This is a genomic window from Microbacterium sp. CH12i (genome assembly GCF_000685355.1).
Lineage (GTDB): Bacteria > Actinomycetota > Actinomycetes > Actinomycetales > Microbacteriaceae > Microbacterium.
Genome location: NZ_JHET01000004.1, coordinates 1 through 115,343, shown reverse-complemented (window position 1 = coordinate 115,343; position 115,343 = coordinate 1). Strand labels below are relative to the sequence as shown.

General features: G+C 63.5%; 96 protein-coding genes, 2 tRNA genes and 24 pseudogenes (1 of these 122 running past the window's edge). 81 read left to right on the top strand and 41 right to left on the bottom strand.

Annotated features, from left to right (window positions below; genetic code table 11):
- On the top strand, positions 1-651 hold the 3' portion of the coding sequence (clpX, locus tag DC31_RS05590) for an ATP-dependent Clp protease ATP-binding subunit ClpX (RefSeq protein WP_036278303.1). Its footprint begins 618 nt before the window's first position; 651 of the gene's 1,269 nt are visible here — the last part of the coding sequence; its start codon lies off the left edge, out of view; the stop codon is at positions 649-651.
- A 44-nt stretch (positions 652-695) separates the two neighbouring features.
- Positions 696-1,199, top strand: coding sequence for an NUDIX hydrolase (locus DC31_RS05585; RefSeq protein WP_160173206.1), 504 nt, complete (start codon positions 696-698; stop codon positions 1,197-1,199).
- A gap of 138 nt (positions 1,200-1,337) precedes the next feature.
- On the opposite strand, the gene DC31_RS05580 is transcribed toward DC31_RS05585, so the two are convergent.
- The 5 genes from DC31_RS05580 to valS are packed head-to-tail and all read right to left on the bottom strand — an operon-like array spanning position 1,338 to position 6,948.
- A complete protein-coding gene (locus DC31_RS05580) occupies positions 1,338-1,763 on the bottom strand; it encodes a type II toxin-antitoxin system VapC family toxin (RefSeq protein ID WP_036277956.1) in 426 nt (141 codons plus the stop codon).
- Positions 1,760-1,993, bottom strand: a complete 234-nt coding sequence (locus tag DC31_RS05575; protein WP_036277953.1) for a FitA-like ribbon-helix-helix domain-containing protein — start codon at positions 1,991-1,993, stop codon at positions 1,760-1,762. Before DC31_RS05575 ends, DC31_RS05580 begins: the two co-directional genes overlap by 4 nt.
- A 58-nt stretch (positions 1,994-2,051) precedes the next feature.
- The gene (locus tag DC31_RS05570; RefSeq protein WP_036277950.1) at positions 2,052-4,103 is read right to left on the bottom strand and encodes a M3 family metallopeptidase; all 2,052 of its coding nucleotides are present in this window, start codon (positions 4,101-4,103) and stop codon (positions 2,052-2,054) included.
- Positions 4,104-4,126: 23 nt separating this feature from the next.
- On the bottom strand, positions 4,127-4,342 hold the full coding sequence (locus DC31_RS05565; protein WP_036277947.1) for a hypothetical protein: 216 nt from the start codon (positions 4,340-4,342) through the stop codon (positions 4,127-4,129).
- Positions 4,342-6,948 (bottom strand): valine--tRNA ligase, encoded by a 2,607-nt coding sequence (gene valS / locus DC31_RS05560; protein WP_036277944.1) that lies wholly within the window; start codon positions 6,946-6,948, stop codon positions 4,342-4,344. Before valS ends, DC31_RS05565 begins: the two co-directional genes overlap by 1 nt.
- 168 nt (positions 6,949-7,116) lie before the next feature.
- On the opposite strand from valS, the gene DC31_RS05555 reads away from it, so the two are divergent.
- The 4 genes from DC31_RS05555 to DC31_RS05540 are packed head-to-tail and all read left to right on the top strand — an operon-like array spanning position 7,117 to position 11,984.
- A complete protein-coding gene (locus DC31_RS05555) occupies positions 7,117-8,733 on the top strand; it encodes an ABC transporter substrate-binding protein (RefSeq protein ID WP_036277940.1) in 1,617 nt (538 codons plus the stop codon).
- Between the two features lie 19 nt (positions 8,734-8,752).
- The gene (locus DC31_RS05550) at positions 8,753-9,694 is read left to right on the top strand and encodes an ABC transporter permease (protein ID WP_036277937.1); all 942 of its coding nucleotides are present in this window, start codon (positions 8,753-8,755) and stop codon (positions 9,692-9,694) included.
- Positions 9,691-10,503, top strand: a complete 813-nt coding sequence (locus DC31_RS05545) for an ABC transporter permease (protein WP_036277934.1) — start codon at positions 9,691-9,693, stop codon at positions 10,501-10,503. Before DC31_RS05550 ends, DC31_RS05545 begins: the two co-directional genes overlap by 4 nt.
- Positions 10,500-11,984: a dipeptide ABC transporter ATP-binding protein gene (locus DC31_RS05540; protein ID WP_036277932.1), complete on the top strand. Its 1,485-nt coding sequence runs from the start codon at positions 10,500-10,502 to the stop codon at positions 11,982-11,984. Before DC31_RS05545 ends, DC31_RS05540 begins: the two co-directional genes overlap by 4 nt.
- Here DC31_RS05540 and DC31_RS05535 read toward each other — a convergent pair whose 3' ends face one another.
- A complete protein-coding gene (locus DC31_RS05535) occupies positions 11,985-12,635 on the bottom strand; it encodes a pentapeptide repeat-containing protein (protein WP_036277929.1) in 651 nt (216 codons plus the stop codon).
- A 39-nt stretch (positions 12,636-12,674) separates the two neighbouring features.
- Between DC31_RS05535 and DC31_RS17490 the strand changes: the two genes are divergently transcribed.
- The 7 genes and pseudogenes from DC31_RS17490 (at position 12,675) to ndk (ending at position 20,042) form a co-directional block, all read left to right on the top strand.
- Positions 12,675-12,839 (top strand): CopG family transcriptional regulator, encoded by a 165-nt coding sequence (locus DC31_RS17490; RefSeq protein WP_036277926.1) that lies wholly within the window; start codon positions 12,675-12,677, stop codon positions 12,837-12,839.
- Positions 12,836-13,210 carry a hypothetical protein gene (locus DC31_RS05525; protein WP_036277923.1) on the top strand — a complete coding sequence of 125 codons (375 nt, stop codon included), beginning with the start codon at positions 12,836-12,838 and terminating at the stop codon, positions 13,208-13,210. The genes DC31_RS17490 and DC31_RS05525 overlap by 4 nt, the downstream gene beginning before the upstream one ends.
- Positions 13,211-13,600: 390 nt before the next feature.
- Entirely contained in the window at positions 13,601-14,134 is a 534-nt protein-coding gene (locus tag DC31_RS05520; RefSeq protein WP_051606462.1) for an endonuclease domain-containing protein, read from the top strand.
- Between the two features lie 352 nt (positions 14,135-14,486).
- Complete coding sequence (gene ileS / locus DC31_RS05515) at positions 14,487-17,876, top strand: isoleucine--tRNA ligase (protein WP_036277920.1); 3,390 nt, start codon at positions 14,487-14,489, stop codon at positions 17,874-17,876.
- Positions 17,873-19,223, top strand: a pseudogene (locus DC31_RS05510) (bifunctional folylpolyglutamate synthase/dihydrofolate synthase). The gene ileS and the pseudogene DC31_RS05510 overlap by 4 nt, the downstream one beginning before the upstream one ends.
- Positions 19,220-19,624, top strand: coding sequence for a DUF4233 domain-containing protein (locus tag DC31_RS05505; protein WP_036278296.1), 405 nt, complete (start codon positions 19,220-19,222; stop codon positions 19,622-19,624). The pseudogene DC31_RS05510 and the gene DC31_RS05505 overlap by 4 nt, the downstream one beginning before the upstream one ends.
- 1 nt (position 19,625) lies before the next feature.
- Positions 19,626-20,042: a nucleoside-diphosphate kinase gene (gene ndk / locus DC31_RS05500; RefSeq protein WP_036277917.1), complete on the top strand. Its 417-nt coding sequence runs from the start codon at positions 19,626-19,628 to the stop codon at positions 20,040-20,042.
- 73 nt (positions 20,043-20,115) lie between these two features.
- Here the strand turns inward: ndk and DC31_RS05495 are convergent, their stop codons facing one another.
- The gene (locus DC31_RS05495) at positions 20,116-20,733 is read right to left on the bottom strand and encodes a vitamin K epoxide reductase family protein (protein ID WP_036277915.1); all 618 of its coding nucleotides are present in this window, start codon (positions 20,731-20,733) and stop codon (positions 20,116-20,118) included.
- 277 nt (positions 20,734-21,010) lie between these two features.
- On the opposite strand from DC31_RS05495, the gene DC31_RS05490 reads away from it, so the two are divergent.
- A complete protein-coding gene (locus DC31_RS05490; RefSeq protein WP_036277913.1) occupies positions 21,011-23,380 on the top strand; it encodes an Rne/Rng family ribonuclease in 2,370 nt (789 codons plus the stop codon).
- Here the strand turns inward: DC31_RS05490 and DC31_RS05485 are convergent.
- On the bottom strand, positions 23,342-23,611 hold the full coding sequence (locus DC31_RS05485) for a DUF4031 domain-containing protein (RefSeq protein ID WP_081813745.1): 270 nt from the start codon (positions 23,609-23,611) through the stop codon (positions 23,342-23,344). The two genes, DC31_RS05490 and DC31_RS05485, sit on opposite strands and share 39 nt — an antisense overlap.
- Positions 23,612-23,826: 215 nt before the next feature.
- Here DC31_RS05485 and rplU point away from each other — a divergent pair.
- The 10 genes and pseudogenes from rplU (at position 23,827) to DC31_RS05435 (ending at position 31,364) form a co-directional block, all read left to right on the top strand.
- Positions 23,827-24,134 (top strand): annotated as a pseudogene (gene rplU, locus DC31_RS05480) (50S ribosomal protein L21).
- A gap of 20 nt (positions 24,135-24,154) precedes the next feature.
- Positions 24,155-24,418, top strand: coding sequence for a 50S ribosomal protein L27 (rpmA, locus tag DC31_RS05475; RefSeq protein WP_036277906.1), 264 nt, complete (start codon positions 24,155-24,157; stop codon positions 24,416-24,418).
- Between the two features lie 97 nt (positions 24,419-24,515).
- Positions 24,516-26,036 (top strand): GTPase ObgE, encoded by a 1,521-nt coding sequence (gene obgE, locus DC31_RS05470; RefSeq protein WP_036277903.1) that lies wholly within the window; start codon positions 24,516-24,518, stop codon positions 26,034-26,036.
- The gene (proB, locus tag DC31_RS05465; RefSeq protein ID WP_036277899.1) at positions 26,033-26,836 is read left to right on the top strand and encodes a glutamate 5-kinase; all 804 of its coding nucleotides are present in this window, start codon (positions 26,033-26,035) and stop codon (positions 26,834-26,836) included. Before obgE ends, proB begins: the two co-directional genes overlap by 4 nt.
- Positions 26,837-26,884: 48 nt before the next feature.
- Positions 26,885-28,180 carry a glutamate-5-semialdehyde dehydrogenase gene (locus DC31_RS05460; RefSeq protein WP_051606460.1) on the top strand — a complete coding sequence of 432 codons (1,296 nt, stop codon included), beginning with the start codon at positions 26,885-26,887 and terminating at the stop codon, positions 28,178-28,180.
- Positions 28,181-28,232: 52 nt separating this feature from the next.
- On the top strand, positions 28,233-28,457 hold the full coding sequence (locus DC31_RS05455; protein ID WP_036277896.1) for a hypothetical protein: 225 nt from the start codon (positions 28,233-28,235) through the stop codon (positions 28,455-28,457).
- 5 nt (positions 28,458-28,462) lie between these two features.
- Positions 28,463-29,064: pseudogene (nadD, locus tag DC31_RS05450) on the top strand (nicotinate-nucleotide adenylyltransferase).
- Positions 29,061-30,293 carry a hypothetical protein gene (locus DC31_RS05445; RefSeq protein WP_036277894.1) on the top strand — a complete coding sequence of 411 codons (1,233 nt, stop codon included), beginning with the start codon at positions 29,061-29,063 and terminating at the stop codon, positions 30,291-30,293. Before nadD ends, DC31_RS05445 begins: the two are co-directional and overlap by 4 nt.
- Positions 30,293-30,676, top strand: coding sequence for a ribosome silencing factor (rsfS, locus tag DC31_RS05440; protein ID WP_036277891.1), 384 nt, complete (start codon positions 30,293-30,295; stop codon positions 30,674-30,676). The genes DC31_RS05445 and rsfS overlap by 1 nt, the downstream gene beginning before the upstream one ends.
- Position 30,677: 1 nt before the next feature.
- Positions 30,678-31,364, top strand: coding sequence for an SDR family oxidoreductase (locus DC31_RS05435; protein ID WP_036277888.1), 687 nt, complete (start codon positions 30,678-30,680; stop codon positions 31,362-31,364).
- 6 nt (positions 31,365-31,370) lie between these two features.
- On the opposite strand, the gene DC31_RS19185 is transcribed toward DC31_RS05435, so the two are convergent.
- Positions 31,371-31,490, bottom strand: coding sequence for a hypothetical protein (locus DC31_RS19185; protein WP_081813735.1), 120 nt, complete (start codon positions 31,488-31,490; stop codon positions 31,371-31,373).
- Between DC31_RS19185 and DC31_RS05430 the strand changes: the two are divergent.
- A pseudogene (locus tag DC31_RS05430) lies at positions 31,489-33,061 on the top strand (tripartite tricarboxylate transporter permease). The gene DC31_RS19185 and the pseudogene DC31_RS05430 overlap by 2 nt on opposite strands.
- Positions 33,062-33,113: 52 nt before the next feature.
- On the opposite strand, the gene DC31_RS19180 reads toward DC31_RS05430, so the two are convergent.
- A complete protein-coding gene (locus tag DC31_RS19180) occupies positions 33,114-33,248 on the bottom strand; it encodes a putative transporter small subunit (RefSeq protein ID WP_327036818.1) in 135 nt (44 codons plus the stop codon).
- Positions 33,245-34,861 carry a sodium:solute symporter family protein gene (locus DC31_RS05420; protein ID WP_152545356.1) on the bottom strand — a complete coding sequence of 539 codons (1,617 nt, stop codon included), beginning with the start codon at positions 34,859-34,861 and terminating at the stop codon, positions 33,245-33,247. Before DC31_RS05420 ends, DC31_RS19180 begins: the two co-directional genes overlap by 4 nt.
- Before the next feature lie 472 nt (positions 34,862-35,333).
- Between DC31_RS05420 and DC31_RS20480 the strand changes: the two are divergent.
- Positions 35,334-35,723 (top strand): annotated as a pseudogene (locus DC31_RS20480) (low temperature requirement protein A); the annotation flags it as partial.
- Positions 35,724-35,745: 22 nt separating this feature from the next.
- Positions 35,746-35,976: pseudogene (locus DC31_RS20475) on the top strand (low temperature requirement protein A); the annotation flags it as partial.
- Between the two features lie 152 nt (positions 35,977-36,128).
- Here DC31_RS20475 and DC31_RS05410 read toward each other — a convergent pair.
- Positions 36,129-36,204 (bottom strand) — tRNA-Ala (locus tag DC31_RS05410).
- Positions 36,205-36,321: 117 nt separating this feature from the next.
- Between DC31_RS05410 and DC31_RS05405 the strand changes: the two genes are divergently transcribed.
- Positions 36,322-37,392, top strand: coding sequence for an NAD(P)-binding domain-containing protein (locus DC31_RS05405; protein ID WP_036277878.1), 1,071 nt, complete (start codon positions 36,322-36,324; stop codon positions 37,390-37,392).
- Here DC31_RS05405 and DC31_RS05400 read toward each other — a convergent pair.
- Entirely contained in the window at positions 37,379-38,389 is a 1,011-nt protein-coding gene (locus tag DC31_RS05400) for a DUF2804 domain-containing protein (RefSeq protein ID WP_036277876.1), read from the bottom strand. The genes DC31_RS05405 and DC31_RS05400 overlap by 14 nt on opposite strands.
- 96 nt (positions 38,390-38,485) lie before the next feature.
- Between DC31_RS05400 and DC31_RS05395 the strand changes: the two are divergent.
- Positions 38,486-39,141, top strand: a pseudogene (locus DC31_RS05395) (SDR family oxidoreductase).
- Positions 39,142-39,154: 13 nt separating this feature from the next.
- Here the strand turns inward: DC31_RS05395 and DC31_RS05390 are convergent.
- Together DC31_RS05390 and DC31_RS20470 are read right to left on the bottom strand one after the other, a co-directional pair.
- Positions 39,155-39,598: a DUF805 domain-containing protein gene (locus tag DC31_RS05390; protein ID WP_235201372.1), complete on the bottom strand. Its 444-nt coding sequence runs from the start codon at positions 39,596-39,598 to the stop codon at positions 39,155-39,157.
- Between the two features lie 24 nt (positions 39,599-39,622).
- Positions 39,623-39,763: pseudogene (locus tag DC31_RS20470) on the bottom strand (DUF2510 domain-containing protein); the annotation flags it as partial.
- A gap of 38 nt (positions 39,764-39,801) precedes the next feature.
- Here DC31_RS20470 and DC31_RS05385 point away from each other — a divergent pair.
- The gene (locus DC31_RS05385) at positions 39,802-40,980 is read left to right on the top strand and encodes a glycoside hydrolase family 3 N-terminal domain-containing protein (protein WP_036277874.1); all 1,179 of its coding nucleotides are present in this window, start codon (positions 39,802-39,804) and stop codon (positions 40,978-40,980) included.
- Here DC31_RS05385 and DC31_RS05380 read toward each other — a convergent pair.
- Genes DC31_RS05380 through DC31_RS05370 form a run of 3 tightly spaced genes read right to left on the bottom strand, consistent with a single transcriptional unit; the run spans position 40,884 to position 43,556 of the window.
- On the bottom strand, positions 40,884-41,849 hold the full coding sequence (locus tag DC31_RS05380) for a 3-methyladenine DNA glycosylase (protein ID WP_235201357.1): 966 nt from the start codon (positions 41,847-41,849) through the stop codon (positions 40,884-40,886). The genes DC31_RS05385 and DC31_RS05380 overlap by 97 nt on opposite strands.
- 4 nt (positions 41,850-41,853) lie before the next feature.
- Positions 41,854-42,873 (bottom strand): App1 family protein, encoded by a 1,020-nt coding sequence (locus tag DC31_RS05375; RefSeq protein ID WP_036277871.1) that lies wholly within the window; start codon positions 42,871-42,873, stop codon positions 41,854-41,856.
- A 32-nt stretch (positions 42,874-42,905) separates the two neighbouring features.
- Entirely contained in the window at positions 42,906-43,556 is a 651-nt protein-coding gene (locus DC31_RS05370; protein WP_442921859.1) for a DedA family protein, read from the bottom strand.
- A gap of 42 nt (positions 43,557-43,598) precedes the next feature.
- On the opposite strand from DC31_RS05370, the gene DC31_RS05365 reads away from it, so the two are divergent.
- The 9 genes and pseudogenes from DC31_RS05365 to DC31_RS05330 all read left to right on the top strand — a co-directional run bounded on the left by DC31_RS05365 (position 43,599) and on the right by DC31_RS05330 (position 53,287).
- Positions 43,599-44,918 (top strand): anthranilate synthase component I family protein, encoded by a 1,320-nt coding sequence (locus tag DC31_RS05365; RefSeq protein ID WP_051606455.1) that lies wholly within the window; start codon positions 43,599-43,601, stop codon positions 44,916-44,918.
- A gap of 73 nt (positions 44,919-44,991) precedes the next feature.
- Positions 44,992-47,561: pseudogene (gene leuS, locus DC31_RS05360) on the top strand (leucine--tRNA ligase).
- Between the two features lie 97 nt (positions 47,562-47,658).
- Positions 47,659-48,261, top strand: coding sequence for a helix-hairpin-helix domain-containing protein (locus DC31_RS05355; RefSeq protein WP_235201356.1), 603 nt, complete (start codon positions 47,659-47,661; stop codon positions 48,259-48,261).
- Positions 48,258-48,962: a hypothetical protein gene (locus tag DC31_RS19175; RefSeq protein WP_235201355.1), complete on the top strand. Its 705-nt coding sequence runs from the start codon at positions 48,258-48,260 to the stop codon at positions 48,960-48,962. Before DC31_RS05355 ends, DC31_RS19175 begins: the two co-directional genes overlap by 4 nt.
- Before the next feature lie 14 nt (positions 48,963-48,976).
- On the top strand, positions 48,977-50,563 hold the full coding sequence (locus tag DC31_RS05350) for a ComEC/Rec2 family competence protein (RefSeq protein ID WP_235201354.1): 1,587 nt from the start codon (positions 48,977-48,979) through the stop codon (positions 50,561-50,563).
- Positions 50,564-50,634: 71 nt separating this feature from the next.
- The gene (locus tag DC31_RS05345) at positions 50,635-51,060 is read left to right on the top strand and encodes a type II toxin-antitoxin system prevent-host-death family antitoxin (RefSeq protein WP_036277865.1); all 426 of its coding nucleotides are present in this window, start codon (positions 50,635-50,637) and stop codon (positions 51,058-51,060) included.
- 8 nt (positions 51,061-51,068) lie between these two features.
- Positions 51,069-51,533 (top strand): cytotoxic translational repressor of toxin-antitoxin stability system, encoded by a 465-nt coding sequence (locus DC31_RS05340; protein WP_200872866.1) that lies wholly within the window; start codon positions 51,069-51,071, stop codon positions 51,531-51,533.
- Between the two features lie 9 nt (positions 51,534-51,542).
- Positions 51,543-52,580 carry a DNA polymerase III subunit delta gene (gene holA, locus DC31_RS05335; protein ID WP_036277862.1) on the top strand — a complete coding sequence of 346 codons (1,038 nt, stop codon included), beginning with the start codon at positions 51,543-51,545 and terminating at the stop codon, positions 52,578-52,580.
- Between the two features lie 32 nt (positions 52,581-52,612).
- Entirely contained in the window at positions 52,613-53,287 is a 675-nt protein-coding gene (locus DC31_RS05330) for a histidine phosphatase family protein (RefSeq protein WP_036278278.1), read from the top strand.
- Between the two features lie 65 nt (positions 53,288-53,352).
- Here the strand turns inward: DC31_RS05330 and rpsT are convergent, their stop codons facing one another.
- Entirely contained in the window at positions 53,353-53,616 is a 264-nt protein-coding gene (gene rpsT / locus DC31_RS05325; RefSeq protein ID WP_036277859.1) for a 30S ribosomal protein S20, read from the bottom strand.
- A gap of 165 nt (positions 53,617-53,781) precedes the next feature.
- On the opposite strand from rpsT, the gene DC31_RS05320 reads away from it, so the two are divergent.
- The 3 genes from DC31_RS05320 to DC31_RS19165 are packed head-to-tail and all read left to right on the top strand — an operon-like array spanning position 53,782 to position 56,425.
- Positions 53,782-55,167 (top strand): GH1 family beta-glucosidase, encoded by a 1,386-nt coding sequence (locus DC31_RS05320; protein WP_235201353.1) that lies wholly within the window; start codon positions 53,782-53,784, stop codon positions 55,165-55,167.
- Positions 55,164-55,727, top strand: coding sequence for an MFS transporter (locus tag DC31_RS19170; protein ID WP_235201352.1), 564 nt, complete (start codon positions 55,164-55,166; stop codon positions 55,725-55,727). Before DC31_RS05320 ends, DC31_RS19170 begins: the two co-directional genes overlap by 4 nt.
- Complete coding sequence (locus DC31_RS19165) at positions 55,667-56,425, top strand: MFS transporter (protein ID WP_235201351.1); 759 nt, start codon at positions 55,667-55,669, stop codon at positions 56,423-56,425. The genes DC31_RS19170 and DC31_RS19165 overlap by 61 nt, the downstream gene beginning before the upstream one ends.
- On the opposite strand, the gene DC31_RS05310 is transcribed toward DC31_RS19165, so the two are convergent.
- From DC31_RS05310 to DC31_RS05290, 5 genes and pseudogenes are all read right to left on the bottom strand, one after another.
- Positions 56,364-57,098, bottom strand: coding sequence for an alpha/beta fold hydrolase (locus DC31_RS05310; protein WP_036277857.1), 735 nt, complete (start codon positions 57,096-57,098; stop codon positions 56,364-56,366). The genes DC31_RS19165 and DC31_RS05310 overlap by 62 nt on opposite strands.
- 68 nt (positions 57,099-57,166) lie before the next feature.
- On the bottom strand, positions 57,167-58,867 hold the full coding sequence (locus DC31_RS05305) for an ABC transporter family substrate-binding protein (RefSeq protein ID WP_036277853.1): 1,701 nt from the start codon (positions 58,865-58,867) through the stop codon (positions 57,167-57,169).
- A gap of 149 nt (positions 58,868-59,016) precedes the next feature.
- Positions 59,017-60,944 (bottom strand): annotated as a pseudogene (locus tag DC31_RS05300) (ABC transporter ATP-binding protein).
- Positions 60,941-61,843, bottom strand: coding sequence for an ABC transporter permease (locus tag DC31_RS05295; protein WP_051606453.1), 903 nt, complete (start codon positions 61,841-61,843; stop codon positions 60,941-60,943). Before DC31_RS05295 ends, DC31_RS05300 begins: the two are co-directional and overlap by 4 nt.
- 2 nt (positions 61,844-61,845) lie before the next feature.
- A complete protein-coding gene (locus tag DC31_RS05290) occupies positions 61,846-62,829 on the bottom strand; it encodes an ABC transporter permease (protein WP_036278270.1) in 984 nt (327 codons plus the stop codon).
- Positions 62,830-63,037: 208 nt separating this feature from the next.
- Here DC31_RS05290 and lepA point away from each other — a divergent pair.
- The 13 genes and pseudogenes from lepA (at position 63,038) to leuA (ending at position 76,784) form a co-directional block, all read left to right on the top strand.
- A pseudogene (lepA, locus tag DC31_RS05285) lies at positions 63,038-64,885 on the top strand (translation elongation factor 4).
- Positions 64,886-64,946: 61 nt separating this feature from the next.
- Positions 64,947-65,600: a DUF1990 family protein gene (locus tag DC31_RS05280; protein ID WP_036277850.1), complete on the top strand. Its 654-nt coding sequence runs from the start codon at positions 64,947-64,949 to the stop codon at positions 65,598-65,600.
- Positions 65,600-66,816, top strand: a pseudogene (gene hemW / locus DC31_RS05275) (radical SAM family heme chaperone HemW). The gene DC31_RS05280 and the pseudogene hemW overlap by 1 nt, the downstream one beginning before the upstream one ends.
- 66 nt (positions 66,817-66,882) lie before the next feature.
- A pseudogene (gene hrcA, locus DC31_RS05270) lies at positions 66,883-67,916 on the top strand (heat-inducible transcriptional repressor HrcA).
- A gap of 40 nt (positions 67,917-67,956) precedes the next feature.
- Positions 67,957-69,072 (top strand): molecular chaperone DnaJ, encoded by a 1,116-nt coding sequence (dnaJ, locus tag DC31_RS05265; RefSeq protein WP_036278268.1) that lies wholly within the window; start codon positions 67,957-67,959, stop codon positions 69,070-69,072.
- 16 nt (positions 69,073-69,088) lie between these two features.
- A pseudogene (locus tag DC31_RS05260) lies at positions 69,089-69,816 on the top strand (16S rRNA (uracil(1498)-N(3))-methyltransferase).
- A 64-nt stretch (positions 69,817-69,880) separates the two neighbouring features.
- Positions 69,881-70,227 (top strand): annotated as a pseudogene (locus tag DC31_RS05255) (HIT domain-containing protein).
- Positions 70,220-71,323 (top strand): PhoH family protein, encoded by a 1,104-nt coding sequence (locus tag DC31_RS05250; protein ID WP_051606449.1) that lies wholly within the window; start codon positions 70,220-70,222, stop codon positions 71,321-71,323. The pseudogene DC31_RS05255 and the gene DC31_RS05250 overlap by 8 nt, the downstream one beginning before the upstream one ends.
- On the top strand, positions 71,317-71,775 hold the full coding sequence (gene ybeY, locus DC31_RS05245) for an rRNA maturation RNase YbeY (RefSeq protein ID WP_036277849.1): 459 nt from the start codon (positions 71,317-71,319) through the stop codon (positions 71,773-71,775). The genes DC31_RS05250 and ybeY overlap by 7 nt, the downstream gene beginning before the upstream one ends.
- Positions 71,775-73,049 (top strand): hemolysin family protein, encoded by a 1,275-nt coding sequence (locus DC31_RS05240; protein ID WP_036277846.1) that lies wholly within the window; start codon positions 71,775-71,777, stop codon positions 73,047-73,049. Before ybeY ends, DC31_RS05240 begins: the two co-directional genes overlap by 1 nt.
- A pseudogene (gene era / locus DC31_RS05235) lies at positions 73,042-73,937 on the top strand (GTPase Era). The gene DC31_RS05240 and the pseudogene era overlap by 8 nt, the downstream one beginning before the upstream one ends.
- 1 nt (position 73,938) lies before the next feature.
- The gene (locus DC31_RS05230; RefSeq protein WP_036277843.1) at positions 73,939-74,874 is read left to right on the top strand and encodes an NADP-dependent oxidoreductase; all 936 of its coding nucleotides are present in this window, start codon (positions 73,939-73,941) and stop codon (positions 74,872-74,874) included.
- 155 nt (positions 74,875-75,029) lie between these two features.
- Entirely contained in the window at positions 75,030-76,784 is a 1,755-nt protein-coding gene (gene leuA / locus DC31_RS05225) for a 2-isopropylmalate synthase (RefSeq protein WP_036277840.1), read from the top strand.
- Positions 76,785-76,791: 7 nt separating this feature from the next.
- On the opposite strand, the gene DC31_RS05220 is transcribed toward leuA, so the two are convergent.
- A complete protein-coding gene (locus DC31_RS05220) occupies positions 76,792-77,478 on the bottom strand; it encodes a trimeric intracellular cation channel family protein (protein ID WP_036277838.1) in 687 nt (228 codons plus the stop codon).
- 36 nt (positions 77,479-77,514) lie between these two features.
- On the opposite strand from DC31_RS05220, the pseudogene recO reads away from it, so the two are divergent.
- Together recO and DC31_RS05210 are read left to right on the top strand one after the other, a co-directional pair.
- A pseudogene (gene recO / locus DC31_RS05215) lies at positions 77,515-78,302 on the top strand (DNA repair protein RecO).
- Positions 78,299-79,098 (top strand): annotated as a pseudogene (locus tag DC31_RS05210) (isoprenyl transferase). The pseudogenes recO and DC31_RS05210 overlap by 4 nt, the downstream one beginning before the upstream one ends.
- 114 nt (positions 79,099-79,212) lie before the next feature.
- Here the strand turns inward: DC31_RS05210 and DC31_RS05205 are convergent.
- A complete protein-coding gene (locus DC31_RS05205) occupies positions 79,213-79,779 on the bottom strand; it encodes an ATPase AAA (RefSeq protein WP_036277835.1) in 567 nt (188 codons plus the stop codon).
- A gap of 52 nt (positions 79,780-79,831) precedes the next feature.
- On the opposite strand from DC31_RS05205, the gene DC31_RS05200 reads away from it, so the two are divergent.
- On the top strand, positions 79,832-80,512 hold the full coding sequence (locus DC31_RS05200; protein WP_036277832.1) for a DsbA family oxidoreductase: 681 nt from the start codon (positions 79,832-79,834) through the stop codon (positions 80,510-80,512).
- Positions 80,513-80,661: 149 nt separating this feature from the next.
- Here DC31_RS05200 and DC31_RS05195 read toward each other — a convergent pair whose 3' ends face one another.
- The gene (locus tag DC31_RS05195; RefSeq protein ID WP_036277829.1) at positions 80,662-81,156 is read right to left on the bottom strand and encodes a glutathione peroxidase; all 495 of its coding nucleotides are present in this window, start codon (positions 81,154-81,156) and stop codon (positions 80,662-80,664) included.
- A gap of 62 nt (positions 81,157-81,218) precedes the next feature.
- On the opposite strand from DC31_RS05195, the gene dusB reads away from it, so the two are divergent.
- The 5 genes from dusB to DC31_RS05170 all read left to right on the top strand — a co-directional run bounded on the left by dusB (position 81,219) and on the right by DC31_RS05170 (position 86,561).
- Positions 81,219-82,373: a tRNA dihydrouridine synthase DusB gene (dusB, locus tag DC31_RS05190; RefSeq protein WP_036277827.1), complete on the top strand. Its 1,155-nt coding sequence runs from the start codon at positions 81,219-81,221 to the stop codon at positions 82,371-82,373.
- Positions 82,366-83,724: a deoxyguanosinetriphosphate triphosphohydrolase gene (locus DC31_RS05185; protein WP_235201350.1), complete on the top strand. Its 1,359-nt coding sequence runs from the start codon at positions 82,366-82,368 to the stop codon at positions 83,722-83,724. Before dusB ends, DC31_RS05185 begins: the two co-directional genes overlap by 8 nt.
- Positions 83,724-85,580, top strand: a complete 1,857-nt coding sequence (gene dnaG, locus DC31_RS05180) for a DNA primase (protein WP_036277822.1) — start codon at positions 83,724-83,726, stop codon at positions 85,578-85,580. The genes DC31_RS05185 and dnaG overlap by 1 nt, the downstream gene beginning before the upstream one ends.
- A 37-nt stretch (positions 85,581-85,617) precedes the next feature.
- A complete protein-coding gene (locus DC31_RS05175; protein ID WP_036277819.1) occupies positions 85,618-86,394 on the top strand; it encodes an ATP-binding cassette domain-containing protein in 777 nt (258 codons plus the stop codon).
- Positions 86,395-86,488: 94 nt separating this feature from the next.
- Positions 86,489-86,561 (top strand) — tRNA-Asn (locus DC31_RS05170).
- A 56-nt stretch (positions 86,562-86,617) separates the two neighbouring features.
- Here the strand turns inward: DC31_RS05170 and DC31_RS05165 are convergent.
- Together DC31_RS05165 and def are read right to left on the bottom strand one after the other, a co-directional pair.
- Positions 86,618-87,124 carry a septum formation family protein gene (locus tag DC31_RS05165; RefSeq protein ID WP_051606446.1) on the bottom strand — a complete coding sequence of 169 codons (507 nt, stop codon included), beginning with the start codon at positions 87,122-87,124 and terminating at the stop codon, positions 86,618-86,620.
- Positions 87,091-87,657, bottom strand: coding sequence for a peptide deformylase (gene def / locus DC31_RS05160; RefSeq protein WP_036277816.1), 567 nt, complete (start codon positions 87,655-87,657; stop codon positions 87,091-87,093). The genes DC31_RS05165 and def overlap by 34 nt, the downstream gene beginning before the upstream one ends.
- Positions 87,658-87,700: 43 nt before the next feature.
- Between def and DC31_RS05155 the strand changes: the two genes are divergently transcribed.
- Positions 87,701-88,696 carry a DMT family transporter gene (locus tag DC31_RS05155; RefSeq protein WP_235201349.1) on the top strand — a complete coding sequence of 332 codons (996 nt, stop codon included), beginning with the start codon at positions 87,701-87,703 and terminating at the stop codon, positions 88,694-88,696.
- On the opposite strand, the pseudogene pgl reads toward DC31_RS05155, so the two are convergent.
- From pgl to tkt, 6 genes and pseudogenes are all read right to left on the bottom strand, one after another.
- Positions 88,690-89,468 (bottom strand): annotated as a pseudogene (gene pgl, locus DC31_RS05150) (6-phosphogluconolactonase). The gene DC31_RS05155 and the pseudogene pgl sit on opposite strands and share 7 nt — an antisense overlap.
- A gap of 5 nt (positions 89,469-89,473) precedes the next feature.
- Complete coding sequence (locus tag DC31_RS05145) at positions 89,474-90,409, bottom strand: glucose-6-phosphate dehydrogenase assembly protein OpcA (protein ID WP_036277813.1); 936 nt, start codon at positions 90,407-90,409, stop codon at positions 89,474-89,476.
- Positions 90,406-91,955, bottom strand: a pseudogene (gene zwf / locus DC31_RS05140) (glucose-6-phosphate dehydrogenase). The gene DC31_RS05145 and the pseudogene zwf overlap by 4 nt, the downstream one beginning before the upstream one ends.
- Positions 91,956-91,988: 33 nt before the next feature.
- Positions 91,989-93,596: a hypothetical protein gene (locus DC31_RS05135; RefSeq protein ID WP_036277811.1), complete on the bottom strand. Its 1,608-nt coding sequence runs from the start codon at positions 93,594-93,596 to the stop codon at positions 91,989-91,991.
- Positions 93,593-94,704, bottom strand: a pseudogene (tal, locus tag DC31_RS05130) (transaldolase). The gene DC31_RS05135 and the pseudogene tal overlap by 4 nt, the downstream one beginning before the upstream one ends.
- Positions 94,701-96,835, bottom strand: a pseudogene (gene tkt / locus DC31_RS05125) (transketolase). The pseudogenes tal and tkt overlap by 4 nt, the downstream one beginning before the upstream one ends.
- 206 nt (positions 96,836-97,041) lie before the next feature.
- Here tkt and DC31_RS05120 point away from each other — a divergent pair.
- On the top strand, positions 97,042-97,947 hold the full coding sequence (locus DC31_RS05120) for a heme o synthase (RefSeq protein WP_036278256.1): 906 nt from the start codon (positions 97,042-97,044) through the stop codon (positions 97,945-97,947).
- On the opposite strand, the gene DC31_RS16870 is transcribed toward DC31_RS05120, so the two are convergent.
- Complete coding sequence (locus DC31_RS16870; protein WP_051606443.1) at positions 97,893-98,357, bottom strand: hypothetical protein; 465 nt, start codon at positions 98,355-98,357, stop codon at positions 97,893-97,895. The two genes, DC31_RS05120 and DC31_RS16870, sit on opposite strands and share 55 nt — an antisense overlap.
- 73 nt (positions 98,358-98,430) lie before the next feature.
- Positions 98,431-99,537 carry a COX15/CtaA family protein gene (locus tag DC31_RS05110; protein WP_081813731.1) on the bottom strand — a complete coding sequence of 369 codons (1,107 nt, stop codon included), beginning with the start codon at positions 99,535-99,537 and terminating at the stop codon, positions 98,431-98,433.
- Between the two features lie 228 nt (positions 99,538-99,765).
- Here DC31_RS05110 and sufB point away from each other — a divergent pair.
- From sufB to DC31_RS05080, 6 genes and pseudogenes are all read left to right on the top strand, one after another.
- Positions 99,766-101,182, top strand: a pseudogene (gene sufB, locus DC31_RS05105) (Fe-S cluster assembly protein SufB).
- A gap of 34 nt (positions 101,183-101,216) precedes the next feature.
- A complete protein-coding gene (gene sufD / locus DC31_RS05100) occupies positions 101,217-102,422 on the top strand; it encodes a Fe-S cluster assembly protein SufD (RefSeq protein ID WP_036277808.1) in 1,206 nt (401 codons plus the stop codon).
- Positions 102,419-102,745 (top strand): non-heme iron oxygenase ferredoxin subunit, encoded by a 327-nt coding sequence (locus tag DC31_RS05095; RefSeq protein ID WP_036277806.1) that lies wholly within the window; start codon positions 102,419-102,421, stop codon positions 102,743-102,745. The genes sufD and DC31_RS05095 overlap by 4 nt, the downstream gene beginning before the upstream one ends.
- Positions 102,746-103,516, top strand: coding sequence for a Fe-S cluster assembly ATPase SufC (gene sufC, locus DC31_RS05090; RefSeq protein WP_036277803.1), 771 nt, complete (start codon positions 102,746-102,748; stop codon positions 103,514-103,516).
- A 9-nt stretch (positions 103,517-103,525) separates the two neighbouring features.
- On the top strand, positions 103,526-103,855 hold the full coding sequence (locus tag DC31_RS05085; RefSeq protein ID WP_036277800.1) for a metal-sulfur cluster assembly factor: 330 nt from the start codon (positions 103,526-103,528) through the stop codon (positions 103,853-103,855).
- A 7-nt stretch (positions 103,856-103,862) separates the two neighbouring features.
- A complete protein-coding gene (locus tag DC31_RS05080; protein ID WP_327036815.1) occupies positions 103,863-104,957 on the top strand; it encodes a MalY/PatB family protein in 1,095 nt (364 codons plus the stop codon).
- A 92-nt stretch (positions 104,958-105,049) separates the two neighbouring features.
- Here DC31_RS05080 and DC31_RS05075 read toward each other — a convergent pair whose 3' ends face one another.
- Complete coding sequence (locus DC31_RS05075) at positions 105,050-105,274, bottom strand: hypothetical protein (protein ID WP_036277797.1); 225 nt, start codon at positions 105,272-105,274, stop codon at positions 105,050-105,052.
- Positions 105,275-105,452: 178 nt separating this feature from the next.
- On the opposite strand from DC31_RS05075, the gene DC31_RS05070 reads away from it, so the two are divergent.
- Both DC31_RS05070 and DC31_RS16865 read left to right on the top strand, forming a co-directional pair.
- Complete coding sequence (locus DC31_RS05070) at positions 105,453-107,051, top strand: ABC-F family ATP-binding cassette domain-containing protein (protein ID WP_036278248.1); 1,599 nt, start codon at positions 105,453-105,455, stop codon at positions 107,049-107,051.
- Between the two features lie 26 nt (positions 107,052-107,077).
- Positions 107,078-107,818, top strand: coding sequence for a class I SAM-dependent methyltransferase (locus DC31_RS16865; protein ID WP_051606441.1), 741 nt, complete (start codon positions 107,078-107,080; stop codon positions 107,816-107,818).
- On the opposite strand, the pseudogene DC31_RS20465 reads toward DC31_RS16865, so the two are convergent.
- Together DC31_RS20465 and map are read right to left on the bottom strand one after the other, a co-directional pair.
- A pseudogene (locus tag DC31_RS20465) lies at positions 107,815-108,404 on the bottom strand (histidine phosphatase family protein). The gene DC31_RS16865 and the pseudogene DC31_RS20465 overlap by 4 nt on opposite strands.
- 42 nt (positions 108,405-108,446) lie before the next feature.
- Entirely contained in the window at positions 108,447-109,229 is a 783-nt protein-coding gene (map, locus tag DC31_RS05055; RefSeq protein ID WP_036277795.1) for a type I methionyl aminopeptidase, read from the bottom strand.
- Between the two features lie 98 nt (positions 109,230-109,327).
- Here map and DC31_RS05050 point away from each other — a divergent pair, with 98 nt between their 5' ends.
- The 8 genes from DC31_RS05050 to DC31_RS05015 all read left to right on the top strand — a co-directional run bounded on the left by DC31_RS05050 (position 109,328) and on the right by DC31_RS05015 (position 114,634).
- Positions 109,328-109,822: a hypothetical protein gene (locus DC31_RS05050; protein ID WP_036277792.1), complete on the top strand. Its 495-nt coding sequence runs from the start codon at positions 109,328-109,330 to the stop codon at positions 109,820-109,822.
- 167 nt (positions 109,823-109,989) lie between these two features.
- Positions 109,990-110,337: a 50S ribosomal protein L19 gene (rplS, locus tag DC31_RS05045; protein WP_036277789.1), complete on the top strand. Its 348-nt coding sequence runs from the start codon at positions 109,990-109,992 to the stop codon at positions 110,335-110,337.
- Positions 110,338-110,456: 119 nt separating this feature from the next.
- Positions 110,457-111,188, top strand: a complete 732-nt coding sequence (gene lepB, locus DC31_RS05040; protein ID WP_036277786.1) for a signal peptidase I — start codon at positions 110,457-110,459, stop codon at positions 111,186-111,188.
- Positions 111,185-111,844 (top strand): ribonuclease HII, encoded by a 660-nt coding sequence (locus DC31_RS05035; RefSeq protein WP_036277784.1) that lies wholly within the window; start codon positions 111,185-111,187, stop codon positions 111,842-111,844. Before lepB ends, DC31_RS05035 begins: the two co-directional genes overlap by 4 nt.
- Before the next feature lie 20 nt (positions 111,845-111,864).
- On the top strand, positions 111,865-112,191 hold the full coding sequence (locus tag DC31_RS05030; RefSeq protein WP_036277781.1) for a DUF2469 family protein: 327 nt from the start codon (positions 111,865-111,867) through the stop codon (positions 112,189-112,191).
- Positions 112,192-112,284: 93 nt separating this feature from the next.
- Complete coding sequence (locus DC31_RS05025) at positions 112,285-112,647, top strand: YraN family protein (RefSeq protein WP_036278242.1); 363 nt, start codon at positions 112,285-112,287, stop codon at positions 112,645-112,647.
- Positions 112,644-114,173, top strand: a complete 1,530-nt coding sequence (locus DC31_RS05020) for a YifB family Mg chelatase-like AAA ATPase (protein ID WP_036277779.1) — start codon at positions 112,644-112,646, stop codon at positions 114,171-114,173. The genes DC31_RS05025 and DC31_RS05020 overlap by 4 nt, the downstream gene beginning before the upstream one ends.
- Positions 114,170-114,634, top strand: coding sequence for a hypothetical protein (locus DC31_RS05015; protein WP_152545346.1), 465 nt, complete (start codon positions 114,170-114,172; stop codon positions 114,632-114,634). The genes DC31_RS05020 and DC31_RS05015 overlap by 4 nt, the downstream gene beginning before the upstream one ends.
- 147 nt (positions 114,635-114,781) lie before the next feature.
- On the opposite strand, the gene DC31_RS05010 is transcribed toward DC31_RS05015, so the two are convergent.
- On the bottom strand, positions 114,782-115,171 hold the full coding sequence (locus tag DC31_RS05010; RefSeq protein WP_036275658.1) for a heavy metal-responsive transcriptional regulator: 390 nt from the start codon (positions 115,169-115,171) through the stop codon (positions 114,782-114,784).
- Positions 115,172-115,343 lie beyond the last annotated feature (172 nt).

Below are 115,343 nucleotides of genomic sequence, written 5' to 3'. Positions count from 1 at the left end.
GATGTCTCCGGCGAAGGTGTACAGCAAGCGCTGCTGAAGATCATCGAAGGAACGGTTGCCGCCGTACCGCCGCAGGGCGGACGCAAGCATCCTCACCAGGAGTTCTTGCAGATCGACACGACGAACGTTCTGTTTATCGTCGCGGGTGCTTTCGCCGGGCTGGAAGACATTGTCTCTTCCCGCGTGGGCAAGCACGGTGTCGGTTTCGGAGCGCCGCTGCAGGACAAGAGCAAGGATCTTGACCTGTTCAGCGAGGTGCTTCCAGAAGACCTGCACCGCTTCGGTCTGATCCCTGAATTCATCGGGCGTCTGCCGATTGTTGCTTCGGTTTCACCGCTCGATCAGGATGCGCTGATGGAGATCCTCACGGGCCCCCGCAACGCCCTCGTCAAGCAGTACCAGCGGATGTTCGAGCTCGACGGCGTAGAGCTCGAGTTCGAAGAGCCAGCACTGCGCTCGATCGCCAACCTTGCAGTAGACCGCAAGACCGGTGCTCGAGGGCTTCGCGCGATCCTTGAGGACGTGCTCGGCCCAATCATGTTCGAGATTCCTTCGGCCGACGATGTCGCAAAGGTGATCATCACCCGCGCCGCCGTTGAAGATGGCGCAGCACCCACGGTCGTGATGGAGCGTAAGCGCAAGAGTGCGTGACAAACTCGATCTCTGAGGGGCACATTCAACCCTCGCCCTGGCGCGTGGCTGCGACTCATATCGTGGTCGCGGATCGCTGGATTCATCTGCGTGCCGACACCTGCGTGGATGCTGCCGGGCGAACGATCGCACCGTATTACGTGCTCGAGCCTGCCGAATGGATCTCGGTCCTCGCTCTGAACACCGACGGTGAGGCGATCGTCGTACAGGAGTACCGACATGGTGCTGGCGTCGTAGCGTTGGGGACGATCGGCGGTGCTGTCGAAACAAATGAGACGCCGCGGGATGCCGCGCTCCGAGAGCTACGGGAAGAAACGGGCTACCAAGCGGGGGAGATCATCGACCTCGGTGCCACCTGGGCGAACTTCGGCAATCACACCAACCGCGTGCACCACTTTCTCGCACGTGACTGCTCACTTGTCACAGATCAGTCGCTGGATGATGGGGAGCTGATCTCGGTGTGCATTCATCCGCTTGAGGGGCTGGGCGAACAGCTGCAGCAGAGCTACCACCAGCTGACCTGGTACAAGGCGCTCTCGCACCTCTAAAGCATCAGCAGCAATTTCGCAGGAACGGAGCAATCTCGCAGAGGTTCCTGGAACTTCTGCGAAGTTAGCGCGGTTCTGCGAAGACCGTGCTGCTCTCTGAGCGGCGTACCCGCGAAATCCTCGGCCTCAAACGGCGCCTCACACCTCAGCGAACCACGGGTTAATAACCATGAGGCCGGCCGCCATAAAGGGTGTTGTATCTCTTGTCGCCATGGTGAGTCGTGTGCTGGTGGCGACGGCGGCTATGAGCGCGTCAAAGTCCGAGAGCGAGACGCCTTGTCGTCGCGCTGTCGAGCGAAGCGATGCGTACGCGCTGCTCGCGGCTTCATTGAATCCGACGATCCTCCCGGCGAAGTGGGGGAGCAACTCATCCTCGAACCTCTCACGAAGCTGCGTTCGCCTGCTTCCTTCCGGAAGCAGCGAGAGTCCATACCTGATTTCAGCGAGGGAGATTGTGGTGAGGTACAGAGTGTCTGCGCTCTGCCGGTCTAGCCATGCAACAACAGCCGGGTCTGGATGCGGACGCATCGGCTCTGAGATCACATTTGTGTCGAGCAAGATCATGAGAAGTTCACTGGGGTGCGAGTCTCGGCGTTGCGGTCGAAGTCGAGCTCAACGCCACCGACGCTTTGGCCGATTGCTGTGAGCAACGAGCCGATCTTGACTCGTGGCGCGACAGCCGCGTCGAGGATCGCCCTGACCTCGGCTTCGGTGCTTCGATGGTTGCTCTCTGCGCGTGCCTTCAGCGCACGATGTGTCTCGTCAGAAAGATTTCGAACAGTGAGTGCGGACATCCCATCACCTCCTGATATCAATATAGAAGCATGATATCAAAATGGGGGGAGTCATGGCTCAACTGCCCAACCCGCGCCGTTTCAGCAGTGGAGCGATCTCGGCGTTGCGGCCACGGAAGTCGCGGTACGCCTCCAGCGGGTCCTTAGATCCGCCGACTCCGAGCAGGCGCGCGCGGAAGCGGTCGCCGTTCTCACGGGTGAGGCCACCGCTCGCGCGGAACCAGTCGACGGTGTCGGCGTCGAGCACTTCGCTCCAGATGTACGAGTAGTACCCGGCGCTGTAGCCGCCAGAGAAGACATGCGCGAAGTACGTCGAGGAGTAGCGAGTCGGAACGACCGGGTTGTCCAGGCCGATCTCTGCCAGTGCCGCAGCCTCGAACGACGCGACATCCTCGACCGTCGAACCGGCCCCGACCCGGTGCCAGGCCTGATCGAGCCACGCGGCCGCCAAATACTCGCTCGTGTCGTCGCCCTGGTTGAAGGTCTCCGTCGAGCGCAGTCGTTCGACGATCGCAGCATCCAGCGGCTCACCCGTCTCGAAGTGGCGGGCGTAATTGTCGAGCACCTCAGGCCACAGAATCCACATCTCGTTCACTTGGCTCGGGAACTCCACGAAGTCTCGGAACACGTTGGTGCCAGCGAAATGTGGATAATTGACCGTTGCGAATAGTCCATGCAGAGCGTGACCGAACTCGTGGAACAGCGTCGTGACTTCGTCGATCGTGAGCAGCGTCGGCTGGCCGTCGCCGGGCTTCGAGACGTTGAGGTTGTTGACGACGACTGGCGCGGTGCCGCGCAATGCGGACTGACTGACGATCGCATTCATCCATGCTCCGCCGCGCTTAGAATCGCGCGTGTAGAGGTCGAGGATGTAGAGCCCGAGCGGGCTCCCACCGGGGTTGCTCACCTCGAAGACGCGCGCACCGGCGTGGTACGCGACGAGGTCGTCGCGTTCGGTGAAGGTCACGCCGTACAGCTGAGTTGCGGCGAAGAACACGCCGTCCTGTAGCACTCGTTCGGCTTCGAACCAGGGTCGAAGCGCCGCTGTGTCGATGTCGTACTTCGCGGTGCGCACCTTCTCGGTGTAGAACGCCCAGTCGTGCGCTTCCAGCGTGATTGGCTCAGACTCGGTCTCGTCGATGATGGCCTGCAGCGCTGCTTGCTCTTCACGAGCATTGGATGCCGCGGCCGGCGCCAACCGGTGCAATAGGTCCGAGACTGCTTCAGGTGTGCCGGCGGTCTCGTCGGCCGTGACATAGGCGGCGTGTGAGGGATAGCCGAGGAGCGCCGCGCGCTCGGCGCGCAATGCGACGATCTCTGTGAGCACTGCGCGGTTGTCGTGGGCGTTACCGCGCGCGGCGCGGGACTGTGAAGCCGCCATGATGCGGCGGCGGCTCTCGCGGTTCGTCAGCGATGCGAGGTACGGATGCCCTGTGAACAGCGGGAGCGAGATCAGAAAACCGCCCTCATCGCCGTGCTCACTCGCCGATCGTGCCGCAGCCGAGAGCTCTCCGTCAGTGAGTCCATCAAGCTCTTCGGCGCTCTCGAAGAGGACAGCGAGTTCGTTCGTATCCGCGAGCAGGTTTCGCTCGAATGTCGTCGTCAACGTCGACAGCTGCAGGTTTAGGGCAGTGAGCTGTGCCTTCGCCTCGTCATCCAGCGCGGCGCCGGCGTGCGTCATCTCGCGGAAGTGCCGCTCCACCAGGTAGCGGCTTTCACCATCCAGCCCGAGCTGATCGAGCTGTTCATGCAGAGTCTTGATCCGCCAGTACAGCTGCGAGTCGAGTCGGATGGCATCATCGTGCGCGGCCATGAGGGGAGCGAGCTCCTCATCGATCGCCTGGATCTCCGGCGTAGCATCCGCTGAGCTCACCGTGTAGAAGGCGTGGGCGACGCGTTCGAGCATGGCGCCGGCGATCTCCAGCGGCACCATGGTGTTCTCGAAAGTAGGCATCGAGCGCACCAGCGTGAGGCGGCGGATCTCCGCGAGATGCTCCTCGAACGCCGCCTGAAACGCCGGCAGGTAATGCTCGGGACGGATCGCGGCGTAGTCCGGAAGCGCATAGGGGAGAGCGGATGGCGTCAGGAGCGGATTCGCGGCATCGGTCATGAAACGAGCCTACGGCGCGCAACTCAGTCCTGGAACTCGCGCGCAACCACATCGCCGGCGGCGGTCACGAAGACTTCCCACCCGGCATCCAGCTCGGCGATCGGCCGCCCCTCCAGCCAGGTGAGAGTCCAGAATCCCTCAAGCCCCCGAGCCTCAACTTCCGCAATCGCGGGACGCAGGACGGCGGGAACGGATGCCGGAGCATCCGCCCCCGCCGCCCAACGCGTACCCAGCTGCATCAGTTCTCCTCGGCGGGAGTCAGTTCGATCTCGATGACGGCGAGCTCGGGGCCCTCCACGAACTCCAGCTCAGCGATGCGGCCAACGGCCCGCAAGTCGCCGGCCGCTGCACGAATAGCCTCAAGCGTCTCGGCAGGAGCCGCGATCACCGCACGCGTCACCGGCGTCTTCTGCGAGGCCTTCGCCTCGGTCTTCGCGCGACGGATGCCGATCAGCGCAGCGCTGGCAGCGGTGAGCACTGCGGGATTCCCTTCGACCAGCTCAGGGGACAAAGGAGCCAGCGGCTCAGGCCACGCGGCGGTGTGAATCGATCCTTCTTCAAACCACGACCAAGCTTCCTCAGTCGCAAAGGACACGACCGGAGCGAGCAGGCGCAGCAGCGTCGAAAGCGCAATCCGCAGAGCGAGCGCCGCAGAGGGCTGGCCGACGTCGGTCTGGTCGTACGCGCGCTCCTTGACGAGTTCGAGGTAGTCGTCGCAGAACGTCCAGAAGAACGACTCGGTGATCTCGAGTGCCCGGGCGTGGTCGAAGGCGTCATAGGCCTTCGAGGTCTCACGAACGACCTCGTCGAGAGTGGCGAGCATCGAGGCATCCACCGCGTGTGTCACCTGCGCACCCTCAGGTACAGGGAACGACAGCACGAACTTCGCGGCGTTCAGCACCTTGATCGCGAGGCGACGGCCGATCTTCATCTGCGTCGGATTCTGCGGGTCAAACGCCGCGTCAACGCCGAGGCGGCTGGAGGCCGCCCAGTAGCGCACAGCATCCGAACCGTGCTTCTCGAGAATGTCGGCCGGGGTGACCACATTGCCCTTCGACTTGGACATCTTCTTGCGGTCTGGGTCGACGATGAAGCCGGAGATCGACGCGTGCTTCCACGGCGAGCGGCCGTCTTCGAGCGTCGAGCGCAGCATGGTCGAGAAGAGCCAGGTGCGAATGATGTCCTGAGCCTGTGGGCGCACGTCGAACGGGGCGACGAGGTTCCAGAGCTCTTCATCCCGCTGCCAGCCACCGGCGAGCTGCGGGGTGAGCGAGGAGGTCGCCCAGGTGTCGAGGATGTCTGTTTCGGCCTCGAAGCCGCCTGCGACACCGCGCTGAGCTTCGGTATAGCCGGCGGGAACGTCGCTCGTCGGGTCGATCGGCAGAAGATCGACGGATGGCATCAGCACGCGGTCGTAGTCGCGTTCGCCGTTCTCGTCGAGTCCGTACCAGACTGGCAGCGGCACACCGAAGAAGCGCTGACGCGAGACGAGCCAGTCGCCGGTCAGGCCACCGACCCAGTTCTCGTAGCGCACGCGCATGAAGTCAGGGTGCCACTGCAGTTCGCGGCCGTGTTCGATGAGCTGCGCGCGCAAGTTCTCGTCGCGTGCGCCATTGCGGATGTACCACTGACGCGTCGAGACGATCTCGAGCGGGCGGTCGCCCTTCTCGAAGAACTTCACTGCGTGGTTGAAGGGCTTGGAGACTTCGAGCAGCTCGCCGGATTCTTCCAGCAGCTCCACGAGGCGCTTGCGGGCGCTGAAGACGGTCTTGCCTGCGATCTCTGCGTAGGCAGCGGTTCCGGCATCCGAAGTGATCGCCTCAGGAGCGTCAGCGACCACCCGGCCATCGAGGCCCAGAATTGCACGGATCGGCAGATCGAGTTCGCGCCACCAGATCATGTCGGTGACGTCACCGAAGGTGCAGACCATCGCGATGCCGGAGCCCTTGTCCTGCTGGGCGAGGTGGTGCGCGAGCACGGGCACTTCAACATCAAACAGCGGTGTGCGCACGGTGGAGCCGAAGTACGGCTGGTAGCGCTCATCGTCGGGGTGAGCGACCAGCGCGACACAGGCGGCGAGCAGTTCGGGACGCGTCGTCTCGATGTGGATGTCGCCGGAGCCGTCTGTCTTGTGGAACGCGATGCGGTGGTAGGAGGCCTGCTGGTCGCGGTCTTCAAGCTCTGCCTGGGCGATCGCCGAGCGGAAGTCGACATCCCACAGGGTCGGCGCAAGCGCCTGGTATGCCTCGCCGCGCTCGTGGTTGCGGATGAACCCGAGCTGGCTCTGACGGATCGAGTCGTTCGAGATCGTGCGGTACGTCTGTGTCCAGTCCACGCTGAGTCCCAGCTGGCGGAAGACATCTTCGAACTGCTTCTCGTCTTCAAGCGTGAGGCGCTCGCACAGCTCGATGAAGTTACGACGGCTCACCGGCTGCTGGTCGGCGGCCTTCAGGCTCTTCGCATCGCCCTGGAACGGAGGCGTGAAATCGGAATCGTAGGGGAGTGTCGGATCGCACCGCACGCCGTAATAGTTCTGCACCCGGCGCTCAGTCGGCAGGCCGTTGTCATCCCACCCGATCGGGTAGAAGACATTCTTGCCGCGCATGCGCTCGTAGCGAGCCTTCACGTCGGTGTGCGTGTATGAGAACACGTGGCCGATGTGCAGCGAGCCGGATGCCGTGGGCGGAGGGGTGTCGATCGAGTAGACGCCTTCGCGGCCGATTTCCGCTGCGCGGACGCGATCGAACAGATACGTGCCCTGCTCTGCCCACGTGCCGTCCCACTTCGCTTCGAGACCTTCGAGTACGGGCTTGTCAGGAATCTGATTCAGTTCGGACGCGGCCATAAAGGTCTCCTTGCGCGATGTATGCGGCACTGTGTGAGCGTGCCTGAGTGTGGGGTGTGCTGACCAGTCTAGCGAAGCGCGAACACAAGAGAGCCGGGCGTAGATCGACCCAGTCTAAAAACCCCGGCTAGACTTGATCGACCCCCGTTCACTTTTCTGAGGACTCGCATGCCCACTCCGCTCGTGCGTCGTATTCTGCCCATTGCCGCGCTCGCAGCGGTCGCCGCTCTGACACTCAGCGCCTGCGCCGGACCCACCGACGAGAATGCAGCAGGCGGAGGTGAGGTCGTCTGGGCGATCGAAGGTGCAAACCTCTCTGCCGGTCACATGGACCCGCAGACGAGCCAGCTTGACGTGTCGAGCATGGTGCAACGCGTCGTGCTCGACTCGCTCGTCTTCCAAGAGGCAGATGGGTCGTTCTCGCCGTGGTTGGCCACCGAGTGGACGATCTCAGAGGATGCCACGAGCTACACGTTCACGCTGCGCGATGACGTGACCTTCACCGATGGTGAGCCATTCAATGCTGAAGCGGTGAAGGTGAACTTCGATCGCATCGCTGATCCAGAGACGGCATCTGCGCAGGCTGCCAGCATGCTCGGTGGCGATTTCTACGCTGGCACCGAAGTTCTCGATGACTACACCGTCAAGGTCGATTTCTCACAGCCGTACGCGCCGTTCTTGCAGGCCGCGAGCACCGCGCTACTTGGCTTCTACTCGCCGGCCGTTCTCGAAAGCTCCGCCGACCAGCTGAAGGCAGGCGGTCCCGGCATCAACGTCGGCACCGGCCCCTTCGAGCTCACCGAATACACCCCCGATCAGGAGATCGTCTACACCCGCAACCCGGACTACAAGTGGGGGCCGGATGGTGCGGAGGCAGCGAAGTTCGAGACGCTGCGGGTAGAAATCCTTCCCGAAGCATCAGTGCGCGCCGGTGTCGTGGAGAGCAGCGAAGCTGACCTTGCCAGCAACATTCCGCCGAACCTCGCCTCGACGCTGCCCGACACTCTCAAGGTCGACTCAAACGAGTACCCGGGTCTGCCGTACTCGCTATACCTGAACGAGAAGTACGGCGTCTTCGCGGACGAGAAGGTGCGCCAGGCATTCGCACGCGGCATTGACATCGACGCCGCGGTGGAAGAGATCTTCTTCGGCCAGTTCCCGCGGGCATGGAGCATCCTCGGATCGACCACACCCGGCTACGACGCTTCGCTGGAGGGCTCATGGCCCTTCGACCAGGATGCCGCGAACCAGCTGCTCGATGAAGCAGGCTGGACCGAGCGCGACACCGACGGCATCCGCATGAAGGATGGCAAGCGTCTGTCCGTGCGGTGGATCGCCTGGACGCCGGTTCCCGATGACAATGCAGCGCTGGGCAACGCGATTCAGTCTGACCTCGCCGACATCGGTTTCGAGGTCAAGCGTGAGGTGCTGGAGCCCGGCGCCTACAACGAACAGTACGGCCCGAAGACCTTCGACCTCACCGACTGGGGCTTCTCCGGCGTTGACGGCGACCTGCTGCGTAGCCACCTGCACACCGATGGATTCCAGAATGCTTCGCAGGTCAGTAACCCCGAGGTCGACGCGCTGCTGGAAGAGGGCATCGCAACGACCGATCAGGCCGCCCGCGACGACGTTTACAAGAAGCTGCAGCAGTGGAACGCGGAGTACACCGCAATCGTGCCGCTCTACAGCCCCTCGTTGATCACCGCCGTGAACGACAACATCGACGGCCTGACCTACGATCTGTACGGACGGCCGCTGTTCTACACGGTCACGGTCGACTGATCTCTGCGAAGGGGGAGCGGTGAGAGCCACCCTCACGCGGATAGCGGGGCTCGCGGCATCCGTCGTCATCGTCCTGTGGGGCGCGGCGACGCTGGCGTTCCTCGCGTTTCGTGTCATCCCGGGCGACCCTGTCTCGGTCATGCTCGGCCCGCAGGCACAGGTCAGTGAGGCGGTCAAAGAAGGCATCCGCGCGGAGCTCGGACTTGACCGTCCGCCGCTGGAGCAGTATCTGACGTATCTCGGACAGCTTGTGCAGGGAAACCTGGGGGAGTCGTACCAGTTGCGGATGCCGGTGACCGAGGTGATCGGGCGTCAGCTGGGGTCGACGCTGCAGCTGACGGCGCTCGCTCTCGTGATCGCCGTTGTGCTGGCTCTCGCAGTGGCGCTGTTCGTGCGCGGGAAGGTGTCGCGAGGGATCGTCGCCGGCATCGAGTTGATCGTGCTGTCATCGCCCGTGTTCTGGATCGGCCTCCTGCTGCTCAGCGTCTTCGCGTTCGGTCTGGGGTGGTTCCCGGTGTCGGGTACACGAAACCCGGCGACCATCGTGTTGCCTGCGGTGACGCTGGCGCTGCCGGTCGCAGCCCTCCTCGGACAAGTGCTGCGCGATGGGATCGAAGCGGCCGAGCGCCAGCCGTTCGCGACGACAGTGCGGGCTCGCGGTGCGGGACAGGTGCGGCTGACGGCGCATCACACTCTGCGCCATGGGGCGGCAAACGCTCTGACCCTCACGGCGTATCTCATCGGCTCGTTGCTCGGCGGAGCGGTGCTCGTCGAAACCGTGTTTGCCCGGCCAGGGCTGGGACGCGTGACGTTGGCAGCCATCTCTGATCGCGACTTGCCGGTGATCACCGGCATCATCCTGCTCAGCGCTCTTGTCTTCGTTGTGGTGAACCTCCTCGTCGAACTGCTGTACCCCCTGCTTGATCCTCGGCAGCGTCGGCGACGAGAGGTGCGCGCATGAAGACCTCTCAGCGGGTGTTGCTCGGGGCCGCGCTTGTCGTGCTGGCGGTGGTGGCGGTAATGGCGCTGCTGCCGCAGGTGATTGCGACGCACGATCCGCTGCGCACCGATGTGCGTGCGGCGCTGGAAGCACCGAGCGCTGCACACCTGTTCGGCACGGATCAGAGTGGTCGAGACGTGTTCTCCCGGGTGGTCTACGGCGCAGGGCGTTCGGTCGGCATCGGGCTGCTCGCTACCGGGCTCGCTCTGGCGATCGGGCTCGTCGTTGGTTCGCTCTCTGCGGTGGCGCCTCGGGCAGTGGATGCCACGGCGATGCGCATCACCGACGTGCTGATGGCATTCCCGGAGTTTCTCGTCGCCCTGGTGGTTGTCGCGATGCTCGGCCCCGGCCCTGCGAATGTCGCCATCGCCGTGACGATTGCTGCGGTGCCGGTGTACATCCGCCTCGCCCGTGTGCAGACGCGCACGCTTGCGCTTGCCGAACACGTGGAAGCCGCCCGCATCCTGGGTGTGCGTCCTCTCCCTGCGTTCTCGCGGCACGTGGTCCCCGGGGTACTCGGGTCGTTGAGTGTGCTGGCGACGATCGGGATTGGCTCGAGCATCCTGGCAGCCGCAGGCCTCAGTTTTCTCGGACTCGGACCGATCGAGCCTGTGCCCGAGTGGGGTCTGATGCTCTCCGGCGGGCGCAACGTGCTCGCGCAGGCGTGGTGGATTGCCGTCTTCCCCGGTATCGCGATCACGCTGACAGTGGTGTCGGCGACGATCGTCGGCCGGATGCTGCGCGCCAGGGCTGAGGGGAGGGCCGCATGAGCGTGGTGCAGGTGTCGGCTCTGTCTGTCTCGATCGATGGGCATCTGCTGGTCGACGGCGTCTCCTTCGAGGTTGCTCCCGGCGAGTGCCTGGCGATCGTCGGTGAGTCTGGTGCGGGTAAGTCGCTTACGGCTGCAGCGCTTCTGGGGCTCGCCCCCGGCGTGGTCTCGGCCGAGGTGCTGGTTGTAGACGGCGTCGATGCCCGGGGATTCTCTGACGCTCAGTGGCGCGGACTGCGCGGTAACCGGATCGGGCTCGTCTCGCAGGATGCACTGGTGTCTCTCGACCCGCTTCGCCGGATCGGGGCTGAGGTCGCCGAGCCGCTGGCGATTCACACGGACTTGAGTCGGGTCGAGCGTCGTGAGCGGGCCGTTGAGCTGCTGTCGGATGTGGCGATGCCGTTGCCGGAGGTGCGGGTTCGGCAGTATCCGCATGAACTCAGCGGCGGACTTCGTCAGCGGGCGCTGATTGCCTCTGCGCTCGCCGGAGACCCTGCGGTGCTGGTTGCCGATGAGCCGACGACAGCTCTGGATGCGACGGTGCAGGCGCGTGTGCTGGCACTGTTACGTGATGTCGCGGATGCCGGCACCGCAGTGGTCTTCATCAGCCATGACTTCGCCGCCGTGCGCCGGGTTGCCGATCGCGTGCTGGTTATGCGGGCGGGACGCGTGATCGAACAGGGGACCGTCGCTGAGATGTTGGATGCTCCTCAGCACGCGTACACCCGGCAGCTCGTGGCCGCCACTCGGCATGAACCGCGCGCGGAATGGGATGGGCTCAGGGAGCCTGTGCTCACCGGTCTCTCGGTGTCGAAGTCGTTCTCTGCGGTGCCAGCGGTGGTCGATGCGTCTTTCACGCTGCTGAAGGGACAGACCCTCGGGATTGTGGGGGAGTCGGGGTCAGGGAAGACCACTCTCGCGCGCATGATCGTGGGCGTCGAAGCGCTGGATGCCGGGAGCCTCCGTTGGCACGGTGCACACCGTGTGCAGCTCGTACATCAGAACCCACTCGGCGCGTTCGACCCACGATGGACGATCAGCAGGTCGTTGCGCGAGGCGTTGGCGGCCGGAGGCGTGCCGCGCTCCGCACGGTCTGGGCGTGTGACACAGCTGATGGAAGAAGTGGATCTCGCACCGGAGCTTGCACGTAGAAGGCCTGCGCAACTGTCAGGCGGGCAGCGCCAGCGGGCGGCTATTGCCCGCGCGCTCGCCGCGGAGCCTCAAGTGCTGGTGCTGGATGAGCCCGTTTCGGCGCTGGACCCGTCGGTGCGCGAGAAGGTGCTGCAGCTACTGCTTCACCTGCAGAAAGAGCGGGATCTCTCCATCATCTTCGTCTCGCACGACCTCGATGTGGTCGCGGCGGTTGCCGATGAGGTGCTGGTCATGCAGGACGGGGTTGTCGTCGAGCAGGGGCCGGTAGCAGACGTGTTCGCTGCGCCGCAGCATCCGTTCACCATGGAATTGCTCGCAGCCGGGCGCTGATCAGTCCTTGATCTGAATACCCAGCCCGGCGGCGATCGTCGGTGCGAGCTGTTGGATCTGAAAGGTGGTCAGCGTCGTCCCGCGCAGGCTGTTCGTGTCCATGAACGCGTCTGCCTCGAGGCCGCGGAAGTCGACGTTGGCGGCACGCATGCCTTGAGTGTCAACCTCGTCGCTGCGGCAATTCACGAAGCCGACACGGGTGAGTTGGGCTTGTGGCATGTCTAGAGCCTTAATCGTGGATTCCACGATCAGGATGTCTGTGCCTTTCGCGCCGGCCAGGCTCAGATAATCGATCCGTACGTCGCGCAGCTCCAGCTCAGAGATGCGGGTGCCGCTGAGGTCAAGTGTGCCGATGCGGCCGCCGGTGATGCGCATGCGACGGATGCTGGCATCCCGCATGCTCACCGACGCGGCACGGATTTCGGTGACATCGACATCGAGGATCGTGGCACCGGTGAGGTCGATGCGGTCAGCAGCGGCAGAGATCACGCACTGCTCGAGTGAGGCGTAGGCGAGATCGACGGTGCCTACGAGCTCGAGTCGTGCGGCCAGCAGGTCGGCGCTGCGGCTCGGTTCTGCTGCGGTGAGATGAGGCGGAATATCGGGGATGGAGACGCGAGGAGCGACGGGGGAATCAGAATTGCGAGCCACCACTTCAGAGTATCTGACCACGTATGCTATGTTGCTAGCATGCAAGCAAATGATGCGGACGTCTCGGAGAAGAAGGTGCAGTTCAACGTCTACCTGCCGCCGGATCTCGTTCGTGCGGTCAAGCACCGATCGATCGATGACGGTGTGAGCCTGTCGGCGCTTGTCGAGGGTGCGCTTCGCGGATATGTGGGGGAAGAGTCATGACTGTCGTTCAGCAGATTGTCTACACCGAGCGGCCCGAACGCTGGTGGGTGCTCGCCGAGGTCCTGGGATTTGTGGCGCCCTACCCGCCGTCGCCAGAGTGGGGCGAGTTTCACGCTGATGGTGTGTTGGCCGTGCACGGGGCGAGGGGATCGGTGGGGCTGCACAGCGGCGACGCGCGCATCGGGCTGTCGTTTGAAGCTCGCGGTGACCTCGACGCGCTGGCTTCGGGGTTGCGGGATGCCGGATTCGAAGCATCCGTCGTCGATGAGGCATTCGCCCGCACGATCCGCGTCCCCGACCCTGATGGTGGCGACGAGATCTGGGTCAACGGCACTCAGGACGATTTGCACGGTTACCACCGCGTCGGCTGAACATCGCCGCCGCACCAATTTTGCAGAACCACAGGAATCTCGCAGAAATTCGCCCAGTTCGTGCGAGATTCCTGCGGTCCTGCGAGATGTGCGACGACGGATGCTAAGGCATGAGTCCCTCTGCACAAATTGCCGCGCCACGGAGCTATACACAGCTCGTGTGTTTGAGTGCCGAGTGCGCACGGTTGCGGTGGCACTCTCTTGCTCATGCATCCACAATTCCAACGGCCGATTGAGCTCGAGTTAGCCGCGCACGGTGGGGTAGTGCAGTCAGCGACGCTGGCGAATCACCCAGGCTCGTCGTCTCGAGCTGTGGGTGCACGAGCAGAAGCCTGGCATTCATGTTGCGGCCACACCGGGCGCGCCGGCGGTAAACCAGAGAGTATTCGCGTGCACTGGTCGAAGCCACTGGTACCGCGTGAAGCCGGGGTCCTGGAAGATCCGATAGAGAACGTGCTCGCTATCGTCGCTGACTGCGAGCCCTTCGAACAGGCACTCGCGACCTGGGAGTCCGCGTTCAACAGGCAACTCATCCCCCTTGACGCAATGGCGAGGCTGCCTCTGCGCCCCGCGGCCCGGCGAATCCTTGCCGAGGCCCAGCCGTTCGCGAATGCTGGACTCGAGACCTATCTTCGCGTACGTCTGCGGTGGCTCAAGCTCTCGATCTACATCCAGACCTGGATCGCTGGCCATCGTGTCGACGCGCTCATCGGGGATCGACTGGTACTCCAGATTGATGGTGCGACTCACGTCGGAGCACAACGAAGCGAAGATATTCGACATGATGCGGAACTCAAGCTGATGGGTTACCACGTCATCCGGATCAGCTATCAGCAGATGATGGAGGACTGGCCCATGATCCAGGACCTCATCATGCGCGCAGTCGCGCAGGGCCTGCACCTTGCGCCGCGTCGGCAGGCCTAACTCCAGCATCCGCCCGCGCGAATCTCGCAGAACTGCAGCAATTCCGCAGGAACTCGCCTAGAACGTGCGAAATCAGTGCAGTTCTGCGAAGTTCCTGCACGGCGCACACCAGGCAGCAACCCGCGTACACTGGGAACACACGCTTTGATCCGGCTATCACCGGGGAGCTCTCGGAAGAACGCTTCGACCCTTCGACAGGCTCAAGGGGGCGGAGCAACTAGAACCGAGCGGGGCAGGCCCGTTATCGCCGCAGTGAGAGTGGCAGCGCCGAGAGGCGCAGCACGCGAGGTGGTACCGCGGTCCGCGAGGGTCGTCCTTGCAGAAGCATCCGCCACGAGCACTGCGAGACGACATGACCTATCCGCGCCCCTCCGCCTTCGGCCCCGCTGCTGACGCCCCTCGACAGGGTCCCGTCGCCAGCCCGCGCTTCCCGGAGATCGAGCAAGAGGTCCTCGACTTCTGGAAGAGTGATGACACCTTCCGCGCCTCCATCGCTCAGCGAGAGGGCGCTGAGGAGTGGGTCTTCTACGATGGGCCTCCGTTTGCCAATGGCCTGCCGCACTATGGCCACCTGCTCACCGGTTACGCCAAGGACCTTTTCCCGCGGTTCCAGACGATGCTCGGCAAGAAGGTCGACCGCGTCTTCGGCTGGGACACCCACGGTCTGCCGGCAGAGCTTGAAGCGATGAAGCAGCTCGGGATCACCGAGAAGGCCGAGATCGAAGCCATGGGCGTCGACACATTCAACGCCAAGGCGCGTCAATCGGTCCTCGCGTACACCGACGAGTGGCAGGAGTACGTGACCCGCCAAGCACGCTGGGTTGACTTCGAGCGCGGCTACAAGACGCTCGACCTCGGCTACATGGAGAGCGTGCTCTGGGCATTCAAGACGCTGTACGACAAGGAGCTCGCGTACGAGGGCTACCGCGTGCTGCCGTACTGTTGGCGCGACGAGACCCCGCTCAGCGCCCATGAGCTGCGCATGGACGATGACGTCTACCAGATGCGTCAGGATCCCTCGGTGACCGTCACTTTCCCGCTCACCGGCGCGAAGGCCGAATCCCTCGGCCTCACCGCGGTCCGTGCGCTGGCGTGGACGACAACACCCTGGACTCTCCCGACGAACCTCGCGCTCGCCGTGGGACCCGAGATCGAGTACGTCGTTCTTCCCGCAGGGCCCGCGGGCGCAGCCGACGTGCACCAGATCGCTGGCAGCGAGGATGCTGCGGTCGAGGCATCCGCTCATCGCTACCTGCTCGCGCGTGAACTCGTCGGCGGCTACGCGAAGGACCTCGGTTATGAGAGCGCAGAGGATGCCCTCTCCGCCGTCGAGGCGACGCACCTGGGCTCCGCACTCCAGGACGTCACCTACGACCGCATCTTCGACTACTACGCCGACGAAGAGACCTACGGCACCGAGAACGCCTGGCGCATCCTCGTCGACGACTACGTCACCATCACCGACGGCACCGGCATCGTCCACCAGGCTCCCGCCTACGGTGAGGACGACCAGCGGGTCGCAGGTGCCGCCGGCATCCCCACGATCCTGTCGCTGGATGACGGCGGACGCTTCCTCCCGAACGTGACGGATGTCGCGGGCGAGCTGTGGATGGACGCTAACACGCCCCTGGTCCGACTGATCCGCGAGAGCGGCCGGCTCGTGCGCCTGCAGAGCTACGAGCACTCCTACCCGCACTGCTGGCGCTGCCGCAACCCACTGATCTACAAGGCGGTTTCGAGCTGGTTCATCCGCGTGACGGACATCAAGGACGACATGCTCGCGAACAACGAGCAGATCACCTGGGTGCCGGAGAACGTCAAGCACGGCCAGTTCGGCAAGTGGCTGGAAGGCGCACGCGATTGGTCGATCAGCCGCAACCGCTACTGGGGTTCACCGATCCCGATCTGGAAGAGCGATGACCCCGAGTACCCGCGCATCGACGCCTACGGTTCGCTGGCGGAGATGGAACGTGACTTCGGCACGCTGCCGCGGAACCCCGAGGGTGAAATTGACCTGCACCGTCCGTACATCGACGACCTGACGCGCCCGAACCCGGATGACCCCACCGGCAAGAGCACCATGCGCCGCATCGAGGACGTCTTCGACGTCTGGTTCGACTCTGGCTCGATGCCCTACGCGCAGGTGCACTATCCGTTCGAGAACCAGGAGTGGTTCGACTCGCACTCGCCAGCCGACTTCATCGTCGAGTACATCGGTCAGACGCGCGGCTGGTTCTACGTCATGCACGTACTGTCGACCGCGCTGTTTGACCGCCCGGCCTTCACCGGCGTGAGCTGCCACGGCATCGTGCTCGGTAACGACGGATACAAGATGTCGAAGTCGCTGCAGAACTATCCCGCGGTCAGCGAAGTGTTTGACCGTGACGGATCAGACGCCATGCGCTGGTTCCTCATGTCGAGCTCTGTGCTGCGCGGCGGAAACCTCTCTGTCACTGAGGAGGGCATCCGCGCCGGCGTGCGCGAATTCCTGTTGCCGCTGTGGAGCTCGTGGTACTTCTTCGCGACGTATGCAAACGCGTCAGGTGAGGCAGGCGACGGCGGCTATGAGGCAACCTGGCGCACCGACTCCACCGATGTCCTTGACCGCTACATCCTTGCTCGCACCGGCGAACTTGTCCGCGAGGTGCAGGCCGATCTTGAAGGTCTTGATTCGACGACAGCTGCCTCGCGCTTGCGCGACTTCGCTGAGGTGCTGACGAACTGGTACATCCGTCGCTCACGCGACCGCTTCTGGGTCGGCGCCGAGGGCGGAACTGAGGCGTTCGACACGCTGTACACGGTGCTCGAGACGCTCTGCCGTGTTGCTGCTCCGCTGGTGCCGCTCGTCAGCGAGCGTGTCTGGCAGGGCCTCACCGGTGGACGCAGCGTGCATCTGACCGATTGGCCGGATGCTTCGGCGTTCCCGGTTGCCGACGACATCCGCGACGCGATGGATGCCGTACGAGAACTCTCCAGCGTCGGCAATGCGCTGCGCAAGAAAGAGAAGCTGCGCGTGCGTCTGCCACTGGCGCGTCTTACGGTGGTCTCCCCATTGGCCGCATCGCTCGGACAGTTCGAGGACATCCTGCGTGACGAGCTCAACGTGAAGTCGGTTGAACTGGTCGCGCTCACCGAGACCACAGCGGGCGAGTACGGCATCAGCCACCGTCTCAGCGTCAACGCCCGAGCCGCTGGTCCGCGCCTGGGTAAGAACGTCCAGACCGTGATCAAGGCGGCAAAATCCGGCGACTGGTTAGAAACCGACGGTGTTGTGACTGCCGGAGGCATTGCCCTGGAACCATCCGAATACGACCTCGCGCTGGAGACCACCGGGCGTCCGGAGGGCGAGGCACTGGCCATCGTTCCCACCGGTGGGTTCGTGCTGCTCGACACCGAGACAACTCCTGAGCTCGAGGCCGAAGGCATCGCACGCGATGCGATCCGCGTCGTGCAGGAGGCGCGCAAGAACGCCGCTCTCGAGGTCAGCGACCGCATTATTCTCGCGCTCAATGCTGGCCCGGATCAGGCTGCCGCGCTGAAGGCGCACGGCGAATTGATCGCCTCGGAAACGCTCGCGATCGCCTTCGCCGTGCAGGAGACCGAAGAGATGGAGCGGATCGTCGATGAGGTGAAGAGCCCCGGCAATGGGGTGCACATCAGTGGTGCACGCGCACTGGGTTCCGGCAAGGCCCCGATCATCGTCACGATTGACGCGAACATCACTGAGGAGATCAACGCATGAGCGATCGCAGTCGCGCCGATGCCGTCTACGAGACGTTGCTTTCCAGGGCAGGGGAGCGTTGGGTGCAGCCGCGCAAGGAGCGCACCGCGCGCATCCTCGCGTACCTCGATGACCCGCAGCGCACCTACCGGGTCGTGCACATCACCGGCACCAACGGCAAGACCTCGACTGCACGCATGATCGAGAGCCTGCTGCGCGCACACGATCTGCGCACCGGGCTGTTCACCAGCCCGCACCTCGAGCGCTTCACCGAGCGGATCATGATCGACGGCGAGCCGATCGGCGATGCTGAGGTCGCTGATGCCTGGGACGAGATCGAGCCGTTCGTCGACATTGTCGACGCAGAACTTACCGCCGCCGGTGACGAGCCGCTCACGTTCTTCGAGTTGCTCACCGTGCTCGCTTTCGTGGCGGCAGCGGATGCTCCGGTCGATGTCCTCGTGCTCGAAGTCGGCATGGGCGGCGAGTGGGATTCGACCAACACCGCCGATGGCGACGTCGCCGTGTTCGCACCTATCGACATCGACCACGCCGATCGCCTCGGCGGCACGCTTACGGAGATCGCGACCGTCAAGGCCGGGATCATCAAGGAAGGCGCGGCCGTGGTCTCTGCCCAGCAGCAGCCAGAGGTGGCAGAGGTACTTCGTCGAATGGCCGCCGAAAAGCACGCCAGCATCGTTTTTGAGGGCGATGAATTCGGCCTCACCGAGCAGAAACTCGCGGTGGGCGGTCAGCTGCTGACGATCCGAGGCGTCGCTGGCGGGTACGTCGAGGAGTACCTGCCCATGTACGGTGCCCACCAGGGCCACAACGCGGCCCTGGCCATCGCGGCCGTCGAATCGCTCATCGGTGCCGGCACGCAACGCATTGCCGACGACATCGTCGCCGATGGGCTGCAGGGGGCGACATCGCCGGGCCGGCTACAGCTGCTCGGCATCGCACCTACTGTGGTCGTTGACGCTGCGCACAACCCGCACGGCGCGAAAGCGCTCGCGCAGTCACTGAGCGACAGCTCGATTTCGACGAGTGGGGTCTCGTGCTCGGCATCCTTGGCGATAAGGACGCCGCGGGCATCATCGCGGCGCTCGCGCCGAGCACTGCCCACGTGTTCGCTACCGCCCCGGCATCCGATCGGGCGAACGATGCTGATGTGATCGCCGACCTCGTCGAAAGTTCCGGGCATCGCGCCACAGTGCACCCCTCACTCGCCGATGCGGCGGATGCCGCGCGGGAGTGGGCCGCATCCTCCGATCGACGCGCGTCGTGATCGCGGGGTCGGTGGTGCTCGCCGGAGAGGCGATCGCCCTCGCTGAGGAAGAAGACTGGAAGTCCGGGTGGCAGGCATGAGCGCCCGCGCGCCCCGGACCCTGGTACAGAAGCTTGCTCCGATCGTGCTCGGCTTCGAGGCGATCGTCGTTCTCCTCGTCGGACTCACGATCTTCGGCCTGAAGTCGCTGCCTGCGGGTGTCGAACAGTGGTGGGCGATCGTCGGAGGTGGCGTCGTTGCGCTTGCGATGGTGGCGGTTGCGGGCATGATCACCAAGCCCTGGGCGATCAGCGCCGGCTGGGTGCTGCAGATCATCGTCGCGCTGTCGGCATTCTTCGTTCCTGCCATCCTGCTTGTCGTGCTGGTTTTTGGTGGGATGTGGGCATATGCGACGATCATGGGGGCACGGTTGGACGCACGACGTCCCGCTGATATGACCCCCACTCATTCCGAAACTGAAACCCATACAGAGAGCGATTGACATGGCCACCGAAGAAACCCTCGTCCTCGTCAAGCCGGACGGCGTCGCCCGCGGGCTCACCGGAGCGATCCTCGCCCGCATCGAAGCGAAGGGCTACGCACTTGTAGACATCCGCCTCGTCGAGCCTGACCGCGACGTGCTGGCAGAGCACTACGCCGAACACGAGGGCAAGCCGTTCTACGAGCCGCTGCTCGAATTCATGATGTCGGGCCCCGCCGTCGCGATCCGCCTCACCGGTAACCGTGTGATCGAGGGCTTCCGCTCGCTTGCAGGAACCACCGACCCGACCACCGCTGCACCAGGCACTATCCGTGGTGACTTCGGCCGCGACTGGGGCCTGGCCGTGCAACAGAACCTCGTGCACGGCTCTGACAGCCCTGAGTCGGCTGCGCGCGAACTCGGCATCTGGTTCGCCTGAATTTGAACGACCAAGCCCGTCTGCATCAGCTGGTGCAGACGGGCTTGGTCGTACCTAGGCCGAGAAGAGCGGTCTAGGCCGAGAACAGCAGACGAGCCATCTCGCCGAGGAAGTTGAGACCCTGCAGCTGTGCCATCACGATGATGAGGGCGTAAGCGAGGATCGTCGCGAGCGGTACCCACACCATCAAGCGTCCCGCCCGCTGCCGGACCTTCTGAGAGCGACTGAGCGTGCCATTGCGGAACAACTGCACGACCGTCGCAAAGAACGTCGGAATCGTCACGGCCCAAGTCACCATGCACCATGGGCACAGTACGAACAGCTCGAAGAGGCTCTGGCCGATCAGCCAGCAGACAAGTCCGAAGGCGAAGGTGATGCCTACGGCGAACGTCGCCCAGAACCAGCGGGGGAATCGTGCTCCAGCGAGGAGCGCTACGCCGACAACGAGGGCAGCCATCCAGCCGGCGAGGCCGATGATCGGGTTCGGGAAGCCGAAGACTGATCCCTGCCAGGACTGCAGATTGGTGCTGCACTGGATGAACAGGCTGAGGTCACACGACAATGCTTGCTGAGGATTTTCTAACAGCGCGAACTTCTCCACTGTGAGCTCGAATGCGGCCCACCAGCCGATCACGCTGGCAATGATCAGCCAGACGGCATAGCCGACGGGGCGGGTGCGCTGCTCGCTCATATCTCGATTATCTCAGTGGTCACTATGGAAGTGTCGTGAGGCGCCGATGAAGGCGCGCGAGAGTGCGGATGCTACGAACTCGCCCACATGGTGCGATAATGGCCCTTGATGTGTCGAGCGGCGCCGCCGCAACATGCATCGACGCAGACTTCGGGGTCCAATACCCCTCGTGACCAGAGCTACGAGCCGGTCATACACCGAATGAGTTCGCGGCACCCGCGGGTGCCGCATGAGATTTCGCGGAGCACCCAGTGCCTGCGCAAGGAGTACGCCAGAGATGGCCGATCAGAACAATGACAACAACACCCCCACCCTCGACGCGAACACGGAGGCTCCGGTAACACCGGAGGAAACCCTTCCACCCGCGGAGACGCCGGACGCTGGGCCCGTTGCTCCCGAGGAGCCGACGGCAGCCCCGGTTGACGAGCCGCTCGCTGAGGAGCCAGCCGCTGAGCCGCCGGTCGTTGAAGCGCCGGTCGTTGACGCGCCGACCGTTGAGGAGCCGGCAGCAGCCCCGGCGAAGCCCGAACCGCTGACCGCTGTCAGCCTCGGGCTCATTCCTGAGGTGTTCGTTTCGACGGTCTCCACGCAGCTGCGCTTCTACGCACCTGAGATCACGCCGCTCCCGGCGCGTCCCAGTCGTGGTCGCGACCGCTACACGTCTGACGATGCTGCCGATGACGAGCAGGATGACAACCAGCCCGCCAGGCGCGGCCGTCGTCGCCGGCCTACCGGCAACGACCAGGGTGAAGAGCAGCACGAAGAGCCGCGTCAGCGTCCGCGTGTCGTCGAGTACATCACCGAGCCGAAGGCCATCAAGGGCTCCACTCGCCTCGAAGCGAAGAAGCAGCGTCGACGTGACGGGCGTGATGCCGGTCGTCGTCGTCCGGTTGTGACAGAGGCCGAGTTCCTCGCGCGTCGTGAGTCTGTCGATCGCAAGATGGTCGTACGTTCCAAGAACGGCCGCACACAGATCGCCGTCCTCGAAGACGGCGTGCTGGTCGAGCACTATGTGGCACGCAGTCAGGACGCTTCGCTGATTGGCAACGTCTACCTCGGTCGTGTGCAGAACGTGCTGCCCAGCATGGAAGCCGCGTTCGTTGATATCGGTCGTGGCCGCAACGCGGTTCTCTACTCCGGCGAGGTCGACTGGGACGGCGTTGAGACCGGTAACCAGCCCCGCCGCATCGAACTCGCTCTGAAGCCCGGCGACCGCGTTCTCGTGCAGGTCACGAAGGACCCGATCGGCCACAAGGGTGCCCGCCTGACCAGCCAGATCTCTCTGCCCGGCCGTTACCTCGTGTATGTGCCCGGCGGTTCAATGAACGGCATCAGCCGGAAGCTCCCCGACAACGAGCGTGCACGTCTGAAGCGCATCCTCAAAGAAGTTCTTCCTGAGTCGAGCGGCGTCATCGTGCGCACCGCCGCCGAGGGCGCCACTGAAGACCAGCTCACGCTCGACGTGCAGCGCCTCACCTCGCAGTGGGAGCACATCCGCAAGCAGGTTGAGACCCAGCAGGCCACGGCGCTTCTGCATGCTGAGCCCGACCTTCTCGTCAAGATCGTGCGTGACGTCTTCAACGAAGACTTCACGAAGATGCTCATTCAGGGCGAAGAATCTCAGCACACGATCCGTGGGTACCTTGAGAGCGTCGCGCCCGACCTGCTTGAGCGTGTCGAGTCTTATGACGACGACCTCGACCCGTTCGAAGCGTTCCGCGTGACCGAACAGATCGAAAAGGCGCTCGATCGCAAGGTGTGGCTGCCATCTGGCGGCTCGCTGGTCATCGACCGTACCGAGGCGATGACAGTCGTCGATGTGAACACCGGCAAGTTCGTCGGCTCGGGTGGCAACCTCGAAGAGACCGTTACCAAGAACAACCTCGAGGCCGCCGAAGAGATCGTCCGACAGTTGCGTTTGCGCGACATCGGCGGAATCATCGTGGTCGACTTCATCGACATGGTGCTCGAGTCGAACCGTGACCTGGTCCTGCGCCGCCTCATCGAATGCCTGAGCCGTGACCGTACCAAGCACCAGGTGGCAGAGGTCACGTCGCTGGGGCTTGTTCAGATGACTCGCAAGAAGCTCGGACTCGGGTTGCTTGAGACATTCAGCGAGGCCTGCGAGGTCTGCGCCGGCCGTGGCGTAGTTGTGCATCACGACCCTGTGGTCAAGCACCGTACGAGCTCGACTTCGAGCAACGGGAACGGCAACAGCCAGTCCAACAACAATCGGCGTCAGCGCGGCGGTGGCTCGCAGAATCAGAGCACTCAGCCGCCGAGCACCTCGACTCACAGCATCCCTGAAGGTGCCAAGTCTGCGCTCGCGCAGATCGCCGCATCGACACTTGCGAGTGTGGAGGCCGCGGTCGAGACTGTGATTGTCGAGCTGGAACAGCCGGCGCCAGCCGAGCGACCGAAGAAAGCGCGCAAGAAGCGCTCTTCGGAGCGTGGCAAGACGGCAGCCAAGACTGAGGCCGAGCAGATGCTGGACTCTGTGCTGGATGCTCTTCCCGAGCCGAAGGCACCTGGACAGGGGCGCAACCGTCGTCGTGTGACCACGGCGGCTCTGACCGGCACTCCGATTTCTGTGAACTCGTCAGCGGGGTCAGTGGCGCCGGTCGCGAGCGCGGACTCGGAGTCCTGAGGCAATCAGTCTCCGAGTGAGCTCTTTGCCGCCGACGTGATGAGCGCCGGCGGCGATGAGCCGGGGGAGCGCGTCTTCAGGGACGTCGTAGTGGTCAAGGTCAAAGGCCCTGATGGGAATAGCATTACGACTCGCGAAGTCGTGCAGTTCGTCGAGGTTGTTGTCGCTGACGAGGTGAGCCCATAGACGCCCGTGTGCGGGCCAGATGGGGTCATCGATCAGAATGGTCACCACGTGATACTACGGCTGCGCGACACGGCAATGGCTCGCTTTGCGGCTCAGGCTTCTATCCGGTAAAGTTGTCCCTTGGTGCGTGAACTGAACCGTCCCCACGGGGTGGCGCAGTAGAGCCTTTTGCTCGCACCCGTCAGACTTGCGACGCACGCAAGCAAAGTCTTTCCGCGAGATTTACGGAGCCGTGAGCTCCCCAACGAAACAGGTATGAAGTGGTTTACGCAGTTGTGCGCGCCGGTGGACGGCAGGAGAAGGTCGAGGTCGGCACGATCGTTCAGCTCGATCGTGTTCGGGCTGGTCAGGGCGAGAAGATCGAGCTTGCCGCTGTGCTTCTCGTCGACGGCGCAACGGTGACCACCGACGCGACAAGCTGGCGAAGGTGAAGGTGACTGCTGAGGTCATCGCTAACCTCCGCGGCCCGAAGATCGTCATCCAGAAGTTCAAGAACAAGACCGGTTACAAGAAGCGCCAGGGCCACCGTCAGGACCTGACCCGCGTCAAGATCACCGGCATCAAGTAAGCACAGAAGAGGCTCAGGACATGGCACACAAAAAGGGCGCAAGCTCCACCCGTAACGGTCGTGACTCTAACGCCCAGCGCCTCGGCGTGAAGCGCTTCGGCGGCCAGAAGGTCAGCGCAGGCGAGATCATCGTCCGCCAGCGCGGCACCCACTTCCACCCCGGCGTCAACGTCGGCCGTGGAGGCGACGACACGCTGTTCGCTCTCGAAGCGGGCGCGGTCGAGTTCGGCGCGAAGGGTGGCCGCAAGGTCATCAACATCGTCGCCGCTGCTGCTGCACAGTAGTCGCTGCACAACACACATCCGGTTCGGGGCGGGCTTCGGCTCGCCCCGTCCGCGTATCTAAGGTCCCTCCGAAAGGCTCAGGGATCGAGAGGAACACATGGTTACGTTCGTCGACACGGTGACGCTGCATCTGCGCGCCGGTAAGGGCGGCAACGGCTGTGTTTCCGTTCACCGTGAGAAGTTCAAGCCGCTTGGTGGCCCCGACGGCGGCAATGGCGGCGACGGTGGCGACATCGTGCTCGTCGCCGACACTCAGACCGGCACTCTGCTCTCGTACCACCACTCGCCGTTCCGCAAGTCCGCCAACGGTGGCTTCGGGATGGGCGATCACCGTTCCGGATTCTCCGGTGAGACCCTTGAACTCTTGGTTCCGGTCGGCACTGTGGTGAAGCGGCCCGACGGCGAGGTTCTCGTCGACATGGTGACTCCTGGTGAGCGCGTCGTTATCGCCCAGGGGGGCCGTGGCGGGCTCGGAAACGCTGCTCTTGCGACGACAAAGCGTAAGGCTCCGGGGTTCGCTCTGCTCGGCACGCCGGGCTTCGAGGGCGACATGGTCCTTGAGCTCAAGACCGTCGCTGATGTCGCCCTGGTGGGGTATCCCTCCGCTGGAAAGTCGAGCCTGATCGCTGCTATCTCGGCAGCGCGGCCGAAGATTGCCGACTACCCATTTACGACGCTGCACCCCAATCTCGGTGTGGTGCAGGCCGGCGATTCGCGATACACGGTCGCCGATGTGCCCGGACTCATCGAGGGCGCGAGCGAAGGACGAGGCCTCGGCCTTGAATTCCTGCGCCATGTTGAGCGGTGCTATGCACTACTGCACGTGCTTGACTGCGCGACGCTTGAGCCCGACCGTGACCCGATCTCGGATCTCGATGTCATCCTCGCCGAGCTCGCCGCATACGAGGTTCCTGAGGGGCAGACTCCCCTGTTGGAGCGTCCTCAGCTCATCGCCTTGAACAAGGTCGACGTTCCCGAAGCGCGTGATCTCGCCGAACTCGTTCGTCCAGAGCTTGAGGCGCGGGGGTTCCGTGTCTTTGAGATCTCTGCGGTGGCGCATGAGGGTCTTCGACAGCTCACCTTCGCTCTCGGTGAGATCGTCGAGAAGCATCGTGCAGAAGCGGCTGTAGAGACTCCTGTCGAGCGTGTCGTCATCCGCCCACGCGGTTCGGAGAAGCCCTTCACGATTCGCGTTGAGGGTGGCTCGTACGGCACGTATTACCGCATTCTCGGTGAGAAGCCGGTGCGTTGGGTGCAGCAGACCGACTTCCAGAACGAAGAGGCCGTCGGCTACCTCGCCGACCGTCTCGAGCGTCTCGGCGTTGAAACTGAACTGTTCCGCCTGGGCGCAACGCCCGGCGCCACCGTCGTCATCGGCGAGGGCGAAGGCCTGGTGTTCGACTGGGAGCCGGCAATGAGTTCCGCTGCCGAGCTCATGACGGCCCCTCGAGGCACCGACCCGCGTCTTGCGCCCAACGAGCGCCGCACGACAAGCGAGCGTCGCGAGAAGTACTACGAGCGGATGGATGCCAAGGCTGCTATTCGCGCCGAGCAAGACCACAAGCAGCGCGTCACGCCTGAGGAGGTCCGCGACGGGGAAGACGGCACCGGCGCATGACCGCACGGACGCGCGCAGAGCTGGCTACAGCCGAGCGCATCGTTGTGAAGGTCGGTTCGTCGTCCATCAGCGGTGAGTCGTCCTGGCGGATTCCGATGATCGTGCACGCTCTGGCTGCTGCGCACGCGCGCGGATGTGAGATCGTCTTGGTTTCGTCCGGTGCGATCGCCACCGGCATCCCTTTCCTGGATCTGGATGCTCGGCCCACAGATCTCGCCACGCAGCAGGCTGCCGCGGCTGTAGGACAAAACATCCTCGTGTATCGCTACCAGGAGGCGTTGCGACCGTTCCAGGTTGTTGCCGGCCAAGTGTTGCTCACTACCGGTGACCTTGAGAACCCAATGTCGCGAAGCAACGCTCGCCGCGCCATGGAGCGTCTGCTGAGTCTGCGCATTCTCCCGATTGTGAACGAAAACGACACGGTGGCGACGCAAGAGATCCGCTTCGGCGATAACGACCGCCTGGCAGCCCTTGTGGCCCAGCTCATCGACGCGGACGCACTCGTGCTGCTCAGCGATGTTGAGGCGCTTTACACGAAACCGCCGACCGATCCTGCCGCCGAGCCGATCGACGTGATCGCATCCGACGCCGACCTGATCGGTCTGGAGTTCGGTGCCACCGTGGTCAACAGCGTCGGCACCGGGGGAGCAGCTACGAAGGTGTCTGCTGCACGGCTCGCCGCGGCATCCGGCATCGGAGTTCTTGTCACTAGCGCAGACCTCGTCGACGGTGCGCTGAAGGGCGCCGAAATCGGCACGTGGTTCACTCCCGCTGACGTGGTCGATCCCGCGACAGTCTGAGGCGTCACGAAGGCCCCTGAGGGCCTCTGGTCTCGGTAAACTGACCGCATGACCGCCGTTGCCGAATCAACCGACACGACTGAGACCAACGCGACGACCGAGACCTCTCAGGATCGCCTCAGTCGCGCCAAAGAGGCCTCGCGTGCGACAGCCCGCCTCACCAGCGATGAGAAGGCGCGTGCGCTCGAATCCATCGCGCAGGCGCTAGAAGCGAACACAACAACCATCATCGAGGCGAATACCCGTGACATCGAGCGCGGGCGTGAGAATGGCATCGCCGAGTCCCTGGTCGACCGTCTCCGCCTCGACGAGAAGCGTGTCGCTGCTCTCGCATCGGCTGTTCGCGAGGTCGCAGCCCTCGCCGACCCGGTTGGACAGGTCATCGGCGGGCATCGCATGCCCAATGGCGTCGCGCTAGAGCAGGTGCGAGTGCCTTTCGGCGTCGTTGGTGCGATCTACGAGGCACGACCGAACGTCACCGTCGACATCGCAGCCCTCGCGTTGCGCTCCGGAAACGCGAGCGTCCTGCGCGGCGGCAGCGCCGCTCGAGAGTCGAACACCGTACTCGTAGGGATCATGCGCGGGGCGCTCGAGAGCGTCGGCATCACGCCAGAGGCAATTCAGACTGTCGATGATTTTGGAAGGGACGGCGCGAAGGCGCTCATGCACGGCCGTGGCTTCGTTGACGTGCTCGTACCGCGTGGCAGCGCCGCGTTGATCGAGACGGTGGTGACCGAGTCAACGGTGCCGGTCATAGAGACCGGTGCCGGCGTCGTTCACATCGTGCTTGATGAGAGTGCGCCGGATGACTGGGCCCGCGACATCGTGGTCAACGCGAAGGTGCAGCGTCCCAGTGTCTGCAACGCCGTCGAGACGGTGTTGGTGCTTCGTCAGGCGGCGCCCCGGCTCATTCCTGTGGTCGCCAGTGCACTGCAGAGCGAAGGCGTGACCGTACACGGCGACGACATGGTTGCCGGTCTCGTCAGCAACGTCATCCCTGCTACCGAAGAAGACTGGGCGACGGAGTATCTCAGCCTCGACATCGCGATCAAGGTCGTCGACACTCTTGACGACGCACTCGCGCACATTCGCAAGTACAGCACCGGACATACCGAGTCGATCATCACGAATGACGCTCGCAACATTGAGCGGTTCCTCGCCGAGGTCGATTCGGCGGTAGTGATGGCCAACGCATCGACCAGATTCACCGACGGTGCCGAGTTCGGTTTCGGCGCAGAGGTGGGCATTTCCACCCAGAAGTTGCACGCGCGCGGTCCGATGGGTCTTTCTGAGCTCACCAGCACAAAGTGGCTGGCGCGTGGGTCGGGTCAGACTCGAGGCTGAGCGATAGGATGAAGGAGCGTCTTATCGCACCCGGTCACGAAACGGAGTCAGGATGAACCTCGTCGCACAGCTTGCGATGGCAGCCGCCGAAACGGAGCACCACGGAAACGTGGCGCTGGAGACCGTCATTTTCGGCCTCATCGCCGCGGGGCTGTTCGCGCTACTCGGACTCGTTACTTTTTCGTACCGCAACGTCGCAAACCGGCACTCAGCCAAGGCAGAAGCCTGGGCTGAGCGGCACGGCAAAGACGGACACGGGGCAGGACACGGCCACTAGGGCATATGGAGATCACGACCACGCGCGCTCCGCGAATCGGAGTGATGGGCGGGACATTCGACCCGATCCATCACGGGCACTTGGTCGCGGCGAGCGAGGTCGCGCACTCCTTCGACCTTGATGAGGTTGTGTTTGTTCCGACTGGCCATCCCTGGCAGAAGTCGAACGTCACCCAGAGCGAGCATCGTTATCTGATGACGGTGATCGCCACGGCATCCAACCCGCAGTTCACCGTGAGCCGTGTCGACATCAATCGCCAAGGCCCGACTTACACGATCGACACTCTTCGTGATCTGAAGGCGGAGCGACCGGATGCGGAACTGTTCTTCATCACCGGAGCTGATGCCGTAGCGCAAATTCTCAGTTGGAGGGACCATGATGAGTTGTGGGAGTTGGCCCACTTCGTCGCGGTCTCTCGCCCAGGACACGTTCTGAGTACAGCTGGCCTCCCGACTGAAAACGTCAGCCAACTAGAGGTGCCTGCGCTTTCTATTTCCTCGACGCATGCCGAGCGCGTGTGAGCGATGATCAGCCGGTCTGGTATCTCGTGCCCGACGGAGTCGTTCAGTACATCGCGAAATATCATCTGTATCGGAGCAAGGAATGAGTACACCGGATCAGCAGGGGAACCAGCCGCTGACCCGCAAACAGCTGCGGGAGATTCGTCTCACCGGCGCGACGCCGGTGATCAGCGAAGAACAAGCGGCGGCCGCCGCAGCGGCTGAAGCTCCTGAATCCTCGACGGAGAACCCCGTCGAGTCGGTCGTAGTCGAGCCTGTTGTCGATAAGTCCGCTGCCGATGAGTCCGCTTCAGCGGACTCCGCTCCGACGCCCGACTCCGATGCGAGCCTGGATGGATCGCGGCTTACTCGACGCCAAGCGCGCGAGCACGAGCGCATCCGCACAGCATCGTTGCCCGTGATCGTCCCTGAGGAATCACGCGACGAGCACGAGTCGGGTGACACTGTTCACGAATCCGATAGCGAACAGCAACAGGACCACGCGCAGAAGCCGGATGACGGTATGGTGTCCGGGCTGCCGACGTTCGGAGCAGGTTCGGCCCAGAGCTCCGGTGCTGGCACCGATCTCGACGCTGACCTCGACGATGACACCGACGACGAAGTCGTGATCGATGTTGCGCCCGTAAGCGCAGTGACCGCCGCAGACTCGACCGGTGAGGCCGCCGTGATTGAGGACGCGGAGGACGCTGACGACGCTGAGGACTCCGACGCCGACATCAGTGAACTGGGCATCGTGGCGGACGATGACGATGAGGACGACGCTGAAGACGGGAACACGGACCTTCCGGTCGCCGACCCGATCGACACCGGAGAGCGCCCCGTCGTCAATCCGACCTTCGGCAGGGGGCTCCTGAGCGATCAGGCGGCAGCTCCGGCATTTACGCCGTCCTTCGACGAGCTGATCACATCGGATTCCGGCGGATCTCAACACCTCGCACCGAACACTCTCATCTTCAATCCTTCGCCGAACGGTGGATCGCTCTCTGGGCCGGTCGCCTCCACCGGCGAGGTTCTGATCACTGGTAGCTACGATCTTCCGCGCGGAATTGGCTCGCAGGGCCATGCGCACGGCACCACGGACGGCAAAGAAGCAGATGCTGTCCTCATCGACGGCGAACTGGCGCTGTCGTCCTCTCCCACACCGATCGCGGCAAGCTCTGCGGTCAGCACCATCAAACCTGCCGGTGAGGTCATCCGACCCCCGGCGCCTGAAAAGGGCAACAAGCTCATGCTGACGCTGGCGATCACGGCGGGCGGCCTTGCGCTCGCTCTCGCTGTGGCGTTGATCGTGGCATTTACTACGAATGTGTTCTAATGCAATCACCTGAAAACGCCGAAGAAATGCTGCAGATCGCTGCTGCCGCTGCTGTATCCAAGGGCGGTGAAGATCTTGTCGCGCTGAACGTTTCAGAGCCGCTTCCGCTCGTCGACATCTTCTTGATCGTCACCGGTAACAGCGAGCGTAACGTCGCCGCGATCGCCGATGAGATCGAGGACCAGCTTCTCGAGTCCGGTCACAAGCGCGTGCGGCGCGAGGGTCGTCAGGAGTCCCGCTGGGTGCTGCTGGACTTCGGTGACCTCATCGTGCACGTCTTCCACGGTGAAGAGCGCGTGTACTACGGCCTTGAGCGGCTCTGGAAGGACTGCCCAGTCGTTCCTATCGATGTCGCGGAGCCTGCCACCACCGATCGTCCCTAACATGGCCGTGCACCTGATCACCGGTGCCGGGTCTGGCATTGGCAAGGCTCTCGCTCGTCGGTTGCTGGACCGGGGTGAGGAGCTCGTTCTTTTCGCCAGGGATGCAGGTCGTGCCCGCGAGATCGCCGCAGAGTTTCCCGGTGCATTGACGTTGGTCGGCGACCTTGCCCAGCCAGGGCGCCTGTCGTGGGCACTCTCGAAGCAGCACCTGCCGAAGCGGATTGACTCGCTGGTGCATGTCGCTGGCATCGTCGACCTCGGACCGGTTGCTGATCTCTCGCCGACCCTCTGGGAGAAGCAGCTGGCGGTGAACCTCGTCTCTCCAGCCGAGTTGACGCGACTGCTCCTGCCCGTCTTGCGGGTATCGCACGGTCAGGTGGTGTTCGTGAACTCCGGCGCAGGTCTCCGCGCTCACGCCGATTGGTCGGCGTATGCGGCGTCGAAACATGGTCTCAAGGCTCTTGCTGACTCCTTGCGTGAAGAAGAAGCCGACAACGGCGTGCGGGTGACATCGATCTTCCCCGGACGAACCGCGACGGCGATGCAAGCACGCGTGCATCAACAGGAGGGGCGTGAGTACGACCCCGAGCTCTTCATCGATCCAGACTCGGTCGCGACGACCATCCTCGCTGCGCTCGATCTGCCGCGCGACGCGCAGATCACTGACCTCTCCGTTCGGCCTGGGTAGTAGAACTCACCCGCGCAGCTGATACCGCAGCTCGGGTCGGCCGACTCCGCCGTAGGTGGGCGAGCTCAGGGCCAGCCCTGACTCGACGAGTCGTTCCAGGTAGCGGCGGGCACTGACCCTCGACATGCCAAGTTCTTCAGCGACCTCGCTGGCAGAGAGTGGTTGCGCGCTGCAGCCGCAATACTTACTGTTCGCTTTCGTGGGAGTGCTGCTGGGTACGGCCGTGGGCGTGCTGCCAGGCATCGGACCTGCGATGACCGTGGCGTTGCTGTTGCCTTTGACGTACACCCTGGATGTCACCAGCGCGATCATCATGTTCGCCGGCATATATTACGGCGGAATGTATGGCGGATCGACGACGTCGATCCTGTTGAACACACCGGGGGAGTCGGCCTCGATCGTCACGGCACTCGAGGGCAACAAGATGGCGCGGATGGGGCGTGCCACCTCCGCACTGGCCACAGCCGCAATCGGCTCGTTCATCGCCGGCACTATCGCCACGGTGTTGCTCACGCTGTTCGCGCCGATCATCGCTGACTTTGCGGTGACGCTGGGACCCGCCGACTACTTCGCTCTGATGATCGTCGCGTTCCTGACCGTGGGGGCCCTGCTGGGTGGGAGTCCGGTTCGTGGCATCTTCTCACTATCGATCGGGCTGTTCCTCGGTCTGGTTGGTACAGACACGCTCACGGGGCAGGCGCGCTTCACCTTCAGCATCCCCAACCTCGGTGACGGTATCGACGTTGTGATCGTCGCTGTCGGCCTCTTCGCCGTCGGCGAGGCACTTTACGTGGGCTCCCGGTTGCGCAATGGACCGTTGCCGATCATCCCCATCTCAGGCAACTGGCGAACCTGGATGAGTAAGAGCGACTGGAAGAGGTCGTGGAAGCCGTGGCTGCGAGGCACGGCGATCGGTTTCCCGATCGGATCGATACCGGCTGGCGGTGCGGATGTCGCAACCTTCCTGTCGTACGCAGCAGAGAAGCGTCTTGCGAAAGACCCCTATCGGCAGCAGTTCGGCAAGGGCGCTATTGAGGGTGTCGCAGGGCCCGAGGCTGCCAACAACGCAGCTGCGGCGGGTGTGCTGGTGCCGCTGTTGACACTCGGGCTTCCAACGACCGCGACCGCGGCGATCATCATCTCGGCGTTCCAGACGTACGGGATTCGTCCCGGTCCGCTGCTGTTCGAAACGCAGCCGGCATTGGTGTGGGCGCTGATCGCGAGCCTCTACATCGGCAACGTGGTGCTGATCATCCTCAACCTGCCGTTGGTGGGCGAAGGTGCTGCAGATTCCGCGGCCGTATCTTTACTCCGGCATTCTTGTGTTCGCCGGTCTCGGTGCGTATGCGGCGAACTTCACGGTGTTCGATATCGGCGTGCTGCTGTTGCTCGGCGTGATCGGTTTCTTCATGCGCAGGCATGGTTACCCGGTGTCGCCGATGGTGGTCGGAGCGATTCTCGGCCCGATGGCCGAAGAGCAGCTCCGCAAGGCCATGGCGATCAGTCAGGGTGACGCGCTGTATCTCGTAAAGAGTCCGGTCTCAATCGGGATCTATTCGGCGATGATGGTGATCATCGTGCTGGGCATCTGGCTGCAGCGCCGTCAGGCGCGGTTCGAAGCCGATCTGGCATATGTCGACACCGCGACAATCCGTACGGTAGATGACGAAATCGCAGATCAGCTGCGCGAGCGCTAAAAAACGGGTGGCGACGGCGAGATCCGTCGCCACCCGTTCTATTAGGGGGTCGTCAGATTATCTGGCGGCCTTCTCGCTTTGCCTCACGGGCATCCTTCACGAATGCTCGGATGATCACAGTGAGTACGCCGATGACCACGATCGGCCACACCAGTACGTATGCGGTCATAAGGAAGATCTCCATCATGCGTCCTTTCCTGCGAGTGCGACGCTGTCGGAGGCATTCGCAACGATCTCGGTTTCGGCAGTGTCGAAGTCGCCGGTGCGCTTCTTGATGAGCGCGAAGTCGAACCGTTTTGTCTTGTTCATCATCGTCAGAGCAACGCACACGATCGTGCTGACCGAGTAGGCGACGAGCGAGCCCGACAGCACAGGGTAGGTGTGCAGGAATCCGATGGCGAACGGAGCGGATGCCACCGTCGCGATCGTGCCGACAATCACGGCGACTCTCAGGCCGAAGAAGCCGAAGGACATCAGCGCCAGTACGACGCCGATCCCGAGAACCGAGAAGATGTCGCTGACGATGCCGAGTCCACCGGACAGGTCGACCCACCCGAAGCGCACCGGGAGGAAGGCCGCGAGACCCGCGACAACAGCAGCGCTGAACGCCAGATTCGTGACGCGGTTCCAGTAGAAGCTCGCGATCACGGGGAACACGAGAGCTCCCCACATCGCTCCCACGAACACCAGCAGGTCGAGGATATTGAACTGCATCGATGCGAAGCAGAGCCCCGCAGCGGTGGCACCGACCATAGTGAGTCGGCCGACCAGCAGCATCGTCTTCGGGTTGGCGTTCTTCTTGCCGGCGATGTTCTGACCGTAGATGTCGGCCATCATGATCGAGGAGAGTGCTGTCATGTCGGCATCGGCAGTCGAAGACAGCGACCCGATGATCATGACGAAGAACACGCAGATCAGAACAGGCGGCAGATAAGTCGCCGCCATTTGCGGAATCAGGTTGTTGACGTCGCCGTCCATCGGCTGGATGCCGGCATACAGCGCGAGTACGCCGAGCATGCCGATGCCGATGATGGAGGCGCCATAGCCGAATGTCGCGGTGATGAAGGTCTTCTTGATCAGGTCCTCGCGCACCGCGAACAGGCGCTGCGCGATCGTCTGGTTGCCGATGGCGTAGGCCAGCACCGCCGCGATGTACGGTGCGCCCTGATTGAAGAACGCGTCAGAGGAGAAGAAATCGCCCTGCTGGGGAGTCAAATTCTTGGCACCGGTGACGAACAGATCGGGACCGCCGGCAGCGAAGAAGATCACCGGGACGATGATCGCCACCGCACCCAGGATGGCTATGACCTGTGCGAAGTCGGTGAGCACTGATGCGCGAAAGCCCGACCACAGTGTGTACGCCAGCACGCCGATCGCGATCGCGGTGATGCCCTGAGTGAAAGTGAACGGCGACAGCATCGAGATGAGCGCACCACCGGCAATCAGGTTCGAGGTGAGGCTGATGATGCTGCCAAGAATGTTGGAGCCGGCGAGCATGAGCTGGCTGGAGCGACCATGGCGGGCGAACATCACCTCGGCAATGGTGTGGGCCTTGGGCGCAACCTTGCGGATGCGGCGTCCGAAGGGGTAGATGAGCAGAATCATCAACGCGCCCCAGAGTCCGTAGTGGATAGGGCCGGAGATTCCGTAGGTGTAGCCGGACGTGGCTGAGGCATACATCGACGATGCCCAGATCCACGTCGCAGTCATAGACGCGGCGGAGATGCCGAATCCGATCTTTCCGCCGCCGGTCATATAGCCGTCGGCGTTCTCCTTTTTCTTGGAGATTCGAATCGACATATAGAGGCTGCCGCCGAAGAACAGCAGCACAAGCAGGATCACAATTGGTCCTGAAAGTGTTTGGAAGTCGCCCACCGGTTGGTTCTCGCTTTCTCGTCTGGATGCGGCAGAGGCCGCCGTTGTGATGAGAAAGTCTTCGCTAAGTGGGGGAGTAGGTGATCTTGTGGAGTTTTAATGCAGTCAGCATGGCGAACGAACCTGGACCACTGAGGCGCATGGCAGCGCACAGACGAGAGGCCCGGGGTGCGACTCCTTTCAGGTCTTCCGCTTTCAGAGCGCACCAAACTACGGTGCATCCTCAGCAGGATTCGAACGGTTGCGGTGGACGCGCAGTCAGGCGCGTCCCGCGGAAGAGCGCAACAGCGCTGCTTGCTCATGCATGCACGAGCATCCTTTCCACCATAGCAAGGATCGGTCGCAAAGCCTGTCGAGGGTCTCGACCACGGAGCACGGCATCGTAGGATGACCGCTCATGGGGGATAAAACGGCTCGCACACTCGGCAGCCTGGGGCTCGCGCGGATGTCGGGGCGTGATCCGAGTGAAGATCATCGGACAGCGAGTCCGCTGGAGCTCTTCTTCGATCTCGTCTTCGTGATCGCCGTCTCACAGGCTTCGCAGAACCTGCACGATGGGATCGTCGACGGGCGCGCCGGAGAGACTGTGCTCAGCTACGCCATGATCTTCTTCGCGATCTGGTGGGCGTGGATGAACTTCACGTGGTTCGCTTCTGCTTTCGACGTGGATGACTGGCTCTACCGCGTGACCACGATCATTCAGATGGGTGGCGTGCTCGTTCTGGCGACGGGCGTACACGCTGCGATGGCCGAGGGTCAATGGGCAGTCGTCACCTGGGGTTATGTGATCATGCGTCTACCCACACCACGTGGCCGAACGCTACGGCTGCTTCACTCTTATCGTCCTGGGCGAGAGCTTGCTCGCCTCGAGCAATGCCGTGATCCCAGCGCTGGGGATGGCGCAAAACCGCGAGGTGCTCATCGGTTTAGCGGTCGCCGGCATCGTGATCGCTGCCGGCATGTGGTGGATCTACTTCAGCCGCGACCAGGGCGATCAGCTGAAGTCCCGGCGGCGTTCATTCATATTCGGGTATGCGCATTACTTCGTTGCTCGCGACCGCGGCGGTGCTGGTGTGCGGGATTCTTTCGATCTTCACAGTTCCGGGCGCAGCAGTGTGCGTTGTCCTTGCGGTTGTCGCGTTGGAATGGGATCGAATCCGAAGTCGAACGACGAGTTCTTCGGACTGATAGATGGTGGACCTGGGGGGACTCGAACCCCCGACCCCCTGCATGCCATGCAGGTGCGCTACCAGCTGCGCCACAGGCCCATCTTTGCGCCTCGCGTGAACGAGGCAACTTGAAAAGAATACAACATTCGAAGCGGCGTCCGCGAATCGAGGCGTGACATCGGGAACACTTGCGAGAATGCATGCGTTGTGATGGATATGGAGATACTGGAGAGCATCGTCTTAGGCGCAGGGCAGGCCGGTCTTTCTACCTCCTATCATCTGAAGCGACTGGGTATCGAACACCTCGTCCTTGATGCGAATGATGCACCCGGTGGGGCCTGGCAACACCGGTGGGATGCATTGACCATGACGGATGTGCATGGTGTCGCGGAGCTTCCCGATGCCGAGGCTCCCGTACGCGACGCGCAGCGCGCGAACTTCGCGGTGCCCGCATCCTTCTCTGACTACGAACGCGAGCACGCCCTTCCGATCATCCGACCGGTGCGCGTTGATCTGGTCACCGATGAAGACGGCATTCTCGTCGTACATGCCGGGGAGCGCGAATGGCGCACTCAGACGCTCGTGAACGCGACCGGCACTTGGACGCAGCCGTTTCTGCCGCATTACCCTGGCATGGAGACGTTCATCGGCGAGCAGCTGCACACCGTCGATTACCCCGGGCCGGAATACTTCGTCAACAAGCGCGTGCTCGTCGTCGGTGGTGGAGCATCGGCAGTGCAGTTCCTTGGTGCTCTCGCCCCGATCACGGACACGCTCTGGGCGACGCGCCGTGAACCCATCTGGCGTGACGACGACTTCACGCCAGAGGCCGGGGCTGCCGCGGTCGCGCTGGTCGAAAAGCGCGTTGCGCAGGGCCTGCCGCCGCAGAGCGTCGTCGGCGTCACCGGCCTCATGCTCAGGCCGCAGGAACGCGAGGCCGACCGGCTCGGTGCCTACGCCGACCGCAGACCGATGTTTCAACGCATCGAACCGGATGGTGTGCGCTGGGCCGATGGTTCGTTCGAGCAGGTCGACGTCATTCTCTGGGCGACCGGATTTCGCCCCGCGATCGGCCACCTCGCACCCTTGCACCTGCGGAGCGCCGCGGGTGGCATTCAACTTGACCGCAACGGGCGGGGGACGACCTCCGTCGCAGACCCGCGGATCCAACTGGTCGGTTACGGCCCTTCAGCCAGCACGATCGGCGCAAACCGGGCTGGCCGCTCAGCGGCGAAGGGCGTGCAGCGCGCGCTCACGAATGTTGAGAGTGCCGTCACCAGCGGTTGAGCACGTCCTCAGCCCATCCCTCGATGCCGTCAACGCTCACGCGGACGCCTGCATCGTCGAGAACCCACCCGCTCCAGGTACCGAACAGCTGATCGGTGCGGGTTGAGATCACCAGCACGTTCGTCTGGGAATGCTTGTTATAGAACGGCGTGAACGTCAGCGCAGCGCTTTCGCCGTGGACGTGCCACGGTGTCATCCAGTTTGATGAGTCATAGTCCCAGACCAGTTCTTCGCTGATCTTGGACAGACGCCCGTCAACGACGACCGCATTTTCGGTGGCACCTGATCCGTCGGTCCACTTCGATCCGAGCTGCAGCCCGATCACACGTCTGTCGACGATGCCGCTGCCGACAGCCCAGTTCCACCACACCTGGTACGGCCAGCGACCACGACCGTGGTCAAGAACGGCCCAGCTGCCTGCCGGCACTTCGAAGCCGTTCCCGTCGATGGTGAGTGTGCCGTGTGCGGGCCGCGCGACGTCTTTCACGGTGTACTGGAAGCGTCGGATGCCGCGTGCACGCTGCCACGGAACGACAACGCCGAGCGACTCATGACCAGCCGGACGCGCTGCGGTTATATCGAAACAAACGCGTGCGGTCCTTGCGCGCAGCCTCGTCCCATCTTCCATCTCGTCGATGTCGAGTGTGACTTTTCGGGTGCGCGCCCTGGCAGGTCCCTCGCCGAGTGACTTCGGGAGGGTGGCACTGCGTCCGCCGGGGGAGAGCACCGTCTCGTCAATCGCCTCTCCGGTCGCGCGGTCAAACACCCACACCGAATGCAGAGACAGATAATCGATGCACGAGACCGTGAGGGCGACGATGTGCGTCGGAGTCATCACACCCCAGTACTCCCACCGCTTGTTGCGTCCCCAGTGACCACGACCGGGAATCCCCGAGGTATCGTGCAGCGGAAGTCGTGACCATCCGAGAGCGGCTGGGTTCAGCGCGCCGTCAGCACCGGTGAGGGCAACGCGTTCGGTGATCTCACGCTCGATCATGGTGCTCCCATTCAATTCCAACTCGTGACGGTTAGCCTGGCAGATGTACGCGAGCGTTACGACTCAGCCACCGTAGTAGTCAGACAGGAGATCAATATGTCACGCATCATCGTCTTCGGAGGCCACGGCCGGGTCGCCCTCCTCCTTGCACCGCTGCTCGTCAAGGGTGGCGACGAAGTCACCGCTGTCATCCGCAACCCCGATCATGTTGCCGATGTTGAGAAGACGGGTGCCACCGCGCTCGTTGCGGATATCGAAACGATGGACACCGCATCCCTCGCTGGCATCATTCGCGGACATGACGCGGTCGTCTGGTCTGCGGGAGCGGGCGGCGGTTCCGCTGAGCGCACCTACGCCGTTGATCGCGACGCCGCGATTCGCACGATGGATGCCGCGGCCGAGGCCGCCGTCTCCCGCTATGTCATGGTGTCGTGGCTGGGTTCCACCGCCGATCACGGAGTACCGGAGGACGATTCGTTCTTCGCCTACGCCGACGCGAAATGGGCAGCAGACGAGTACCTTCGTGGCACCGCGCTGGAGGGCACGATCCTCGGCCCAGGAACACTCACGCTTGACGCGCCGACCGGCCGCATCGATCTGGATGCCCCGGATCGCGGCGCTGTGTCACGCGCGATGTGGCCGCGGTCATTGCTGCGACGCTGCATGAGCCGCAGACAATCGGCCGCACAGTCCGGTTCGGCAACGGCACGGACGAGTCGGCTGAGCCGATCGCTGAAGCTCTCGCCCGCTGAAGCCGTTCGCGCGCTACGGGTGCTTTGACGGTTGCGCGCAGAAGATCAGCAGCGCGATGCCGCCGAAGGGCGCGAGGGCGATGAAGATCCAGGCCCAGTGGAAGCCGGCATCCCGAAGCCGCCGTACCGTCACCGCAAGCGACGGTACGATTGCGGCCATCGCGAGAAGCCACAGCGCGAGCATGACGATCCAACCGAGAATCGGAATCCAGACCACGAATATCGCGGCGACGACCGCGAGGATCATCGCGAGTTCGGCATACCAGAACTCGGCAAGGCCGGCCCGGCCGTCGAACTGCGCGTACTTCTGAATGCAGACGCGGATGGCGTCAGCCATGTTCCGCACGAGAGGGCGGGAATCAACCGGCCCGCGCCACACGCCGATCGGAGCCGGAGCAGCCGCGTGCGCGGCAGCCTGCGGGTAGAGCACCATCGGCGCGGCAGGCTGGGCATTCATCGTGGCCACGGCAGTCGCCGGGGCGGTCGGGGGTGTGGGCCGGGTGTGTGCGGTCCATGCGCGGCCATCCCAATAGCGCAGGAACTGACCTCGGATGGGTCGGGGTACCAGTTCGCGGGCTGGGCGTGCGGTGTCGTCATTGTGCTGCCTCCGCCGTTCATTCAAGCATGTCCGCTGCCAGGTGTGCGCTTTAGGCTGGAGGCATGGCCCGCCAACTTCCGCTCGTGCTCGCGGTCGTGATCGCGACCACTGCGGTGCTCGCGCCAGCGACGGTCGCCACGGCCGACGGTAAGACGACAGTCGTCCAGGAAGCTAAAGCTGACGCCGCTGCTGCCCATGCGGCGCAGCTTGTCTCCGAGATGACCACGGCCGAGCAAGCGGCGAGCATCGTGATGGGCCATATATCCACCCATGACCCCGCAGCGCTGTCGACGTACATGGCGGGCAACGGGCTCGGCGGCTTCATTCTCATGGGCGGTAACGTGCCCGGCACTGAAGCAGATCTGCAGACAGCGACCGCCGCTCTCTCGAGCGATCCGGCGCTCCCGCCGCTCATCGCGATTGACCAAGAGGGCGGTGATGTGTCGAGGTTGCCATGGGACACTTTCGCGGCCTCATCGACTCTGAAGGATCGTCCAGCCGCTGAGACGGCAGCCGCCTTCGCGGCACGTGCGTCACTGGTCGCTCGGAGCGGCGCGAACGTGAACTTCGGCATCGTCGCCGACACAACCCCCGACCCGTCGTCGTTCATTTACTCCCGATCACTCGGCGCAGATCCGCAGGGCGCCGCAGAGCGCGTCGCCGCTGCAGTCAGCGCAGAAGAGCCGTTTGTGGCCTCTACGCTCAAACACTTCCCTGGACACGGTGCGGCACCCGGCGACTCACACCAGCTGATCCCGAGCACCGGCCTCACGCTCGATCAATGGCACCAGGCTGATGCACTCCCGTTTATTGCAGGCATCGACGCGGGAGCATCGCTGCTGATGTTCGGGCATCTGGACTACACAGCCGTCGACGATGCTCCCGCATCGCTCTCGGCCCGCTGGCATCAGATTGCTCGTGATGACCTTGGTTTCGAGGGGGTCATAGTCACCGACGACCTAGGCATGCTGCAGTCCACCGGGCTGCCGGCTTACGCGGATCCAGTCGCCAACGCCGTCTCCGCGGTCGTGGCAGGCAACGACCTCGTGCTGACGATCGCGCACTCCACGCCAGAGACAGCGGGCCAACTCGCTGAGGGGATTGCCGCCGCCGTTGGCTCAGGCGCACTCCCGGCCGAGCGCCTTCAGGATGCGGCGGAACGCGTCATGAAGCTGCGACTGGAGCTCGCGGCATCCAGTGCCGTCTGGGCGCCCTGCGCCGACTGCGCACCGGCGTCTTGACACTGCCCGTCCTGTCCCAGCCACGCGCTCAGCAGCCGCTGCCTCAGCACGTTGCCGCGCTCGGCGAAGCCGCGCTGACGACGCACATACTCGGCCTTTCCTTCCGCTGTCTCGATCGCCACCGGAACGACGCCCCATTCCGCGAGGTCATAGGGTGCGGCCTCCATATCGAGCAGACGAATGTCGCGCGCCAGCTCGAAAGTGTCGAGCAGTAAGTCACCGGGGATCAGCGGTCCGAGTTTCATAGCCCACTTGTACACATCCATGCCCGCATGCAGGCAGCCGGGCTGTTCGAGATCTGGCTGACTGGCGCGGTCGAGCGGCCGGTTGCGCCCGACGGCATCCGGCGTGAAGAAACGGAACGCATCGAAGTGCGTGCAGCGCAGATCGTGCGCCTCGACGACGGCATCGGTGCCGGTCTGCCCCAATCGCAGCGACGCTGTGTGCCGGTGCTCACCGTCGCGGTAGACCATTGCCCACTCGTGCAGGCCGAAGCAACCGAACTGTCCAGGGCGTGCGGCGGTGCGGCGTAGCATCCGCTCGATGAGCCCGGCCAACGCGGTCTTTTCGCTCGCGAACGTCGCGGCATCGGGCACGGCCGATTCGGGCGTAGTGCCGGGGGAGTACCAGCGCCACTCGCGCCGCTCAGCAGCGTCTTCGAGTTGAACGCCTGCTCCCGGATGCCAGCGCCGCAGCTGCGCGGGCGGATAGGAGTAGTACGTGAAAAGAAAGTCCCACACCGGATGCTTCTCGCCCCGCGATGCGCGCCCTCGGTGTGCGGCGGTCAGCGCATCGGCACGTTCGTGATGGGCTGCCTCGCGCTGCTGCCAGGTGGAGCGGTCGAGAGTCGAGGTGATCAGGACAGACATGTCGTCAATGCAGGATGCCGGCTTCGGTCAGCCGCTCGTGCAGCCCCGCACCATCGGATGCCTCGACCCAGGGTGCTGCGTCGGAGTGATCATCCGGGGACTCGCCACGGCCACCGGCCAGGATCGCCTCTGTCGGGGAAAGCTGACGGATCGCCACACCCGCGACGCTCTCGGGGTGCGCCTGCAGGAACTCGGTGTAGATGGATTCATCGTGCTGGCCGTTGTCGCCGATCAGCAGCCACCGCACGTGCGGGAACTCAGCGGCAAGTCGACGCAGGTTCGAGAGCTTGTGCTCGCGGCCGCTGCGGAACCACCGGTCGTGCGTAGGGCCCCAGTCGGTGAGGAGCATCGAGCCAGAGGGGAACAGATGCCTGCTGAGGAAACGACTGAGCGTCGGCGCCACGTTCCATGCCCCGGTTGACAGATAGACCATCGGCGCGCCGGGATGCTGGCGCACCAGCTGCTCGAGCAATACAGCCATACCGGGTACGGGAAGCCGGGCGTGCTCGTCGACCACGAACGAGTTCCACGCGGCGATGAACGGGCGCGGCAGGGCGGTGACCATGACGGTGTCGTCCACGTCGGAGAGCACGCCGAAGTCGACCTCGTCGCCCACGATGAAGACCATCGCCTCGATGGGTTCTTGTCCTTCGACCGTCATGGTGAGCGTCTGCCATCCCGAAGGGAGGTCAGCGTCGATCACAGTGTCGATGACACCGCCTCGATCGGCGATGACCTCGTGGGTGCGTCCGAGAATGGTGACGGCGACGTTTGCGAAACTCACCGGAATACCCACGAAGCTGCGCCATCCACGCACACTCGCGTACTCGCCAGACTCTGTGCGGCGACCCGGGGGAACGATCAGCACGCGCCCGACGACGCGCACCCAGCCGGTTCCGCCGTAGCCAGGGAAGGGCAACACCGTTGCGGTGCGCCCCTTGCGGCGTGCTCGACTCTCGCGCCAGATATGCAGGCGGTGCTCGAGGCGGGCAAACCAGTGGATTCTGGCCTTGTCTTGAGACATCGACTCAGTCTTTCACGTCTGAGGTGGCATCCTCACCGTCGTCTGCCATCCGCATGTGTCGGCTCTCCCCGTGGCTGAGCACTTTTTTTACCGACAAAGACCAGCAAGAGGAAGACGACGATGACGCCGACGAACACGTAGCCTGCGAAATGAACGCGATTGACGAGGTCCTGGAAACTGCCGGCAGCGAGCGACGTGACACTGACGTAGGCGGTCGCCCAGATCACGCATGCCGGTGCGGTCCACGCAAGGAAACGACGGTAGGAGTAGCTGCTCATTCCGACGGTCAGCGGAACCAGCGAGTGCAACACCGGCAAGAAACGCGAGAGGAAGATCGCGACGCCGCCGCGGCGCTGCAAGTATCTCTCCGCGCGCGCCCAGTGCTTCTCGCCAATTTTTCGGCCCACCCAGGAACGGCGGATGCGCGGCCCCAACCAGCGCCCGAGCCAGAATCCGATGCTCTCGCCAATCAGCGAGCCGATAACTACGGCTAGCACCATTGCAACGGCTTCTGCGATACCTTGGACGCCCATCGATGCGACGATCACGATCGTGTCGCCGGGAACGATGAGTCCGATCAGGATGCTGGTCTCCAGCATGACCGCGAGACCGGCGATAATCGTGCGGGCGACAGGATCAACGGCCTGTACGGCGTCGATAATCGACAGGAGAAAGTCGTCCACGAACACGACAATACGTGCTCCGCGGCACCCTACGCTGAGAGGGTGCCGTCTCTCTCACCGCTTGCTCTGCGCCGCACAGACGCGCAGGTCGATATCGTGGCGACGTTCCGCGCTCTCGCGGCGCGACATGAGCACGTGTTTTGGCTGGATGCTGGAGACGCTGCGACCGAGGGATGGAGTGTGCTCGGCTTCGGAGATCCGGATACACAGGGTCCTGATGCTGCGGATCCCGGTCGTGTGCGACTCGATGTTGCTGCGCCCGCGGACTGTGACGATGAGCCGCCGTTCCGAGGCGGCTGGGTGGGCTGGTTGGATTACGAGTCCGGCGCGGTCAGGGTCGGAGCTCCTTCTGCGGCATCGGAGGGAGGACCTGCCTGGTTGCGGGTGCAGCAGGCGCTCGCTGTTGATCACGGGACCGGCGCGGTGTGGGTACTAGGCGCTGAAGACGCTCTTGATCGGATGCTGGGGTCGGCGCCGCTGCCGTCGTCCACGGCGTCCGCGACTGCGCCTGTCGCACGACAGGCCAGCGCACGCCACGAGCCGGGGGAGTACGCCGCGCTGATCGAGCAATGCCGCGACGTCATTCGCGCGGGCACCGCCTACCAACTGTGTCTCACAACGCGCTTCGAGGTGGTTGGCGCGAACGATCCGATCGAGACGTACCTGCGATTGCGTGCAGCGACGCCCGCTCATCACGGTGGCTTTGTGCGGATCGGCGCCAGAGCGCTGCTGAGCGCGAGTCCGGAGACTTTCTTGCGCACTGCGGGCGGTCGCGTGCGCACGCGACCGATCAAGGGCACGCGTCCGCGCGGTATCGACGCCGCCTCGGATGCCGCGCTGGCAGCAGAACTGCGAGCCAGCGCCAAGGAGCGTGCCGAGAACGTCATGATCGTCGATTTGATGCGCAACGACCTCTCGCGAGTGTGCGTTCCTGGGACGATTCGCGTAGACGGTCTCTGGGAGGTCGAGTCCTACCCGGCGGTTCATCAGCTGGTCAGCACAGTCAGCGGCACCGTCGTCGGCGGTCTCACCGTTCAAGGGCTGTGGGACGCGGCATTCCCGGCGGGCAGCATGACGGGGGCGCCGAAACTGTCGGCGATGACGGTGTTGCACCGCCTCGAGGGTGGATCGCCGCGCGGCGTGTACAGCGGATGCTTCGGCTACGTCGGTGTGGATGGTTCGATGGACCTGGCGATGGTTATTCGTAGCATCCTCATCGACGGCGAACGCGCGGTGGTCGGCGCTGGCGGCGGGATCACCTGGGGGTCCGAGCCGGATGCTGAGGTGGCTGAAGTCGCGACGAAGGCACGGGCGCCGCTGGCAGCGCTCGGTGCAGAGCTTCCGGAAGCCTGGCGCCGGTAGGGATCGGATATCCTGGAAGTTCCTGACTTCCGCAGTTTGCTTCGATGTGATTGGCCTTTCGTTGTCTGAAAATATGTCTTCCTCCGCCGAGGCCGCCGACGAGGCTCCGTCGGTGCACGCTGTCCAAGCCAAGTGGCAGAAGTACTGGGCCGACAACGACACCTTCCTCGCCGGTGGTGCCGAAGACACTCGCCCGCGCAAGTTCGTGCTGGCGATGTTCCCGTACCCCTCGGGTGATCTGCACATGGGGCACGCGGAGAACTACCTCTACTCCGACATCGTGGCGCGCTTCTGGCGTCACCGCGGTCACAACGTGCTGAACCCGATCGGCTGGGACTCTTTTGGTCTGCCAGCCGAGAACGCCGCCATCCGACGCGGCGCTGACCCGCGGGAGTGGACGTACCAGAACATCGCGCAGCAGAAGGAGGGCTTCAAGGCCTACGGCGTCTCCTTCGACTGGTCGCGCGAGCTGCATACCTCTGACCCCGAGTACTACCACTGGAACCAGTGGCTGTTCCTGCAGCTGCACGAGCGCGGCCTGGCATATCGCAAGAAGAGCCCGGTGAACTGGTGCCCGAACGACCAGACCGTGCTCGCGAACGAACAGGTCGTCGACGGCCGGTGCGAGCGCTGCGGCGCCGAGGTCATCAAGAAGAAGCTCACGCAGTGGTACTTCAAGATCACCGACTACGCCGACCGCCTGCTCGACGATCTGAACCAGCTCGAGGGGCGTTGGCCGCACAAGGTGCTGCAGATGCAGCGCAACTGGATCGGTCGCTCGATCGGTGCTGACGTTGACTTCCGTATTGAAGGCCGCGAAGAGCCGGTCACGGTGTTCTCGACTCGTCCTGACACCCTGCACGGCGCGACGTTCTTCGTCGTTGCTCCGGATGCTGACCTGGCCGCTGAACTCGTGGCGGATGCTCCGGCCGAGGTGCAGGAGCGTTTCAGCACGTACCTTTCCGAAGTGCAGAAGACCACTGACATAGACCGGCAGGCGACTGATCGGCCCAAGACCGGCGTGTTCCTCGAGCGCTATGCGATCAACCCTGTCAACGGCGAGCGGATGCCGATCTGGGCCGCAGATTACGTGCTGGCCGACTACGGTCACGGTGCCGTCATGGCGGTGCCAGCGCATGACCAGCGCGACCTCGACTTCGCCCGCGCCTTCGACCTGCCGGTCAAGGTCGTCGTTGACACCACCGCACCGATCACTGGTGCAATGCCGGTCATCGAGGTCGATGCAGATGGCGTGCCGATCGACACCGGAGCTGCGAGCCTGGACGAACAGCATCCGTCGGTCACGGGCGTGGCCCTCACCGGCGACGGCCGGCTGATCAACTCTGGTGAGCTGAACGGTCTCTCCAAGCGCAATGCGATTGCGCGCACGATCGAGCAGCTGCAGTCGAACGGTAACGGTCGCGCCGCGAAGAACTATCGCCTGCGCGACTGGCTGATTTCGCGTCAGCGCTACTGGGGTACACCGATTCCGATGCTGCACCACGAAGACGGCCACGTCAGCCCGGTTCCGGCAGATCAGCTGCCGGTGAAGCTGCCGAGCGTGGAGGGTCTTGACCTGTCTCCGCGTGGGACGTCTCCATTGGGTGCCGCCGAGTCATGGGTGCGCACCGTCGACCCTGTGAGCGGCGAGCCGGTGCTGCGAGACCCCGACACCATGGACACGTTCGTGGACAGCTCGTGGTACTTCCTGCGCTTCCTCTCACCGAACAGCGATCAGGTCGCGTTCGACCCGGCTGAGGCTGACCGCTGGGCGCCCGTCGACTCGTACGTTGGCGGTGTCGAGCACGCGATTCTGCACTTGCTCTACGCGCGTTCATCACCAAGGTCCTCTTCGACATGGGCCTGATCGACTTCACCGAGCCGTTCAGCAGTCTGATCAATCAGGGCATGGTTATTCTCGACGGCGCGAAGATGTCGAAGAGCAAGGGCAACCTGGTGCTCTTCCAGGAGGAGCTCAACAAGTACGGTGCCGATGCGCTGCGTGTTGGCCTCGCCTTTGCCGGACCCGTAGAGGATGACAAGGACTGGGCCGACGTCTCAACGACCGGTGCCCAGAAGTTCCTGGCCCGCGCGATGCGCCTCAGTCACGAGGTCGCGAGCCCCGTCGATGTGTTGTTCAAGGACGGTAATGCGGTGCTGCGTCGCGGCACGCATCATCTGCTGGCAGAGGCGCCGGGGCTCATCGAGCAGACGAAGTTCAACGTGCTCGTCGCGCGTCTGATGGAACTGGTGAACCTCACGCGCAAGACGATCGATTCGGGTGCCGGTGCTGCTGACCCCGCGGTTCGCGAAGCGGTCGAGACTGTCGCCGTGATGCTTGACCTCATCGCCCCGCACACTGCAGAAGAGATGTGGGAGGCGCTCGGGCACGAGCCGTCCGTTGGACTGGTGACGTGGCGGCAGGCCGACCCCGCCCTGCTCGTCGAAGACTCGGTCACCGCGGTGGTTCAGGTCGGTGGCAAGGTGCGTGCGCAGCTTGAGGTATCGGCGAAGATCAGCGAGGCAGAGCTCGAAGCGCTTGCGCGCGGCGATGAGCGCGTCATTCGTGCGATCGGTGACAAAGAGATCGTGAAGGTGATCGTCCGCGCGCCGAAGATCGTCAGCTTCGCCGTCAAGGGCTGATTCGTCGTTTCCTGCACATCCCTCCACAGCGCGAAGTTGTGAACGGATGCCGTGATCGCGGCATCCGTTCGCCTGCCCGCGCGCCTAGCGTGGCAAGGTGCCAGCGACTGAACCGGTGCCCGTCACCACGGCGCGATCCCGACTGCGGCTGAGCATCGGCGCAGCTGTCGTGCTCGGCCTCGTCGTCCTGTCGGCAGCCGTCGGGCTCGGCATTATGCGCGGACAGGCGCAGCCGGTGCAGACCGTGTCGATCGATTCGCCTGCAGAAGAGGCCGCGGTCAGCGGCGAGCTCTACGTGCACGTTCTGGGTCAGGTCGCTGTGCCGGGGCTGTATGTGCTCGACAGTGACGCGAGGGTGGTGGATGCTCTGGCCGCGGCAGGCGGCACTCTCGACGACGCTGATCTGCAGGCGGTGAACTTGGCGCGAACGCTGAGTGATGGCGAGCAGCTGATCGTTCCGGCCATTGGTCAGGCGGGCGAGGATGGCGCAGCCGCACCCATCGGCGACGGTCTGATCGACCTCAACAACGCTGATCAGACGGCGCTCGAGACGCTGCCGCGAATCGGACCGGCACTGGCGCAGCGGATCATCGACTGGCGCGAAGACAATGGCGGGTTCCGCTCGGTGGATGATCTGCTCGCGGTGCCCGGCATCGGTGACAAGCTGCTTTCGGGGTTGAGAGATCTGGTGCGGGTGTGAGTGGCACGCGAGTGCGAGACCTGCGCTTGGTGCCACTTGCGCTGACGGTGTGGGGCGTGGCGCTCTTGTGCGTCTTTCTGCCGGTGGTGTCGTGGTGGTGCGTGGGGGCCGGCGTCGCCGGCGCAGCGGTGGCGCTCGCTCTTCTTCTGCATCGGAGAGGTGAAGCGCCGGGGCGAGGCGGTCTATTCGTGGTGGTGGCGCTGGCAGTGGCCGCAACCGCCATGACGGCCGGGTTCGCCACGCCGCAGCGTGAGGCCGCCGCAGAGCTTGATGGCCGCGCTGTCGAGGTTACGGCAGAGGTTTCATCATCGTCGTCGACCGGCAGCGATGGTCGGGTGTGGTTTGACGCGCAGACGCGCGTGGTAGGAACGCCGGGTTCCCCACAGGCGCTCGTAGTGCCCGTGCGCATCGGCGTGGAAAGGATTCCCGGGCTGGAACTCGGCGCAATCATCCTTGTCACTGGACAGGCGAAGGTTACGGATGCTGGCGAGCGAGCGGCACTGGTGCTGTTCGGAGTCAACGCGGAGATCGTCACATCGGCTCAGGGCGTGTTCGGTGTTGCGGCCCAGGTGCGTGAGGAGTTTGTCGCGCGCGCCGTCACGCTGCCAGAACCAGGGGCAGGCCTGCTCCCCGGGCTCGCGGTCGGTGACACCAGAGCGGTCTCCGAAGAGCTCAACGATGCCATGCTGACATCAGGCTGAGTCATCTGACGGCGGTGAGCGGAGCGAACTGCGCGATTGTCGTCGGCGCGGTGTTCTGGTTAGTGGCGTTGTGCGGCGGCGGGCGGAAGCTGCGCATCACGCTGGCGTTGACGGTACTGGCTGCGTTCGTTGTGCTGGTGACTCCGGAGCCCAGCGTGATCCGGGCGGCGACGATGGCGGGGCTCGCGATGCTGACGCTTCTGTGCGGTCGAGCGAGCGCCGGGGTGGGCGTGCTCTGCCTGGCAGTGGTCGGCATTCTCGTCGCTGACCCGTGGCTCGCAGCCGCGCCAGGGTTTGCGCTGTCTGCAGCCGCAACTGGGGCGTTGATTGTGCTCGCCCCGCCACTCGCGCGTGGGCTTGTACGGTGGATGCCGCAGCCCTTGGCGCTCGCTCTGGCGATACCGCTCGCGGCGCAGCTGGCCTGCGGTCCGATCATCGCGCTGTTCGCCGAGCAGCAGTCGATGATCGGAGTTGCGGCGAATATCCTGGCTGCTCCTGCTGCACCGATCGCGACAGTGGTGGGGCTGCTCGCCTGTCTGGCAGCACCTATCCCGGCGTTGGCAGACTTGCTTGCGGCATCCGCCTGGCTCCCTGCGGCGTGGATCTCGACTACGGCGACGGTCACCGCCGCGCTGCCTGGCGCTCAGATTCTGGTCGTGCCGGGAATCGCGATGGCGCTGCTCGTCGCGGTGCTGAGCATCGCGCTGGGCGTGATCCTGTGCGCGGACGGCATGGCGACGATCCGGTGGCTGCGCACTGGATCGACAGTCGTGCTCATCATTGGTATTGCGTTGACCGGCGCGCGGGCGTTGCTCACAGGGCCGCTGGTGGTGATGAGCGTTCCGGACGGTTGGTCGATCGCAGCCTGCGATGTCGGACAGGGTGATGCGCTCGTGGTGCGCTCAGAGCGTCAGATTGCTCTGATCGACACGGGGATGGAGCCGGATCTGCTTTTGGCCTGTCTGAGCGCACTCGCGATCGATCGGATTGACCTGCTTGTTCTGACCCATTTCGACGCCGACCATGTGGGTGCGGCATCCGCCGTCGTGGGCCGCGTCGGCATGGTGCTTCATGGACCTGTGGACACGGCGCAGGACGCGCGACTGCTCGGAGCGTTGGCCGACAGCGGTGCCGAGATCGTCGACGCATCCACCGGTGTGCACGGCACGCTGGGCGCTTCGGCCTGGAAGGTACTCTGGCCGCGTAAAGATTCGATGGCATTCCCGGCCGGCAACGACGCGAGCGTCGTATTGGAGCTCGACGGGGGAGGAGTACCTCGCTCGCTCTTTCTCGGCGATCTTTCTGCCACACCACAGCGGATGCTGAGTACCCAGTTGCACGGAACGTACGCGGTCGTGAAGGTGGCGCATCACGGCAGCGCCGATCAGGATGCCGGACTCTACGCTCAAGTGCAACCAGCTGTGGCGATCTTCAGCGTCGGGGCGGACAACGACTACGGCCACCCGAGAGCAGAGACCCTGGCAGTCCTCGAGGCAGCTGGAGCACTCCCTCTGCGCACCGACCAGCAGGGCCGAATCCTGATCGGTGCCGCCGACGGCGAACTGACGGTGTGGACAGAGCGCGCGGACGGTGCGGAATGAGCGCGTACACTCATAAGTACGGGACGTACTCGCTGTACGTCCCGTACATAAAGTTATTCAGGAGAGCAGCCATGAGTCAGGCAGCAGTCGTCGACTACCCGTCGTATTCGAGTGCGCGGGCGCACTTTAAGGACGTGCTCGACGCTACCGAGCGCGGTCGTTCCATTACTGTCTCACGGGATGGCCGCGTTTCCGTCGTTGTTCAGGTGGAGCGCCTCCGAGGGTTCTTATTTCGAGCGGTGGCACCACGCGTTGAACTCACACAAGAGGACGGACGCACCATCGCGCTGATGTCAGGGCGAGCATTTGTCTCAGAGGGAGCCACGGTCGACGACGCCCTTGCTGATCTTCGCGATTCACTTCGCGAATACGCCGAGGACTGGGAGATCCGCCTTCAACAGGCCCCAAACCACCGTGATAACTGGGCGCTTGTGCAGCTCGTCAAGCTCTCCTCGGACGAAGAGCTCCTGGAATGGTTCGAGCATGGCGGCGAATGAGATGCACGATGAATGAGAAACACCCCGCCCCGACTCGCGAGGATCACGACGACTTCTGTGCGAACGAACGATGGACGCTAGTCAGGGGCGCGGCAGGTAAGCCAGTGACCCACCACAAGACCTACGAGCTGACGCTGTGGGATAGCAGGATTCTCCGCACGCGCATTTCTCGACCCATCGATCGAACCGACTATTCGGCGCGCATGTGGTTGCACATTCTCCACAACCAGCTTGAGGTTACTCATGACGTTTTCTGGCTCTGCGCAAGAGACGGAATCGTTCCCGATCGCGGCGCACCAAAGGTTCTTCGACCCCGCAAGTCCGTTCCGCTCTATCTCGTGCGTGAGCTCGCACGCCTAGGGATGACGGAGCCGGACATTCTCGCTGTTGATGCTGCCGGCGCCGCACAGGCGCACGCAGAACTGCTTGCCGAGCAGCCGAGCGCTTCGCACGATGTCGATGACCCCGGGTAGGCTCGAGCTATGGCCGCACCTCGTTCCTCAGCCCGTGGCGGCGCGAAGGCGACGAAGGTCGCGCAGGTCTCGTGGCGAGACCCTCGGCCCGCCCCGATCGTGCTCGTTTCCGGCCCCGAAGAGGTATGCGCAGAGCGTGCGATCGCCGGCATCCGCGACTATCTGCGCGCCGAAGATCCGGCACTCGAGATCAGCGACGTCCGTGCTGACGATTACGCGCCGGGCACGCTGCTGTCGATGACATCGCCCTCGCTGTTCGGTGAGCCGCGATTGGTTCGCGTGTCTGGTGTCGAGAAGTGCACGGATGCCTTCATCCAAGAGGCTGTCTCGTACCTTGACCATCCGCAAGAGGGTGCGACGGTGCTGCTGCGTCACACCGGCGCGAGCGTGCGTGGCAAGAAGCTCCTCGATGCATTGCGCTCAGGCACTGGTGGCGGCATTGAAATTGCCTGCCCGACGATCAAGCGTGATTCTGACCGGGTCGATTTCGCCACTGGCGAGTTCGTCGCGGCAAAGAAGCGCATCGCACCTCAGGCGCTGCGCGCACTCGTCTCGGCGTTCGTCGATGATCTGACCGAACTCGCCGCCGCCTGCCAGCAGTTGATCCGCGATGTCGAGGGTGACATCACCGAAGACATCGTCACCAAGTACTACGGCGGGCGGGTCGAGGTCTCAGCGTTCGTCGTTGCCGATACGGCGATCGCTGGTCGCTACGGTGAGGCGCTGGTCGCACTTCGCCACGCGCTCGACTCTGGTGCTGATCCGGTGCCGATGGTTGCTGCGTTCGCGATGAAGCTACGGACGATGGCACGTGTTGCAGGCCAACGCGAGCCCAGTCGCAGCCTTGCCCAGCGACTCGGCATGAAAGACTGGCAGGTCGATCGCGCACGCCGCGACCTGAGCGGCTGGAATGAACGATCTCTCGGTCTCGCGATCCAGGCCACGGCCAGGGCAGATGCCGAGGTCAAGGGTGCCGCCCGCGACCCGATCTTCGCGTTGGAGCGCATGGTGACAGTGATCGCTACGCGCACGCCGTTCGGAGAGTAGCCGGTCAGATTCGTGGCATATGGTGGATGGTGATGCGTTTACTTCTGATTCGACACGGCCAGACCCCGAACAACGTCGCCGGTGCACTCGACACCGCCTACCCGGGCGCCGGTCTGACGCCCCTCGGCAACGTCCAGGCCGCCGCGATACCTCGCGTGCTCGCTGACGAGAGCATCGGCGGTATCTACGCGTCGGTGCTGACGCGCACGCAACTGACGGCCGCTCCGCTGGCTCGTGCCACCGACGTCGGCATCCAGATCATCGACGGCGTGCACGAGATCCCTGCCGGAGACTTCGAGATGCGCAACGACCACGAAGCCGTGGGCGCGTACGTCGGTGCTCTGCGACGCTGGTCCGAGGGCGATATGGCATTCGCACTGTCAGGCGGCGAGAGCGGTCACGACTTCTTTGCGCGTTACGACGCCGCGATCGATCGCGTCGCATCTGAGAATGCCGACGGCACAGCCGTCGTCGTGAGTCATGGCGCGGCAATTCGAGTGTGGGCTGCCGGGCGGGCTATCAACGTAGAGCCGCAGCAGGCGGTCCAGCGCGGCCTGCACAACACCGGACTCTTCGCGCTCGAGGGTGACCCTGAGCGCGGATGGACCCTCGTCAACTGGCACGAAGAGCCGCTGGGCGGCCTCGACCTCGAGGACCCCGCAGCGCACGACGTGACCGGCGAGACCGCAGCCGAGTCGACCGCCTAGACAGCAGAAAGCCCGCCCCGCGAACGGGACGGGCTTTCGAAGTAGTTATTTCAGCTCAGACTGATTCAGCTCAGAGCTGCGACCTGCTTGGCGAGTGAGGACTTGCGGTTTGCAGCCTGGTTCTCGTGCACGACGCCCTTGCTGACGGCCTTGTCGAGCTTCTTCGACGCAACCTTCAGCGTTGCCACTGCAGCGGTCTTGTCACCCTTGGCGATAGCCTCGCGGGTGCTGCGGACGACGGTCTTCAGTTCGCTCTTGACGGCCTTGTTGCGCGCCTGAGCCTTCTCGTTGGTCTTGTTGCGCTTGATCTGCGACTTAATATTTGCCACGCGTAGAAACTTTCGTTCAGGGATCGATGGGATTTGTCGTAAGCAGAAGAGGGCTGCTGTTCGACGGTCGTGAGGGATAAACCCACACGCAAGCCAAGAACCAACTCTACCAGGTTTGTGGCGTCCCGATCGCGCGTCGCTAGCGCACCCTGGTCGGAATGCGGCATGCTGGGCGCACCCGACGCAGAGGAGCGTGCGATGACGGATGCCGCGGTTGAGGTCCTTTCGGAGCCACCAGGTCTGCGGTGGTCGGCCGCCACAGCGGCGTTCCAGGTCGAGGGTGCGCGGGACGAGGACGGGCGAGGCCGCTCGATCTGGGATGACTTCGTCGATACTCCAGGTCTTGTCAGAGACGGCTCAGCTGCCGAGCCCGGCCCAGACAGCTATCACCGCAGCACCGCAGACATCGCGCTGTTGCAACGACTCGGTGTTGATCGCTATCGCTTCTCGATCTCGTGGGTACGCGTGCAGCCGGACGGCAGGGGAGCTGCGAACCAGGCGGGACTCGCCTACTACGACCGACTTGTCGACGGACTTCTTGAGGCCGGTGTCGTGCCGTTCCCCACGCTGTATCACTGGGACCTTCCGGTAACGCTCGAAGCAGACGGCGGGTGGCTCGTTCGGGAAACGGCTGAGCGTTTCGCCGAGTACACGGAGATCATCGCGTCAAGGCTGGGCGATCGCGTACGGAATTGGTACACGATCAATGAGCCGGTCTCGACTGCGCTGCAGGGCTATGCGGTGGGCGAGCTCGCACCGGGGCGGCAACTGCTGTTCGATTCTTTGCCCACCGTGCACCATCAGTTACTCGCACACGGGCGCGCGGTGGCGGTGCTGCGCGAACAAGGGGCCGAGTCCATCGGCATCGCGAACAATCACACCTGGGTCACACCAGCAAGTGACAGCGACGCAGACCACCGTGCGGCACACCTCTATGACCTCATCCACAACCGACTCTTCGCCGAGCCTGTTCTTACGGGCGCGTATCCCGATCTTGCACCGCTCGGTGTCGAGCTGCCGGTGCAGGATGGCGACCTGGAGGTCATCGGCGCAGCATCCGATTTCTACGGGGTGAACTTCTACAACCCGACGACGATCGCGGCAGCGCCCGAAGGGGTGCCTGTTCCCTTCGTTCAGGTTCCGACGCCAGATGTCGAGCACACCGGATTCGGCGAGATGTGGGCGATCCAACCGTCAGCGCTCACCGCGTTCCTGCTCGACGCGAAAGAAAGATACGGCGACCGGCTCCCGCCGATCATCATCGGTGAGAACGGCGCATCGTTTCCCGAACCGGATCAAGTGACAGCGCCCATCGACGATCAGCAGCGCATCGCGTACCTCGCCGGCCACATCAATGCGGTATCGGATGCCGTGAGCCGAGGCGTCCGCGTCGATGAGTACACGGTATGGAGTCTGCTCGACAACTTCGAGTGGGCTGACGGCTTCACCCAGCGGTTCGGGCTCGTACACGTCGATCAGGAGTCGTCGGTGCGCACACCGAAGGCCTCATTCGAGTGGTACCGCGCGCTGATCGCGAAGGGTCGATCATGACCGCGCCTCGCCCGCACGCCGGCAGAGTCGGTGGCGGATGGATGACGCTGTTCGCGGTGGCCTGGCTGGCGATCTGGACGGTGCAACTCACTCCGGTCCAGCTGCTGCTTCCCCTGCAGCTCGACACACCGGGCGGAGAGAATGACTGGATCATCGGAGTCGTCTGGTCGGGGCTCATCCTCTCGATCGGCGGCATCGCCGGGGTGATCGCCGGGCCGCTCGCAGGAATGCTGTCGGATCGAACCTCGTCACGGTGGGGACGGCGACGCCCTTGGGCAATCGGGGGCTCGCTGCTCACCGCTCTCTCTCTTGTGCTCACCGGTAGCGCCACCGAACCCCTGAGCGTTGGTGCGGCATGGATCGGCGTCTCTGTGGGCATTGCGGTCGTCTCCGCAGCCCTCACCGCGATGATTGCCGATCAGGTGTTCGAACAGCGTGGAACCGCATCGGCGCTCGTGAGCTCGGCGCAGGCGGTCGGAATCGTGGTCGGCGTGGGAGCGTGGTGCTTCTCGGCCTGGGCATCGGTGCCAGCTACCTGGCACTGGCGGGATTCATCCTGATCGTGGGGGTCGGCACCGCGGTGCTGCTGCCAGACGAGCAGGTGGCGTGGAAGCGGCCCGTGACAAAGCCGCCGTGGCGCGAGCGCCTGGGCGCGCTACAGGATCGGAACTTCCTCTGGGTATTGATCAGCAGGCTCACCGTAAACATCGGGAACGCGCTCGGCACCGCGCTGCTGCTGTTCTTCCTGCTCTACGGGGTCGGCTCGCCCGCCGACAGTGCCGAGGATGACCTTCTTGTGCTCATCGTGATCTATACGATCTTCGTTGTCGCGGCGTCCCTCATCGCGGGATCCATCTCGGACCGCACCGGCAAACGAACGTCGATTGTCATCATCGCAGCGCTCGTGCAGGCGCTGTCTGCTGTGATGATTCTCATCTCACCGACGTTTCTCGGCACAGCCATCGCTGCCGGCGTGATGGGCATCGGCTACGGCGCCTACATGGCGGTGAGTCTGGCGCTCGCGACCGACCTGCTGCCGCGCGTCGAGCACCATGCCAGAGATCTGGGCATCGTGAATGTCTCGGCGAGCCTCGGCCAGCTGCTCGGGCCACTTATCGGCGCAGGTCTGGTTGCGCTGGTCGGTGGATTCTGGCTGCTGTTCCTCGCCGCCGGCATCCTGTCGGTCATTGGCGCTGTTATGACGGCTGCGGTGCGTCCGACTCGAGTGTCGCCACCGCCACATCCAGTAGGGCGTTGAATACCCGCGGACGCATCGCCGTGATGAGGTGCGATGTGCGTGGCACCACGAGCAGCTCGGATTGCGGCGTGAGGCGATGGAAGAGTCGTTCCTGTGCACGCAGCTGATCGAACTGTCCATTGATCCACCACAGGGGCATCGTGATCCGGCGTACGGCGGCCAAGAGATCGAGTTCAGCAAGGCTCGCAAGCGCGACATCCTGCGCATTGAAGGCGTAGCCACCCGCTGCGAAGTCCGACCGAGTGTCTTCGGGCAGGGTCGCTGCGAGAACCTGCGCGGTGAGCCACTGGCCCTGATCCGGCAGCGAGTTGAACGCGCGGGCCGCGAATCGGTACCCCGCAAGCGCGGCGCCGCGGGGGAGTGCCGTGCAGGATGCTCCGATGAATCCAGCCACCGGCGGTGCAGTCTCAGCGCCCGTGTAGGCAACTGAGAGCAGCCCACCCATGGAGTGGCCGACCAGAAGCACCGGGCCGCGGCTCGCGGAATCCTGGACGGCCTCGTCGATGGTCGACATCGCCGCATCGAGAGTGAATATCTCCTGAATGCGCGTGCCGTGCCCCGGGAGCTCAACGGCGGTGACCGGAATCTCTCGCTCGGTGAGATGCGCGATCTGCGAACGCCACATCGTGCGAGAGGTGCGGATGCCGTGGACGAGGACGACCTGAATAGTCATTGTTCCAGCATAAGAAAGGCGGGGCCGGTGGATGAACCACCGACCCCGCCCTGGGTGAAACGAAGTGCTTACTTCTCCCAGCCCACGTTCTCAACTGGCTGAACGCCGAACCCGTCCAGGCCCACGTAGGGCTCCGGGGTGAGGTTGGCAAGGCCGGTCTTGACGGCCGAGATCGACGGACCGTTGTAGAGCGGGATCAGGCCCCAGTCCTTGAAGATCTCTGCTTCGAGCTTCATGGCCGCAGCCGTCTGCTCGTCAGCGGTCGGCAGCGACTCGACCTCGTCGTGGATGCGCTGATCCATCTCAGGCGTCTGCACACCAGAGAGGTTCAGGCCCATGTCCATGCAGTACAGCTGGCAGAACCAAGCGGCACCGAACGGGTCAGACGAGGTGAAGCGGAGCGACGAGACGTCCCAGTTCATCGTGTTGTAGTCGTTCGAGAAGTCCGTCGACGGACGGATATCAACCTGAAGGTCGATTCCGACATCCTTCATCTGCGCCTGCAGTGACTTGGCGATGGCCTGGGCCGTCGCGTCATCGCTCCACACGGGGTACACGACGGACAGCTTCTCGCCGTCCTTCTCGCGGATGCCGTCTTCGCCCTCGACCCAGCCTGCTTCGTCGAGAAGAGACTTGGACTCGTCCGGGTTGAATTCCCAGCCGGCCTCGTCAAGAGCATTCACATAGCCAGGCTGGAAGGGGAACAGCGTCAGCGAACCGGCAGGCGCCTCTTCGTAGTCAAGACCGTTCCACGCGACCTGCTTCTGCTGATCGATGTTGATGGCCTTGAAGAACGCCTCACGGACCTTGACGTCCTCGAACTGCGGCTTCGTGGAGTCCACCTGGATCAGCGTGCTCGCGGTCTGCGTGGCACGGTAGATCGTGATGTCCTTCATGTCCTTGACCTGCGACAGGCGGTCCTTGGTGTTGACGCCGACCATGTCGATTTCGTCAGCCTTGAACGCGTTGATGGATGCCGCGGCGTCCATGCCCTGGAAGGAGACCTTCTCGAGCAGCGGCTCGTTGCCCCACCATTCGGTGTTCGGGACGAAAGAGATGTAGTCGGAGTTCGCGTCGAACTCGTCGATCATGTACGGCCCTGCGCCCCACTCGGGGTGCGGGTTGTCGATCATCGCTTCGTTGAACGTGGTCGGGTCTGCGAGCGCGGGGTGGATGATGCCCGTGAGGAACGGCATCTCCGGCCATGCGAACTCGCCATCGAACTTGACGATCGCGGTCTTCGGGGTGTCGCCCTGCTCGACGGACACGATGGCCTTGTAGCCGTCGGTCGCGTTCGGGTTGAACAACTCGTTGGTGCCGTTGTTGGCCTTCCACGTGGCGTCGATGGCAGTCCAGTCCATGTCGGTGCCGTCGTTCCAGTGCGCTTCCTTCGTGAAAGTGAAGGTGATCTGGGTGTTGCCATCGACAGTGTCGATCTTCCAGTCGTCGAGGTACGCGTCGTTCTTGTACGGCGTACCGTCCGCTTCCTGCAACATGATCTGCGGCGTGTACCACGCGGCGACGCGCGCGGTGTCGGCAGAGGCGTCACCGTTGAACGCGTTCAACTGCTCCGGAATCTCGTTGATCGGGAAGCGGGCTTCGCCGCCCACCTGCAGTGCGTCGCGGTCCTGGGGGTTGTAGTCCGAGGCCTTGGTTTCGACTGGCGTGTTGCCGTCACCGTTGTCTCCGGTGTTGGCTGCACATCCTCCGAGGGCAAGTGCGAGGACGCCGCTGAATGCCAGCGCCCCCATCAGCTTGTGGTGCTTCATGGTGCTCCTTTCGCCTTTCGGCGTGTTCGCCTGTCGGCGTGTCATAAAGGGAAGAATAGTTCGCACGGTGTCCGAATGCCCGGCGTAACAGTGAATGGCGCCTAACTGTTATCGGACGGTGACCGTTCGTTACCCGCCGGTAACAAACCTCAGGCCGAGGAAACCTCAGGCTGAGCCGACGTCGGTTCGAACACGATCCGTTCCCTCGTGCGCTCGATATCCGGATCAGGAATCGGGATCGCCGAGAGCAACGCTCTTGTGTACGGATGCTGCGGATTTTCGAAGATGTCGTCGACATCGCCGTGCTCCACAAACTCACCGAGATACATCACCGCAACGCGGTCGGCGATGTGGCGGACCACCGACAAATCGTGCGCGACGAACAGGTACGACACGCCGAGCTTGGCCTTCAGATCATCCAGCAGGTTGATTACACCCGCCTGGATCGACACGTCGAGCGCGGAGACCGGCTCGTCGAGAACGATGACCTTGGGGTTGGTCGACAGTGCGCGCGCGATCCCGATGCGCTGGCGCTGGCCACCGGAGAACGCTCCGGGGAATCGGTCGATGTGGGCAGGGTTGAGCCCGACCAGGTCCATGAGCTCTTTCACGCGGCGATGGGCCTCGTCGCGCTTCGTGCCGATCGCCTTCAACGGTTCGGCGATGATGTCTGCCACCGTCATACGGGGGTCAAGAGCGCCCATCGGGTCTTGGAAGACGATCTGGATATCACGACGCACCTGGCGTTCGACACTGTGGCTGCGAATGTCGTTGACGCTCGTACCGTTGATGATGATGTCGCCATCCTGCTGCTTGACCAGATCCATGATCTGGAGCAGGGTCGTCGTCTTGCCGGAACCAGACTCACCGACGATCGCCATCGTCTCGCCCTCACGCACGTCGAAGGTGACGTTCTTGACGGCGTGAACGTCACGACCTTGCGCTTGAAGAACGCACCCTTCGACAGCGGGAAGGTCTTGTTCAAGTTCTGCACTTCGAGGGTGATACTGCGCTGCTCGCGCGGCACGAGGTTCAGCACACTCTCTACAACCTCGCGCACCGGGTAGACGGGGTGGCCATCGATGAGACCGTTTTCGTCGATCTCGTGCGAGCGGATGCAGGCTGCCTTGTGCTGCACGCCAGATGCCGATGGCACCTCAGCGAGCGGTGGTTCGCCGTCGCGGCAGGCGCTGATCACGATCGGGCAGCGGTCCGCGAACGGGCACGCGTCCGGGAGGTTGATCAGCAGCGGAGGGTTGCCCTTGATCGGGGTGAGAGGTTGTTTCTCTTTCTTGTCCACGCGGGGGATCGCACCGAGCAGACCGATCGAATACGGCATCCGCGTCGCATGGAACAGTTCGTGAACCGGAGCCTGCTCCACCGGCTTTCCGGCATACATCACCAGCACATCGTCGGCCATTCTGGCAACGACTCCCATGTCGTGCGTGATCATGAGCGTCGCCGCACCGGTCTCGCTTTGAGCCTTCTCGATGAGGTCGAGGATCTGCGCCTGGATTGTGACATCCAGTGCCGTCGTCGGCTCGTCAGCGATGATGAGCTTGGGGTTGTTGGCCATCGCAATCGCGATGACGACGCGCTGACGCATACCGCCGGAGAACTCGTGCGGGAAGCCCTTCATGCGCTTTTCGGGCTCAGTGATGCCGACGAGCGTGAGCAACTCGATCGCGCGGTCCCAGGCCTGCTTCTTCGACATGCCACGGTGAATCGTGAGCGCCTCGATGAGCTGGTCGCCGATAGTGAAGACCGGGGTGAGTGAGGTGAGCGGATCCTGGAAGATCATCGCGAGGCCGTTGCCGCGGATCACTGACATCTGCTTGTCGGACTTGCCGAGCAGTTCTTGGCCGTCGTAGATGATCGAGCCGGTCACCTTGGCGTTCTCGTCAAGGAGACCCATGATCGCCAGAGACGTGACGGACTTACCGGAACCTGACTCGCCGACGATTCCGAGGGTCTTGCTCTGCTCGATGTCGAAAGAGACACCGCGAACGGCATCGACGCGTCCCGCTTCGGAGGCGAAGGTGACCTTGAGGTCGCGGACGGAGAGAATATTGCTCATGCGCGGCCTCCCGCTGCTGAAGTGGGATCAAGGGCGTCACGCAGTCCATCGGCGACGAGCGCCATAGAAACGGTGAGCAGAGTAAGGGCGCCGGCGGGAAAGTAGAACAGCCACGGGGCACTCGTGATGGTGTTTGCGCCGGAGCCGATGAGCGATCCCAGTGAGACATCCGGAATCTTCACACCGAACCCGATGAACGACAGGCCGGTCTCAGCCATGACCGCGCCGACGATGCCGAGCGTGAAGTTGATCACCAGCAGTGAGCCGATGTTCGGCAGCAGGTGACGCATCACGATCGTCATTCCGCGCACGCCCATGTAGCGAGCGGCGTGAATGTACTCGCGCTCGCGCAGCGACAATGCCGTCGTCCAGATCACGCGGGCCGGGAAGTACCAACCAACGACGAAGATCATGATCAACGCGATTATGCGCCAGTCACCACCTGAGCGGTTAGACAGCAGCGAGAGGATCAGGAAGCTCGGGATCACCATCATGAAGTGGATCACAAGGAGCGTGATCTTCTCAGTCCAGCCACCGAAGTAGGCGGCCGCAGTGCCGATGAGAGCGGAAAGGATCGTTGTTCCGACCGAAACAGTGACGGCGATCATGAGCGAGCGCTGCAGACCGATCGCAGTTTGAGCGAACGTGTCGTTGCCGGAGGCTGTTGTTCCGAACCAGTGCTCGGCGGACGGCGGCGTGCCCAGGTTCAGGAAGTCGAGTTCTACGTGGTCGTACTTCGCGATGAGCGGTGCGATGATCGCAAAGAGCACCAAGGCGACGAAGATGATGACGCCACCGACCGCTGGCTTGTTGCGCATGAACCGGCGGGTGTACAGGCTCCACTTCGAAAGCGGCTTGTGGTCTTCGAGCGTGGCGGTTTCGGGCTTTTCGATAGTCATGCTCAGTTCACCCTCACTCGTGGGTCGAGGACAACGACCACGACGTCGGACAGGATCGCTCCGAGTGCGGTCAGGAGACCGGCGAAGGCGGCGGTGGCCACCACACCGTGAATGTCACTCTTGACGATCGTCTCAATGAAGTACTTGCCCATGCCGTTCCAGGCGAAGATCGTCTCGGTGAGGATCGCGCCGGTGAACACCGCGGGGATGCTGAAAGCGACCTGCGTTGCGACGGGAATGAGCGAGGTGCGAAGGGCGTGCTTGCGAATCGCCTGCGGCTTGGTGAGCCCCTTCGCGCGAGCGGTGCGGACGTAGTCAGCGTTGATGTTGTCCAGGAGCAGGGATCGCTGCAGGAAGTGGGTGCCGGCGTAACCGACGATCACAAGCCCGATGGTGGGGAGCGTCAGGTGTTGGAGTGTGTCGAGCAGGACGGGGAAGAACCCCTCCACACCCTGGCTGGAGGATCCGGTGACATAGAACACTCGAACGCCGACGAGGTCGTTGAACGCAATGGCGAGCAGCACGATGCCGAGCGCAGCCACGATGATGTTGACGTTCATCGTGATGATCGATGTGGCCTGACCGATCCGGTCAGCGAGCTTGTACTGCCGTGATGCCGTGTAGACGCCGAGCGCGATGCCGAGAATCGTCATGATGATCGTCGCGCCAAGAACGAGCTCTGCGCTGACCCACATCCGGTAGGCGACCTGCTCGTTCACCGAACCGCCGGTGGGGCTCACACCCCAGTCCCAACGCAGGACGATGCCGGTAATCCAGTTCCACCAACGCTCCCAGATCGGCACGGTGTCGCTGAGGTTACGCGGTTCGAGGAGGTTAACGATCTGCTCGTCACTGAGCGGGGGACGCCGACCCACGTAGTTGTTTCTGGGATTGAGGAAGCCCCAAGCCAGGAAATACGTGATGTTGGTGGCGACCGCGATCATCAACAACCAGCCGAGCGTACGGCGGATGAGGTACTTGATCAAGGTTTCGTCTTTCTGCTTTTCAGACGCGCTCGGGATCTTCCGACGCAACGCTGGGTCGGGATGACAGTCAAGCATCATCCGTCTGTTTGTGCGACGTCCGCCCACTCCGATCGTGTGTCATCGTTGTGCGCGGAGGCAACCTCGGGAGACTATCATCGGTCGTCCGGAATCGGGGATTAGGCCCGCCTGACCGTAGACTCGTCTCGACATGTCACCACGCGCTCTCACTCCGCTGTCGCCTGCTGCGACCCCGGCTTCGCAGATCCGAAATTTCTGCATCATTGCCCACATCGATCACGGCAAGTCGACCCTTGCGACCGCATGCTCCAGATCACCGGAGCCGTCTCAGATCGCGATATGCGCGCTCAGTACCTCGACCGCATGGACATCGAGCGCGAGCGTGGAATCACGATCAAGAGCCAGGCCGTGCGCATGCCCTGGGCGCTCGACGGCGAGACGTTTGCGCTGAACATGATCGATACTCCCGCCACGTCGACTTCACCTATGAGGTGTCGCGGTCGCTGGCAGCCTGCGAAGGCGCGATCCTGCTCGTCGACGCGGCCCAGGGAATCGAAGCGCAGACGCTGGCGAACCTTTATCTCGCGTTGGACAACGACCTCCACATCATCCCGGTGCTGAACAAGATCGATCTGCCAGCGGCTGACCCTGACAAATTCGCCAAAGAGCTCGCCGACCTTATCGGCGGGCGCCCCGAGGACGTACTGCGCGTATCCGGCAAGACCGGCGTGGGTGTAGAAGAACTGCTCGAGCGCGTCGTCCGTGAGATTCCGGCGCCGACCGGAAATGCGGATGCCCCGGCACGCGCGATGATCTTCGACTCGGTGTATGACGCCTACCGCGGTGTCGTTACCTACGTGCGCATGATCGACGGCAGTCTGTCGCCGCGCGAGCGCATCCAGATGATGTCGACGCAGGCGACTCACGAGCTTCTTGAAATCGGCGTCTCAAGCCCGAACCGATTCCCTCGAAGGGGCTCGGCGTGGGCGAGGTCGGCTACCTCATCACTGGTGTGAAAGATGTGCGCCAGTCCAAGGTCGGCGATACCGTAACGACTCTCCGCAAGCCGGCCACGCAGGCGTTGCCGGGCTATACCGATCCGAAGCCGATGGTCTACTCGGGGCTGTACCCGATTGACGGCAGCGACTATGGCGATCTTCGTGAAGCTCTCGACAAACTCAAGCTCTCTGACGCCTCTCTCGTGTACGAGCCGGAGACCTCCGTGGCGCTGGGCTTTGGCTTCCGCTGTGGTTTCCTGGGGCTGCTGCACCTCGAGATCATCACCGAGCGCCTGGCGCGCGAATTCGATCTCGACCTCATCACGACCGCACCGAGTGTGGTCTACGAGGTCACAACCGACATCGGCGAAACGGTGACGGTGACCAACCCGAGCGAGTATCCGGACGGACGCGTCGCCTCGGTCGCAGAACCGATGGTGAAGGCCGCGATCCTGCTGCCCAAGGACTACGTCGGTACCGTGATGGAGCTGTGCCAGACCCGCCGCGGCACACTGCTGGGGATGGAGTACTTCTCAGAGGAGCGCGTTGAGCTTCGCTACAACATGCCTCTCGGTGAGATCGTGTTCGACTTCTTCGATCAGCTGAAGTCGAAGACGCAGGGCTATGCGAGCCTCGACTACGAACCTTCCGGCCAGCAGGATGCCGATCTCGTCAAGGTCGATGTGCTGCTACAGGGTGAAAAGGTCGATGCGTTCAGCGCTATCGTGCACCGCGAAAAGGCCTATGCCTACGGCACGCTGATGGTCGAGCGGCTGCGCAAACTGATTCCTCGGCAGAACTTTGAGGTGCCGATCCAGGCGGCGATCGGTGCACGCATCATTGCCCGTGAGACGATCCGTGCCCTTCGCAAGGATGTGCTCGCGAAGTGTTACGGCGGTGACATCAGCCGTAAGCGCAAACTCCTCGAGAAGCAGAAGGAGGGCAAGAAGCGCATGAAGATGGTCGGCCGAGTCGAAGTTCCTCAGGAGGCGTTCATTGCTGCGCTCTCCGGCGACGTCGATAGCAAAGAGAAGAAATAGCGAAGTGACCTCCCGCAATGCGGGGGCGTTCGTTCAGGTAACCCGAAGTAGTCTGGATCTCATGCGGCGCGGTACTTTCCGAGACGAAACGGTGGATTATGCCGCCGTTGGGGCTACCCACGCCCCTGACCTGATGCAGTATCCGCCGGAACGCAGTATTCCGGCCGAGGAGTCATGGCGCCTCGGCAGCGGTGAAGAACGCTTCCGCACTGCAGGCGATGCGCTCCTGTCCTGGACGGCGCAGCGTGCTGCCGACCTCAGAGTCGAAGATGTGCGTCCGGCGGCGGGACCGGCCTATTCCGGCGTCAGTTTCGATGCCGAGGGCACACCTATTGCCCCGAGCACGCGTGAGGTCGAACAGCGCTTCGACGCCGAAGGAACACCATTCGTTGGTCCGGGCATGACGCTGCACCTACGCGGACGTGTCGCCGGAATGCATGCCGATGCGGAGTTGCGTGTGATCTCCGTTACTGAGGAACCTCGTCGCGTCGGCTTCGTGCTGGGCACAGTCGGCGGATCAGTTGTCAGTGGCGAAGAGCTGTTCGAGATCGAATGGCGCGAGGAGAGCGACGAGGTCTGGTTCACTGTGCGTGCGTTTGATGCACCAGTGAGTACCCTCTACAAAATCATTCCCGGCCTGGTGAAGCGACGCCGCAAAGAGCTCTTCGCCCGCTATCTTCGCGCGATCTCGCCGCTCTACGCGACGCCCCTCTGATGGCAGGACCCCTCCCGCTCGGCGATCCCGCGCCGTCGGACGGTCGGCTGCCCGCCGATCTTCCCATTGACGCGAGCGTTCCCTTCTCGGCGTATCTGCATATCCCTTTCTGTCGGGTGCGCTGTGGATATTGCGACTTCAACACCTACACATCCGGCGAGCTGCGCGGCGCACGCCAAGAGGACTACGCCGACACGCTCGCTGCTGAGATCACGCTCGCAAAGCGAGTGCTGTCTGACGCCGGCGCCCTCAGGCCGATGGACACCGTATTCTTCGGCGGCGGAACGCCCACACTGCTACCTGCTGGTGATCTCGCGCGGATGATGGCAGTTGCCGTGGACGCGTTCGGGCTCACCGACGGGGCCGAGGTCACGGTCGAAGCAAATCCCGACACCGTGACGCCGCAGGTTGCGCTGACCCTGGCGGATGCCGGAGTGACGCGACTTTCGATCGGAATGCAGTCGGCCGTGCCGCATGTGCTCGCAGCGCTGGATCGCACACACCGACCCGAGAACGTACGCACAGCGGTGGATGCTGCAAAGGATGCCGGACTCGCGGTGAGCGTGGATGTCATCTACGGTGCACCGGGGGAGTCGCTCGCCGATTGGGAGGCGTCGCTGGATGCCGCGCTCGCACTGGATTCTGACCACATCTCGCATACGCCCTCATCATCGAGGACGGCACGAAGCTTGCCCGTCAGATCCGCCGCGGTGAGGTGCCGAGGCCGGATGATGACCTACAGGCCGACATGTACGAGCTTGCCGATGCGCGGCTGGCAGCAGCGGGCTTCGAATGGTACGAGCTGAGCAACTGGGCACGCAGCGACGACCAGCGCTCGCGGCACAACCTGGCGTACTGGCGAGGGAATGACTGGTGGGGTTTCGGCCCCGGCGCCCACAGCCACGTCGCAGGCCTTCGCTGGTGGAATGTGAAGCATCCGGCGGCGTATGCGCAGCGGCTCGCGGCATCCGAATCACCGGCGGCAGGTACCGAGAGGCCCGACGCCAAAGCCCACCTCCTCGAGCGAGTGCTGCTGGAGAGCCGGCTCAGCGAAGGCCTCGCAATTGCGGACCTTCCTGCCCAAAGCCGCACGCGAGTGGCGGGGCTCATCGCTGACGGCATGGTTGATGCTCGGGCGGCGTTGCGTGGCCGAATCACGCTGACGTTGCGAGGACGGCTGCTTGCCGACGCGGTTGTCCGTCAACTGACGGAGTGACTATGTCCAAAGGATCGGTAGAATTAGCACTCGAAGTATTCGAGTGCCAGGCAAAGGGGGTGCGAAGTGGTCAGCGAACGCGGCTTGGAAGTTCTTCGCGCCATCGTGCAGGACTACGTAGCCACGCACGAGCCCGTCGGCAGTAGGTCTATAGTCGAGCGGCACTCCTTTGGGGTTTCAGCGGCTACGATCCGCAATGACATGGCCCAGCTCGAAGATGAAGAGCTCATCACGGCGCCACACACCTCGTCTGGTCGGGTGCCGACCGACAAGGGTTACCGCGTCTTCGTCAACCACCTCGCGCAGCTTCGCCCGCTGTCGACAGCGCAACGCGGCGCCATTGAGTCATTCCTCGCCGATCCCGCCGACCTCGATGACCTCATGGCGCGCACGGTGCGAGTACTGACGCAGGTTACCGGCCAGGTCGCCCTCGCTCAGTACCCGTCTTTTGCGCGGGCGCACCTGACGCACATCGAACTCGTTTCTCTCGCACCGAACCGCTTGCTCGTAGTACTCGTCACGGATGCCGGTGGCGTTTCGCAACGCATCGCAGGTCTGCCCCTCGACCTCGATGACGCAGATGTTGAGGTGCTGCGCGCTCGATTGTCCGCGTTGCTCACCGGTCAGTCGGTGCGCGAGGCGGCAGAGCGCGTGCAGGCTCTGGGTATCGCGCCGGAGACTCAGCGCACGGATGTCGCTCTGCGTATTTTGGGCGGCATCATCGGTGAAGAACTCGCGGAGTTCCGTCATGAGCGACTCGTCATGGCGGGGGCTGCGACACTTGCCCGTCGGGAACAGGATTTCCGTGGCAGCATCCATCCCTTGCTCGAGGCCATTGAAGAGCAGGTGACGCTGCTGCGACTAATGAGCGAGATGGTTACAGACGAACACGGTCTGGCGGCCAGCATCGGCGCTGAGAATGAGCCGTTCGGTCTTCCGGAGGCTCCATTGTCGCGAGTAACTACCTGACGCCAGGCGGCACGGCACGTGTGGGCGTCATGGGACCCACCCGGATGGATTATCCGAGCAACCTTGCCGCAGCGCGGGCCGTCGCCCGCTATCTGTCGCGAATGCTCGATGAAGATGAGGCGAGCCGCTAAGGCGGATCGCGCAACAGCACACACACGCAGAAAGGTGATTGTGGCGGACCACTATGAGGTTCTCGGAGTGTCGCGTGACGCGACAACGGACGAGATCAAGAAGGCATATCGAAAGCTTGCACGTCAGTTGCACCCGGACGTGAATCCGGGTGATGACGCTTCTGAGAAGTTCAAGCTCGTCACGCACGCCTACGACGTGCTCAGCGACGACGACTCTCGTCGCCGCTACGACATGGGCGGCGGAGATAACGCCTCAGGTGGTGACTTCGGGGGTTTCGGTGGCTTCGGCGACATCTTCGAGACGTTCTTCGGCGCTGCGCAGGGAGGCGGCCGAGGTGGTCGTCCGCGTTCGCGTCGTGAGCGCGGTCAAGACGCACTCGTGCGGGTCACTCTCGACCTCGGAGATGTGGTCTTCGGCGCACACCGCGACATCGAAGTGGACACGGCCGTGCTCTGCGAGACCTGTCAGGGATCGTGCACTCAGGCTGGCACGTCTCCGGTCACCTGCGACATCTGCCACGGCAGCGGGCATGTGCAGCGCCAGGTGCGCAGTCTGCTTGGAAACGTAGTCACGTCGCAGCCCTGCGGCAGCTGCGAGGGCTACGGCACGACGATCCCGCACCCGTGCGGCACGTGTGGCGGGCAGGGACGCGTTCGCTCGCGTCGCACCGTTTCGCTCGACATCCCCGCGGGCGTCGAGACCGGACTGCGTCTTCAGCTTCCTGGCTCTGGTGAAGTCGGCAAGGCCGGCGGACCGAATGGCGACCTGTACGTCGAGGTCACCGTCTCGCCGCACGCAATGTATAGCCGTGACGGCGATGATCTGCTCGCGACGCTCGAGGTGGCAATGTCAGATGCCATCCTTGGCACCGAGACATCGATTGACGGACTGGACGGCAAGGTCGATCTTGAGATCCGTCCCGGCGTGCAGTCTGGCGACATTCTGACGATCAAGGGTCGCGGCATCACGCCGTTGCGCGGCACCCAGCGGGGCGACTTGAAAGTCGGCGTACAGGTTGTCACTCCGTCGAGGTTGGACTCGGCTCAGCGCGCGCTGATCGAAGACTTCGCGAAGAAGACCAAAGCGCCGGCTCCGCAGCTCGCACAGTTCCAGCAGGGGCTGTTCTCGAAGCTGCGCGACCGTTTCCGCCACTGATCCGGAGGGGTCCACTGTGCTGCACTTTCTCGTTCCAAGCGCGTCATCAGCCTCCGTCGGCGATATTGTTTCGCTGACTGGAGCGGAAGCGAAGCATGCCGCGGTCGTTCGCCGTCTTCGCATCGGCGAAGCGGTCAGCGTCGGCGACGGTTCTGGCGTCTGGCTCGAGGGCGCAGTTGCTGATGTCTCGGCGTCGCGGGTTGATGTCGAGATCACGGGCCGTTCTGAGGCTGACGAGCCCTCCACCCGTCTGGTGCTGGTGCAGGCGCTCGCGAAGGGCGACCGAGATGAGCTCGCGGTGCAGGCCGCGTGTGAGCTTGGCGTCGATGAGATCGTGCCGTGGCAGGCATCGCGCAGTGTTTCGCGCTGGGAGGGTCCGAAGGCTGTCAAGGGACGCGAGCGCTGGGCGACGATCGTTCGCGAAGCCGCCAAGCAGGCGCATCGTGCGTGGGTTCCGGAGGTCGCTGAGCCGTTGACGACTGCGCAACTCGTCGCCTATGCCGAAGGCCGTCGGATGCTGGTGCTCGATCCGACCGCGACCACGCGGCTGTCGTCGATCACAGGCGATGAGCGCGACATTGTCCTGGTCGTCGGCCCAGAAGGCGGGATCTCGCCCGAGGAACTTGAGAAGTTCGAGGCGGCAGGGGCTGAGCGCGTCGTTTTTTAGGCAACACGGTCTTGCGTACTTCGACTGCAGGTCCTGCAGCGATAGCCGTGCTGTCGGCGGCGCTCGGGCGCTGGTGAGCCTCGTCGCGCGGCGGAGCCAGCAGCCGCAGACCGCCAGGAACGCCGCGGCTAGACTGGAACCATGACCGAACCTTCGATCTTCACCCGCATCCTCAACGGTGACATCCCCGGCGAGATCGTTGCGTCCACTGGCAAGTTTTTCGCGCTGCGTGACATTGCGCCGCAGGCACCGGTTCACCTTCTCGCGATTCCTAAGACCGAGGAATATCGCAACGTCGTCGAACTCGCAGCCGGTGACCCAGAACTGCTCGCAGAGCTCATCGCCTTCGCAAAGCAGCTCGCTGAAGACCACGCAGACGGAGACTTTCGGCTCGTGTTCAACACCGGTGCGAACGCCGGCCAAACCGTGGCGCACGTGCACGGACACATCTTGCTGGCGGCCTGACGGAGAAGAGCGTCGGTGCCTGACTCCGAAGAGAGCGACGTCCCCGAACTGAAATCCGTCACCGAACGGATCTATGTCGACGGCATCGCGATGGTGCGGTTGCTCGGTCCACAGGACCGTCTGCTCAAGATGATGGAGAAGCAGCATCCAGACGTCCAAGTGCACGCTCGTGGCAACGAAATCACGCTTGTCGGAGCCGCAGAGCACGTCGCTTCGGCGAAAGATCTGGTGGAGGAACTGATCACAATGACCAGGGAAGGCCAAGACCTCGCCCCGAGCGACGTCGCAAGCTCCGCACACATCCTTCGTCAGGAGGGCGGACCGCGCCCGAGCGAAGTACTTGGTGAAGCGATCCTGTCGACGCGCGGCAAGGTGATCCGTCCGAAGACGGTCGGCCAGAAGGAATATGTTGACGCGATCGAAGAGAACACGATCACCTTCGGCATCGGCCCCGCCGGCACAGGAAAGACCTATCTCGCGATGGCGAAGGCCGTTCAGGCTCTCCAGCGCAAAGAGGTCACCCGCATCATCCTCACGCGTCCGGCAGTCGAGGCAGGGGAGCGGCTCGGATTTCTCCCCGGCACGCTGAACGACAAGATTGACCCGTACCTGCGCCCGCTTTACGACGCGCTCAACGAAATGATGGACCCCGAGATCGTTCCGCGGCTCATGGCAGCGGGCACGATCGAGGTCGCACCATTGGCGTACATGCGAGGTCGCACGCTGAACGACTCGTTCGTCGTGCTCGATGAGGCGCAGAACACCACGCCTGAGCAGATGAAGATGTTCCTCACTCGCCTCGGGTTCGGTACGAAGATGGTGGTCACCGGCGACATCACCCAGGTCGACCTGCCCCAGGGCGCCTCCGGGCTTCGCCTCGTCACCCGCGTGCTTGACAACATTGACGCCATCCACTTCTCCCGACTCACCAGCGACGACGTCGTGCGCCATTCGCTGGTCGGCCGGATCGTCGACGCCTACAGCCAATACGACGAGCAGCGCACAGCCGCCCGGCACGAACGCGAGCAGGCGTCTGAGTTCGCAAGTCGCGCCGAGCGCCGCGGTGCATTGCGTCCGGGCCCGAGAGATCGCTCGCCGAAACGAGGACACTCATCATGATCGAGATCAACAACGAATCCGCCATCGACATCGACGAGACTGTTCTGCAGCGACTCACAGATTTCAACCTTGCTCAGCTGCATGTCAGCGTCGATGCGGAGGTTGCGATCGTTCTTGTGGACGAGGGTGCCATGGAAGCGCTCCACGTGCAGTGGATGGATGAGCCGGGCCCGACCGACGTGCTGAGTTTCCCGATGGACGAGCTACGCCCCGGTAGCGAAGATCATCCAACGGCTCCCGGACTTCTCGGCGATATCGTACTGTGCCCGCAGGTCGCAGAGACACAGGCACAGGCGGCCGGCCACACGCTGATGGATGAGCTCATCTTGCTGACCACGCACGGGCTGCTGCATCTGCTCGGATTCGACCACGCCGAACCCGAAGAGGAGCGTGAGATGTTCGGACTGCAGAAGGAACTCATCCAGGGCTTCGCACGCGCTGACAGCCGCTGATGACAGCGATACTTCTCCTACTTGCCGCAGTACTTCTCGTGCTCGGCGGTTTGACTGCCGCCATCGATGCGGCTTACGGTGTCACGTCCCGCGCGGATCTCGCCGATATGGCGACCGAAGGGCGAAAGAAGAAGTCACTCGAGCGCATCGGTGATGATCTCGATGCCCACGTCAACGCGATCTCTTTCATTCGAGTTCTCGTCGAGGTCACTGCGGCCGTGCTCGTCACGGCCGCGTTCACGATTGTGTTCGAGAACATCTGGTGGGCGATGCTGGCGGCCGCGATCCTGATGACGGTGATCACATTCGTGCTCGTCGGGGCGAGTCCGCGATCGTTTGGACGGCAGCATTCCGAGGCGATAATCCGCACCACAGCGTCGATCGTGCGCACGTTGCGCATGTTGCTCGGCCCGCTCGCGCAGGGGCTCGTTCTGGTCAGTAACAAGGTCACGCCGGGCGCCGGGCGCAGTTCGTTTGCCTCTGAAGACCAGCTGCTCAGCATGGTCGACGAGGCCGCCTCCAACGACCTCATCGAGCAAGATGATCGCGACCTGATCCACTCGGTTTTCGACTTCACCGATCAGTTCGTTCGTGCCGTGATGGTGCCGCGCACTGAGATGGTGACGGTGGATGCTGACGCCACGACCGACGAGGCGATGGCGCTGTTCCTCAATCGTGGTGTCTCTCGGATGCCGGTGGTCGATGACGAAGCGGATGACGTGGTGGGCGTCCTATATCTCAAGGACTTGGTGCAGTTCGCCTATCGAGACGAGACGGCATGGCGCACGGCATCCATTCGCCCGATCTCGCGGCCGGCGACCTTCGTTCCGGAGTCGATGCGGGCCGAGACTCTGCTGCAGCAGATGAAACGGGATGCCGTGCACGTGTGTCTCGTGATCGATGAACACGGCGGCATCTCTGGTCTCGTCACGCTGGAGGACCTGATCGAAGAGCTCGTCGGCGAGATCTCTGACGAGTACGATCATGCCGCGGCCGAGGTCGTCGATCTCGGCGACGGCCGGTATCGCGTCAGCGCTCGACTGTCGCTCGACGATGTGGGCGATCTGTTCGGCATCGAGCTTGAAGATGAGGACGTCGATTCGATCGGCGGACTGCTCAGCAAGGCTGTGGACCAGGTGCCGCAGCCTGGTGTTACGGCCAAGATCGAGGGATTGGTTCTCACCGGCGGCGCATCGCGCGGTCGTGGACGAGGTATTGCCACGGTATTCGTGGAACGCGCCGCAGGCGCAAAAGAGGAGACAGACGATGACTGAGCCCACCCGCAGCGGATTCGTGACCTTCGTCGGTCGCCCGAACGTCGGAAAGTCCACGCTGACAAATGCGCTGGTCGGCGAGAAGATCGCGATCACGAGTGCGAAGCCGCAGACGACCAGGCGCGCGATCCGCGGCATCCTGAATCGCCCGGCCGGTCAGCTCGTGATCGTTGACACTCCAGGTATCCACAAACCCCGCACGCTGCTGGGTGAGCGGCTGAATGACCTCGTCGAGCAGGTGCTCGGCGACGTCGACGTCATCGGGTTCTGTGTGCCGGCGACCGAAAAGGTCGGTCCTGGCGACCGCCGGATCGCCGCATCTCTCGACGGTTACCCGCGGGCAAAGAAGATCGCGATCGTCACGAAGACCGACATCGCCGAACGTGACCAGATCACTGCGCGTCTCATCGAGGTGGATGCGCTGCGCGAAGACTGGGATGCCGTCATCCCCCTTTCCGCGCTGACCCGCGAGCAGCTCGATGTGCTGACCGACGAGGTGCTCGGACTGATGCCGAAGGGCCCGGCTCTGTACCCGGAGGGCATCACGACGGATGAGTCCGTCGAGGATCGAATTGCGGAAATGATTCGTGAGGCATCCCTCGAGGGTGTGCGTGACGAGCTGCCGCACTCGATCGCCGTCGTCATCGACGACATCGCCCCGCGTGAGGGCACTGACCTCACCGACGTGCACGCGCAGATCGTCGTCGAGCGCGACAGCCAGAAGGCGATCATCATCGGCCACAAGGCTCGCGCCTCGCGGATGTCGGCAAGCGTGCCCGCGTCGGTATCGAAGAGCTGCTCGGGACCCGTGTGTTCCTTGCCCTGCACGTGAAGGTCGCGAAGGAATGGCAGCGCGACCCGAAGCAGCTGGGCAAGCTCGGCTTCTGAGATGGCCAAGCACTGGATCGCGGCGAAGCCGGGCACACCGGATGGGTGGGAGTTCGTCGACTACGACGTGCCGACACCGAATCGCGGCGAGATCACTGTTCGAGTGCATGCGGCAGGCATGAACCCGGCCGACTACAAGCACGTCGCTGGTGCGCGCGCGGGCGTGGAATTCCCCGTGCCGATCGGCTATGAGATCTCGGGTGAGATCATCGCGATGGGCCCAGACACCGTGATCGGTTCGGGTCGTGCAGAGGTAGGGGACGAGGTCATCGCATTCCGCGTTCGGGGTGGCTACGCTACCGAACTTACGATCCCTGCCGACAAAGCGTTTGCAAAGCCGACGCCGCTCACGCACGCGGCTGCTGCCAACCTGTTTCTCGCGGGCACCACGGCCGCGGAGATGCTGTCGGTCACCGGAGCCCAGACCGGCGAGACGATTCTGCTGCACGGCGCATCCGGCGCCGTAGGTGTGAGTGTGTTGCAACAGGCCCTGCACCGTGGCATCCGCGTCATCGGCACGGCCAGTTCGTCGCGATTCGACGAGGTGCGCCGTTTCGGCGGCATCCCCGTTGAGTATGGCCCGGGACTCGTCGAGCGAGTGCGCGCCGCCACCGATTCACCAATCGTCGCCGCGTTGGATGCCGTCGGCACAGACGAAGCCGTCGATGTGTCGCTGGAACTGGTGGGTGACCGAAATTGCATCGTCACGATTGCCGCGTTGGCTCGCGCTGAACGGGATGGCATTCGCTGGATCGTCGGATCGCTGCCGGAGAGCACACGCTTCCGTGACGGCATCCGCGGTGAACTCGCGGAACTCGCGCAACAGGGTCTCCTCGAGGTGCCCGTCGCTCGCACGTATCCACTGTCGAAGGCACTCGATGCCGTGCAGTTCCTCGCCACGGGGCATCCGGGTGGGAAGATCGCGCTGATCCCGTGATTTGGCGAGAGCTGCATGCGCGGGTGTACTCTGATGCCATGCCTATCGGCGGTCTGCTTCTTCTTAGCTGCCGCGACGAGTCCTAAAAGTAGGGCCTTCCTCGTCGCGGCGCTTGTGTTGGCCCGTTCAATCTGACGAAGAGAAGAAGCCCAGCCATGCATAACTCCCAGCGCCCGTCCGCGATGCCGATCCACAAGTACCGGCCGTTCCACGAGCTGATCACCGTCGACCTACCCGACCGCACCTGGCCGTCCAAGCGCATCACCGAAGCACCCCGCTGGTGCGCCGTTGATCTTCGCGACGGCAACCAGGCGCTCATCGATCCGATGTCGCCCGAGCGTAAGCGCGTCATGTTCCAGCTGCTGGTCGACATGGGCTACAAGGAGATCGAGGTCGGCTTCCCGTCGGCAAGCCAGACGGACTTCGACTTCGTCCGCCAGCTCATCGAAGAGAACCTCATTCCGGATGACGTCACGATCCAGGTGTTGACGCAGGCCCGCGAGCACCTCATCGAGCGCACCTACGAGTCCATCGCCGGAGCAAAGCAGGCGATAGTGCACCTGTACAACTCAACGAGCATCCTGCAGCGTGAGGTCGTCTTCCGCACCGATAAGCAGGGAATCATCGACCTCGCGCTCGAAGGTGCGCGCCTGTGCCGCGAGTACGAGAAGCGCATCCCTGAGACTCAGGTCTTCTACGAGTACTCGCCTGAGAGCTACACCGGCACCGAGCTCGAATTCGCCGTCGAGATCTGCAACCAGGTGATCGAGGTCTTCGAACCGACCCCAGAGCGCAAGGTCATCATCAACCTGCCCGCAACGGTCGAGATGGCATCCCCGAACGTCTACGCCGACTCGATCGAGTGGATGAGCCGCCGGCTCGCACACCGCGAGAACATCATCGTTTCGCTGCACCCGCACAACGACCGCGGTACCGCGATCGCGGCGGCAGAGCTCGGCTACATGGCAGGCGCGGACCGCATCGAGGGATGCCTGTTCGGCAACGGCGAGCGCACCGGCAACGTCGACATCGTCGCGTTGGGCATCAACATGTTCACGCAGGGGATCGACCCGCAGATCGATTTCAGTGACATCGACCAGGTAAAGCGCACGGTCGAGTACTGCAACCAGTTGCCGGTGCCCGAGCGCAGTCCCTGGGCCGGCGACCTGGTATTCACCGCGTTCAGCGGATCGCACCAGGATGCCATCAAGAAGGGCTTCGAAGCGATGGAAGCCCGAGCGACCGCCGAGGGCAAGACCGTCGATGAGATCGAGTGGGCGGTGCCGTACCTGCCCATCGACCCGAAAGACCTCGGTCGCTCGTATGAGGCCGTCATCCGGGTGAACTCGCAGTCCGGTAAGGGCGGCGTCGCGTACCTGCTGAAGACAGACCACGCGATTGATCTGCCACGCAAGCTCCAGATCGAGTTCTCCGGCGTTGTGCAGGCCAAGACCGACACCGAAGGCGGCGAAGTCACCAGCGACCAGATCTGGTCGATCTTCAACGACGAGTATCTGCCCGCGGACGACGCTGAGGCGAAATGGGGCCGCTTCGAACTCCTCGCCACGCAGACGCGCAGCGACATGTCTGGCGAGGTCGTGCTCGATGTCGTCCTCCGCGACGACGACCAGCAGATCTCGGTCAACGGCCAGGGCAACGGTCCCGTCGCGGCATTCGTCGAGGTACTGCGCGCACATGGTTTCGAGATCACGGTTTACGACTACGTCGAGCATGCTCTCAGCGCCGGGGGCGACGCGCAAGCGGCGGCCTACGTCGAACTGCAGGTCGGCGACCAGCGGCTATGGGGCGTCGGCGTCGACGGAGATATCTCGACCGCATCGCTCAAGGCGATCGTGTCTGGTGTGAACCGTTCGATCCGCACTCGCAATTCGGAACTAGCGGCTGTCTGACTAACGGTCAGGGCTTCACAATCGGGATAGCGGCCGTTTCCGACGCCACCTTGCGGCGGTAGAGACGGCGCTGTTCCGGCAGTGAAAGGTCGAAGATCACGGCGAGTACCCGAATCACGGCAGTCACGGCGAGACCGATGCTGCCGGCGGTGAGAAGCCCGACGCCAAAAGAGTGCACGACGACGATCACCGTGCACCCGAGGGCAGCGGCGACTGCGTAGAGCGACCCGACGTGCATGATCGCGACGGGAAGCCCCATGATCACGTCGCGCAGGATGCTGCCGCCGACAGCAGCGCACACCCCGATGAAAACAGCGGGCACTTCCGGAACACCCAGTCCGAGTGCCTTGCTGGTGCCAAAAGCACCGAACATACCGATGACCACGGCATCGAGACCCACGATGATCGCATTTGCTCGGTTCAGAAGACCGGCCAGCAGCATGCCGATGATGGCAGCACCGGCGGCGGTGATGAGATACCAGTTGTTCTGCAGCGTCGCCGGTGGCTGTCCCAGCAGCAGGTCTCGGATGAGGCCGCCGCCCATGCCGATCAGAATGCCGATGATCGCAACGCCAAGCAGATCGAGGCGGCGCTGCCCCTGGAACCCGGAGGCGAACATGGCTCCCTGGATGCCGCCAAGGCCGACGCCGAGCAGGTCCGCCCAGAGCGGAATGGTGAAGAGCGGTTCGGTCACCCGTCCATTCTGACCTGCGCAGAGGATAATTGACGCGTGCCCACCTATCGAGATGAAGCGGTGATCCTGCGCACTCACAAACTTGGTGAGGCAGATCGCATCGTCACCATGCTCTCTCGCCGAAACGGAAAGATCCGTGCCGTCGCGAAAGGCGTGCGACGCACCTCGTCGAAGTTCGGCTCGCGGCTGGAGCCCTTCATGGTCGCTGATGTGCAGCTTTATCAGGGGCGATCGCTCGACATCGTGCAGCAGGCCGAGTCTCTGGGATCGTACGGTGCTGAGATCGCCGCACACTATGACCGTTTCACCTCGCGAACGCCATGGTGGAAACCGCTGATCGCCTAAGCGACGCGGAGGCGACACCCGAGCAGTATCTGTTGCTTGTCGGAGGGCTGCGAGCACTCTCACGAGGCGAGCACGCTTCGCGCAGCATCCTGGACTCCTACCTGCTGCGCGTCATGGCGCTGTCAGGCTGGGCGCCGTCGCTCGGTGACTGCGCCCGCTGCGGAGCGCCAGGACCGCACACGCACTTCGTCGCGCAGATGGGCGGGCTGGTCTGCACGAACTGCGCGCCGGCTGGCAGCCCACGCGTCGCGGGGTCCACGCTGGAGCTGTTGCGGTCCCTGATTCGGGGCGAGTGGGATGCTGTGGATGCCGCAGCGCACTCCGATACTGCGGCTGCCTCCGGGCTCGTCTCTGCCTATGCGCAGTTTCATTTGGAACGCGGCATCCGCTCGCTTGCTCATATCGCCGCTCCTTTCAGTGCAGCTCCGGCCGATGATTATCCGGCCGATGCTGATCCGTCCCGGGAGGGAATCCGTTGACTCCGAAGCCCTATACCCACAAAGACGCCGTGGCGTATCGCCCCTTGGATTGGACCGGCCTCCGGCCGCCTGCGTTCCGCGCGGTGCCAGAGCACGTCGCGATCGTCATGGACGGCAACGGCCGCTGGGCGAACCGTCGAGGGCTGAGCCGTATCGAGGGGCACAAGGCGGGCGAGGAAGTCTTACTCGACGTCGTTGCCGGAGCCATCCAAGCCGGCGCAAGCATCTCTCGGTGTACGCGTTCTCCACCGAGAATTGGGCGCGTTCGCCCGAGGAAGTGCGGTTCCTGATGGGGTACAACCGCGACGTGCTGCATCGGCGCCGCGATCAGCTAAACGAGTGGGGCGTGCGCATTCGCTGGGCCGGTCGCAAGCCGCGGCTCTGGGGCTCCGTCATCAAGGAGCTGCAGCACGCTGAAGAGCTCACCAAGGGCAACGACGTTTTGACGCTCACGATGTGCGTGAACTACGGCGGACGCGTTGAGCTCGTTGACGCGATGCGCTCTCTCGCTGACGAGGTCGCGGCCGGTCAGCTGAAGCCCAAGGCGATCAGCGAGAAGATGATCCGCCGGCATCTGTACGTTCCAGACATGCCCGATGTCGACCTGTTCTTGCGCAGCTCGGGGGAACAGCGCACCTCGAACTTCTTGCTGTGGCAGTCGGCGTACGCCGAGATGGTGTTCCTCGATACGCTCTGGCCGGACTTCTCACGCGAGGAGCTGTGGCGCTCAATCGAGATCTACCTCGCGCGCGATCGCCGCTTCGGCGGTGCCGTGGATGCTCCGGGTGCTCATTAATCCGGGGCCTGCGACAGTTTCGGTGCGCAGCACGGGCTTCGCACAACTGCACTAATTTCGCACGTTCTGAGGGAATCTCTGCGAGATTGCTGCTGTTGTGCGAGATGCCTGCAGCTACGGACGCGTGAGCGCGCGCAGCCACCGCTCGGTCTCGCGGGAATGCTTCAGGCGCACGATTGTCAGGTGTGGGAACCCTGCGGCGATCCGGGGCATCCGCTCGTTCCATTTGTAGCGCGTGTTCTTCTGCCAGTCGAGAATGTTCTCATCGCCGCGCACAGTGAGAGCATGCCAAAGGCTGGGCTCGACGTTGCCGTTCCACAGCGTTGTCCGAAGCGCTCGGCGCTTCCACGTGCGGCGCAAGAGCCTGCGACGCACCAGCGGGAATGGGTAGTCGAGCCAGATCACCAGCTGCGCGCGCGGTGTCATGATCTCGTCAGTGCCTTTGCTGGTGTACTGCCACTCAGTGACCCAACGCTCCGTCGCGGCGAAGGCGCGCACGTCGTCGAGAAACTCCGGCCGGGGTGTCCAATTAAGGCCGTGAAACAGCGAGTCGATCTCGACATGCTCGAGTGACCACAGCTCGGCAAGACGCGCAGCGAGCGTCGTCTTGCCCGCGCCAGTGACCCCGGCGATCAGCACCCGCTCGGGCTGAAACGGAAGCAGATCATCGGCGGAGAGCATCTGAAGAGGTTATCAACGGAATACTCACGCACGGGAAGGCGTTTACCGTGACGTGAGCGAACCTATTTCCATTGACATCTGGTCCGACATCGCCTGCCCGTGGTGCTACATCGGCAAGCGCAATCTTGAGAAGGGTCTCGAAGCTGTCGCGGGCGACGAAGATGCCCCTGAAGTCTCGGTGACTTTCCACTCGTTCGAGCTGTCACCCGACACTCCGGTCGACTTTGACGGCGACGAGATCGACTTCCTGTCTGGTCATAAGGGCATGCCCCGTGACCAGGTCCAGCAGATGCTAGGCAACGTGACGAACGTGGCGAAGAACGCGGGTCTCGAGTACCGCTTCGACCTGCTGAAGCACACGAACACCGTCAAGGCGCACGAGCTCCTGCACCACGCGAAGGCTAATGGCGTGCAGCATGCGATGGAAGAGCGACTGATGTCGGCATACTTCGTCGAGGGCAAGCATGTCGGCCGGGTTGATGACCTCGTCGAGCTCGCCGTTGAGGTGGGGCTGGATGCCGAGACCACCCGCGCCGCGCTCGAAAGCTCGCAACACCTGCCCGCTGTCCGCCAGGATCAGGAGCAGGCTCGCGCCTACGGCATCCAGGGTGTGCCGTTCTTCGTCATCGACGGTCAGTACGGCATCTCGGGTGCACAGCCGCCCGAGGCGTTCGAGAACGTGCTGCGCGACATATGGTCAAAGCGCGGCGACGCTGAGCCCGCTACCGCCTGACGCGTCTACCGCCTGAGCCGTGTCACCGAAGATGCGGGTGATTACCGCAACACCCGCATCTTCTCGGACACGCTCCGAGGCCGTGTCACAGAAGTGGCGAGTGGGCGAAGCCGCTACCCACCACTTCTCAGACATGCCCGGCCGGCAGCCTACCGAACGAGGGCAGCTTCAATAGCCTCGACGATCTCCGGCGCATCGGGCTTCTGCTTCGGGCGGAAGCGCTTCACTGAGCCATCGGGCAGCACCAGGAACTTCTCGAAGTTCCACTCGACGCGGCCGGCCTTGCCGTCGACATCCGGCGTTGCCTTCAACGTCTTGTACAAGTCAGAAGCACTGCGGCCATTGACCTTGAGCTTGTCGTTCACCGGGAAGGTGACGCCGTAGGTGGTGGAGCAGAACTCGAGGATCTTGTCCATCGACCCCGGCTCCTGACCCATGAACTGGTTGCACGGGAACCCGACGACGCTGAAGCCACGCTCACCATAGGTGCGCTGCAACTGCTCGAGCTGCTCGTACTGCGGCGTCAGCCCGCATTTAGAGGCGACGTTGACGACAAGAAGGACATCGGCGCCGAAGTCATCGAGGGTCTTCTCGGCCCCCTGAGCATCCGTGAACGGGATCTGGCGCAGGTTGGAATCGGTCATATCCACAGCCTAAGTCTCGGGGCACGCATCGAAGGCCGTTGGAGTGGGAGAATAGAGGGGATATGACCATTGCCACAGCACCCGTCCGCGCTCTGCGCATCGGCCCGATCGCCCTCGACGTGCCGGTCGTCCTCGCACCCATGGCGGGGATCACGAACACTGCCTTCCGGCGGCTCTGCCGCGAGTACGGCGCCGGACTCTATGTCAGCGAGATGATCACGTCCCGCGCGCTCGTCGAACGCAACGAGACGACGATGCGGCTCATCCGTCATCACGAGAGTGAGACACCGCGCTCCATCCAGCTCTACGGCGTCGACCCTCGCACGATTGCAGAGGCCGTGCGCATCATCGTCGCCGAAGATCACGCCGATCACATCGACCTCAACTTCGGATGCCCAGTGCCCAAGGTGACCCGCAAGGGCGGGGGCGCAGCCCTGCCGTGGAAGACCTCACTGTTCGCTGAGATCGTACAGCAGGCGGTCAAGGCAGCCGGTGACCTTCCACTCACTGTCAAGATGCGCAAGGGCATCGACGCTGATCACCTCACCTTCCTCGATGCTGGCCGCGCCGCTGAGGATGCCGGTGCCGCCGCCATCGCCCTGCACGCGCGCACCGCGAGCGAGTTCTATTCCGGCCACGCCGACTGGAACGCTATCGGCGAGCTCAAGCAGGCCGTCACCAGCGTCCCGGTGCTCGGTAACGGCGACATCTGGTCGGCAGACGATGCCGTGCGAATGATGGCAGAGACCGACTGCGACGGCGTCGTCGTCGGACGTGGATGCCTCGGCCGCCCCTGGCTGTTCGGCGAACTCGCCGAGGCATTTGGCGGTGAGCACATCCCAGTGGATGCCACGCTCGGATTCGTCGCGAATGCGTTCCGCCGTCATGCCGAATTGCTCGTGGACTTCTTCGAGGACGAAGATCACGGCTGCCGCGACATCCGCAAGCACGTGGCCTGGTACTTCAAGGGCTACCCAGTTGGCGGCGACATTCGCACTGGGCTCGCGAAGGCTGAGAGCCTCGCACACATCGACGAACTGCTCGGCCTGCTTGACCACGACGCGCCGTACCCGGGCGAAGACGCCGAAGGCCAGCGCGGCCGTGCCGGGCGGCCTAAGCGTCCGGCGCTGCCGGACAAGTGGCTAGAATCTCGCGAAGTCGCGGCGGACACCGGTGAGATGCTGCGTGGAGCGGAGATCGAGAACAGTGGTGGCTAGTGGGTATGATCTCCGCGATGCCGAGCGCTTCTTCGCGGAGACCCACCGTTCCGAGCGCGACGACTTCGCCCGTGACCGTGCCCGCGTCCTGCACTCGGCGGCACTTCGACGCCTCGCAGCCAAGACACAGGTTCTCAGCCCCGCGAGCACTGCAGACTTCGCCCGCAACCGGCTGACGCACTCTCTTGAGGTAGCTCAGGTCGGTCGCGAGCTTGCGGTGACGCTCGGCGTCTCTGCCGACGTGGTCGACACCGCATGTCTGAGCCATGACCTCGGTCACCCGCCCTTTGGGCACAACGGCGAGCGCGCGTTGAACGACTGGGCTGAGGACATCGGGGGCTTCGAGGGCAATGCCCAGTCCCTGCGTATCCTCACCCGGCTCGAGGCGAAGGTGCTCGATGACGATGAGCACTCCGTCGGGCTAAACCTCACCCGAGCGACCCTCGATGCAACCTGCAAGTACCCGTGGACCGTCGACAGCCCGGTGCCCGACCCAGGTGGACGACTGAAGTTCGGGGTCTACCCGGAGGACGAGGCGGTGTTCCGTTGGATGCGCGAAGGCGCACCGGGACGGTTGCGTTGCATCGAGGCCGAGATCATGGATCTCTCTGACGACATCGCCTACTCGGTGCATGACTTCGAGGATGCAATCGTCAACGGTTACCTCGACGTCGCTCGTCTCTCAGATCAGACCGAGCACAATGCGCTGGTCGGACGCGTTCAGCAGTGGGTCGGCTATGACTTCACGCGTGAAGAACTGGATGATGCGCTTTATCGGTTGACCCGTCAGCCGATGTGGCTGAACTCCTTCGATCGCTCGCGCCGTGACCTCGCCCGCCTCAAGAACTTGACGAGCGATCTGATCGGACGCTTTGCGCGGGCTGCGGTCGCTGCCACGCGCGACGCATACGGTGGTCCGTCCCTCGCCCGCTACAACGCGCACGTCGTGGTTCCGCGCGTCATCGAAGCAGAGATCGCGGTGCTGAAAGGCATCATGGGCCAGGCGATCGTCACGATCGAAGCGCGAAAGGGCGTATACAAAGAGCAGCGTCGGGTGCTGAAGCGGCTCGCTGACGCCCTGTGGTCCACCGATACGCTGTGGACGTCTGGTGCGGATGTGTTCGAACCTGCCTTCGCCGCGGACTTCGTCGCGGCAGCCTCGGATGCCGAGCGCGCCAGAGTTGTGGTCGATCAGATCGCCAGCCTCACGGACCAGACCGCGCTTGACTGGCACAGTCGCCTGATCGGGGACATCGACCCTGCTGAGGTCGGAATCTGGACTCCGCGCAACGTTCATCCTGGTTCTCGTGCGCACACTCCCGCGCGGATGGTCGGCGAAGGAAAACGCTGATGCCGAGGATCAGGCAAGCTGACGTTGACGAGGTCAAGTCACGCACCAACATTGGCGACATCGTCGGGGAGCGCGTTTCGCTGAAGTCTGCGGGTGTCGGGTCACTCAAGGGGCTGTGCCCGTTCCACGATGAGAAGAGTCCGAGCTTTCACGTTCGGCCCCAGGTCGGCTATTACCACTGCTTCGGCTGCGGCGAATCGGGCGACGTGTACTCGTTCCTGCGTGAGATGGATCACGTCAGCTTCACCGAGGCCGTCGAACGCCTTGCCGGTCGCATCGGGTTCACGTTGCATTACGAAGACGGTGGATCTGCCCCGGAGAACAGCGGCCGAAGCCGGTTGTACGCGGCGAATACTGCGGCGGCAGAATTCTTCCGCGGTCAGCTGCTGACGGCCGAGGCTGAAACCGGACGCCGTTTCCTCGGCGAGCGTGGCTTCGACGCCGGTGCCGCGGCGCACTTCGGCGTCGGCTATGCACCTCGTGGTTGGGAGGGCATGATGAAGGCCCTCACCGCGCAGGGATTCACCCGCGACGAACTGCTCGCGGCCGGACTCGTATCCCAGGGCCAGCGAGGGGTATACGACCGGTTCCGTGGACGTCTTGTCTGGCCGATTCGTGATGTGACCGGACAGACGATTGGCTTCGGCGCGCGAAAGCTTTTCGATGACGATCAGGGCCCGAAGTACCTGAACACTCCGGAGACGATCATCTACAAAAAAGCGCAGGTCCTCTATGGGCTCGATCTCGCCAAACGCGACATCTCGCGGGGCGATCCGAAACGTGTTGTGGTGGTCGAGGGGTATACCGACGTCATGGCCTGCCATCTCGCTGGCGTCACAACGGCGGTCGCAACCTGTGGCACCGCATTTGGCGCCGAGCATATCAAGGTGCTCCGTCGCGTGATGGGCGATGATTCTGCGGCCGGTGAGGTGGTGTTCACCTTCGACGGCGATGAGGCAGGGCAGAAGGCGGCTCTTCGCGCGTTCACAGAAGATGATCGCTTCAACGCGCAAACGTTCGTGGCGGTGGCGCCGAATGGCCTTGACCCGTGTGATCTGCGACTGCAGCGCGGCGACGCGGCAGTTCGTGGCCTCATGGACGCGAAAGTGCCGATGTTCGAGTTCGCGATCGACCGCAAGCTCGGCGGGTTCGACCTCTCGACAGTCGAGGGCCAGGTGGGCGCCTTGCGCGCCGCCGCTCCGATCGTCGCGGAGATCCGCGACAGACTGCTGCGCCCCGGCTACGAACGAGTACTTGCACGTCGTCTCGGAATGGATCCCACGGAGGTGCGGTCCGAGGTCGAACGAGCAGCTCGCGGCGCCAGCGCTCCTGCACGACGCGACCCGGTTCCTGCCACGAACCTCGAGGGAGAAGCTCCGTCGATCGCTCCGGTGACACTGGCCAGCCTGCCACGCACTGCAGAGGTCGGAATGGAGCGCGGCACGCTGATGGGTGCGCTCCAGTACGGTCACCAGGTCGATCAGGAGATGCTTTCGCGTGCGCTGGAGTTGCCTTTCCGGCATCCGGCTCTCGAGGCTGTGCGTGAAGTGATCGCGGCCGCGCCGGATCGAACGCGGGCCGGCTGGTCGATGGATGCTGTCAACGCAGTGCGCGAGCCCTATCGGTCGCTCGCTGGCGAGTTGCTCATGACTCCGTTCCCCGCGAAAGACGAGACGGGTGCGGTTGCTTCGACGGCCGATCTTATGAGACGCATGATCGTGAGACACCTCGATCGTGAAAAGAATGAACTGCTTGGTGCTGTGCAGCGGGTGTCTGCAGAGTCGGATGGCGGGCGGGCGCTGCGCGTTCGACTGCGTGATCTCGATGCCGAGCGTCAGCGCTTCACCGAGTCGTAACAGGTCCGGGCGCCTGAGCCGGGGGAGGATGGGGGACATGTCTCGCAGGCCCATCTCTTCTCACGCGATCGATTGTTCAGACCTGGTGATCGATCGAATCGGTCACGGTGCGCCGACGCGAGCAGTCGACGGTGTGACATTCACGCTGACACCAGGGGAGTTGATCTGCGTTGCGGGTCCCACCGGGTCTGGCAAGTCGACCCTGGTTGCCGCCTTGGCAGGATCCACCGACCCTTCGGTACGCATCGTCGGAGGCCGCGCCGAGGTATGCGGTGTGAACGTGCGAAAGCCGGGTCGACGCCACCGCGAGTTGACGTACCTCACCGGATTCATTCCGCAGGGTGCCGGCGCGAATCTGCCCCCTACGCTCACGGTCTCCGAGGTCATTGCGGAGCCGATCCTCATCCGTGAGAAAAGGGTGAACACCAAAGCTCTTTCCATCCGCGTCGCCACGCTGCTCGATGAGCTGCACCTGCCTCTCGGTGCGGCCGCGAAGTTTCCGTATGAACTCAGCGCGGGGATGCGGCAGCGGGTGGCGATCGCTCGCGCGTTCGTGCTCGAACCGCGGGTTCTTATCGCTGATGAGCCGCTCGCGAACCTCGATCTTGAGGTGCGACCGGTCGTCTTCGATGCCATCACCAGACGCCGCAAGGAACAGGGGATGGGTGCTCTGCTCGTTACGAACGACGCGGCCTTCATTCGCGAGCTCAATGCTGAAACGCTCATGCTTCGCACTGGTCATGTCGTCGCACGGGGGGTAGGTAAAGACCTGCTCTGGGTGCCTAACGCTGAGGCAGATTCAGGCACCCGCTGACTGTCCTGCGACACGCCCGAGAGGTCACGCCGGTGTCGCGAGCACGTGTGGGAGTTTGCTAAGATCGTAGAGTTGCTTCGGCGACAACGCCTGATCCCCGATAGCTCAATTGGCAGAGCAGCCGACTGTTAATCGGCAGGTTCTTGGTTCGAGTCCAAGCCGGGGGAGCAAGCGAAGAGGCCCCGCCTGACGGCGGGGCCTCTTCTATTTCAGATCACTCTGCTTAGCGCGCGGCGCCCGCCAGTGAACCGGTGACGTCAAGACTTGCGCTCGGGTCGGCCGGGTCGGGCTCGTAGATCACGCACTGCACCAGGCGGTCGTCGGCCTGGGTCCAGGTTGCCTCGGTGGGAGTCAGCCACCAGAAGTCGAGCGTGGAGTCGTAGTAGTCCACACCAACGAACTCAGTGAACGCGGGCACGCACTGTGCTTCGACCTCGGCCTGGATCTCTTCGTCACTCGGAAGGTCCCCTTCGGCGAGTTCAAAGTCGAAGAAAACCTCGTCTGTGTGCGGTTCGGAGCAAGGCACCACATCGGCATCCGTGATTTCGCCCGACGTGTCGCTTGCGGGCATGCAGTCGCCGACCTTCAGCGAGAAGATGTCGATGTTTGATCCCTCAGTGACCTCGCCGGTGCTTTCATCGCGCTGAGCGTCGGCCCCGCCGCCACCGATGAGGTTGCTCGAAACGCTGTACGCGCCTAGCTCTCGAGGTCGTCGATACCTGGTGTCCAACTCACGCCCGGCTTACCCCAGCCGCGTTTTCGGGCGATCTTCTGAACCGTTTTCCAGTCGCCATCTGACAACCTGTCGACGTAGAGGATGCCGTCAAGATGATCGAACTCGTGCTGCATGATGCGCGCCCGCCATCCGTCGACCTCGATGCGCACAGCCGCGCCCTCGAGGTCGATCGCGGTCAGGAGAACACGGTCGGAGCGGCGAAGAGGGAAACGCTCACCAGGGAACGACAGGCAGCCCTCGGACTCTTCGTCCGGATCGGGGGCGCCCGGTTCAGGGGGCGAGATCCACAGCACGGGGTTGATGAGCACGCCCCGCCATGGTTGCTCGTCGTCATCGACGTATGAGTACGTGTAGATACGCAGGGGTACGCCGACCTGCGGTGCAGCGAGACCGACGCCGGGCGCGGCATCCATCGTCTCGTACATGTCGGCGACGAGGGTGCGAATCTCGTCGGTGATCTCATCGACGAGGGATGCCGGGGAATGCAGAACAGGGTCGCCAATGATGCGAATCGGAAGAACAGCCACGCCACAACCCTACTGTGAGCGATGCGCCGGGTAGGGTTTCAATGTGAGCGTAGGTGTGTGGGTGACAGGTGCAGATGTCGGCGACCAGCTCGTCGGTGCCTTCCAGAACCCCGCACTCCTCTTGGGGATCCCGCTCGCTCTTGCCGGTGCCGTGTTTATGTCGTTCGGTGCGCAGTACCAGCACCGCGGCGTTGAAAAGGTTGAGAAGCTCAGCGGCGCAGACGGCGCAACGGGCCTCACCGGCGAACAGCTCAGGCGCCTGCTGACCAGACCCTCCTGGATTCTGGGCACGATCATGCTCGGGCTGGCGATCCTCTGCCAGCTGGCAGCACTGTCGATCGCACCGTTGATCGTTGTGCAGCCGCTCGGCGCGATCGCCCTGGTGATCACCACACTGCTGAACGCCAGAATCACGGGTCACTCGCCAACACGACAGTCGCTGATCTCGATCTCGGCGTGCGTCGGTGGCATCTTCATCTTTGTGTTCTTCGCGGCGATCTTCGCAACCGAGCAGCGCATATCTGATCGTCAACTCTTCGTGATACTCGCGATTCTCCTCGTCGTGATCATCCTCCTCGGCGCCTGCTGGCTGGTTCTTCGTCGCCGGATGCGCGCACTGTTCTACGTCGTTGGTGCCGGCGTCCTCTACGGCTTTGTAGCGACGCTTGCCAAAGCGGTTATCGAGCGCGTGAAGACCGGCCAATTCGACTGGATCACCGTGGTGTGCGTCATCGCATTGATTTCAGCCGCGGCCGTGGGCGCCTACTTCGTGCAGACCGCCTACAGTTCAGGGCCGCCTGACCTGGTGATCGCCGGGCTTACGGTTGTCGACCCGCTCATCGCCGTGCTCATCGGGATGGTTGTTCTTGGTGAGGCCGCCGCCGCACCGCCGTGGGTTTTCGCGTGCTTCGGCGTCGCCGGCGCGATCGCGGTCTGGGGTGTGGTGGGGCTTGCCCGCTTCCACCCGCAGGTGCTCAGCGAAAGTCAGGAACTCGGCATCCGCCGGGGGAGCGACGGGGCAGAGACGCCCGATCAGTAAGCCTGGTCGATGAGGTCTTCAGATACCTCGGCGGCCGCGGCCTGATCCACGAAGAAGATCGTGCGTTTGCGTCCCTTTGCGCCGGCTGCCGGAACATTCGTGTAGCTCGCTCCCGCAAGTGCGAGACCGAGAGCTGCCGCCTTGTCAGCGCCAGTGAGCACCAGCCAGACCCGCTTTGATGAATTGATCACCGGACGAGTCAGTGTGACCCGCTCCGCCGGAAGCTTGGGCGAGTCACGAACAGGGAGTGCCGTGGCATCCGTCTCGGTGACCTCGGAGCGGTCAGGGAAGAGTGACGCGATGTGCCCGTCGGAGCCGACGCGAGAAAGCACACGGCGAATGATGGCCAGGACAGATCATCGTGGGCGAACTTCGCGAGTTCGCTCGCATACGCTTCGGCAGCCTCATCAAGTGTGAGTCCGCTATCGGAAGCGGCGATCTCGTGCACGTTCTCGGCCGGAACAGCGATGTGATCCAGCAATGCCTCGCGCGATTGCAACGCGTTTCGGTCGGCATCATCGTGGGCGACGTAACGCTCGTCCCCCCACCAGAAGTGCACGAGCGACCAGTCGATCTTGCCGACCTTCGGATGTGCGGCAACAGCGCGGAGAACAGCGGCGCCCGTCGTCCCCCCGGTGAGGGCGACGTGGGCGACTCTGCCGTCCTTCGTGCGTGCACGTACGCGCATCAGGAATCGATCGGCGACGCGCTCAGCAACGGCCGCCGGGGTTGACTCAACGACGACGAGCTTGTCAGCGGATGATGCCTGCATGCGAATTACTCTCCGGTCTCGGGTGGGCCCAACTTCTCCCAGCCCTCTGTGATCACTCGACCGTACAGGACATCAGGATCCAGTCGACGCAGTTCCTCGGCGAGGCATTCGCGCAGGGTACGCCGCGGCAGATGCAGGTCATGATCCGGCTGACCTGGTTGCGTGAGCACAGCGACGCTGGTCTCCGGACGCTCCAAAAGGATGTCCCCACTCGCGCGGGTCAGACGGACCGACTTGATACCGGCTTGCCAGTGCGAGGGATCCTCGAAATGCCAGCGCACTGGGACATCCAGCGAAAGCTGCAACCACGCAGCCAGCAATGCAGTCGACGGCGAAGCGGCGGCGCCAAGGACTTCGGCGGACGTGATCGTCTCGTACGGGGGTTGGTCGAGCACTGCCGCAAGCTGCTCACGCCAGTGGGTAAGTCGCGTCCACGCCAGATCGGTGTCGCCCGGCGCATGCGTCTTTCCCCGCAAGGACAGACGGGCGCGAACGTCAGATGCGGTCGCCGCGTCCGTGATGCGGCGCTGTGCGATGTGGCCAAGCGGTGAGGACGCCGGATTCTCTGGAGCATCTTCGGGCCACCACGCAACGACGGGAGCGTCCGGAAGCAACAAGCCAGTCACGAGGCTCTCCTCGTTGCTTGCGGCGTCGCCGTAGGCACGGAGCACCACAACCTCGCTGGCTCCGGCATCCCCACCGACGCGGATCTGCGCGTCGAGACGAGCCTCACCGTCTCCAGTCGTGAGCACGATGACACGCATCGGGTGCTCACGGGAGGCGTCATTGGCGGCATCAATCGCAGCTTCAGCAACGCCGTTGCGTGCCGAGATGATGAGCGTCAGCACGCGGCCGAGGGCGACAGCGCCACCCTCTTCGCGTACCTTGACAAGCTGCTTGGCAACCTGACTCACGGTCGTGTCGGGAAGGTCGATGATCACGGTCGTCTCCAGACTCGTCCGTCGCGGGCTAGGAGGGCGTCAGCGGATGCCGGCCCCCACGAACCGGGAGCATATTGCTCGAGCGGTCCGCCTTCGCCAGCCCAGTACTCCTCAACAGGGTCGAGAATCTTCCAACTCAACTCGACCTCTTCATGCCGCGGGAACAGCGGCGGATCGCCGAGCAACACGTCGAGGATGAGGCGCTCATAGGCTTCTGGGCTCGCCTCGGTGAAGGCGTGGCCATAGCCGAAGTCCATGGTCACGTCGCGCACATTCGTACCAGTGCCAGGAACCTTGGAGCCGAAGCGGATCGTGACGCCCTCGTCGGGCTGCACACGGATGACGAGCGCATTCTGACCGAGCTCTGCCGCGTTGCCGCGACCGAACAGGTGCTCTGGCGCGCGGTTGAATACCACGGCGATCTCGGTGACGCGTCGGCCGAGACGCTTGCCGCTGCGCAGGTAGAACGGAACTCCTGCCCATCGACGAGTAGCGATCTCGAGCTTGATGGCGGCGTAGGTCTCGGTGATCGAGTCCGGGTTCATGCCGTCTTCGTCAAGGAACCCGTCGACCTGTTCGCCGCCCTGCCAGCCGCCGGCGTACTGTCCGCGCGCGGTGGCGAGTGACAGATCGTCGGGAAGGGTGACAGCCGCGAGGACTTTCTCCTTCTCGGCGCGCAAGTGCTCGGCCGACAGGCTGATCGGCTCTTCCATCGCGGTGAGCGCCAATAGCTGCAGCAGGTGGTTCTGGATGACGTCGCGCGCAGCGCCGATGCCGTCGTAGTACCCCGCGCGACCGCCCACCCCGATGTCCTCGGCCATCGTGATCTGCACGTGGTCGACGTAGTTTCGGTTCCAGATCGGTTCGTACAACTCGTTTGCGAAGCGCAGCGCCAGGATGTTCTGGACCGTCTCCTTGCCGAGGTAGTGGTCGATGCGGAAGATCGAGTCGGCGGGGAACGCCACTTCAAGCGCCTTGTTCAACGCGCGCGCAGAATCCAGGTCGTGTCCGAATGGCTTCTCGATGACGACACGACGCCACTGATCGTCGCCACGATTTTCCCCCGACGAGCCCAGAATCCTTCAGCTGCTTAGCAACGAGCGGGAACGACTTCGGGGGGGATCGAGAGGTAATACGCGTGGTTGCCCATGGTGCCGCGTTCGATGTCAAGCTTCTCGACCGTCTCACGAAGCTTCTGGAACGACTCCGGGTTGTCGAATTCACCGGAGACAAAGCGGATGCCCTGCAAAAGCTGCTGCCACGTCTCCTCGCGGAACTCGGTGCGAGCATGCTTCTTCACCGCCTCATAAACCACCTGTGCGAAGTCCTGGTCAGCCCAGTCGCGACGTGCGAAGCCGACCAGTGCGAACCCAGGGGGCAGAAGCCCGCGGTTTGCCAGGTCGTACACCGCAGGCATGAGCTTCTTGCGCGACAGATCACCGGTCACACCGAAGATCACCAGCGCGCTGGGACCTGCGATGCGATTAAGGCGACGGTCGTCTGGGTCTCGCAGCGGGTTGTGGCCGCGTGATACGGGAACGGTCATCGGCGGGGGATTCTCCTACTGACTTGTTCTGAATTACTTCTGGGCGGCTTCGAAGAGCGCGATGACATCGGCCGAGTCATCGGTGATCGTCAGAGACACGACCGGTCGGCCGTGTTCGGCAAGGACTCCTGCGTCGCCGGCGGCTTGAGCCTGGATGAGCTGACCGAATGTGAATGGCCGCTCGGGGATCTCAAGATCCACGTCAGTGCGCTCCAGGATCTGCAGGTATACGCCCTGAGCAGGACCGCCCTTGTGATACTGACCTGTTGAGTGCAGGAAGCGCGGACCCCAGCCGAACGTCGTCGGGCGACCGGAATCGGCCGCGACAAGCTCGCGAAGACCCTGCAACTGAGGCAATTCGAGGCGGTTTACGTACGCCTGGATCGACACATAACCGTCTTCGGGCAGCTCGGCCCATAGAGCATCAAGCACTGCTTCAATGTTGCCTGAGGCTGCGAGTGCGGGATCGGAGACGCGTACCTCGATGCCGTTTTCGACGAATGCCGGGGGAGCCTGCTCTGGGCGGGCATCCAGCAGGGCGCGGGTGGCGACCTTCGCCGATTCGACATCGGGCTGATCGAACGGGTCGATGCCCAGCAGGTAGCCAGCAATTGCCGTCGCATATTCCCAGACGAGCATGTTCGCACCCAGCGAGCCGCTGATGAGGATCTCACCCTGGTGACGCTCGTGCAGGTGGAACTCATTTGCATCCTCAACCAGACGCACGATCTGGAGGTCAGCCGTCAGGCTATCGAGCTCAGGCGAAACCGGGAGCAGGACGACCGGGAGGATGCCGGTACCCTGCTTGCCGGTGGATTCCGCGATGAGCTGCTCGATCCAGTCCGGCAAGCCGTTGATGTGCGTGCCATCTGTGATGAGGCCGAGCTTGTCGCGACGCGGACTTGTCCCGGCAATCGCTGCGCCGAGGCGAAGTGCGGGGTTGTCCGCCGCATCAACCGCGACCTGCAGCATCATCGCTTCTGCTTCGTCGAGGAGCTCAGCGATGTCGACACCAGCAAGCCCTGATGGCACGAGGCCGAACGCTGTCAGCGCGGAGTAACGGCCGCCGACGTTCGGGTCCGCGTTGAACACGCGGTAACCGGCTTCACGTGCCGACACGTCAAGCGGCGATCCGGGGTCGGTGACGACCACGATGCGCTCGGTCGGGTCGATGCCGAGGTCGCGGAACGCGGCCTCGAAAGTGCGACGCTGCGAGTCCGTCTCCACAGTGGATCCGGACTTCGACGAGACGACGAGCACGGTCTCTGCGAGTCCGTCATCCAGCGCAGCGAGCACCTGGCCAGGAGCGGTGGAGTCAAGGATCGTCAGAGCGACGCCAGCCGTCTGCGAGATGACTTCGGGAGCGAGAGAAGACCCTCCCATGCCAGCGAGGACGACGCGGTGGACACCCTTCGCCTTCAGGTCGTCACGCAGCGCGATGATCTCAGCAACCAGCGGGCGCGACACCGAGACGGCGTCTACCCAACCGAGGCGCTTCGCAGCCTCGGCTTCAGCAGCCTCGCCCCAGAGCGTCGAGTCGAACGCGGTGATACGCGAAGCGATGAGATCGCCGACGAGTTGGGGAACAACCTCGTCGATCGCGACCTTCGCCGCGCCAGAGGCGTGGATTGCGAAAGTCATCGCTGAGCCTCAAGGCCCGCGGAGACCTGGGTGAGCAGGTCATGCCAGGAATCGATGAACTTTGCAACGCCCTCGTCCTCAAGCACCTGCGTGACATCAGCGAAGTCGACGCCCACCTCTGCAAGCTCCTCGAAAACGGCACGGGCCTCTTCATAACCACCGGTGATGGTGTCGCCAGTGATAACGCCGTGGTCGAAAGTTGCCTCGAGCGTCTTCTCCGGCATCGTGTTCACGACGCCCTTGGCGACGAGTTCGGTGACGTAGAGGGTGTCGGGAAGAGCGGGGTCCTTGACTCCGGTCGATGCCCAGAGCGGACGCTGCAGGTTTGCACCGGCATCCAGCAGCGCCTTGGCGCGGTCACCGGCGAAGGTCTTCTCGAACAACTCGTAGGCGAGCCGCGCGTTGGCAAGGCCAGCCTTGCTCTTGAGAGCAATTGCGGCGTCTGTGCCGATGGCGGTGAGACGCTTGTCTGTCTCGGTGTCGACACGCGACACGAAGAACGAAGCAACCGACTGGATGGTCGACAGGTCAATGCCTGCGGCCTTCGCCGTCTCGAGCCCCGTGAGGTATGCGTCGATGACATCGGCGTAGCGCTCGAGGCTGAAGATCAGCGTGACGTTGATGCTGATGCCCGCGCCGATTGCCTGGCAATTGCCGGAAGGCCCGCCTTGGTGGCCGGGATCTTCACAAGAAGGTTCGGGCGGTCGACCTTGGCCCACAGCTCCTTGGCCTGAGCGACGGTGCCGTCGGTGTCGTGCGCGAGGTCGGGGGAGACCTCGATCGAGACGCGACCGTCGACGTGGCCTGACGCCTCCCAGACGGGACGGAAGACGTCGAGCGCTGCCGCAACGTCCTGCGTGGTGGCCGCGAACACGGCCTCTTCAGCGGTCGCGCCGGTGGCGGCGAGCTCTGTGACCTGAGCGTCGTAGGAGGTGTCGTTCTTGTCGGTGATCGCGTTCGCGAAGATCGTCGGGTTGGTAGTCACACCGGTGACGTTGCGCGACTCAATCAGCTCGGCGAGGTTGCCCGAGCTGATGCGAGTGCGGGAGAGGTCATCAAGCCAGATGCTGACGCCGGCGTCATGAAGGGATGAGGTGGGGGTGGTCATGCGATCTCCTCGTTGCTCGTCTTTGCTGTCGCTTTCGCGGCGGCGATGGTCTCGCGAGCCGCCTCGACGACGGCCTCGGTAGTGATGCCGAACTTCTGGAACAGGGTCTTGTAGTCGGCTGAAGCACCGAAGTGGTCGATCGCGATCGAGCGGCCCTTGTCTCCGACGATGCCGCGCCAGCTGAGGGCGGAGCCCGCCTCGACCGAGACGCGAGCCGTGACGGCTGCGGGAAGCACAGACTCGCGGTACGCGGCATCCTGCTCGTCGAACCACTCCAGAGACGGAGCAGATACGACGCGGGCGTTGATGCCTTCGGCCGCGAGTGTCTCACGGGCCGAAACAGCAAGCTGCACCTCTGAGCCGGTGGCGATGAAGATGCGTCCGGGGTGCCGTTTGGTGCTTCGGCGAGTACGTAGGCGCCCTTGGTCGCGTTCTCCGCGGCGGCGAACTCGTCGCCGGATGCCGCGCCTTGACCGCGCTCGAACACCGGAATGTTCTGACGGGTCAGCGCGAGGCCAGCCGGACCCTCGTGGCGGCGAAGCAACTCGAGCCAGACGACGGACGTCTCGTTCGCATCTGCCGGGCGTACCAGCGTGAAGTTCGGGATGGCGCGGAGCGTTGCGATCTGCTCGACCGGCTGGTGCGTGGGTCCGTCCTCACCCAGAGCAACGGAGTCGTGTGTCCACACGTAGATGCTCGGGATGCTCATGAGCGCGGCCAGACGAACAGCCGGGCGCATGTAGTCGCTGAAGATAAGGAAGGTGCCGCCGAATGCGCGTGTCGGACCGTGCAGCACGATGCCATTGATGATCGCGCCCATGGCGTGCTCGCGGATGCCGAAGTGCAGCACGCGCCCGTAGGGGTTTCCCGACCATTCGTGGGTAGACCACTCGGTCGGGATGAACGAGGGTGCATTCTTGATCGTTGTGAGGTTCGACTCTGCGAGGTCAGCTGACCCACCCCAGAGTTCGGGGAGCTCAGCGGCGAGAGCGTTGATGACCTGTCCTGAGGCAGCGCGAGTCGAAACATCCTTGCCTGCCTCGAAGACGGGGAGCGCTGCCGCGATGTCGGCGGGGAGCTCCTTTGCCTCGACGCGGTCAAGCAGCGCCTTGCGCTCAGGGTTGGCGGCTGCCCAGGCGTCAAACGACTCCTGCCATGCTGCGCGCTCTTCAGCAGCGCGATCAGCCAGCTCGCGAGTGTGCGAGAGCACATCGTCTGCGACAGCGAAGTGCTGCTCGGGATCAAACCCCAGCACCTTCTTCGTTGCGGCGAGCTCATCGGCGCCGAGAGCGGAGCCGTGAATCTTGCCGGAATTCTGCTTGCCGGGCGAAGGCCAGCCGATGATCGTCTTGAGAATAATGAGCGAGGGCTTGCCTGTTTCGCCCTTGGCAGCTTCGATAGCTGCGAAAAGCTCGGCGACATCCTCGACGTACTCGCCGGTCTTCTTCCAATCGACGGTCTTCACGTGCCAGCCGTACGCTTCGTAGCGCTTGGCGACATCTTCGGTGAAGGCGACGTCGGTGTCATCCTCGATGGAAATCTGGTTCGAGTCGTAGATCGCGATCAGGTTGCCCAGCTGCTGGTGCCCGGCGAGTGAGCTCGCCTCGCTGGTGATGCCCTCCTGAAGATCTCCGTCGCCGGCGATTACGTATACGAAGTGGTCGAACGGGCTCTTGCCAGCCGCGGTCTCAGGGTCGAACAGGCCACGCTCGTAGCGTGCTGCGTAGGCGAAACCGACGGCAGAGGCGAGGCCCTGACCGAGCGGACCGGTCGTGATCTCCACACCCTTGGTGTGTCCGAATTCGGGGTGGCCCGGCGTCTTCGAACCCCAGGTGCGCAATGCCTTGAGGTCGTCGAGCTCGAGACCGAAGCCGCCCAGGTAAAGCTGCACGTACTGGGTGAGGGAGGAGTGTCCGACTGAGAGGATGAAACGGTCACGGCCAAGCCAGTCAACATCGCTCGGGTCATGGCGCAGCACGCGCTGGTAAAGGAGGTATGCGGCGGGAGCGAGACTCATCGCCGTCCCTGGGTGGCCATTGCCGACCTTCTCCACGGCATCCGCCGCAAGAATTCGGGCGGTATCCACCGCACGTCGATCGACCTCAGTCCACTGCAGTTCCGTCACGGTCATGCCCTTTCCAGCGTTTACGAGGGTGCACATATTCCCTAGCGTTTCAGCGTCACCCTCAGGAGCGCAGCGCCGGGGGCGCGAGTGATTTCAGCTTAGCGGGGTGACGAGTGCATGGGAGGAGTCTTACGTCGCGAGACAGGCTGTCGGCTGGGACTAGAATGAGAGGGTTGTCGGAGTGCTCGGAGGAGGCGATCGATATCTCGACCATGTCGCACGCGACGGCGGTGAAGCAACCAATCGGGCAGACGATTAAGGCATATGTCGCACTGACTAAGCCACGCGTTCTCGAGTTGCTTCTCGTCTCCACGGTGCCCGTGATGTTTCTCGCCGAGGGTGGGATGCCGAACCTATGGCTCGTGCTCGCCACGGTGATCGGCGGCTCAATGAGTGCCGGTTCTGCGGCGTCGTTCAACATGTACCTGGACCGGGACATGGATGCGCACATGCACCGCACCGAGAACCGTCCTCTCGTCACCGGTCAGATAACTCCGCGTGCCGCACTGATCTTCTCGTGGGTGCTCGCAGTAGCATCCACCGTCTGGCTGTTGCTGACGACGAACTGGCTGACCGCTGCACTGTCGGTTGCAGCGATTTTCTTCTATGTGGTCATCTACACGATGATCCTCAAGCGCCGCACCGAGCAGAACATCATCTGGGGTGGTATCGCAGGATGCTTCCCCGTGGTCATCGGCTGGTCGGCCGTCACTGGCGACGTCGCGTGGCCCGCCATCATCCTGTTCGCCTTGATCTTCTTGTGGACGCCGGCACACTACTGGCCGCTGTCGATGAAGTATCGCGACGACTACGAGGGTGCCGATGTGCCGATGCTCGGCGTCACGCGCAACGCCTCGCAGGTCGGCCTTCAGGTAATTCTCTACGCGTGGGCGACGGTCGCTTGCTCACTGCTGCTCATCCCGGTCGCTGGCATGGGCCTGGTGTACTCAGTTTCGGCAGTGGTGTTCGGGGGCTGGTTCGTCTACGAGTCACACCGGCTCTACAGCCAGGCCGTGCGCGGATCCAACCCCCGTCCGATGCGTGTGTTCCACGCATCGATCACCTACCTGACGTTGCTGTTCGTCGCCGTTGCGATCGATCCGCTGCTGCCGTTCTGATCCTCAACCTCAGAATCTTCTTCGGTCGCGTCGACGAGTTCGGTCTCTGGCTCAATTTCAGTCGCTGACCCCTCGACAGGCCCAGGGGCCGAAGCGGTCGAAGTGTCCGGAGCGGTCCAGTCGATCGGTTCGACGACGACAGGATTCGGCGCGGGGATCAGGCTCTTCACCGCGCCGATCGCGAGCGTAAGCAATACGCCAAGGACACCAGCGCCTAGAAGGGCTGCGCCGCCGGTGATCCATGCTTGGCCGACGTAAACTTCCACGTTCGTAGCAGTGCCGTCCAGCAACGTCTTCTGCATTGTCGAGATGTTGTCCCAGACCAGAAATCCTCCGACCGCTGCAGATACAAGGGACAGGACCAAGAGCAGCCAGTAAGGGATGCTGCGTGTAAGTGACATGTTCTTCATAGCTGCCACGCTCGCGGAACTTCTGATGCGTGCGCTATGTGGGAGTGATGCGCCGGCTGTGCGACATCCGACGTCAGCGGGCTTCTACCGGCTTCTTCAAATGCAGCACCATGACGGTGTAGGCCGCCGCGGAAAGCGACGCGAGCACCATGTGAATGCCGACGAGCAGTTCGGGGAGTCCCTCACGGGCCTGCCAGATGCCGACACCGATCTGGACGATGATCGCCGCAACCAGCACCAGCATCCAACGACGGATGTCGAGTTTCAGCGTCCATGCCGCGATCGTGAGAATCAAGACGAGTCCGCCGAGGATGTAGCCGGGCCACGAGTGCACGTGCGCGAGAATCGTCGCGTCGAAGCCATCGCGGATGACATTCACATCACCCGAGTGCGGCCCAGAGCCTGTGGTGAGAACTCCGAAGAAGATTGTCACCGCCAGTGCGAGGCCTGTGACGTGCGAGGTGATCGCGAACCACAGCGGAACAGTGCGCACCCGCGGACCCGGCGTTTCGCGCATCCGCACCAGGAAAGCTGCCGTCACGCACACGAGTAGCAACGACGACACGTAGTGGAAGCCCACGATGAGAGGGTTCAGTCCGGTGAGCACGGTGATGCCGCCGACAAACGCCTGCGCGATCACTCCGATGAGCACAATCCACGCAAGTGCGCCGAGATCGCGACGCTCTGGCGTAATCCGCAGCGAATGGACCGCGCCGGCGATCGTCACCAGGAGTAGTCCGAGCGAGAAGAACGGGAAGGGCGGCACCCCGACCAGCATCGCGACGACGTAGCAGGCGATGCCCGCGACAATACCGCCCAGTGCAAACCACAACGCAGCGAACAGCGAACGTCGCCCGCCGATCGCCTTCAGCGTGAGCAAGAGAACCGCGATGGCAACGATTCCGACGAGACCGGTCATGGTGCGATTGCCGAACTCGATGATGCCGTGGATGCCCTGTTCTGCCGTCGGCACCAGCGACTCAGCAGTGCAAAGTGGCCACTCCGAGCATCCAAGACCCGAACCGGTCAGGCGCACCGCGCCACCCGTGCCGATGATGATGACTTCGGAAATGAATGACAGCCACGCCAGGACACGCAATGGCCGTCCGAGGGAGTGGATCGACCAGCGCTGATCGCCGTTGCGGGCAGCAGAGTCGGTGGGCGTGACGGTCGCGGACATGGGGCCTCCGGTTCGCGCCCGCTCTCGGGCGCGGCCCGGAAGTCAGGGGGAACCTGTAGAATCGGATTGTTGCGATGCGTGCGCTTTACGCGAGACGCATCATCAACAGTTTAGGCGCGAAGAATGCGTCTGTGATGAGGCCCACCAGCGACACCCACCTCGACTACTCGGCGAGGCTATGGCGTGTCGGGGCGGCTGATACCGTTGCGGCCCAACAAGGAGAGTGTGATGTCGGATGTTCTGATCGACCGCCCGGAGCTCGATGGTCTGGGGGTGTACGAGTTCGGCTGGCACGACGGTGATACCGCAGGTGCGAGCGCGAAACGCGGCATCTCTGAAGCCGTCGTTCGCGATATCTCGGCACTGAAAAGCGAACCCGAATGGATGCTGAAAAACCGCCTCAAGGGGTACCAGCTCTTCGGCCGCAAGCCCATGCCGACCTGGGGTGCAGACCTCAGCGGCATCGACTTCGAAAACATCAAATACTTCGTCCGCTCTACGGAGAAGCAGGCCCAGTCCTGGGAAGATCTCCCTGCAGAGATCCGCGACACCTACGAGAAGCTCGGCATTCCTGAGGCAGAGCGCCAGCGCCTCGTCGCTGGAGTTGCCGCGCAGTACGAGTCTGAGGTCGTCTACCACCAGATCCGCGAGGACCTGGAGCAGCAGGGCGTCATCTTCATGGACACCGACACGGCGCTGCGCGAGCACCCCGAGTCTTCGAAGAGTACTTCGGTACGGTCATCCCCGCCGGTGACAACAAATTTGCTGCCCTCAACACTGCCGTCTGGTCTGGCGGCTCATTCGTCTACGTCCCCAAGGGCGTGCACGTCGAGATTCCGTTGCAGGCATACTTCCGCATCAACACGGAGAACATGGGTCAGTTCGAGCGAACGCTAATCATTGCCGACGAAGACAGCTACATCCACTACATCGAGGGATGCACCGCCCCGATCTACAAGTCGGACTCGCTGCACTCGGCCTTGTCGAGATCATCGTGAAGAAGAACGCCCGCGTTCGCTACACGACGATCCAGAACTGGTCGAACAACGTGTACAACCTCGTTACCAAGCGCGCCGTCGCCCACGAAGGCGCGACGATGGAATGGGTCGATGGCAACATCGGCTCCAAGGTGACGATGAAGTACCCGTCGATCTACCTCATGGGCGAGCACGCCAAGGGCGAGACCCTGTCGGTCGCATTCGCTGGCCCCGGTCAGCACCAGGATGCCGGCGCAAAGATGGTGCACATGGCACCGTACACGCAGTCGTCGATCGTCTCGAAGTCGATCGCTCGCGGAGGTGGCCGTTCCGCTTACCGTGGTGAGGTGCGGGTCGATCCGGCAGCACACCACTCGTCAAACTCCGTCATCTGTGATGCGTTGCTGGTCGACACGAAGTCCCGATCAGATACGTACCCATCGATCGACATCCGTGTCGATGACGTGCAACTCGGTCACGAGGCGACCGTTTCGAAGGTCAGCGAAGAGCAGCTCTTCTACCTGATGAGCCGGGGTATGGAAGAGACCGCAGCGATGTCCATGATCGTTCGTGGATTCATCGAGCCGATCGCACGCGAACTGCCGATGGAATACGCGATGGAACTTAACAAGCTCATTGAAATGGGCATGGAAGGAAGTGTCGGATGACCTTCCCTCTGACGATGGATGGAGTGTCGGCTGAATGACGGCCTCGACGACCGCGCCTGCACAGGCGCAGCACACGAACGCGCACATCGACCCGGCAGCTCAGGTGTCTGACGCTGGATTTGTTCCAGTTCAGACCCGCTCTGAGCGTCCGCGTTCCTTCGAACCCAGCGACTTCGGTACCCCCAGCGGGCGCGAAGTGAACTGGATGCACACACCGGTCGCGCGACTCTCGCCTCTCTTCGAGGTCGCTTCACCGAATGACGGGGTTACTTACGACGTCGTCTCGGGAGAAGAGTTCTTCGCCGCCGTGCTCCCGGTCGGAACCGCGCCGCGAGGCGAGTTCTTCCTTCCCGAAGACATCACTGCAGCGGTTGCCTGGCAGGGCTCCCCTGAGGCGATGCACGTCCGGATTCCGCGTGAGCAAGAGGTGGCAGAGCCGATCGTCTTGACCGTCACCGGTCAGGGGGCGGCTCTTCGCGCCGATGCACACATAGTCATTGAAGCGCTGGAGAACAGTGTCGCCACTGTCGTACTGCGCCACTCCGGTAGTGCGCAGTACACGCAGAACCTAGAGATCATCGCGCGGGCAGGTTCTAAGCTCACCGTGATCAGCGTGCAGCAGTGGGAAGACGATGCTGTTCATGCGTCCGCTCACCAGGCGCGCGTCGACAGCAATGCGACCTTCAAGCACTTCATCGTCAGTTTCGGGGGCGGTCTCGTTCGCATCAACCCGAACGTCGAGCTTTCCGGTGCAGGTTCAGAGGGCTACCTCTACGGACTGTCTTACGCAGATGCCGGACAGCATCTCGAGAGCCAGGTCTACCTGCACCACAAGGGTGCGCACACGATCGGTGACGTGCTCTACAAGGGCGCGTTGCAGGGTGAGCGCGCGCACAGTGTGTGGATCGGTGACGTGCTGATCGGCGCGCATGCCGATGGCACCAGCTCTTACGAGGCGAACCGCAACCTGGTGCTCACTGAGGGTGCTCGTGCTGAATCGATCCCGAACCTCGAGATCCAAACCGGCAACATCCTTGGCGCAGGTCACGCCAGCGCGACAGGTCGTTTCGACGACGAGCAGCTGTTCTACCTGCAGTCGCGCGGTATCTCTGAAGAAGAGGCACGTCGACTCGTCGTCCTCGGCTTCCTCACGGACATCGTGTTGCGTCTCGGCATCCCGTCGCTGGAAAGCGAACTGCTCGCGGCAATCGACATCGAGATCGCGGAGGTTGACGTATGAGTGCTCAGCGCGCCTGTGGTCTGAGCGACCTCGAGCAGGACATGCCCCTGCGCGTTGATATCGACGGTGTCCCGATGGCTGTTGTCCTCGATTCCGCTGGTGAGGTGCACGCTATCGGCGACACCTGCACCCATGGCGAGATCTCATTGTCCGAAGGGTTCGTCGAGGGCGACACGCTGGAATGCTGGGCCCACGGCTCACAGTTCTCGCTGCGCACCGGCATCCCCCAAAATCTCCCCGCATATGAGCCCGTCCCGGTCTACGTCGTCCAGATTGACGGCGACGACGTGCTCATTGATCCCACTGTGACGAAGGAAGTCTGAATGTCTGTTCTCGAGATCCGCGACCTGCACGTGACGGTCGATACTGAGGCGGGGACGACCCCGATCCTCAACGGAATCAACCTCACCATGAGCACAGGTGAGACCCACGCGATCATGGGCCCGAACGGCTCCGGCAAGTCGACGCTGGCGTACACGATCGCTGGCCACCCGAAGTACAAGGTCACCGGCGGTACTATCACGTTCGATGGCGAGGACGTCCTTGCGATGACGGTCGACGAGCGCGCCCGCGCTGGTCTGTTCCTCGCGATGCAGTACCCGGTGGAGATCCCCGGTGTCACTGTGACGAACTTCCTGCGCACGGCGAAGACCGCACTGGACGGCGAAGCACCTTCGATCCGCACCTGGACCAAGGACGTCAAATCGGCCATGGGCAACCTCCGCATGGACCCGAAGTTCGCGCAGCGCAACGTCAACGAAGGATTCTCTGGTGGCGAGAAGAAGCGCCACGAGATCCTTCAGCTCGAGGTCCTCAAGCCGAAGTTCGCGATCCTCGACGAGACCGACTCTGGCCTCGACGTCGACGCGCTCAAGATCGTCTCAGAGGGCGTGAACCGCGCCAAGGAGTCCACCGGCCTCGGCGTGCTGCTCATCACGCACTACACCCGCATCCTCCGCTACATCCGCCCAGACTTCGTGCACGTCGTTGTCGCTGGCAAGATTGTCGAAGAGGGTGGCCCAGAGCTCGCTGACCGGCTTGAGGACGAGGGCTACGACCGCTTCCTCGACCCTTCTGCCCCGATCCAGGCGTAGGCTGAGGCCATGACCGCGACTCTTGCTCCTGAGAAGTACGACGAGGTCACCGAGGCGCTCAAAGACGTCATGGATCCCGAACTGGGGATCAACGTCGTCGACCTCGGTCTCATCTACGATCTTGGCTGGGATGACGAGAACGATGCTCTCGTCATCCACATGACATTGACTAGTGCAGGGTGCCCGCTCACGGACGTGCTCGAAGAGCAGACAGCAGAAGCACTGGACTCGGTCGTTGACCGGTTCCGCATCAACTGGGTGTGGATGCCGCCGTGGGGTCCCGAGAAGATCACCGACGACGGGCGCGACATGATGCGCGCGCTCGGCTTCGCTATCTGAGCCTGACGTGGCTGCGGTGACGCCCGTGCGGGCACTGCCGCTGGAGATGCTTCGTGAGCGCACCAGCGAGAAGTGGCGAGAGTATCCCGACGACGTGTTGCCGCTGTTCGTCGCGGAGACGGACTTCGCTCTGGCTCCCACCATCGCAGCGGCGTTGGAGCGCGCCATCCGCGTCGGTGACACAGGTTATGTCGCGTCGCGGACGCCGCTCGCCGAGGCGTTCGTCGGTTTCGCTGAGCGTCGGTTCGGCTGGAGCGTCGATGCCGCGCGGATTCGATCAACTGCTGACGTCAGCATGGGCATCGTGGAAATCCTCCGTCGAGTGACGACGCCGGGCGAACGGGTGATCGTCACTCCACCGGTCTACCCGCCGTTCTTCGAGCTTGTTGAAGAGGCCGGAGCCGTCATAGAGCGGGTCCCACTGCGCGACACCGGAACAGGGTGGGAGCTGGACCTCGACGGCATCCGCGCAGCCCTCGAAGCCGGCGCGCGCGCCATTCTGCTCTGCAACCCGCACAATCCGACCGGAACAGTGCACAACGCGGCATCCCTCACGGCTTTGGCAGAGCTTGCGGCCGTGCACGGTGCTGCTGTCATCTCCGATGAGATTCACGCACCTCTCGCGCAGCCCGAAGCGGGTTTCACGCCTTTTCTTTCGGTGTCGGATGCCGCGCGGAAGGTCGGTTACGCCGTCGTCAGCGCGAGCAAGGCCTTCAACCTCGCGGGTCTCAAGTGCGCCCTGATGGTGACGGCCGACGACGAAACGACGCGCGTGGTGCGCAGTATGCCGGTCGAGGTGGAATGGCGGACCGGTCAATTCGGTCTTCTGGCTGCCGTTGCCGCGTTCTCCCCGGAGAGCGATCCCTGGCTGGACGGACTGCTCGTCACGCTCGACGAGAACCGCAGGCTGCTGGCCGAACTGCTTTCCACGCACCTTCCAGCTGCGCGATATCGAATGCCGGATGCCGGATACCTGGCTTGGATCGATCTCACCGGTCTCGGGTGGGGAGACAATCCCTCGAAGCGGATCCTCCGCGAAGCGAAGGTCGCGCTGCACTTCGGACCGGCCTTCGGCGCCGAGGCGCGGGCCATGTACGGCTGAACTTCGGGACGAGCCCGGAGATCATTACCGAGGCCATCACCCGCATCGCTGCGCTCAACGCCTAACTCGCGCCGCGGCAGGGTCGCCAGCGCTCAGACTCGGGCACGGTGCGGAAGCGCAATGAGTTCACGCGTCCTGCCTGCGTGTGCGAGTCGCAGCGCCAGCACGAGCATCAGCACGGCGCCGCAGGCGGTCAGAGGGCTGGTTCCCCACACGAGCAGGGTGACGACGGCAACCATCCCCGCGAAGACGGCAACAGATACTCTGCGGAGTGACGCGGGAATTACCGGCGCTGGCAGCTCATTGATGATGTCCACGCCCTGAACGTACGTTTCAGTGCGGGGCCGGCACATCACTCTGCGGTATCGACCACGTCATACCTCAGAGGTGTCTTCTCAGCCCGGCGTACAGCGTCGGAAGACGTTCAGAATGGCGACGTATACTGAGTGGTTGGCCCTTCGGCCGCTCATCCCTCTGACGAAACGGACCATTTCTGTGCTTGCCGTGCACGACCTTGAGATTCGCGTGGGCGCCCGCCTCCTGATGGAGAACGTGTCGTTCCGTGTGGGCGACGGCGACAAGATCGGTCTGGTCGGCCGTAACGGCGCCGGCAAGACGACACTGACCAAGGTGCTCGCCGGCGACGAAGTGCCGTCCGGCGGTCGTCTAGATCGCAGCGGCGAGATCGGCTACCTGCCGCAGGACCCACGAACCGGTAACCCCGAAGACCTCGCGCGCACCCGCATCCTCGATGCTCGTGGCCTCGGCCAGCTGCACATCAACATGACTGCGGCGTCGATGGCGATGGGTGATTCTGACCCCAAGGTCGCTGAGAAGGCGATGCGCCGCTACGGCAACCTGATGGAGCGATTTGAAGCACTCGGCGGTTACGCAGCCGAGGCTGAGGCCGGATCGATCGCGAACAATCTCTCCCTGCCCGATCGGATCCTCGACCAGCCGCTGTCGACGCTCTCGGGCGGACAGCGCCGCCGCATCGAACTCGCCCGCATTCTCTTCTCGGATGCCGAGACGATGATCCTCGATGAGCCGACCAACCACCTCGACGCAGACAGCGTCGTGTGGCTGCGCGAGTTCCTGAAGAACTACAAGGGCGGACTCATCGTGATCAGTCACGATGTGGAGCTCGTGGGGGAGACCGTCAACCGTGTCTTCTACCTCGACGCAAACCGTCAGCACATCGACATCTACAACATGAACTGGAAGAACTACCTGCGTCAGCGGGTAGCGGACGAAGAGCGTCGCAAGAAAGAGCGCGCGAACGCCGAGAAGAAGGCGACGACTCTGCAGTTGCAGGCCGCCCGCTTCGGCGCGAAGGCCTCAAAGGCCGCGGCCGCCCACCAGATGGTCGCACGTGCTGAGAAGCTGCTCGCAGGTCTGGATGCTGTCCGCCAGGAAGATCGCGTCGCAAAGCTGCGGTTCCCGAAGCCTGCAGCGTGCGGCAAGACACCGATTTTCGCCACCGGGCTGTCGAAGTCGTACGGGTCGCTGGAGATCTTCACCGACGTCGACCTTGCGATCGACCGCGGCTCGAAGGTCGTCATCCTCGGCCTCAACGGTGCGGGAAAGACAACTCTGCTGCGGATGCTCGCCGGAGTCGACAAGGGAGACACCGGAAAGATCGAGCACGGCCACGGCCTGAAGATCGGGTACTACGCCCAGGAGCACGAAAACCTGGACGTCGACCGCTCAGTGCTGCAGAACATGGTCTCGGCTGCTCCGCACATCACCGAGATGGAAGCGCGTCGCGTGCTGGGTTCGTTCCTGTTCACCGGCGACGACGTGCTGAAGCCTGCTGGTGTTTTGTCCGGTGGGGAGAAGACCCGTCTGTCGCTCGCGACTCTCGTCGTGTCATCCGCGAACCTGCTGCTGCTCGATGAGCCCACGAACAACCTCGATCCCGCGTCGCGTGAAGAGATCCTTGACGCGCTTGCGCACTATGAAGGTGCCGTCGTCCTGGTCTCGCACGACCCGGGTGCGGTGCAGTCGCTCAACCCCGAGCGCGTACTGATCCTCCCGGACGGCGTAGAGGACATCTGGAGCCAGGAGTACCAGGACCTCATCGAGCTCGCCTAGCTTCACGCTGCTGTTAGCGTCGAAGCATGGTGGATCAGCAGCTGGCGAAGTCGTTTGAGAACATCGGTGCCGACTATGACCGGTACCGGCCAGGATTTCCGGATGCCGCTGCTGAAGTGATCGTTCCGGAACAGGTCAGCACAGCGCTTGACCTCGGTGCAGGCACTGGCAAGTTCACCGAACTGCTGCTCGACCGCGCCGACCGCGTGATCGCCGTCGAGCCGTCCGACGCGATGCTCGACGTACTTCGGGCGAAACTTCCTGCTGTCGAGGCTTACCTCGGCGGTGCTGAGGATATTCCACTCGCAGATGCCACGGTCGATGCCGTCGCCGTAGCGCAGGCGTTCCACTGGTTTGACCGCGAGCCTGCATGCGCCGAGATTCGCCGGGTTCTAGTTCCCGGTGGCACGCTCGGCCTGCTCTGGAATCACTCCGACCCGGATTGTGCCTGGGACCGTGCGTGCCACCGCATCGCGCACCCCGCAGTAGCGGACACCGACACCACAACGGAATCTGCGGCGGAGGAGTTGCCCGGATTCGTGTTCGTCGGGCGGGCAGAGATCCTCTGGAGCGAACAGATAACGCGCGCCGACTACATCGGCCGCTGGCTTACAGTGAGCAGCTTTCTTGTTGCTGACGACGCAACTCGGGCACGCATGGTCGCCGAAATCGACGCCATCCTTGATGCCGATCCGGCGACCAAGGGCCAGTCGCGGTTCGTGCTGCCCATGATCACCGAAGTATTCGTCTACCGAGCCGCGCGCTAAAGCATCCGCTCGACGCGACCGCTGATCTCGAAGACAGCTCCGAACGGATGCCGTAGCGCTAGCGCCTGCGCAGCATCCAGCCCACGCAGCTCGGCGCGTAGCATCCGTCCGATCATCTCGTGCGCGACCAAGAGCGGGGCGCCATCTGCTGCCCATCCGCAACTTGATAGTGCGCGGCGGGCGCGCCCGCGCGCCTGTGCATAGCTCTCGCCGCCGGGGAATGCCCAGCCGTACGGTTCTCTGCGCGCGCTTCCCGCGCGCCCGGAAATGCCGTCTCAATCTCTGAACGCGTCATGCCGGCCATCTCTCCGTGGTGCACGTCGGCAAGCTCAGGCACTTCAACAAGATCGGCACCGAGGCGTTCAGCGATGACGACGGCGGTGCGCAGGGCACGTCCACTCGGACTAGAGCACACGGTGCGGATGCCCAGCAGTGCAAGCCTCTCAGCGGTCGAACAGACCTGCGCGAGACCCTCCCGCGTCAGCGGTGCGTCGAGCTGCCCCTGCAACCGACCCTCGACGTTCCACGTGGTCTGGCCATGCCGAACGACGTATGCCTGCTGCGGCACATGACGATCCTCCGGCATCATGCCCTCAGACTGGCATACCCGAGCGCTGAACCGGAGCGATTATTTGACTCCGAGGAATGAACGGTCGGTGAGGATGATCGGTCCGTCCTGGGTGATCGCGATGGTGTGCTCGGAGTGAGAGCCTCGAGAGCCGTCTGCGCTGCGCAGCGTCCAGCCATCCGGGTCGGTGATGAGCTCGTCGGTGGTGGCGAGGAACCACGGCTCTAGTGCCAGCACGAGACCTGCGCGCAGCGGGAAGCCGCGGTTGGGACGGCCGTCGTTCGCCACGTGCGGGTCGCCGTGCATGGTGCGTCCAACGCCGTGTCCGCCGAAGTCGGTGTTGATCGAGTAACCCTCGCCATGCGCGACAGCCGCGATCGCTGCAGAAATGTCGCCGATGCGATTGTCGACCGTAGCTGCGCTGATCGCAGCATCCAGTGCTCGTTCACTTGTGTCGATCAGTCGGAGGTCCTCTTCGCGCGGCGTCCCGACGATGAACGACACCGCCGAGTCCGCGACCCAGCCGTCAACGGAGACCGCGAAGTCGAGGGTCACGAGGTCCCCGTCGCGCAGTGTGTACTCGTGGGGGAGTCCATGAAGGACCGCGTCGTTGACCGAGGTGCAGATGACCTTGCCGAACGGGCTCGCGCCGAACGAGGGGTGATAGTCGATGTAGCAGGACTCGGCGCCGGCCTTGCGGATCATGTCGTGAGCCCGGCGGTCGATCGCGAGCAGGTTGGTGCCGACCTTCGTCTCGTCGCGCAGGGTCGCCAGCGTCTCGGCGACGAATCGTCCGGCCGCTCGCATCTCTTCGATCTCGGCGGGGGTGCGCAATTCGATCATGGTGTTCCTCTCGTCCTCTCTATTCTCTCCGATGCGCGCTGTCCATGCTCACAGCGAACACTCGCCACCGGCACAGGGCGACGTCGTACGATCTGAGCATGTGGTTGCGCAGTGCGTTCTATCGCTGGTTGATGCCGGCAGCATTCCTCCTGCCCCTATGGCTTCTGATCGGCTGGGGAATCTTCAACGCCGGTGGCTGGGCGTTCCTCTGGGTGCTGTTCATCGCGATCCCCTCGGTGTTTCTTGGGCAGTTGCTGCTCACGCTACTGGTGCGCGCCCGGCCTTCAGCGCGGGAGACGCGCATGGTTTCATGGTGGGATGTCCTCGGTTTCACCGTGTGGCACGGCCTGACGATTGCGGTCGGATGCTACCCGCAGACGTGGTTCCCGCTGCTGCTGACCGGTGCGATTGTCGTGGCTGTGGCGATGTTCTGGCTGATGCTGTGGCAGCTGTGGAGCGAGGCACGTGGTGCTCGCGAGAGCATCCGGATTATGACCTCGCCACCGGTGGATGCAGCAGGTGAAGCGCCGCGTCGTGCACCTGCCGAAAGCGAAGTGTTCGTGATTCAGGAAAACCCGACCGCCGAGCGCTGAAGCCGCTTTTGGAGACCTGCCAGATTCATGGCAGAATAGTTCTTTGTGCCGTTACCGGCTCTGCCTCAGGGGAGTCCGCGGTCGCATCATGCGCCGTCAAGCACACACTTCACGTATTCCTTCCATCCCATGTATCCGACCTGTGGCGGGTGCAGAGAGAGACGAACATGCACATTCTGGACGCCGTCGACGCGGCTTCGCTTCGGTCCGACATTCCCGAATTCCGCCCTGGTGACAACGTCAAGGTGCACGTAAACATTACTGAGGGCACTCGCTCTCGTATCCAGGTTTTCCAGGGCGTCGTCCTCGGCCGCCAGGGTGACGGCGTGCGCGAGACCTTCACCGTCCGCAAGATCAGCTTCCAGGTGGGCGTCGAGCGTACGTTCCCGGTGCACAGCCCGGTCATCGACCACATCGAGGTCGTTACCCGCGGTGACGTGCGTCGCGCGAAGCTGTACTACCTTCGCGAACTGCGCGGCAAGAAGGCCAAGATCAAGGAGAAGCGCGACAACTGATCGCAGCTTCGAACAAGCACCCCGGGACACAGCGTCTCGGGGTGCTTTGTTTTGTCTGGAGTGTGCGAACCTTGAGGGTGCCGTCAGAACTCGGCGTGAATACCTCGTGAAGGAATGCGATGACGATTGAGTCCGCCCCCGATGTCCCACCAAAGCGACGTCGCGGATTCTTGGTATTTCTGCGCGATGTGCTCATCATCATCGTTATCGCGGCGCTTGTGTCGTTCTTGGTGAAGACATTCGTCGTTCGCTCTTTTTATATCCCTTCCGCATCGATGGAGCGCACGCTTCTCGTCAACGACCGCATCCTCGTTGACGAGCTCACACCGCGTTGGGCCGACTATGCGCGCGGCGACATCGTCGTGTTCGAAGATCCGGGCGGTTGGTTGCCGCCGCACGTGCAGAAGCCCGCGGGCCCGCCGTTGCTCGAAGCGATCGACTCGGTGCTCACACTCATCGGAATCTCGTCGTCTGACAGTGAGGATCATCTCGTCAAGCGTCTGATCGGCCTGCCGGGCGATCACGTCGTGTGCTGCAATGCGCTCGGCCAGATCGAAATCAACGGTGCTCCGATCGATGAGCTCTCGTACCTGAACCTGCCTGAGGGCGACACGGCGGCCTCTAATGAGCCCTTCGATGTCACAGTGCCAGAGGGATCGCTCTGGGTACTCGGCGACAACCGCGACCGATCACAAGATGCGCGCGCGCACCAAGATCTTCCCAGCGGAGGGTTCGTCCCGATCGACAACGTCGTCGGCAAAGCCTTCCTGATGACCTGGCCGCTGAACCGCATCGGCACAATCGATGGGCATCACGATATCTTCAACGGCGTCCCGGATCCCGCCAAATGACGGTCGCCGCTCCCACCCTCACACTTGAGCGCAAACTGCTCGCCGAGTATGACCTGGTCATCTCGCTCGATGAGGTCGGGCGCGGTGCGCTTGCGGGACCTGTTGCGGTAGGAGCAGCGGTGATGGATGCCACGGGTGCCAGGCGCCGGGTTCCCGAAGGGCTTCGCGATTCAAAGCTTGTTACCGAGAAGCGTCGTCCTGATGTCGCTGCCCGTGCAGCGGCATGGGTGCAAGCATCCGGTGTCGGCTGGGCGACCGCAGCCGAGGTCGACGCCGTGGGCGTCATTCACGCACTCGGACTTGCAGCATCCCGCGCGATTGATGCCGTGGTCGCGCAGGGGGCATCGCTCAACGGTGCGCTGGTGATCCTGGACGGGAACTACGACTACGTGTCGCGCGTGCACGCGGCTCCGATGCAGGTGCGCTCAGTGATCAAAGGCGACCGCGACTGTGCATCGGTGTCAGCGGCGTCGGTGATCGCGAAGGTCGCACGCGACACGCACATGGTCGAGTTGCACAACGATCACCCGTCATATCGATGGAACCGAAACAAGGGATACGCGAGTCTCGAACACCGGGCGGCGATCAGCGCTGAGGGCCTCTCGCCGTTCCACCGTGCTTCGTGGGCCATCGCCGATGCCCCCAGCCTGTTTTGAACTCGTAGGATGGACTCATCATGGACGAAGAGGCATTCGACGATTACGACCGCGAGCTTGAGCTGGCGCTGTTCCGCGAGTATCGCGACGTTGTGGGGCAGTTTCAATACGTTGTAGAGACCGAACGTCGGTTCTATCTCGCGAACGAGGTGAACGTCGTTCGTCGAGATACCGAGCACGACTTCTACTTCGAGATCTCGATGACCGATGTCTGGGTCTGGGATATCTATCGCGCCGATCGCTTCGTCAAGGGCGTGCGTGTGCTCACGTTCAAGGACGTCAACGTCGAAGAGTTGCAGCGCCGCGAGTTCGAGCTCCCTGAGGAGCTGTCGCTCGACGGTAAGTGACTCGGTCTCCACGGCAGCCTCTTTCTTAAGCTGTGTGCACGGATCGCGTGAAACCGGCATTCGCCGGATGTGCTGCTCAATCATGCTGTCGGAATGGCAGCCAAAGATGATCTCGGACGAGCGGGTGAAGACCGCGCCGCACACCACCTGACGACTCACGGATATCGGGTTCTCGACCGCAACTGGCGGTGCGTGCAGGGCGAGATCGACATCGTCGCAGAGCACCAGGACGTGCTGTGCATCGTCGAGGTGAAAACCCGGCGCAGCGATGGCTTCGGTCACCCTTTCGACGCGGTCGACGAACGTAAACGTCAGCGGCTGTGGCGACTCGCTTATGCGTGGGTCAAAGAGCACCCTGAGGTGGGCAGGCATCGGATGCTACGCCTCGAGCTCATCGGGATCATCGGCGCTGAGCCCGCAGTGGGAGCGCTTGAGCATCTGGTGGACCTACGATGAGAACCGCACGGACGTGGGCCGTGGCCCTGACCGGGGTAGATGGGCATCTGGTTGAGATCGAGGCCGACGTGTCGAATCAGACGCCGGGGTTCAAGATCGTCGGCCTCCCAGACAAAGCGCTCGGAGAGGCAGCGCAGCGTGTGCACAATGCTGTGACGAACGCCCACCTTGAGCTGACTCGACGCCGACTGACAGTGAACCTGTCGCCCGCGAGCTTGCCAAAGCACGGCAGCGGATTTGATCTGGGCATTGCGATCTCGGCCGTTGCCACAGGCGGAGTGCTGGATGCTGCGTCGATCTCGCGGACCGTGCACATCGGCGAGCTCGGACTCGACGGACGCGTTCGTCCGGTGCCAGGGGTGCTTCCGGCCGTGTATGCCGCGGCGCGTGCCGGGTTTGACCGTGTGATCGTGCCGCACGCGAACGAGACCGAAGCGCGGCTCGTGCCAGGGATGCAGGTTCGGGCGGCGACCACGCTTGCAGAAGTTGCGATGTGGCATGGCGCAGACATCGCAGTCGCCGACGTAGAACCTGTCGCGGCAGCGATCCCGATCGAGTCTGAACGCGACGTTCTCGATCTTGCCGATGTTGTGGGGCAGGAAGAAGCCGTCGAGGCACTGATCGTTGCAGCCGCTGGCGGGCATCACCTGTTGATGAGTGGTCCACCAGGGGCGGGTAAAACCATGCTTGCGCGTCGACTCCCCGGCATCCTCCCGGCGCTGAACGAAGAAGCGGCGCTCGAGGTCGCGGCGATCCGCTCGCTCTCTGGAGCTGCTGTCAACGTGCTCGACGATCTGCCGCCGATGGAAGCTCCGCACCACAGTGCGTCAGTGGCGGCGCTGGTCGGCGGCGGGTCGCGCGCCGCACGGCCCGGAGCGATCGTGCGGGCCCATCGCGGCGTGCTCTTTCTCGACGAAGCGGCGGAGTTTTCTCGTGTAGCGCTCGATGCCCTGCGCCAGCCTCTCGAATCGGGGAGCATCGAGATCGATCGGTCCGGATTCCGGGCCCGGTTTCCTGCCCGTTTCCAGTTGGCACTCGCAACGAATCCATGCCCTTGTGGCAATTACGGCGTGCGCGGCGCGGAGTGCATCTGCCCGCCCATCGCGATTCGCCGCTATTCGGCGCGACTTTCCGGACCTTTGCGAGATCGCATCGACATTGATCTTCAGGTCGCCCGTGTTGCGGCTTCCCGTGCGACCTCGTCCGAGCGCTCCGGACTGACGACCGGCCAAGCGAGACAGCGAGTAGAAGCAGCACGAGAGCGTGCGGCGCACCGATGGGCAGGGACACCCTGGAGCATCAATGCCGAGGTCGCTGGGTCATGGCTTCGTCAGGGCGATGTACGCCTTCCGCTTGAGGTGCGCTCAACGCTTGACCGTGCCCTCGAACGAGGGCAGCTGACCTTGCGCGGCTATGACCGCGTGTTGCGTCTGGCCTGGACCATGGCCGACCTCGCTGGCGTTGACAAGCCGGGGCGCGACGAGCTCGGGCGAGCGCTGTTTCTGAAGAGAGGACTGATCGCATGATGGATGCGTTGCTCGGTGATGCCGAGGTCCGCGAGGCGGTGCGCCGGTTTCGACCGAACAGTGACGCCACCGAAGCCTTGGCGCGAGTGGCCTGGAGTGTCGTCGCGGAACCAGGCGATGGTGTGTCCGGCGCGTTGATCCGGCAGCTTGGCGCCGCCGATGCACTGCGGTTCGCGTTGGCGCCGGACGACCTGGTGACATGGGGCCTCGACGCTGTCGGCGAAGTCACGGCACGTACGAATCGCACGTTGCAAGAGGGGCGCCGGCGGTGGACACCGCGAGCGGACGTACGGTCGGTGCGTGACGCCCTGCGCGGAGCTCATGAGGTCTCGGCACGTCTGGTGATCCCGGGAGACGCCGAATGGCCGGAGGCACTCGACGATCTCGCTGAGCACGCGCCGTTGCTTCTGTGGGCGCGGGGGGATGCCCGTCACCTCGCAGCAGAAGAGCGCTATTGGTAACTCGCGGTGTTGCGATTGGCGGTATTGCGAGTCTGAGATGCGTCGATCGCTTCTCCGAGAGCGGCGTGTCGGAGCATGGTCGGATTTGCCTCCTCGGCGCTTCGATCACCCGCTCGCAGGCCGAGGTGGTCGACCCTGTTTCCGTGTTTACACGTATCTGCAGATCTGATCCGGGTTGCAGGTGTCCGGTTCGGGGTGCGCTGCGTTGTCTCGGAGATCGACGATGGTGTCGCGCAGCGCGGAGAGTTGCGCGATCTGCAGTTCGATGTCGCTCAGGCGGGTGTCGAGAAGGTCGCGCACGTGCTCGCACGGCGCGCGGCCGTGGTCGCGAATCTCCACGATCTGACGGATCTGCGCGAGGGTGAGGCCCGCCGCCTGGCCGCGGTGGATGAAGTCGATCCGTGCGGCGGCGTCCGGCGCGTAGTCGCGGTACCCGGACGGTGTCCGTTCGGCCAGGGGCAGTAGTCCCTGGTCCTCGTAGAACCTCAGCGTCTTCGCCGTGGTGCCTGCCTGCTCGGCGAGTTCTCCGATCCGCATCGCTGTCTCCCTCTGCTCGGCGCGCCGCGCTTGACCTTCCCCTGTACTGGAAGGTCCAGTATGGCTGAGACGGAGCAGGAATCCAAGTGTTGACAGGAGCAGCGATGCCTACGAAGTACGACCTCGCCATCATCGGATCGGGCGGTGGCGCGTTCGCCGCAGCCATCCGCGC

Bases quoted from the DNA above. Each gene is read 5' to 3' on its own strand.
- DC31_RS05110 (WP_081813731.1), bottom strand. From the start codon at position 99,537: ATGTCCGCGACCGTCACGCCCACCGACTCTGCTGCCCGCAACGGCGAT.
- holA (WP_036277862.1), top strand. From the start codon at position 51,543: ATGGCCGCACCTCGTTCCTCAGCCCGTGGCGGCGCGAAGGCGACGAAG.
- DC31_RS05495 (WP_036277915.1), bottom strand. From the start codon at position 20,733: ATGAGCGAGCAGCGCACCCGCCCCGTCGGCTATGCCGTCTGGCTGATC.
- DC31_RS05305 (WP_036277853.1), bottom strand. From the start codon at position 58,867: ATGAAGCACCACAAGCTGATGGGGGCGCTGGCATTCAGCGGCGTCCTC.
- DC31_RS05025 (WP_036278242.1), top strand. From the start codon at position 112,285: ATGGCAGCCAAAGATGATCTCGGACGAGCGGGTGAAGACCGCGCCGCA.
- dusB (WP_036277827.1), top strand. From the start codon at position 81,219: ATGACCATTGCCACAGCACCCGTCCGCGCTCTGCGCATCGGCCCGATC.
- DC31_RS05280 (WP_036277850.1), top strand. From the start codon at position 64,947: ATGCGGCGCGGTACTTTCCGAGACGAAACGGTGGATTATGCCGCCGTT.
- rplS (WP_036277789.1), top strand. From the start codon at position 109,990: ATGCACATTCTGGACGCCGTCGACGCGGCTTCGCTTCGGTCCGACATT.
- DC31_RS05545 (WP_036277934.1), top strand. From the start codon at position 9,691: ATGAAGACCTCTCAGCGGGTGTTGCTCGGGGCCGCGCTTGTCGTGCTG.
- DC31_RS05455 (WP_036277896.1), top strand. From the start codon at position 28,233: ATGAACCTCGTCGCACAGCTTGCGATGGCAGCCGCCGAAACGGAGCAC.
- map (WP_036277795.1), bottom strand. From the start codon at position 109,229: ATGATCGAATTGCGCACCCCCGCCGAGATCGAAGAGATGCGAGCGGCC.
- DC31_RS05420 (WP_152545356.1), bottom strand. From the start codon at position 34,861: ATGTCGATTCGAATCTCCAAGAAAAAGGAGAACGCCGACGGCTATATG.
- sufC (WP_036277803.1), top strand. From the start codon at position 102,746: ATGTCTGTTCTCGAGATCCGCGACCTGCACGTGACGGTCGATACTGAG.
- DC31_RS05295 (WP_051606453.1), bottom strand. From the start codon at position 61,843: ATGACTATCGAAAAGCCCGAAACCGCCACGCTCGAAGACCACAAGCCG.
- DC31_RS05580 (WP_036277956.1), bottom strand. From the start codon at position 1,763: ATGATCTTGCTCGACACAAATGTGATCTCAGAGCCGATGCGTCCGCAT.
- DC31_RS19185 (WP_081813735.1), bottom strand. From the start codon at position 31,490: ATGTCGAGGGTCAGTGCCCGCCGCTACCTGGAACGACTCGTCGAGTCA.
- rsfS (WP_036277891.1), top strand. From the start codon at position 30,293: ATGCAATCACCTGAAAACGCCGAAGAAATGCTGCAGATCGCTGCTGCC.
- lepB (WP_036277786.1), top strand. From the start codon at position 110,457: ATGACGATTGAGTCCGCCCCCGATGTCCCACCAAAGCGACGTCGCGGA.
- DC31_RS19180 (WP_327036818.1), bottom strand. From the start codon at position 33,248: ATGATGGAGATCTTCCTTATGACCGCATACGTACTGGTGTGGCCGATC.
- DC31_RS05565 (WP_036277947.1), bottom strand. From the start codon at position 4,342: ATGCAGCTGGGTACGCGTTGGGCGGCGGGGGCGGATGCTCCGGCATCC.
- sufD (WP_036277808.1), top strand. From the start codon at position 101,217: ATGACGGCCTCGACGACCGCGCCTGCACAGGCGCAGCACACGAACGCG.
- DC31_RS05525 (WP_036277923.1), top strand. From the start codon at position 12,836: ATGACTGTCGTTCAGCAGATTGTCTACACCGAGCGGCCCGAACGCTGG.
- DC31_RS05405 (WP_036277878.1), top strand. From the start codon at position 36,322: ATGGAGATACTGGAGAGCATCGTCTTAGGCGCAGGGCAGGCCGGTCTT.
- DC31_RS05375 (WP_036277871.1), bottom strand. From the start codon at position 42,873: ATGTCTCAAGACAAGGCCAGAATCCACTGGTTTGCCCGCCTCGAGCAC.
- DC31_RS05555 (WP_036277940.1), top strand. From the start codon at position 7,117: ATGCCCACTCCGCTCGTGCGTCGTATTCTGCCCATTGCCGCGCTCGCA.
- DC31_RS05020 (WP_036277779.1), top strand. From the start codon at position 112,644: ATGAGAACCGCACGGACGTGGGCCGTGGCCCTGACCGGGGTAGATGGG.
- DC31_RS05135 (WP_036277811.1), bottom strand. From the start codon at position 93,596: ATGACTTTCGCAATCCACGCCTCTGGCGCGGCGAAGGTCGCGATCGAC.
- DC31_RS05230 (WP_036277843.1), top strand. From the start codon at position 73,939: ATGGCCAAGCACTGGATCGCGGCGAAGCCGGGCACACCGGATGGGTGG.
- leuA (WP_036277840.1), top strand. From the start codon at position 75,030: ATGCATAACTCCCAGCGCCCGTCCGCGATGCCGATCCACAAGTACCGG.
- DC31_RS05095 (WP_036277806.1), top strand. From the start codon at position 102,419: ATGAGTGCTCAGCGCGCCTGTGGTCTGAGCGACCTCGAGCAGGACATG.
- valS (WP_036277944.1), bottom strand. From the start codon at position 6,948: ATGGCCGCGTCCGAACTGAATCAGATTCCTGACAAGCCCGTACTCGAA.
- DC31_RS05435 (WP_036277888.1), top strand. From the start codon at position 30,678: ATGGCCGTGCACCTGATCACCGGTGCCGGGTCTGGCATTGGCAAGGCT.
- DC31_RS05195 (WP_036277829.1), bottom strand. From the start codon at position 81,156: ATGACCGATTCCAACCTGCGCCAGATCCCGTTCACGGATGCTCAGGGG.
- DC31_RS05505 (WP_036278296.1), top strand. From the start codon at position 19,220: ATGAGCGCCCGCGCGCCCCGGACCCTGGTACAGAAGCTTGCTCCGATC.
- ileS (WP_036277920.1), top strand. From the start codon at position 14,487: ATGACCTATCCGCGCCCCTCCGCCTTCGGCCCCGCTGCTGACGCCCCT.
- DC31_RS05385 (WP_036277874.1), top strand. From the start codon at position 39,802: ATGGCCCGCCAACTTCCGCTCGTGCTCGCGGTCGTGATCGCGACCACT.
- DC31_RS05085 (WP_036277800.1), top strand. From the start codon at position 103,526: ATGACCGCGACTCTTGCTCCTGAGAAGTACGACGAGGTCACCGAGGCG.
- DC31_RS05330 (WP_036278278.1), top strand. From the start codon at position 52,613: ATGCGTTTACTTCTGATTCGACACGGCCAGACCCCGAACAACGTCGCC.
- DC31_RS05175 (WP_036277819.1), top strand. From the start codon at position 85,618: ATGTCTCGCAGGCCCATCTCTTCTCACGCGATCGATTGTTCAGACCTG.
- DC31_RS05400 (WP_036277876.1), bottom strand. From the start codon at position 38,389: ATGATCGAGCGTGAGATCACCGAACGCGTTGCCCTCACCGGTGCTGAC.
- DC31_RS05570 (WP_036277950.1), bottom strand. From the start codon at position 4,103: ATGACCGATGCCGCGAATCCGCTCCTGACGCCATCCGCTCTCCCCTAT.
- DC31_RS05445 (WP_036277894.1), top strand. From the start codon at position 29,061: ATGAGTACACCGGATCAGCAGGGGAACCAGCCGCTGACCCGCAAACAG.
- DC31_RS05015 (WP_152545346.1), top strand. From the start codon at position 114,170: ATGATGGATGCGTTGCTCGGTGATGCCGAGGTCCGCGAGGCGGTGCGC.
- DC31_RS16870 (WP_051606443.1), bottom strand. From the start codon at position 98,357: ATGAAGAACATGTCACTTACACGCAGCATCCCTTACTGGCTGCTCTTG.
- DC31_RS05345 (WP_036277865.1), top strand. From the start codon at position 50,635: ATGAGTCAGGCAGCAGTCGTCGACTACCCGTCGTATTCGAGTGCGCGG.
- DC31_RS05030 (WP_036277781.1), top strand. From the start codon at position 111,865: ATGGACGAAGAGGCATTCGACGATTACGACCGCGAGCTTGAGCTGGCG.
- DC31_RS16865 (WP_051606441.1), top strand. From the start codon at position 107,078: ATGGTGGATCAGCAGCTGGCGAAGTCGTTTGAGAACATCGGTGCCGAC.
- DC31_RS05120 (WP_036278256.1), top strand. From the start codon at position 97,042: ATGTCGCACGCGACGGCGGTGAAGCAACCAATCGGGCAGACGATTAAG.
- DC31_RS05050 (WP_036277792.1), top strand. From the start codon at position 109,328: ATGTGGTTGCGCAGTGCGTTCTATCGCTGGTTGATGCCGGCAGCATTC.
- DC31_RS05390 (WP_235201372.1), bottom strand. From the start codon at position 39,598: ATGAATGCCCAGCCTGCCGCGCCGATGGTGCTCTACCCGCAGGCTGCC.
- DC31_RS05035 (WP_036277784.1), top strand. From the start codon at position 111,185: ATGACGGTCGCCGCTCCCACCCTCACACTTGAGCGCAAACTGCTCGCC.
- obgE (WP_036277903.1), top strand. From the start codon at position 24,516: ATGGTTACGTTCGTCGACACGGTGACGCTGCATCTGCGCGCCGGTAAG.
- DC31_RS05540 (WP_036277932.1), top strand. From the start codon at position 10,500: ATGAGCGTGGTGCAGGTGTCGGCTCTGTCTGTCTCGATCGATGGGCAT.
- DC31_RS05380 (WP_235201357.1), bottom strand. From the start codon at position 41,849: ATGTCTGTCCTGATCACCTCGACTCTCGACCGCTCCACCTGGCAGCAG.
- DC31_RS05310 (WP_036277857.1), bottom strand. From the start codon at position 57,098: ATGACTATTCAGGTCGTCCTCGTCCACGGCATCCGCACCTCTCGCACG.
- proB (WP_036277899.1), top strand. From the start codon at position 26,033: ATGACCGCACGGACGCGCGCAGAGCTGGCTACAGCCGAGCGCATCGTT.
- DC31_RS05205 (WP_036277835.1), bottom strand. From the start codon at position 79,779: ATGCTCTCCGCCGATGATCTGCTTCCGTTTCAGCCCGAGCGGGTGCTG.
- DC31_RS19170 (WP_235201352.1), top strand. From the start codon at position 55,164: ATGACCGCGCCTCGCCCGCACGCCGGCAGAGTCGGTGGCGGATGGATG.
- DC31_RS05575 (WP_036277953.1), bottom strand. From the start codon at position 1,993: ATGTCCGCACTCACTGTTCGAAATCTTTCTGACGAGACACATCGTGCG.
- rpmA (WP_036277906.1), top strand. From the start codon at position 24,155: ATGGCACACAAAAAGGGCGCAAGCTCCACCCGTAACGGTCGTGACTCT.
- dnaG (WP_036277822.1), top strand. From the start codon at position 83,724: ATGCCGAGGATCAGGCAAGCTGACGTTGACGAGGTCAAGTCACGCACC.
- DC31_RS05340 (WP_200872866.1), top strand. From the start codon at position 51,069: ATGAATGAGAAACACCCCGCCCCGACTCGCGAGGATCACGACGACTTC.
- DC31_RS05320 (WP_235201353.1), top strand. From the start codon at position 53,782: ATGCTGGGCGCACCCGACGCAGAGGAGCGTGCGATGACGGATGCCGCG.
- DC31_RS05010 (WP_036275658.1), bottom strand. From the start codon at position 115,171: ATGCGGATCGGAGAACTCGCCGAGCAGGCAGGCACCACGGCGAAGACG.
- DC31_RS05490 (WP_036277913.1), top strand. From the start codon at position 21,011: ATGGCCGATCAGAACAATGACAACAACACCCCCACCCTCGACGCGAAC.
- DC31_RS17490 (WP_036277926.1), top strand. From the start codon at position 12,675: ATGCAAGCAAATGATGCGGACGTCTCGGAGAAGAAGGTGCAGTTCAAC.
- DC31_RS05460 (WP_051606460.1), top strand. From the start codon at position 26,885: ATGACCGCCGTTGCCGAATCAACCGACACGACTGAGACCAACGCGACG.
- ndk (WP_036277917.1), top strand. From the start codon at position 19,626: ATGGCCACCGAAGAAACCCTCGTCCTCGTCAAGCCGGACGGCGTCGCC.
- DC31_RS05240 (WP_036277846.1), top strand. From the start codon at position 71,775: ATGACAGCGATACTTCTCCTACTTGCCGCAGTACTTCTCGTGCTCGGC.